This is a genomic window from Streptomyces sp. NPDC001381 (assembly GCF_042895685.1).
Taxonomy (GTDB): Bacteria; Actinomycetota; Actinomycetes; order Streptomycetales; family Streptomycetaceae; genus Streptomyces.
On record NZ_JBIAWO010000004.1, the window covers coordinates 491002 to 601421 of the forward strand.

A 110420-nucleotide genomic window follows, 5' to 3' on the forward strand; every position below is an offset into this window, starting at 1 on the left:
TGGCTCGCTGTACGACGGGCGCGGCTCCGGGTCGTCCCGGTCCGGTCCCGGGAAGCGCCGGTGCCGTTGCCGCAGGCCCCGGCAGGGCGGGCGCGGTCAGCGGCAGGGCGGTCGTGGGCCGGGACGGTGTGGGCGCCGCACCCGGCAGGGCCGAAGAGGCTCGCTGCACGACGGGTCCGCCTCCGGGGAGACCCGGCCCCGCTCCCGGAAGGGCCGGCCCGGTTGCCGCGGCCGCCGGCAGGGCGGGTCCGGGCCCCGGCAAAGTGGACGCGGGTGCGGGCGGGGCGGTCGCTGCACCCGGCGGGGTGGGCGCGGCTCCGGGCAGGGCGGTCGTGAGCCTCCGCGCGGCGGGTGCCGTCCCCGGCAGGGCGGTCTTGAGCCCGGGCAGGGCGGACGCCCGGCCCCGCGGCGCTGACACGGCGCGCTGCACGACGGGTGCGGTGCCCGCAGCAGGCGGCACCGCCCCCGGCAAGGAGGAGGCGCCCCTCGGCGGGGTCGACGCGGCCCCCGGCGGGATCGACGCGCCCCTCGACGGCATCGGCGCGGCGCCGGGCAGGCTGGGTGCCGTGCCCGGCAGGGCGGGCGCGGCACCGGGAAGGCCGGCAGCGCGTCCCGGCACGGCGGGTACGGCCCGTTGCAGGGCAGGGGCGGCTCCCGGGAAGGCCGGTCCGAGCCCCGGAAGAGCAGGCGCGGCTCCCGTCGGGCCCGGCGCGACGCCGGTCCGGCGAGGCGCGAGCCCCGCCATGCCCGCCATGCCCGGCGTGCCCCCTGACACGCCCGGGACGACCCCCGCCCCGCCCGGCGTCCGGCCCGGTGCCGCCCCCGGCAAGCCCGGTGCGTGGCCCGCTCGCAGCGGTGCCGGCTGCACCGGGATCACGGGGGGCGCCGGGCGCGAGGGGGCAGGGCCGCCCGCCGGTGCGGGCGCAGGGGAAGCGGGGGAAGGCGCCGTGGCCGACAGGTTGCTCAGCCGGCCACCCGGGGTTCCGTCCAGGACCATGGGTGATCGCGTGCTGGTGAAGCTGGGGTTCTGCCAGGTGGCCAGCCGGCCGCCGAACCCGGAGTCGGCGACACCCGCCGCCGGCCCACCGGCCGCCACCGCCCGCTGGATGGGCGGCAGCCCCGGCCACGCGGCCGCGGCCCGCACGCCCGTCCCGCCACCGGCCGCACCGACACCCGAGAGCACACCGCCCGCGTCGGCCGGCGTACCGGGTCCGCCCGCGCCGCCGCCCGACTCGGCCGGCGTACCGGCCCCCGAAGTGCCCGTGCCCGTGTCCGTGCCCGTGTCCGCAGCCGTGGGAGTCGTGCCGCCTCGGCCGCCGCCCCGGAATCGATCCAGAAGCCCCACGCCTCAGCCCTCCGTCCCGCCCCGGGTCACCAGGGAGCTGATCTGGTCCGTCCAGCGGCGGCGGTCGTGGTGTTCGAGGTCCAGGATGTCGTCCAGGGACCAGTGGAAGTGGTAGGCGACGTACGCGATCTCCTCGTGCAGTCGGTCGGTCGCGTACGTCACGATTCCCCCAGGCGGCTCCCGCCCAGTTCCACCTCGAAGGGCTCCGCGCAGTGCGGGCACTCCACCGAGGCGCGGGTGTGGCCCTCGGCGTTGATCTGGCGGTAGAAGTCCTGCAGGAACGCCAGGTCGGAGGCGAACATGTTCTCCACCACCCCGTCGTGGACCAGCGGGAGGGTGCCGAGGCGGGTGATGACCCGGCCCAGGAGGACCACCGACAGGTACGCGGGGTTCTCCTGGACGCGGATGTCCCGGAGCGGGACCAGTTCGTCCCGCGCCGTCGACAGCCGCATCACGCCCTCGCGGTGGACGGTGCCCGCCTCGTCGACGTAGCCGCGCGGCAGCTCGAAGGGGAACTCCGTCTGCAGGCGCTGCTGCACCGGGGCCGGCGCGGGCGCGGGCGCCGCCGACGGAAGCGGAGCCTCCTCCCGGGGCTGCTCCGCGCCCGCCGCCGGCCCCCGTACAGCCGTACGCCGCATTACTCGATGACCAGTTCTTCGAACGTGATCGTCACGGTCTCGGTCAGCGCGGACGCCTCGCCCGCCTTCACCGTGCTGGTGTCGATCTTGCTGCACCAGGCGTTGCGCATGTTGTACCGCTTGACCGGGTTGTTCTGGTAGTCCATCACCATGATCGTGGCGTTCTTGCGGGCCGTGCCCATGACGCCGTTGATCGACTCGGTGATCCACTGGTTGAACGCGGCGGACTGGGTCATACCGCGCACGACCGTGCAGGTGCCCGCCTTCTTCACGCCCGGCAGCTTCTTGGTGACCGGCTTGCCCTGCGCCGAGACCTGCTGGTACTCGATGACGTCCTGTTCGAGGCTGAGGCCGCTGACCTCGGCGAGGTACTCGACCATCACGCCGTCGATCTGCAGGCCGAAATTGTGTGAAGTAAGGGCGTCACCCGGCTGGAGACTCATCTACAGGTTCCTCGTTTCGAATGCGGTCAAGTGCCTTGCGGGAGAGGGGACTCGGCGGAGGACTACTCCTCCAGCTCCCCGCTGCCGCTCGAGAACTGGGCCAGCCGGAAGATCACGAACTCGGCCGGCTTGACCGGCGCGATGCCGATCTCGCACACCACGCGGCCGACGTCGACCGACTCCGGCGGGTTGGTCTCCTCGTCACACTTGACGTAGAACGCCTCCTCGGGCCGGGCGCCGAAGAGGGCCCCCGCGCGCCACTCGTTGACGAGGAACGCGGAGACGTTGCGCCGGATCCGGGCCCACAGGGCGTGGTCGTTCGGCTCGAACACCACCCACTGGGTGCCGATCAGGATCGACTCCTCCAGGTAGTTGAAGTACCGGCGGACGTTGAGGTAGCGCCACGCCGGGTCCGAGGACAGCGTCCGCGCGCCCCAGACGCGGATCCCGCGGCCGGGGAAGGCCCGGATGCAGTTGACGCCGATCGGGTTCAGCAGGTCCTGCTCGCCGCGCGTGATCTGGATCTCCAGGTCCACCGCGCCCCGGACGACCTCGTTCGCCGGGGCCTTGTGGACGCCGCGCTCGGAGTCGTTGCGGGCCCAGACGCCGGCCACGTGGCCGCTCGGCGGGATCAGCCGGGCCTGGCCGCTGGCCGGGTCGAAGGACTTGATCCAGGGGTAGTACAGGGCCGCGTACTTGGAGTCGTAACCGGCCGTCTCCTGGCGCCAGACGCGGATCTGGCGGGCGTTGAGGCCCGGCGGCGGGTCGATGACCGCGACGCGGTCGCCCATCAGCTCGCAGTGCGCGATCAGGCCCAGCTGGACGGCCTTGACGGCCTCCAGGTCGATCGCGCCGCGCTGGTAGGCGGCCATCAGGTCGGGTACGGCGACCATGGACACCTCGTCGACGGCCTCCAGGCCGCCGAAGCCGGTGCGGTCGGCGCTGTCGCCCAGGTACTGGGCGGGACCCACGGTCACCGGCTCGTCGGCGGCCGGGACGGCGGGGGCGGCGGGGGCGGAGGCGGCGGGCAGCGCGACCGTCTGGTTCTCCGGGCGGGCCAGCTGCGCGGCCGGCGCGGCCTCGGCCACGGTGATGAGCTTGGAGCGCTCCTTGACCTGGGTGACGACGTAGGAGCGGTTGCCCTTCTTGGCGGAGACGTCGAACGTCTCCACGGCCCGGTCGCCGTCCTTGACGATGAGCTTGAACCGCTCGGCGGGGCCCTCGCCCTCCGCGTCCGCGACCTCCACGCTCAGGTTGCCCGGCGCCACGGCCGTCACGGTGAACGTGCCGAGCTGCCGGGGCTCACCGGCGGGAAGCGCGGCCGGGGCGGCCGAACCGCTCACGGCGGCGGGCGACTTGGCGTCCCCGGCCGCGCCGGCCGGGGAACCGCCGACCCGGACGACGTACGCCGCCGAACCGCCGTTGTTGAAGAAGCCGTAGACGGAGTGCGCCAGGTAGTACCCGTCGGTGAAGTCACCGAAGGCCGCCACGTACTGGGTCCAGTTGGTCACCAGGGTCGGCTCGTTGAGCGGGCCGGTCGGAGCGAGCCCGACGAAGGCCGCCACCGAGGTGCCCACCCCCTCGATCGGGCGGGAGCCGCTGGCCACCTCCTCGACGTATACGCCGGGCGACAGGTAGGACGGCATGCTGTGCTCTCCTCGGGGTACGCGTCAGGACGTTCTCACCGTCACGCGCGAAGCGCGTCACCCGAAACGGCCTCCGGTGCAGGGTGCGGGGCACGTTCGCTGCCCATGAGGGCAGTCATGGCCGCGTCCGGCGCGCGGACGCCGTCCGCCGCGGCCACGGCGGTACCGGTACGCGTCGCCCGCGGCCCTGCCGGGAGGGTGCCCGGGACCGGGGATCCCCCCTCCCTACCGTGCGTCCGGCGGGTGCGGCAGGGCCGCGGGGGCAGACCCGGGGGCACGTCCGGCCGGGAGGGCAAGCCGGGTCGGTCCTGGCGGGCACCCGCTCTGCCCCCTGGCCTCTGACCTCGGTCGCCGTCCACACCGTAGCGTCGGTGCGTGAGCCTGTGGACCTCCCTCGAACCCGCCTCCGTCACCGTCGATCCCGGCAGCCGGGCGACCGTCCGGCTGCGGGTGCGCAACACCGGTGACGTCGTCGACGAGTACCGTTTCGAGCCGGTGGGGGCCGTCGCGCCCTGGACGGTGGTGGAGCCGCAGACGCTGCGGCTGTATCCCGGTACGACGGGGACGGTGGAGCTGACGTTCGCGCCTCCTCGTACGCCGGACGCGGCGGCGGGGCCGAATCCGTACGCGGTGCGGATCACGCCGACGGAGCATCCGGACGCGGTGACGGTGCCGGAGGGGAATCTGACGATCACCCCGTTCACGGAGGTGCGGGCCGAGCTGGTGCCGCCGACCGTGAAGGGGCGTTTCCGGGGGCGGCCCCGGCTCGCGATCGACAACCTCGGCAACACCAGGCTCACCGCCTCCCTCGGCGGGAGCGACAACGGCGACCGGCTCTCCTACGAACTCCAGCCGGGCAACGTGCAGATCGAGCCCGGCCGCGCCGTGTTCGTCGAGACCACGCTGCGGCCCCGGCAGATCACCTGGTTCGGCTCCAAGGAGGAGCATCCGTACAGCCTGTCGGTGCGCCGGTCGGGGGCGCAGCCGCTGGAGGTGGACGGCACGTTCGTGCAGCGCGGGTTCCTGCCGAGGTGGCTGGCGACCGCGCTGAGCATCACGATGGCCCTCGCGATCGCGTTCGTGATGATCTGGCTGGCGTACAAGCCGCAGGTGCGTTCGCTCGCGTCGGAGAAGCTCCAGGAGGCCGGGAGCACCGCGCTGCCCAGCCCCTCGGCGCCGGTCGAGAGCGCGCCGGCCGCGCCGAAGACCAGCGCGCCCGCGGTGGCGGACGTCCCGGACACGAGCGGGGACTCGGCCGGCGGCGGGAGCGGCGGCGGAGGCGGCGGTGGCGGCGGGAGCTCGTCCGGCGCGACCGCGAAGCCGAAGAAGCAGACCGCCGCCGACGCGGTGCAGGCGCTGGCCGCGCGCAGCGACGGCCGGCACATCTGCTACCGCGCCTATGTCGCCGACCGGGGCTGGCAGGACCCGGTGTGCGACGGCGCGATCGCGGGCACGACCGGCAAGGGCCTGCCCATCAAGGAACTGAACATCGCCACGGTGGGGACCAAGGGCGTCAACGGCAACGGCGCCCATGTGAACGAGGGCTGGCTGACCGGCGCCAAGTGGTCGAGCGCGGCCGACGGCGCCGACATGTACCTCGGCAGCCTCAAGGAGGCGGTCTCGCCGCTTCAGGGCTTCACCATCGGGTTGGGGGACGGCAGTTCGGTCTGCCAGAACGCGCACATCAAGGACAAGGGCTGGCGCGGCGTGGGCTGTTCGGACCCCGGCGCGAAGGACAAGTGGATCTACGGCGGCAGCCCCATGGACTGGAAGCTCCAGCTGGAGGCGGTCCGCTTCACCGTATGAGGAGGCCGCACCGGCGCCTCATAGTCCAGGAATCTGTCGAAAGGGCCCGTGAGGTGACTCTGTGGACTTCTCTTGAGCCGGCGGCGGCGACCGTCGACCCCGGCAGCCGGGCGACCGTCCGGCTGCGGGTGCGCAACACCGGTGACGTCGTCGACGAGTACCGTTTCGAGCCGGTGGGGGCCGTCGCGCCCTGGACGGTGGTGGAGCCGCAGACGCTGCGGCTGTATCCCGGTACGACGGGGACGGTGGAGCTGACGTTCGCGCCTCCTCGTACGCCGGACGCGGCGGCGGGGCCGAATCCGTACGCGGTGCGGATCACGCCGACGGAGCATCCGGACGCGGTGACGGTGCCGGAGGGGAATCTGACGATCACCCCGTTCACGGAGGTGCGGGCCGAGCTGGTGCCGCCGACCGTGAAGGGGCGTTTCCGGGGGCGGCCCCGGCTCGCGATCGACAACCTCGGCAACAGCCGGGTCACCGCGTCCGTCGCGGGGGCGGACATCGGTGACAACCTGTCGTACGAGTTCCGTCCGGGCAACGTGCAGATCGAGCCCGGCCGGGCGGCGTTCGTCGACACCACGCTGCGGCCCCGGCAGATCATCTGGTTCGGGTCGAAGGAGCAGCGGCCGTACGCGCTGTCCGTGCAGCGGTCGGGGGCGGTGCCGCTCTCGGTGGACGGGACGTTCGTGCAGCGCGGGTTCCTGCCGAGGTGGCTGGCGACCGCGCTGAGCATCACGATGGCCCTCGCGATCGCGTTCGTGATGATCTGGCTGAGCTACCGGCCGACCGTGACCAGCGCGGCCAAGGAGCGGCTCGTGGAGGCCGGCAGCACCTCGCTGCCCAGCCCGTCCGTGTCCGCGCCGTCGGCGCCCAAGGCCGACTCCTCCGCCGAGGCGCTGCCCGACCAGCCGGCGGCCTCCGCCCCGGCACAGAACGACGGCACCGGCGGGTCGGGTTCGGGGTCCGGGTCCGGCGGCGGGTCCGGTTCGGGCGGTTCCGGCACGTCGGGCGGCGGCGGTTCCGACGAGGAGGAGCCCGAGGTGGCCGGCCAGGTGATCATCGGGCAGGCCTCCGACCGCTGCATCGACGTCACCGACGCCCAGGACGGCAAGGGCAAGGACGGCACCCCGCTGCAGATCTGGGACTGCGCGGGCTCGGCCAACCAGAAGTGGGACTTCCGCAGCGACGGCACCGTCCGTTCCGTCGGGATGTGCATGGACGTCGCCTGGGGCTCGCGCGACGACGGCGCGGTCATCCAGCTGGCGCGGTGCAGCGGCAACCCGGCCCAGCAGTTCGTGCTGAGCCAGGCCGGTGACCTCGTCAACCCGCAGGCCGACAAGTGCGTGGACGTCAAGGACAACGGCACCGGCAACGGCGCGAAGCTCCAGCTGTGGACGTGCTCGGGGACCCCCAACCAGAAGTGGCGGGTCGAGTAGCGAACGGCCGGTGAGGCCTACCAGTTGGCCTCGCCCGGCACCAGACGGCCCGCCTTGCGGTACTCGCGGCGGGCCCCCTCCAGCAGGTCGCCGTCGCCGACCGGCTCGCCCCGTCCGGCGGCCAGGTAGGCGGCGGTGACCACCGCGCTGCGGATCGAGCCGCCGGCGAGTTCGAAGTCACGGGCCAGCGGGGCCGGGTCGACGCCGTCGGCGCGCGGCACGTGGGACAGCCCGTGCCGCCACAGGGCGAGCCGCTGCTCCCGGTCCGGGAACGGGAAGTCGATCACCAGGTCGAGGCGGCGGGTGAACGCCTCGTCGATGTTGGCGCGCAGGTTGGTGGTGAGCAGCGCGATGCCGTCGAAGGACTCCAGGCGCTGGAGCAGGTAGGCGCTCTCCATGTTGGCGTACCGGTCGTGCGAGTCCTTCACCTCCGAGCGCCGGCCGAAGACCGCGTCGGCCTCGTCGAAGAGCAGGACGGCGTCGGTGCGGTCGGCCTCGGTGAAGATGCGTTCCAGGTTCTTCTCGGTCTCGCCGACGTATTTGTCGACGACGGAGGACAGCTGGACGACGTACAGGTCGAGGCCGAGTTCGGCGGCGACGACCTCGGCCGACAGGGTCTTCCCGGTCCCGGACTCGCCCGCGAACAGGCCCAGGACGCCCCGGCCCCGGCCGCCGCCCGCGCTGAGCCGCCAGTCGCCGAGGACGCGGTCGCGGTGGCGGGCGCGCAGGGCGAGTTCGTGCAGCTGGGCGAGCGGCCGGTCCGGCAGGACGAGGTCCGTCCAGCCGACGTCGGGCCGGATCCGGCGGGCGTGCCGCTCCAGACCGGACGCGGACTGCTGGCGGGCGGCGAGGCGGACGTGGTCGGCGGTCAGGGGGCCGCCCTCGAAGGCGGCGAGGGCGCGGGCGGCGTGCGCGGCCCGGGCGACGCGCTCGCCGCCGAGGCGGTACGGGGCGACGGTGGCGGCCAGGTCGAAGGCGGCGCCGGCGGCCCCGAGTTCCGTCTCCCAGACGGCGGTTCCGCCCGCCCCGCGACGCGGCGCGTCCAGGACCAGGGGGTCGTCGGGGGACCAGTGGGGGTCGTAGGGGCGGGGGTCGGTGAGGAGGACGGTCACGTCCGGTGCGGCGGTCAGCGCGGCGACGAGCGGGCCCGGCTGTTCCGGCAGGCCGGACACCACGAGGGCCCGTCCGGTCAGTCGGGCCTCGCGCAGGAGGCCGGGGACGTGGTCGGCGGGACCGGTGAAGCGCAGGGCGTCGAGGCCGGCCGTGTGCAGGGCGGTGGCCACGGCGGCCAGGCCGTCGCCCTCGCGGTGCTCGCGCAGGTAGACGGTGAGCGGGCCGTGCGCCACGCGCTCGGCCAGCCGGTGGGCGAAGGCCCCGGCGGGCACGGGCCGTGGCAGCGGGTGCAGATGGCCGTGCAGGGACGCGTCCGGGGTGTCGTCGCCGAGGAGATGGGCGAGCACCCGGTCGGGGACCCGCAACGAGCGGGACAGGAAGGGGCGTTCGGGCTCCTCGACCTCCAGCAGCCCGAGTGCGCACAGCGGGGCCGAGACGTGCAGACGGGCGCGGGCCGGCGCGAGGTGCGCGGGCGCCCCGCACAGGTCGAGGGCGAGGCCGGTCGTCGCCCGGCGCCTGCTGACGTCGTCGTTGAGGTAGCCGTAGAGCGGCTCGAAGGCGCGGTCCAGGTCGGGGGCCAGGGCGACGAGGAGGAAGGCGACGTCGAGGCCGGTGAGCGGGAGGCGGGCGGCGAGCGCGGCGAGGCGGTCCCCGGCGGCCGGGGGGAGGCCGTCCGTGAATCCGTCCGCGCGGTCGTCGGCGGGCGGCTTTGCGGGGACGACGCCCACCGGGGGGACCGGTTCCCGGCTCAGCAGATGCCGTACCGCCTCCTCGGAGAGGTACAGGCCGCGCAGCGGGTCGGCGGCCGTGGGGTCCCCGGCGGCTCGCTGCTCGACGAGGGCGGTGACCCGCTCACGGAGCACGGCCAGACGGCTGAGCAGCGCGCCCGTCCCGTCGGCGGCGGGGGTGTGGCCGCAGGGGGCCCGCTCGTGGGTGGGGGCGTCGGCCGGGTCCCCCGCCGTCACGGCGGTCACCGGCCGGGCCCGCGTGCCGCGCGTGCCGCCGCCACCTGGTGCGGACGGTGGGCCCGCTCCCGGTCCTGCGGGGGTTCGCCGTCGAGGCCGGCGACACGGACGACCGCGCCCTCGGTGACCGGCGGCCCGGCGTCGTACTCGGGGTAGGCGGGGAAGGGCGCCGTCACCACCAGGTCCAGCGAGGGCTTGAGTTCGCCGCCCAGCGCGGACCAGATCTCGGCGAGGGAACGGGACTCGGTCTGCACGCCGGCCACGCTCACCGGCACGGCGAGGCCCAGCGCGCCCAGTGCGCCCGGGAGTTCCTCGGCGGGCAGCACCTCGCGCGGGATGAGGTTCGCCAACACGGCCGACAGCAGCCGGTGTTCGTCCTGAGGGGTCTTCGTCCAGGCCGTGACGAGGTACGACAGCCGGAACCAGCGCGGCGGCTGACGCCGCTTCACCACCACGTCCCGCTCGTCGCGCACCGCGACCTGGCCGCGCTGGCGGCGGGCCACGTCCTCCCGGATGTCGTACAAGTAGGCGTTCACGACAGGCGAGTTGCGCCGGGCGGCCCAGTCGCGGGTGGGTGCCTCGAAGGAGACGTCGATCCCTGAGCCGGTCAGCGCGCCGCCGCCGAGCAGGCTTTTGAGGACCTCGTCCACCTCGTGGATCACCGTCGCGCTCCTCCGTCGCCCCGCACAGAACCCCGTTCACCGATCGTGCCCCCGGGCCCGGGGGTTCCGCAGGCGCGCCGGGGTCGGCGACCGGGCACGGCACGCTGCCCGCGTGTCCGCCTTCGAGTGCCCGTTCGGTCAGATGTAGCCTTCCCGGAGGGCATATGCCACCGCATGGGCCCGGTTCCGCAGATGCAGGCGCGTCGTGAGTCCGTGCATCACGTTCTTGACGGTTCGTTCGGAGTAGGACAGCTTGCTGGCGATCTCTCCGGTGTCGAGGCCCTCGGCGACCAGCCGCAGGACGTCCACCTCCCGTGGCGCGAGCCCCAGCGAGGGCGCGCCGGGCCGCCCCGCCGCGCCCCGGTGCAGTGTGCCGACCTGGCTGATCAGCCTGCCCAGCAGATCGGCGGGCAGGTCGCCGTCGCCGCGCGCGGCCGCCAGCACCGCCTGCACCAGCCGGTGCGCGGTGGCCTCGCGCCGCCAGACGATCGCCCCGACCCCGCACTCGATGACGTCCAGCAGCTCGGTCTCGCGGATCGCGCCCACGACCAGCACCGCACGGCTGCCGTCGGTGCGGGCGATCCGGCGCAGCCGGGCCAGCGCCGTGTCGTCGAGGGTGTCCTCGATGAGCAGCGCGACCGTGCCGGGTGCGGGCGAGGGCTCCTCGCGGACCTCGATCTCGGGGCGCCCCCGCAGCTGGCTCGCGGCGCCCTCGCGGGAGATCGGGTCGGGGGCGAGGACGGCGACGGCTATGCGTCGCCTCGTGTTCGGTGTGCCGGTGTCCGGCGTCCGGGCCTCGGATGTCCGGGCGTCTGCTGTCCGGGGTGAGCTGAGCAACCGTATCCCCCATGTTCACGGGCCCGCCGCCGGCGGGAACCGGGAACGGGTGGGTCTGGTCCAGACTTCTCGGCCCCTGGGGCGGGCGCAATCGTGGACCACCACGAGCAGGACCACGAGAGCAACGGTGCAACCACCACGGGGTGTGAACATCACTGCAGGTCAACGGGGGTTCGGTGGTCGTTCGGGAGGCTTGTCGTGAGCCTCGCCACAACGGCCCTACGACGTCGTATCGAACCGCGTCTCCCAGAGGTACCGGGTCTGAGGGACGTACCGACTGGCAGGAGACAGGGATGACGGGACTCTTGCGGGAACGCGACGACGCGCTGGCGCTGCTCGCGGCCGAGGCCGAGCGCGCCCGCGCGGGCGCCGGGCGGCTGGTCCTGCTGCGCGGGGCCACCGGCACCGGCCGCTCCGCGGTGCTGGAGGCCGCGGTGGCGCTGGCGGCGGTGCGCGGACTGCGGGTGCTGCGGGCCCGCTGCTCCCCCGAGGACACCGCCGTCCCCTTCTCCTCGGTCCTCCATCTCCTGGGCCCCGTGCCGGAGTTCGCGGGCGAGGCGGTGGCACCCGGAGAGGACGACCGGGGCAGCGCCGCGCGGCTGTGGCGGCTGCTGCGGTCGTACGCGGCCGAGGGGCCGGTGATGGTGGCCGTGGACGACGTCGACCTGGCCGACGACGCCTCACGCCGCTGGCTGACCGAGGCGGCCCGCCGTGTGGACCGATTACCGCTGCTGCTCGTGGCCACCGAGCGCAGCCAGTACGACATCGATCCCCGCCCGACAGGTCTCACCCACGCTCTCACCCCCTCCCTGATCCGCACCCACACCCTCGCCCCGCTCACCGACGACACGTCCGCCGAGCTGGTCCGCGCCGCCTTCCCCACGGCCTCGCCGCAGTGGACGGCGGACTGCGTGGGTGCCGCCGCGGGCAGCCCCCTGCTGCTGCACGCCCTCCTCGACGACCTCGCCGGCGCGCCCTCCTCGGCCGCCGTACCGCAGACGTGCGCCGCGCTGTACCCCGGCTCCTATCCGGCCGCCGTGTCCTGGTGGCTGGACGGCGCGGGCGAGGCGACGGCGGTGGTGGCGCGGACGCTGGCGGTCCTGGAGCGGCACCCCGCCGATCCCCCCGGGACTCCCGCGGCCCTCGCCGCGCTGCTCGCCGACGCCTGCGCCGCCGACCCCGCCCGGGTCTCCGGCTGGCTGACGGCGATGACCCGGCTGGGCCTGCTGCGGGAGGACCCCGCCGGCCGTCCCCGCTACCCGCACCCCCTGCTGCGGGACGCCGTGCTCGCGGGCTGGCCCGCCGCCCGCCGCCAGGACGCGCACCGGGCGGTCGCCGAGGCGATGCTGCGCCGGGGCGACGGGGTGGAGACCGTGGCCCGGCAGCTGCTGGGCAGCGGGCCGGTGGGCCTGCCCTGGGCGCTGCGCGTGCTGCGCGACGCGGTCACGGCCGCCGTCCGCGCGGCCCGTCCGGACGACGCCGTCGGCTATCTGCGCCGGGCCCTGGCCGAACCCCTCCCCGACGACCTCCGCCAGCGCCTGCTGACCGAACTGGGCTCCCTGGAGTACGCCTCCGCGGACGCCCCGGCCGGCATCCCCCGCCTGGCCGAGGCGCTGGACCTGCCGGCCGAGCCCCGCGACCGGGTCCGTACGGCGATCGCGCTGGGCACGGCGCTGGCGGGCCGCGGGGAGGTCCGTACCGCGGTGGAGGTCCTGCGCGGGCTGGAGTCCCGGCTCCCCGGGCACCCCGATCTGGCGCGCACCCTGCAGACGGCGTCCGCGCTCCTGTCCGACCAGGACCAGACCGTCCGCCAGGACGCCTACCGCTGGCTGGCGGAGACCGTCGAGCGCTCCCCGGAGCCGGTCGGCGCCTCGGCCCGGGCCCTGCTGGTCCGCTACGCGGCGACGGCCGGGGAGATCGGGGCGCGGGAGGCGATGCGCCGGCTGCACACCCTCCTGGAGGAGCCCGCCGAGCCACTGGCCGAGCCCTTCCTGCTGGGTACGGCGGCGGCGGTGGCGCAGTGGGCCGACGAACTGGACGAGGCGGAACGCCTGGTGGAGCGGGGCCTGGCCGGCCAGCGCCCGTCCCTTCTGCACCCGATGAAGCAGGCGCTGCTGGACACCCGGTCGGACATCGCGGCGGCGAGGGGCGCGTACGCCACCGTCCTCGCCGGCCACCCCGAGGCCCGCGCCCGCCGCACCGGTGTCCCCTCGAACGCCGACGCGCACGCCCTGACGGCCCTGGTGGAGACGGGCCGCACGGACGAGGCCCGCCGCCTCGCGGACGGCTTCGACCTGCGGGACGCCCCCGACTCCTGGGAGCTGAACCGCTTCCTCTACGCGCGGGGCATCCTCCGCTTCACCGAGGGGGACGTGGCGGGCGCCCTCCACGACTTCCTGGAATGCGGCCGCCGCCAGTCCGCCCGCGCCGTCCTCAGCCCGGTCGTGACCCCGTGGCGCACGGCGGCCGCGGAGTGCCGGCTGGCGCTGGGCAATCCGCGGGAGGCGCTGGCCCTCGCGCAGGAGGAGCTGCGGCTGGCCCGCGTGTGGAACACCCCGCGCACGGTGGGGCGCGCCCTGCGCGTCCTGGGCCGCGCCACCCGTGGCCGGCGCGGTCTGGAACTGGGCGAGGAGGCGGTGACGGTGCTCCGCGACTCCCCGGCCGAGGCGGAACTGGTCGCCTCGCTCCTGGCCCACGGCTTCCAGCTGAACGCGGCCGGCGAACGCGCCCGGGGCCGCGACCACCTCCGGGAGGCCGCAGAACGCGCCGAACGCCTCGGCAGCGTCCGCCTCCTGACGTACGCCGACCACGCCCTGCGGATGGCCGGCGCCCGCCGGACCACCCCCGCGCACACCGGCTCCGGCGCCCTCACCGGCAGCGAACGCCGGATCGCGGAGCTGGCGGCGGAGGGCCGCACGAACACCGAGATAGCGGGACTCCTGCACGTGGCCCGCCGTACCGTGGAAACCCATCTCACCAGCGCCTACCGGAAGTTGGGCATCCGCAGGCGGGGGGAGCTGCGGGGGGTGCTGGAGGTGCGCGACGCGCGGTGACCGCCGCGTCCGGCGGCCTCACGCCCCCGTGCGGCGGTCCGGCGGCCCGGCGGCCCGTCAGGGCTCGGGGGTACCGGGGCGGCCCTCCGCCAGGCCCTGCCGTCACATTCCCGTCTGCCGTGCGACGCCCGGCACGCTCCCCCACTGCCTTGAGGGCGTGGGAGGCTCGGCTTCGCTCGCGCGGGAGGGACCCCCACGACGCCGCACGGCCGCCCTTCGGGCGACGACGGGAACGTGACGACAGGGCCTAGGGGTTCACGACCGCGGGCGGGCCGGCGAGGACGCCGCCGTCCAGGACGAACTCGGCGCCGGTCGAGAAGGTGGCCTCGGTGACGACGAAGAGGACCATGCGGGCGACCTCCTCCGGATCGCCGAAGCGGGGCAGGGGCTGGCCCGCGGCGAACGACTCGTCGAAGCCGGCCGTCATCGCCGTACGGATGAGGCCGGGGTGCACGGAGCAGACGCGGACCCCGTCGGGGGCCAGTTCCAGCGCGGCCGTCTTCGTCAGGCCGCGCAGGCCCCACTTGCTCGCCACGTACGCTCCGACGCCGGCGTAGCCGGTCAGTCCCGCGAGGGAGGAGATGTTCACGATCACCCCGCCGCCGGCCCGGCGCAGGGACGGCGCCGCCGCGCGCATGCCCAGCCACGGCCCCTGGAGGTTCACGTCGACGACCCGGCGGAACGAGGTGAGGCTCTGCTCCTCCATCGTGCCGAAGTCGGCGATCCCCGCGTTGTTCACCAGCACCGAGACCGGGCCCAGGTCCCGCTCCGTCCGGGCGAGCCCCTTCTGCCAGGCGTTCTCGTCGGTGACGTCCAGATGCAGGAAGCGCGACGGGCCGCCGAGCTCCGCCGCCAGGGCCGTCCCCTCGGCGTCGAGAAGGTCGGCGACCACCACACAGGCGCCCTCGGCCGCGAGGAGACGCGCCACCGCGGCGCCGATTCCCCTGGCCCCGCCGGTGACGACCGCCACCCGCCCGTCGAGACGACCCATCGTGACCTCCTGAGACGGCGACAACGTCCGGCTCCACAGGAGCCACCCGCCCAGCATCGGCCGCGGCGGGCCGGGACCGCAGCTCGGAATGGACCGTCAGGGGCCCGGGGCCGCCACAGCCCCGGAGCCGCCGCCCGCCCACCCACCCGCAGCCCCGCCCCCGGCGCGGCCCCGCCACCCCCACCGGGCACACCGGGACGCCCCGGCCAGGCCCGTCGCTCCCTCGCCCGGCGGGTGGGGTCTCGGCCCGGTCCGCGGCAACGCCGAGGGCGGCGGGGCGCGGTGCGCCGGGACGCCCCGGCCCGGCCCGTCGCTCCCTCGTTCGTGCGGGTGGTCCGGGCTCCCTGACGGCCGCCGGCCCGCCCGGACAGGACACGGCGGCCTCGGTCGCCGCCGAAGCCGGCGGGTGGGGTGGGGCTCGCCCCGGTCCGCGACAACGTCGGGCCCGGCACCCCCACCGGGCACACCGGGACGCCCCCGGCCCGGCCCGTCGCTCCCTCGCCCGGCGGGTGGGGTCTCGGACCGGTCCGCGGCAACGCCGGGGGCGGCGGGGCGCGGTGCGCCGGGGTGGCGGTCTTCGGTCCGGTGCTACCTTCCCGGCCCATGAGCGACACCGTGTACGTCGGCAACGCGGGCAGGGACGCGGCACTGGACCGGGGCTGGCTGCTCGGTCACTTCAAGGACGCCGCCGATCCCCGGCACAGCGAGGCCGTCGAGATCAAGTGGGGCGTCCACCCGAAGGCCGACGAGCGGAGCGGATGGGTGACCGGCGAGGAACGCACGGCCCTGCTGGTTCTCATCAGCGGCCGCTTCCGGGTCGAACTGCCCGGCCGCAGCGTCCTTCTGTCCCGGCAGGGCGACTACGTCGTCTGGGGCCGCGGCGTCGACCACTCCTGGTACGCGGAGGAGGAGTCCGTCGTCCTGACCGTCCGCTGGCCCTCCGTCCCCGGCTACGCGACCTGAGAGGCCGGACGTCCGCCCGGCCCCCTGCCCGGCGGCCGGGCCTGTCGCCGGTTCCCCTTAGAGTGACTGCACTTGAGGGGAAACGATCAGGGGGGGACAGAAGATGTCCATATCTCGGCGTGGCCGGATACGAAGATCCGCCGCGGCGGTGGTGACCGCCTCGGCGCTGCTCGCGCCCGTGGCCGCGGTGACGGCGACGGCTTCGGAGGGCCCGGGACCCGCCACGGTGGGGACGGTCACCGGGGCGTCGGGGCGGCACGGCGCGGCGGGCGCCGAGCTGGCGGACGGCGCCCGCGTCGACCTGGTCGACGGGCGGGACGTCCGGATCACGGAGGCTGCGGAGGGTTCCGCGGGCGGGGCGTCCCGGTACGCGATCGGCGCGGTGGACGGCACGGTGTCGGTGCGGCCGGCCGGGACGTCCGAGAGCGCGAAGCTCCCGCTGGCGTCGGCCGGCCCGGCCCCGGGCGCGAGCCCGGCCACGAGCGCCGGCCGCGACACGTACACCTCGTCGACGTACGCGGTGAAGCTGAACATCACGAACGCCGACGTCAGGTCGAAGCTGTTCTACGTCTGGAACCGCAGGACCTGGACGTCGTACGCCGTGAACAGCGACGTCATCGGCCCGTCGGCGACCGTGAAGCTGCCGCCGGGCGACTACTTCTCGGTCGCGCTGCACAACGACTGGCAGGAGCCGAGCTACCTGCTCACCCGTACCTTCACGGTCGGTTCGGCCGCCACCACGGTCTCCTTCGACCAGCGGCTGGCCAAGGAGACGGCGATCCGCACCGACGACACCGGAGCCACCCGGATGTCGGCCGCCGCCTGGCTCACGGTCCCGGGCGGGGACCTGGCGGGCTTCGCCGGTTCCGGCGCCGACAAAGTGTACGTAACGCCGTTCTCGCTGCAGGGCGTCTCGCTGCGCCTGCACGACGTGCTCGGCAAGAAGGGCTCCTCGGCGGCCGTGCCGAGCCCGTACCGCTACGACCTCACGCACACGTGGACCACGACCGTGCCGTCCACCCCGGTCAGGACGGTCCGCACGGCCGACCTGGCGAAGACGGTCACGACGGTCCGGGCGCCGGGCACCCGCACCCCCGCGGACCTGCTGAGCGTCCCCCAGTTCGGCGAGTGGACCGGCGTGTACGTCGGCAGCCCGGTCCCGGTCGCCGGTTCCGTCACCGAGTACGCCACCCCGGGCGTCACGTACGGCCGCCTGCTGCACTACGGCACCGGTGACCTGTCCCTCGACCTGCCCGACCGCACCCTGCCGGCCGGGACCACCGAGGGCGAGGTGCTCGGCGCGAGCCCGGCCCAGCCGGTACGCCGGGAGTGGGGCGGCTCGCAGCGCAACGCCGGGAAGATCTGGCTCTACGAGCCGCATGCCTTCGGCGACACCGCGGGCCACGAGGGCATCGACGGCCGGGCGGCGTACGCGTACAAGCTGACCGGTTCCGACGGCGTGACCTACGCCCAGGCGTCCGGCCTCGACGCGTACGACACGGTGACCTCGTCGGCCCTGCCGTCGGCGGAACGGACGTACACCCTCGACCAGACGGTCCACCGCCGCGTCCCGTACTCCCGGCTGGGCACGGATGTCCACAGCCTGTGGACCTTCCGCTCGGCCTACCAGTCGGGCCAGGAACTCCCGCTGATCGACACCCGGCTGACGGTCGACGGGCTGGACGGATACGGCCGCGCGGCCGCCGGGACGGTCCGTGTCGACACCACCGCGACCACCCGCAACAGGGCCGCGGCGGAGGCGAACACCAAGGTCACGGCGCTCGCCTACTCCCTCGACGACGGCGCGACCTGGACCGACGCCCCCCTCGCGGCCGACGGTTCGGCGACCCTCGACGTCCCCGCCACCGCCTCCTTCGTCGCACTGCGCGTCACCGCCGCCGACGACCTGGGCGGCGGCCTCACCCGCACCCTGCGGCGGGCGTTCGCGGCTCCCGCGCCCCAGGGCGACGAGCGGGTGGGCGCCACCGGCGTCTCCGGCGTCGTGGTCAACGGCGGCAAGCCGGTGCGGCTGACCACCGAGCCGCTCCAGGAGTTCAAGGCGTCGTTCACGGTGAACGACCCGTCGGGCGTCGCGCGCGCCGGCATCCACCTCTACCGGGGCGCGTACGACACCCCCGACGCCGTCCTGTACGAGACGTGGCCGGCGACCTGCACCCGGGCGACGGAGACCACGTCCACCTGCGAGGCGCAGTTCGCGTACATCCACCCGCGCTGGACCCTGGGCCGCAACGTCCTCGCCGGCTCCTGGAAGGTGTCCGTCTGGGCCGAGTCCGCCGACGGCACGGGCCTGCGGGACGTGCACGCCGTGAAGACGGTGCCCGTCGTGCGCGACGCGACCCTGACCGCCAACGCCGGCCCCGAGCCGGTGGCCAAGGGCGGGACGCTCACCGTCACCGGCAAGCTGGCCCGCGCGGACTGGGAGACCCTCGGCGGGTACCACGGGTACTCCGGCATGAAGGTGCAGCTGCAGTTCCGCAAGGCCGGGGCGACCGCGTACTCCCTGGTGAAGACGGTCACCGCGGACAGCACGGGCGGCCTGAAGACCACGGTGCAGGCCTCGGCGGACGGCTACTGGCGCTATGTCTTCACCGGTTCGTCCAGCACGTCGTCCGCGACCTCGGCGGCCGACTACGTCGACGTCCGCTGACCCCTCCCCACCCCCGTCGGGCCCCGGCTCTCTCCAGGCCGGGGCCCGACGCACGGGCCGCGCCGGCGGGAGAACCGGTCGCCTGTCGTCCATCCATGTGAACGGAAATCACGTACCGGTCTATTGACGTGTCCCGGGCAACGGTCCTAGCTTCCGGGGGAAAGCGCTTTCTGAATGCTCTGTCCCGCCGCAGCGGCACCCGCACCCGCCCGTTCGGACTGGAGATCAACGATGCGTCAGCTGAGACACGTCATGGCCTGCACCTCCCTGCTCGCCGGCGCGCTCGTCGCGCTCGCCGGCACCGCACCCGCGCAGGCCGCCACCACCCGCTACGAGGCCGAGACCTCCCCGGCGGTCTGCGCCGGCACCATCGACTCCGACTGGACCGGCTACTCCGGCAGCGGATTCTGCAACGGCACCAACTCCACCAGCGGATACGCCCAGTTCACGGTGAACGCGGCGACCGCCGGCACGGCCACGCTGAACGTCCGCTTCGCCAACGGCACCACGACCGCCCGCCCGGCCTCGCTCGTCGTCAACGGCACGACCGTGCAGACGCCGTCCTTCGAGGCCACGGGCGCCTGGTCCACCTGGGTCACCAAGACCCTCACCGTGTCGCTCAACGCCGGCGGCAACACCATCCGGCTCAGCCCCACCACCGCCGCCGGGCTGCCCAACGTCGACCACCTGGAGGCGACCACGACCGACAGCACCACACCCCCGGCGAGCGGCGCGCTCTACGTCTCCCCGAGCGGCACCGACGGCGCGGCCGGGACGCAGTCCGCCCCGACCACCCTCACCTCGGCGATCAGCCGGGTCACCGCCGGCGGGACGATCTACCTGCGCGGCGGGACGTACACCTACGCGTCGACCGTCACCGTCCCGCAGACCAGCAGCGGCACGGCGAGCGCCCTGACCACCCTGTCCGCCTACCCGGGCGAGACCCCCGTCCTCGACTTCTCCGCCCAGAGCGAGAGTTCGTCCAACCGCGGGCTCCAGCTCTTCGGCTCGTACTGGCACGTCCACGGCCTCGTCGTCGAACACGCCGGTGACAACGGCATCTACGTGGGCGGCAGCCACAACGTCATCGAGCGCACGGTGACCCGCTACAACCGCGACACCGGACTCCAGCTCGGCCGGATCTCCTCCAGCACCCCGAGCAGCGAGTGGCCCTCCGACAACCTGATCCTGAGCGCCGAGTCGCACGACAACGCCGACTCAGACGGCGAGGACGCCGACGGGTTCGCCGCGAAGCTCACCACCGGGACCGGGAACGTCTTCCGGTACGCCGTCTCGCACCACAACATCGACGACGGCTGGGACCTCTACACCAAGACGGACACCGGCGCGATCGGCCCGGTGACCATCGAGGACTCGCTGTCCTACGGCAACGGCACGCTGTCCGACGGCACCGTGAACTCCAACGGCGACCGCAACGGCTACAAGCTCGGCGGCGACGACATCGCCGTCGATCACGTCGTGCGGCGCAGCATCGCCTACCGCAACGGCAAGCACGGGTTCACCTACAACAGCAACCCGGGCTCCATGGCCGTCTCGAACAACCTGAGCATCGACAACGCCCAGCGCAACTACTCCTGGGACGCGGGGACCTCGGTGTTCCGCACCAACACCTCCTGCCGGTTCGACGTCAGCGGGTCGAACGACAAGACCGTCGGTGACGCCGACGGCACCAACCAGTTCTGGACCGGCACGAACGGTTCCCGCTGCGCCTCCTCCTACGGCGGTGCGCTCGGCTGGTCGTTCGCCTCGGACGGGAAGCTGGTCGTGACCCTGGGAGGCGGCAGGGTCACGCTGTAACCGGCCTCCGCCGGCGCGTGGCCGCCGGCCCCGGTCCGGTCCCGGCGCGGTCGCCGGGGCCGGACGCCGGGCCCTTGCCGGACCGGGCCGGACCGGGCCGGACCGGGCCGGACGCCGGGTGCGCGCGGGTCAGAGGATCCGGCGCAGGAGGCGGTCCTTCCACGGGGTGTGGGGCGGGTAGACGACCCGCAGGGGATCCAGCAGGAGGGGCTTGTCGAGTACGGCCTTGGTGTGGCTGAAGGTGTCGAGGGAGTGGGCGCCGTGATAGCGGCCGAGGCCGCTCTCGCCGACGCCGCCGAACGGGAGCCCCGGCACGGTGAGATGGGCGTTGGGGACGCCGAAGGCGAGGGCGCCGGAGGAGGTCTCCGCGGCCAGCCGCCGCTTGGAGTGCCGGGAGGCGGTGAAGCCGTACAGGGCGAGGGGCTTGTCCCGGGCGGTGATGAACGCGATCGCCGCGTCCAGGTCGGGGACGCGCACGATCGGCAGGATCGGTCCGAAGATCTCCTCGCGCATCACGGGCGCGTCCGGGTCCACGTCGGCGAGGACGGTGGGGGCGAGGTAGCGGGTCGCACGGTCGTGCTCCCCGCCGGTGACCAGCCGGCCGCCGCCGTCGCCGTCCAGCAGGCCCAGCAGCCGGTCGAAGTGACGGCCGTTGACGACCCGGCCGTAGTCGGCGCTCGCGGAGGGCTCGGTGCCGTACATCTCGCGGATCGCGTCCGTCAGATGCCGCTCGATGCCGTCGGCCGCCTCGCCGATCGCGAGGACGTAGTCGGGGGCGGTGCAACTCTGGCCGGCGTTGAGGAACTTGCCCCACGCGATACGGCGGGCGGCCGTCGCGAGGTCGGCGCCGGGTTCGACCACGGCGGGGGACTTGCCGCCCAGTTCGAGGGTGACCGGGGTGAGGCGCCGGGCCGCGGCGGCCATCACGACGCGGCCGACGGTGCCGTTGCCGGTGTAGAAGATGTGGTCGAAGTGCTGCTCCAGCAGGGCCGTCGTCTCGGGCACCCCGCCCTCCACGACCGCCACGGCCTCCGGGTCCAGGGCCCGGGGCAGCAGTTCGGCCAGCAGTGCCGAGGTCGCCGGGGCCAGCTCACTGGGCTTGATCACCGCGCAGTTGCCCGCGGCGAGGGCGCCGACGAGGGGCGCGAGCGCCAGCATCGACGGGTAGTTCCAGGGGCTGATGATCAGGACGGTGCCCAGCGGCTCCCGTACGGTCCTGGCCCGGGCCGGGGCGAGCGACAGGGGCACCGGGACGCGGCGGGGGCGCAGCCAGCGGTCGAGGTGGCGCAGGGTGTGGTCGATCTCGTGGACGACGAAGCCGGTCTCGGTGAGGCGGGCCTCGGTGGCGCTCTTGCCGAGGTCGGCGTGGAGGGCTGCGGCGAACTCCGTCTGACGCTCGGTCAGCAGGGCTCGCAGTGAGCGGAGTTGTGCCTTGCGCCAGGAGAGGGGGCGGGTGCGGCCGGCGGCGAAGGCGGCACGCAGGCGGGCGACGGTCTCGTCGGGGGCGGGGGCCGGGAGGGGGGCGAGGTCGGGGTTCTTGCTCAGCGGCGTGGGCATGCCTGGACCATATACGAAACGAAAGTATTTCGTTTCGTATTGGCTATACTCCCCCCATGTCAGCCCCCCGCACCCCCGCCCGCCCCCTCGCCGACCTGGCCGCCCGCCTGACCGGAGGCTCCGGCGCACCCGAGGAGGAGCTCCTGGCGCCGGGCAGCTCCTGGAACCTCTCCCAGACGCTGCAGCACTGCGCCCAGACGGTCCGCTACTCGGTGACCGGCTACCCCCGGCTGAAGCCGGCCCTCTTCCGGGCCACCGCCGGAGCCCTCGCCAAGCGGGTGTTCCTGAGCCGGGGTGCCACGAAGCACGCGCTGGACGCGGAGCTGGACGGCGCGCCGCCACTGGACCCCGCGCTGCCGGCCGCCGAGGCGGCGGCACGGCTCGCGGACGCGGTGGCCCTCTTCTCCGCCCACACCGGCCCGCACGCCCTCCACCCGGCCTACGGCCGCTGCACCCACGACGAGTACGAGCGGCTGCACGCCATGCACCTGGCGGAGCACCTTCCGGGCCTGGCCGATGTCTGACACCGGGGCGCGGGTGCCGCCCCGCCGCGGGCGCCCCCGGGACGCCGGGCGGGACCGGGCCCTGCTGGAGGCCACCCTCGCCGTGCTGGCCGAGAGCGGTTACGGCGGACTCACCACCGGTGCGGTGGCCGCCCGGGCCGGCGTGTCCACCGCGACGCTGTACCGCCGCTGGTCCTCCAAGGAGGAACTGGTGATCGCGGCCGCCGCGACCCGTGCCGAGGACCTCGTGCAGCAGCCCGACACCGGCAGCCTCGAAGGGGACCTGCGGGCCCTGCTCAGGGACAAGGCCGCGAGCCTGACCGGCGAGAGCGGGCGCCTGATGCGCGCCCTCATCGGCGAGGCCGCCCACAACGACGCCCTCGCCGAGGCCCTCGCGACCAGTTTCCTGGCCCCGGTGCGCCGCCGCGTGGAGGAGGCGGTGGCCCGGGCGGCGGCCCGCGGGGAGATTCCGCCGGTCGACGACCCGGAGATGCTCGGCGACCTCGTCGTCGGCCCGATGCTGAGCCACTTCCTCATCACACCGCGCCCCCCGGAGGCGGTGGACGAGCACACCGCGCGAACCGACGCGGACCGCCTCCTCCCGTTCCTCCTGCGCGCCCTGGGCGCCGGGGGGCGCTGACGCGCCTGTCACGGGGGCCGGGGCCCTGTCGGAGGCGCGGGCCGGGGCGCGGTGGCCGCCCGTGCGGCGGTGTGCCGGGGCGGTGATCGTCGTGCCGCTGGGGGGCGGGACGCGGCGTGTGCTGGTTGCGGGCGGGCGGCCCGTGGCCTCCGCGCCGGGTTGCTTTCCGGGTGGGGGTGCCTGTTCTCCGGCCGTCGGGGGACGGGACGTTCTGCGGCCTCCGGGGTGGGCGCAGGGGTTTCGGCCCGGCGCGGGTGGGCGTCCGGGCGGGAGCCGCGAAGGGGTGGTGTCTAGCGTCGGCCGGTGGGAGGCGTGGCGGGGGTGGGGGAGGTGGCGGTGCGGGTCTCCAGGGCGTGCAGGACGGCGACCATGTCCTCCGCGCCGTGCCCCTGGGCCACGGTCTCGTCGAAGAGGGCGTGGCAGACGTCGAGGAGGGGGGAGGCCAGGCCGGCCTTGCGGGCGGCCCCGGCGATCAGCCGGTTGTTCTTCAGGACGTCGGCGGCGGCCGCCTGGACGGCGAAGTCGCGGGCCAGCAGCTTGGGCGCCTTCATCCGGGAGACGCCGCTGGCCATCGGACCCGCGTCCAGGACGTCCCGCAGCAGGTGCCGGTCGAGTCCGTGCCGGTCGGCGAAGTGGAACGCCTCGGTGAGGCCGGTGACCAGGGTGATCAGGAACAGGTTCACCGAGAACTTCATCAGCAGCGCGCCGGGGACGGCCCCGCAGTCGAACGTCGCGTGGGTCATCGGCGCCAGCAGGGGCCGTACGGCCGCGACCGCGTCCTCGTCGCCCGCGAGCATCGCCACCAGCCGGCCCTGTTCCGCCGGCACCCGGGAGCCGGACACCGGCGCCTCGACGTACCGCCCGCCCGCCGCCCGGACGGCGTCCCCCAGGTCCGCCGAGTACTCGGGCGAGGTCGTGCCCATGTGCACGAGCGTGTGCCCGGCGGCACGGGCCGCGAAGTCCGGGGTGCCGCGCCCCAGCACCGCGTCCGTCGCGGTCTCGTCGGCCAGCATGAGGATCACCGTCTCCGCCCGGGCGAAGAGCTCGGCGGGGCTCGCCGCGACCTCGGCCCCGGCCGCGCGCAGCGGCTCGCAGCGGGCCGGGGTGCGGTTGTGGACGACGAGGGGCGTCCCGGCGCGGACCAGGTTGAGCGCCATCGGCTGCCCCATGACACCGAGGCCGACGAAACCCACGTACATGAGGAACCACCATCGCTTCCGCGTCGCCGTCGCTGGCTATGACAGCGGTCATAGTAGCCGCAGCTATGACGGCGGTCATAGGGTGGCTCACACACAGCTCGGCATCGGAACAGGGAAGGTCGGCCATGGCGGTGTCCGCACGGGGCCCACGGGAGCGGATGGTCTTCAGCGCGGCCCAGCTCATCCGGCGCGAGGGGGTCGCCGGCACCGGGATGCGCGAGGTCGCCGCCCAGGCCGGAGCGCCGCGCGGATCGCTCCAGCACTACTTCCCCGGAGGCAAGGAACAGCTGGTCAACGAGGCCGTCGGCTGGGCCGGACGGTACGCGGGCAGACGCGTCGCCCGCTTCCTCGCCGCGCTGCCCGAGCCGACGCCCGCCGGGCTGTTCGCCGAGATGGTCCGCCAGTGGACCGACGAGTACGAGACCGCCGGCTTCGCGGGCGGCTGCCCGGTGGCGGCCGCGACGGTGGACTGCGCGCGGTCCACCGAGTCCACCCGCCGGGCGGCCGCCGACGCGTTCGCCACCTGGACCGGCCCGGTGGCCGCGGCCCTGACGGACATGGGCGTGCCGCGGGAGCGGGCCGACGCGCTCGCCACCCTCATGATCAGCGCCCTGGAGGGGGCGATCCTCATGGCCCGGGCCGAGCGGGACGTCCGCCCCCTGACCACCGTGGCCCGGGAACTCGCCCCGCTCCTCGACGCGGCGGTACGGAAGGACGCCTGACCGCCCCGCCGGCCACCGCGGCACCCGCCGCCTACCGCAGCGCGGCCACGAACTTCCCGAGCCGGGCGATCCCCTCGCGCAGCTCACCGGCCGACGCCGCGTACGACAGCCGGACATGGCTCTCGGCCGTGCTCACGCCGAAGTCCCGGCCCGGCGTGAGCGCGACGTGCGCCTCCCGCAGGGCCCGAGCGCAGAACTCCCACGAGGTGAGCCCCGTGCCGCTGACGTCGAAGTAGACGTAGAACGCGCCGTCGGGCGGGACCGGCACGGGCAGGCCGATCCGCTCCAGGCCGTCCAGGACGAGCGCGCGCCGCTCGGCGAACTCCGCCCTGCGGTCCTCGCAGACGGCGAGGGACTCGGGGGTGAAGCAGGCCAGGGCGGCGTGCTGGGCCGGGGCGGAGGCGCAGAGGAAGTAGTTCTGGGCGAGGCGTTCCAGCGCCGGGACGAGTGCCTCGGGGACCACGCACCAGCCGAGCCGCCAGCCGGTCATGCCGAAGTACTTCGAGAAGCTGTTGATCACGACGGCGCCCGGGTCGTGGGACAGCGCGCTGCGCGGCGGCCGGCCGGTGTCGTCGTGGTCGCCGAGGTCGAGGTAGATCTCGTCGACGATCCGCCACGCGTCCCGCTCGCGGGCGAGGTCGCAGAGCGCCGTGAGCTCGGCGGCCGGGACGGAGGTGCCCGTCGGGTTCGACGGCGTGGCGACCATCACCCCGCGCGTGCGGTCCGTCCAGTACGACCCCACGGACGCCGCGTCCAGCTGGAAGCGGGAGGCGGCCGTGGTGGGGACGAGGGTGACCCGGGCGCCGAAGCTCTCCATGATCTGCCGGTTGCACGGGTACGACGGGTCCGCGATCAGCACCTCGTCGCCGTCGTCGACGAGGGCTGCGGCGGCCAGCACCAGCGCGGCGGAGGCACCCGCGGTCACGACGACCCGGGCCGGGTCGACCTCGACGCCGTGCCGCTCGCCGTAGAAGCCCGCGATCGCCCGGCGCAGCGCCGGCAGACCGAGCGCCGCCGTGTACGTCAGGGGCCTGCCGTCCATGGCCGCGCGCATCGCCGTCAGGACGGCCGGGGGTGCGCCGAAGTCGGGTTCGCCCAGGCTGAGTTTGACGACATGGTGGCCCTCCGCCTCCAGGGCGGCGGCCTGCTTGCCGAACTCCATGGCGTAGAAGGGCGCGATGGACTGGGCGCGCTGCGAGATCCTCATGCCGTGTCATTGTCCGGGAGGTCCGGCGCGCAGGGGATCCCGTCCCGCTCCGCGGACCGCCCGGCCGGACTGCCGGGCGCCCGGCAGGTCCGCACCCCCGGATCCCGGTCGGCAGCGAACCGGCCGACAACGTTGCCCGGTTCTCGCACTGTGCGGACGCCTCCGGTCTGGAACGATCTTCTGACCGACAAGAAGCCGATCACCATGGGGGAACGACATGAGACCGATCCGAGCGGCGCTCGCCGTGGCCGCGGGCACCCTGACTCCCGCCCTGCTGCTCGCCACGCCGTCCTTCGCCGCCGCCCCGGCGGCCCCGTCGCCCGTCACCGCGTCGGCCACGACGACGGCCACGACGGCGGCGGACACGGCCACGGGCACGGAATCACCGTACGACTCGATGTCCGAGGACGATCTGCGCATCGCGATCCTGCGCGTCCTCGCCGACGAGAGCACGGGCAAGGGGGTGCGCAGGGAGGCGCAGAAGGCGCTCGACGGCACCGTCGAGGACATGCGCTCCTTCCTGAAGACGGGCATCCTGCTCGCCCAGGACGAGGACAACAAGGTGGCGATCTTCCGGATCCTCGCCGACCCCGACAGCGGCAGGGGCGTCCACCGGGAGGCCGTGAAGGCCCTGGAGGGCACCCCCCAGGACCGGGCGTCCTTCCTCTCGGCCGGGTACCGGCTCGCGCAGGCCGAGGACGACCGGGTGGCCATCGCGAGGATCCTGGCCAGGACCGACATCAGCGCCGCCCTGCGCGCCGCGGCGCAGGACGCCATCGACGGCACCCCGGAGGAACTGCGCCACTTCCTGGAGGTCGGTCAGTACGAGGTGGACGACAGGGCCTAGGGGGTGTTGCGAAAGTCCCGCACAGCACCCGCGGCGCCCGGCACGCACCCTCGCCGCGCCGGCCGAAGACCCAAGTAGCTCCGCTACGAGGGCCTTCGTCCGGCACGCCGAGGGCACGCACCGAACACCGCGGGCACCGCACAGGACTTTCGCAACACCCCCTAGGTCCGGTCCTCGTTCTCGGAGGGGGCGTTCCCGTTCCGTCAGGTCTCCTGGCCGTGGTCGGGCCTAGCCTGGACAAAAGGGGCGCCGCCCGGAGAGCGGCGGCGCCCGGCGGGAGAGGAGGAGCGGGCATGTCCACTCTCGAGGCGCAGTCGGCGGCACCGGATCCCGCCGAGCAGGAGGCGTTCGCGGCCGAGGTGGCCGACGTGCTGAACAAGGGGGCACTGGCCCTGCTCGTCGGCGTCGGCCACCAGTGCGGCCTGTTCGACACCCTGGCCGGTCTGCCCCCGTCGACCAGCGCCGACATCGCCGAGGCGGCGGACCTGGACGAGCGGTACGTGCGCGAGTGGCTCGGCGGCATGGTCGTCGGCGGGTTCGTCGACTACGAGCCGGGCGGGCGCACGTACCGGCTGCCCCCGGCGCACGCAGCGTCGCTGACCAGCGCGGCCGGTCCCGAGAACCTGGCCGGGATGATGCCGTACATCGCCCTGATGGGCGAGGTCGAACAGCAGGTCGTGCGCTGCTTCCGGGACGGCGGCGGGGTGCCGTACGCGGCGTATCCGCGCTTCCAGGCGCTGCAGGCCGAGGAGAGCGCCCGGTTCTTCGACATGGCGCTCACCGACGTGGTGGTGCCGCTGGTGCCGGGGCTCCCCGAGCGGCTGCGGAGCGGTATCGACGTCCTCGACGTGGGAACGGGGCAGGGGCACGCGCCGCTGCTGCTGGCGAAGGCATTCCCGCACAGCCGCTTCCACGGCCTGGACCGGTCCGAGGACGGCATCGCGGCCGCGCGCGCCGAGGCGGCCCGCGCAGGTCTCGGCAACCTCCGCTACACCGTGGCGGACTCGACGGCGATCGACGGCACGTACGACCTGATCACCGCCTTCGACGTGATCCACGACCTGGCGCGGCCGGCCGAGACGCTCGCGGCGATCGCCCGCGCCCTGCGTGACCAGGGCGTCTTCCTCATGGGGGACATCGCCGCGTCCAGCAGGCTGGAGGAGAACATCGGGCATCCCTTCGGGCCCGCGCTCTACGGCTTCTCCGTCTTCTACTGCATGACCACCTCGCTGAGCGCCGGAGGAGCCGGCCTGGGCACGGTGTGGGGCCAGGAGACGGCGCGGCGGATGCTCGCGGCGGCCGGGTTCGGACGCGTCGACGTCCGGTCCGTGGAGGGCGACCCCGTCAACGTCTACTACGTCGCGGGCAAGGGCTGACGCCCGTCAGTCGCCCGGCTGGGCGATGTCGACCATCCACGGGATGCCGAAGCGGTCCGTGCACATGCCGAACACGTCGCCCCACATCTGCCGGTCGAGCGGGACGGACACCGAGCCGCCCGCGGACAGCTTCTCCCAGTAGCCGCGCAGCTCGGCGTCGTCGTCGCCGCTCAGGCTCACGGAGAAGGCGCGGTCCGGGCCGACCTCCGTCCCGGGCGGGGAGTCGGCGCCCATCAGCGTGAAGCCGCTCGGGGTCTCCAGCATCCCGTGCATGATCCGGTCGGCCATCGGGGTGTCCGCCTGGCCGAAGTCGCCGTAGGTGTTGAGCGTCAGGGTGCCGCCGAACACCTCCTTGTAGTGCTCCAGCGCCGCCCGGGCGTCGCCGTCGAAGCTGAGGTAGGGGTTGAGACGCGAGGCCATGGAAACCTCCCAGAGGTGGCAAAAGGGGCCAAAGGGTGCCGTGTGGAGACTAGCGCTCCGCGAGCGTGTGGGCGACGAGGGCGTTCGCGTGGCCGTGCCCCAGCCCGTGTTCGGCCTTGAGCCAGTTCACGAGTTCCATGTGCCGGGTCGGCGGCGCGGCGCGGATGAGGTCCTGCCACTCCACTATCGGCCGACCGTACTTCTTCTCGATGGAGGGGAAGTAGGCGGCGGGGCCCTTGGTGGTGGCGGTCATGGCGGTGCCCTCTCGTCGGTACCGGTGCGGTCACCGGTACCGACCCCGGGCGGACGGCGAAGTCATCGCCGCCGTGATGTGACCCACGTCACCCCGCCGCCTCCCGGGCGGGGCCTCTCAGCGGCTGGCGGGGAGCCAGCCCTGCTGGACGGCGCGTGCGCCCGCCTCGAAGCGGCTGCGGGCGCCGAGGCGGTCCATCAGTTCGGAGGCGATACGGCGGGCGGTGCGGTGGGAGACCCCGAGCCGCTTGGCGATCGTCTCGTCGGTGTGCCCCTCGGCCAGGAGCCGCAGGGCGGTCGCCTGCTGGCCGGTGAGCCCGTGCGCGTCGGTGGGGACGACCTCCCCGAGCGGCTGTGCGGACTCCCAGGTCGTCTCGAAGAGCGCGTACAGCGCGGTGAGCGTGCCCTGCCCGGTCAGCAGCACGGCCCCCGCGGCCGTGTCGTCGCTGCTCACCGAGATCATCGCGGTCCGCCGGTCCATCAGGATCATCCTCGTCGGCAGGGACGGCACCGTCCGGACCTGCCCGCCCAGCCGGGCCAGCCAGGTGGCGTGCTCGACGGTGGGCCGGTTGGTGCGGACGCTGTCCAGGTAGATCGTGCGCATGCGCACCCCGCGCCCCAGCAGGTCCTCGTTGAGCGGCCGTGACGCCGCCATGTTCTCCGCGGTCTGCGGTCCGCCCGGCGCGAAGGTGAGGAACTCGTCGGTGACCTCGCGCGTGAGCATCGCCAGCCGGTCGCGGACCTGGTCGAGGCCGACCAACTGCTCCACACCGGGATGACTGGTCGCCGGACGCAGCTCGGCGTACTCGGAGATGAGCTGGGCGGCGGCCGCCCGCGAGGCCTCGAGACGCTGCTGATGGGCGGCCAGCTGGGCCTGCTGCCGGGCCATCAGGATCTCCATGCCGATGTCGGGGGAGACCGCGCGCAGCCGGCCCGAGCCTCCGGCGGCGGGGCGCACCAGGGCCAGCTCGCTCAGGGTGTCGAGGGCGTCGCGCACCTCCTCGTCGGACAGCCCCACGGCGTCACCGAGGGCCGCGACCCCGGCCGCCGGCTGTCTGAGCATGGCGCGGTACACGGTCTCCGCCACTGAGTCGAGTCCGAGTGCGGTCAGCATGTGGTCCCCCCGGTTCCTTCACGCGATGTCCCCTGTTTTCCGATGATCTTCGCAGAGGGGTGAGGGATCGTCACCAAGCCGGGCCGGAACAGGCCGTGTCCTCAAGGGGCCTGGCACGAAACCGCCGTGCGGACCGCATCCGTTGAGACTCTGGGGCGCATGTACCTCGTGCACGCGCATCTGGAACTGCCCTCGGGGGAACGGCTCCCCCCGGACATCAGGGCCGTGGTGCGCTCCTCGATCACCCCCGGCGACCGCGTCGAGCACGTCGCCGTACACCCGCGCTCCGCGTCCGCGCTCACGCTCGGGTTCTATCTGCTGGCCGGCGTGCTGGAGGAGGCGGAGGAACGAGCCGTACGTGTCTGTGACCGACTGCGGCGGGACGTACCCCAGTTGGCCACGGCACGGCTGACCGGGGCAGGGGTGCCGCTGCTGCCGCTGGCCTTCGCGCCCCAGCCGGTGGACTGAAGCGGCCGCCCGTGGACGCATGAGTCCAAGGCCCTTTCCGTCCATCCGTGAACCCTTCTCACGGGCCTGAGCTGCGACGAAGCTATGGATCACCGGCCGGGCCGAGCGTCACCGCGGGACGCGACGGCAGGCCGGACACCGCAGTTCACCCCGGAAGGAACGGAAACAGCCATGCTTCGTACCCGCCTCGCCCAGGCCGCCGCGGTCGCCTCCCTCGTCCTCGCGGCCTCTCTCGCCGCCCCGGCGATCGCGTCCCCGTCCGAGGCGGACGCGGCGGGCTCCGCCGTCCTCGCGGACGCCGGCTGGCAGGTCGCCCCGGCGGACGCCGGCTGGCAGTGAGCCGCCCGCCGGCACCGACGGCCGCCGCTCACCCTCCCTTCCCACCCTCTTCTCCCACCGCTTCCCACGCCTGCCCGCCGAACGAAACCGCCCCAGGGGGACCGCCCAGTGAAGAACATCCGCAAGAACGGCCGCCGAGCCGCGGGCCTGCTCGCCGCCGGAGTCCTCGGCACCGGACTCCTCACGGTGACCGCGCCCACCGCCCAGGCGGCCACCACCTGCTCGGGCGGCGTCAACATCTACGGCATCCTCGACGACGGCCGGCTGACCTTCAGCAGCATCAACCCGGCCACCGGAGACCTCGCCAAGGTGCTCGTCGGCCCGGACCTCGGCTTCGAGCCGAAGGCCATGGCGACCCTCAACTTCAACACCGTGCTGGTCACTTCCACGTCCGGCGCCCTCTACCGCGTCGACATCAAGACCAACAACACCAGCCTCGCCCTGCTGAACGCCCCGGTGAAGATCGCCGACAGCGGCTGGACGCACGACAAGCTCACCTACGACGGTCACGGCCACCTCTACGGCACCACCGCCGCCGGGCTGCTGCTGCGTTACAACGTGACCGAGGACAAGCCCGCCGGCTCCCAGCACATCGGCGCGCGCACCGAGATCGACACCGGATTCGTCCTGAAGACCCTGACCGCCACGGGTGACGACCGGCTCGGCGCGACCACCGAGGACGGGCGGCTGCTCGACTACACGATCTCCGGCGCGGGCTCCTGGAAGAGCAACGCCCTGAAGACCTCCGGCTGGTCGGGCTTCAACCAGCTGGTCTCCCCCGGCGGCGGCCTCTACTACGGCCGGCTGGCGACCGGTGCCATGTACTGGTACAAGGACGCCAACCCCGCCGACGGCTCCGGCTCCGACATCTCGTACCACCTGGACGACCCGGTCAACACCAGTGGCTGGACGCAGAAGCTGCTGTCCGCCCAGCCGGCCACCTACGCCTGCACCACGACGACGACCACGGTCGACCGGAACGACATCACCGCGGTCAAGGCCGCCGGCCGCGAGATGATGAACGACAAGGACGCCGCGTGGGCCACCTCCGCGCAGTGGGCGTGCCTCGAGACCCTCTGGGACCACGAGAGCAACTGGCGCTGGAACGCGACCAACGCGTCCTCGGGCGCCTACGGCATCCCGCAGTCGCTGCCGGCCTCCAAGATGGACGTCGCGGGCGACGACTGGAAGGACAACCCCCTCACCCAGATCAAGTGGGGCCTGAGCTACATCGACGGCCGCTACGGCTCCCCGTGCGGCGCGTGGAACTTCTGGCAGGCCAACAACTGGTACTGACGGCAGGGACCACAGGAACGGGCGGTGCCCCCTCGCGGCGAGGGGGCACCGCCCGTTTCGGCATGCCCGGCCGGACCCGGGCGGGGGACACCGCCGGTCGTCGGGGAGTTCACCGCGGACGCCCCGGCCCCTGCGCGGTCGTCCCGTGGCGCGCCTGCCGCTCCCCGGCCGCCGGGGCGTACGCCGAACCGGCTTCCCGCGCGGCGGAGGCCGAGGGCGCGGTGCTCGAAAGGGGCGCAGTGGAGGCGAAGTTGAGCACGGGCACCAGTACGCCGCCCCCGAGCGCCCGCACGGTCTGCGTGGCGTCGCCTCCGGCCACCCGCTGGGTCCGGCGTCGTCGTTCCCGGCCCGCCGCAGGGTCCACGTGTCGTCGCCTCCGGTCGGCCGCAGGGTCCACGTGTCGTCGTCCCCGGCCGGTCACAGGGTCCCGGGGCGTCGTGCGTGTCGCGCACCCAACGCGAAGGGCCCCGCCGGTTCGGCGGGGCCCTTCGGGGGTGAGCGGGGGTCAGTCGACGGGGGAGATGAAGCCCGCGATGGCGCCGGCGTTCAGGGGGTCGGAGGCGGTCTTGTAGTTGAAGGACCGCTTGCGGACCGCGTCGCTCTCGTTGCCCCCGACCGTGGTGATCACGTCGCCGTCGACCGCCACGACCAGGTTGGTGTGGTTGGCCACCCCACCGCCGCTGTAGCCGTAGACCACGGCGTCGCCGACCTTCGGGGTGGAGTGCAGGGTGCCGTTGTTCTGGCCGTAGGTGTAGAGGCTGCCGGCCGCGGCGGTCACGCCGGAGGTCTTGATGCCGCCGACGTTGACCCACACGTAGCGGACGAACTCGGCGCACCAGGCGTTCGGGTAGTGGAAGTCGAAGTCGTTGAAGTCCTTGCCGACCTGGGCGTTCGCGACCTTGGCGATCTTCTCGCCGGTGGTGGCGGTGGGCGCGGGCGGCACGTAGGCGCAGTTGTTCGCGTAGGCCGACAACAGGCTCTGGGTCCAGCCGGACGCGTCCACCGGGTCGCTCGGGTGGTAGGCGATGTCGGAGCCGTCGCCGTCGGTCGGGTCGACGTCGTGGTACCAGTACATGCCGCCGTTGGTGCGGCCGTAGTAGAGGCCCCCGCCGGGCGAGGAGAGCGAGTCGACGGCGGACCAGCCGTCGCTCTTCAGCGTGGCGCGCGTCCAGTCGCCCACGCCGTCGATCTTGTAGCTGTACAGCTGGCCGCCCGAGGTCGAGGCGATGATGCGGTCGTCGCCCGCCGCGGCCAGGGTCTTGAGGACGAACCCGGTGTCGATGACGACGTGCTGGCCTATGTGCGCGGAGCCCGTGGGCTTGGCCTGCGACACCAGGTACTGGTGGAGCTGGCCCTCGACCGTGCCGTAGAGGTGGCCGGCGCCGTCGTAGACCATCTTGTCGAAGGTCCAGCCGCCGTCCCAGATCTTCGTGACGCCCGCCAGCGCGAGCGAGGTGTTGTTCGTCTGGACGTCGACGCGGTAGAGGTCACCGGCGGTCGAAGTGACCAGGACGGTGTTGAAGTTGAGGGTCGCCATCGCCTTCGGCGTGAAGCCGAGGTCGGGCCCGACGAGCGTCTTGACGCGGTCGCCGGTGTTCGGCTCGATCTGGGTGTACGTCAGTCTCCCGTCGGACAGCGTGCCGTAGATCGACACGTCGCCGGTGCACGAGGCGGCGGCCTGTGCGGCTCCGCCCGTGACGGTGACCAGCCCGAAGGACATCGCGCCCACGGCGAGGGCGGCGGACGTACGGCGGACGACGTTGCTCAGCTTCATGGAAGTGCTCCTGCGGCAAGGGAAGTCGAGCGGGCACGGACACGCCCCTGGCCCGGACAGCTGCCCTGCAGGTGCAGCTGTGAGGGTTGTCCAGGGCGTGGCGCCCGATGGCAGGAACTACTCTCGTCGCAGGTCAGAGGGCTTGGAAGGGAGATCGCCTGGACGCAACCGTCCCTGGCCGGTTACGTCCTGACGGGGCCTCGGGCCGGACGCCGGCCGCCGGAGCCGCCGGCCGCCGGAGCCGCCGGGCGCCGGACGCGGATCGTGGTCCGCGCCGCCGTCGCCGTGTCCGATGCGGCAGGCTTGGGGCCGTGAGCAACTCCAGTGATCCCCTCAGGGACTCCCCCGGTGACTCCCTCTTCGTCAAGATCTGCGGTCTGAGGACCGAGCGGGACGTCGACACGGCCGTCGAGGCGGGTGCCGACGCGCTCGGGTTCGTCTTCTCGGCCAGCCCGCGCCGTATCGACGCCGCCACCGCCGCTCGGCTGTGCCGACGGGTGCCGGAGGGGGTCCTCACGGTCGGCGTGTTCCGGGGCGAACCCCTTGACGACGTACGGTCCGTGGCCACCGCGTCGGGTGTCCGTGCCGTCCAGCTGCACGGCACGGAGGACCGCGGCTTCTACGACGGGCTGGCGGCGGGCGGCTGGACGCTGATCCGCGCCGCCGCGTTCGGCGAGTCCGTGCCGCGCTGCGGGGAACTGGGCGAGGACATGCTCCTGCTCGACGCCCCCGTGCCGGGCTCCGGCACCGCCTGGGACTGGACCAGGAAGACCCCGGCCGGTGCCGGGGAGAAGTGGCTCCTGGCCGGCGGTCTCACCCCGGACAACGTGCGGGACGCCGTCGCCGTCACCCGTCCCTGGGGTGTCGACGTCTCCAGCGGCGTCGAGAGCAGCCGGGGTGTGAAGGACCCCGCGCTGATCACCGCGTTCCTCCGGGCCGCCCGCTCACTCACCGCACGTGCCCCGGGCGACGTACCGTATGGGCATGGCAGCAAGTGAGCCGACGCTCGTGGACCGGGTGCGCGACGCGGGCGGTGCCGGGACGTGTCCGCAGCGTCTGGCCATGGAGCATGTCACCAGCCGCTGGGGCACCCTGGTCCTGATCGCGCTGCTCGACCGCACCTACCGCTTCGGTGAGCTGCGCCGGGAGATCGGCAGGGTCAGCGAGAAGATGCTGACCCAGACGCTCCAGACCCTGGAGCGCGACGGCATGGTCCACCGCGACGCCCGGCCCGTGATCCCGCCCCGGGTGGACTACTCCCTCACGGAGCTCGGCCGGGAGGCCGCCGAACAGGTCCGGGCGCTGGCGCAGTGGACGGACCGGCGGATGGCGGCGATCGAGCGGGCACGTGAGGAGTACGACGCGGCGAAGGCCTGACCGGCGAGGCTGCGAATTTTTCGTACCGGATTCCCGGGGGCCCTGCCTTGTTGTGGGCATGAGGCGGGGAATTCCCGGGGATTATGAGCGGCGCCCCGAAATCGCCTCATGGGGGACGCGGGTTCTCCTGACGCTCCCGGAAAAACAGCGAACCGGGGCCCGCACCTCGCGGTGCGGGCCCCGGTCACGAATCACGCGTCAGCGTTGCTTTCAGGCGGGAACGATGTTCTCCGCCGTCGGGCCCTTCTGGCCCTGCGCGATGTCGAACGACACCTTCTGGCCTTCCTGCAGCTCGCGGAAGCCCTGGGTGGCGATGTTGGAGTAGTGGGCGAAGACGTCGGGGCCGCCGCCGTCCTGCGCGATGAAGCCGAAGCCCTTTTCGGCGTTGAACCACTTCACGGTTCCGGTGGTCATGTTTTTCTCCTTCGGGGCGGGGTACGGAGTCCCGCTCTGTGCGGACTCCGGTCGCCGTGATGATCACCCGTCGGAAAAATCCACTGGGAACCACACCTGCAACTGCCATCGACAGTAGCACGGTGCGGTCATCCCTGTCGGATGAACAAATTCCGTCCGGCCCGCATTCGGCCCGCGGAACGGGAATATTCCCCTTCCGCCCGGCCTGTCGCTCCCCGGTCAGCGCACCGGCCTGCGGCGCATGCGCCGTGCCCCCGCCAGCGCGAGCCAGACCACGTCGGCCACGAAGATCACGACGCCGATGGCCAGCAGATAGCCCAGGCCGTCCGCCGCCACGCCGATGATCCCCAGGACGATCGCCAGCAGCAGGAGCAGCAGAAAGGTCACCGTCACCCCGATTCACCTCCCCTGTCAGCGGCGTGCGAGCCGGCGTTCGCCCTGGAGTCCGGCCCGGTAGTCCATGTCGTAGTAGCGGAAGATCGTCTCCTCCTCCTCGGCGGGCAGGATGTCGTCCGTGCCGATCGAGGGGGCCTTGCGCACCTTCCCCTTGGCATGGGGGACCTTGACATAGCCGGGCCCGAGGACCGCCTCGCCGAGCGGGACGAAGACCAGGCGCTGACGGGTGGGCAGCCCCGTACGGACCGTGGCCATCGCCGGTTCGTCCGTGGCCGTGTCCACATAGATCGCTTCGAGCATCCCGATCCTGCGCCCCTTCGGATCGACCACGTCCTCGTTGCGCCACTCCCGGACGTCCGCCGCACGGATCATGCCTGCTCCCTGTCTCGTGCCACGTTTCCCTTGCGGGTACCCCTTCGTCGGCTGGGCTCACCGGCGCGAGCGCCCCGGCCCGGCGGCAGCCGCGCAGCCGGGCGGCGGGGCGACCCGACCGGCCGTGACGTCGATCGCCATGGCCTCAGCTTCGCCGCCCCCGCCCGGCGTCACCACCCGGTGAGCAGCAGATGGTTGACGAGCAGCGCGAGCACCGCCTGGGCGGTGAGCCAGACGCGGGGGCGGGTGAGGTACGCGCAGCACGGCAGCAGCCACAGCGCGAAGGGGAGCCAGATGCGTTCCGTCTCGGCCTTGCTCATGCCGGACAGGTCGGCGGCCACAACGGCGAGGAGGGCCGCGGTGACGAGGACGGCGAGGCGGACGTCCTCCCGCCGTGGCGCCGCGCCCGACCACGGGACCGCGTCCCGCCGTGGGGCCGCCTCCTGCCGTGGGACCGCGTCCCGGCCGCGCCACCCGCCCCTCAGCGCCACGGCGGTCCGCCGCAGCCCCGCCGCCGTCGCCAGGCCCGTGACCAGTACGGCGCACGCGAGGTTGGCCCACACCCAGTAGCCGTACGGACGTACCCCGCCCGCGCCCTGGCGGTAGCGCGTGACCAGCAGCCGGTACGCCTCCCACCAGTCGAACCCGGCGAGCGTGAACGCCGTCGGTACGACGGCCAGCCCGGCGAGGAGCAGGACGAGCAGCAGGGGGCGGTCCCTGACCCGGCGCCGGCCGAGCCACAGCACCGCCGCGCCGACGAACGCGACGAGCGTGAGGCCGTAGGAGAGATAGCAGGTGAGCCCGAAGAGCAGCCCGGACGCCGCCGCCCACGCCGACCGCCCGGTCACCGCCAGCGCCAGCAGCGCCACGGCCCAGGCGGCGACCGCCGCGAAGTACGCGTCGGCCGAGGTGCCCATCCACACGGCCGCCGGCGCCAGGACGAGGAACGGCGCCGCCCGCCGGGCGCGGTCCTCCCCGGCCAGTGCCCGCACCGCGACCAGCACGGCCACGCAGGCCGTCGCGCCGACGGTCACGCACCACAGGCCCGCCCAGCCGCCGCCGCGCAGCCCGGCCCGGTCGAGCAGGACGAAGGTGAGGGTGGCGGCCGGCGGGTGTCCCGCGACATGGGCGGGCCAGTTGTCGGGGGAGCCGAGCAGGATGTGGTGGGTGAAGTCCCGCAGGGTGGCCGGGACGTCGTCGAAACGGCCGACGACCCGGAGGTATTCGTGGCGGGTGGTGAGCCGGCCGGCGACGCCGCGCTGCCAGCCGTCGACCAGCGCGAGGGACAGGATCCAGGCGGTGGACGCGGCCCAGGCGGCCGCGAGCAGGCCCCGCCACGGCAGCCGGGCGGCCGAGGCGGGGCCGTGGGCGACCACGGTTCCCGCCACCGCGATCGCGGCCCAGGTGCCGGGGCCCGTGTGCGGGCGCCAGGTGGCCAGCAGCGGCGGCCAGTTCACCCGCAGGGTGTGGTGGGTGTCCTGGAGGTGATGGCCGATCAGCACGGCGAGAGCGACGAGCAGGGCGGCGGCCAGGGCGGCGTACAGATCGCGGCGGAAGGCCCGGTTCACAGCGGCACGCCAGGGCTTGCCGGCCCGCCCGCCGCCGGCCTCGCCCGGGCGGGGGGACCCTCCTCGCGTCGACGCTCTCCTCCGCCTCGCCGGCGGGCGTTCCCGCACGCGCGACCATGGGGGCGCGGGGGCACCCCCGTGGCTCTGCTCTCGTGTGCCGGCACGTGACCGCTGCCTTCTTTCCTCGGACTTGATCCGCCGGACCGACCCTAGGCCGGGCGGGGGGCCGCGGGCCCGCCGTCCGGGCCGGACGTCAGCGTTTCGTCATGGGTCGCAGGCCCTCTCCCGGGGGTGTCCCGGCCTACCGTCGGGACATGCCCGCCCCACCGCTCCCCACCTCACCGGATTTCTGGCGCAGCCCCCTGCGCGGCGCCCGGTTCACCTCGCTGCTCGGCCTCGTCCTGCTCGTGGGCGTCACCGTGCTGTTCGTGACGGGCCTGGTCTCGTACGCGGCCTACAACCCGGACCTGTCGCCCGTGAACGACAAGACGCCGGACAAGGGGATCCTCGGCTTCTACCTCTTCGCCTGGCCGACGGACCCGCCCTGGCTGTACCGGCTCACCCAGGGCGTCCACGTCACCCTCGGCGTCACCCTGATCCCCGTGCTGCTGGCCAAGCTGTGGTCGGTGGTGCCGAGGCTGTTCGCGCTGCCGCCGGCCCGCTCGCTCGCCCACGCGCTGGAGCGGATCTCCCTGCTGCTGCTGGTCGGCGGCGGGCTGTTCGAGTTCGTGACCGGTGTCCTCAACATCCAGCTCGACTACGTCTTCCCCGGCTCCTTCTACCCGCTGCACTTCTACGGCGCGTGGGTGTTCTTCGCCGCGTTCGCCGTCCACGCCGCCCTGAAGGCGCCGGTGGTGGTGCGCAACGTGCGCCGGCTGCGGCAGGGGGAGGAGAAGGAGGCGGTGGAGAGGGACGGCACGGTCCTGCCGCCGGGCCCGGAGACGGACGACCTGGTCGCGCCGGACCCGGATCCGGGTCCGCCGACCGTCACCCGGAAGGGCGCCCTGTGGTTCGTCGGAGGCGGCTCGCTGCTGCTGTTCGCCACGACCGCCGGCCGCGGCTTCGACGGCCCGCTGCGGCGTACCGCCCTCCTCGCCCCGCACGGCGGAGCCGACCCCGGCAGCGGCCCGAACGGCTTCCAGATCAACAAGACGGCCGCCTACGCCGGGATCACCACGGCGGAGACGGACGAGGACGCGTGGCGCCTGGTGGTGACGGGACGTACCGGGACGGTTCGCCTCAGCCGCGCCCGGCTTGCTCGACTGCCGCTGCACAGCTCGGCGTTGCCCATCGCCTGCGTCGAGGGCTGGTCGACGTCCGACCAGTGGTGGCGGGGTGTGCGGCTGCGGGACCTCGCCGCGCTCGTCGGCCACGACGACGATCCGCCGGACGTGTTCGTCGAGTCGCTCCAGCGGCACGGCGCCTTCCGCCGCGCGGCCCTGCGGGCCAACCAGGTGGCCGACCCGCGCTCGCTGCTCGCCCTGTACGTCAACGGCGAGGAGCTGTCCGCGGACCACGGCTACCCGGCGCGCGTCGTCGTGCCCGCCGCACCGGGCGTGCTCAACACCAAGTGGGTGGCCCGGATGACCTTCGGAGACCTGTGATGCGACGAGGGACGCGATCTGTGAGGCGATCTGTGAGGCGACCGGGGTTCCCCGTGGGCAGTCCCTTCGCGCTCCTGCTGCTCGCCGCGTCGTTCGCCCTCGCCGGCTACGCGGGCGTACGTCTCCTCGCCGACGACTGGTGGGGGGTGGCGGTGTGGGTGGTGGGGGCCGCGCTGCTGCACGACCTCGTGCTGCTGCCGCTGTACGCGGTGGCGGACCGGGCGGTCGTACGCGGGCTCGGCGCGGCCGGGCACCGGGAGTGGGTGATGTACGTACGCGTACCGGCCGCCCTCTCCGGTCTGCTGCTTCTCGTGTGGTTCCCGCTGATCGGCGGGCGGGTGGACCGGCGTTACCGGCTGGGCGCCGGACTGTCCCCGGAGGGCTTCCTCACCCGCTGGCTGCTGATCACCGCCGTCCTCTTCGGCGTCTCGGCCCTGCTGCTGGCGCTGCGGCTGCGCAGGGCCACGAAGCGGCGGCCGCCCGCCGTCCACTGACGGACGGCGCGCCACCGGGCCCGGCCCGCGTACCGCAGCAGGGCCGGGGTGCCGAGCCGGGCCCAGGGGAAGGCGCCGCCGGATCCACAGCTGTGGACGACGCCGACGACCTGCACCTCGGCGCGTTCGTCCACGTCCACCGGCGCGGTCTCCGCGATCAGCAGGCCCCCGGGCGCGAGCAGCGTGCCCATCCGCTCCAGCAGGGTGACCGGATCGCCGCCGATGCCGATGTTTCCGTCCATCAGCAGGACCGTTCCCCAGCGCCCCTCGCCCGGCAGCGGCTCGAACACCGAGCGCCGCAGTGCCTGACCGCCCCGCCGCAGGGTGTGAGCGACGGCCGCCTCGCTGACGTCGACGCCCAGGACGGTCCTGCCCCGCGCGGCGAGTTCCGCGACCAGCCGTCCGGGCCCGCAGCCGACGTCCAGCACGGTGCCCTCGCACCGGTCCAGGACGGCCAGGTCGACCGGGTCGGCCCGGGCGCACCAGCGTTCCACGTCGAGCGGCAGCAGCCAGCCGTCGGCGCGGCGCAGGAACAGGGGGCCACGGCCGTCGCGCAGCGCGGCCGCGTACGGGCCGGAGGCCGCCCAGGGCGGCGAGACGGCGGTGCTCATCGGCGCGCCGAGGCGGTGAGACGGGCCAGCCGGCCGGCGAACAGGCCGGCCGGGGCCAGCGCGGCGACCGCGTGGGCGTCGGCGGCGGTGTCGACGTCCCGCAGGCGGGGCAGGTCCCGCACCCGCAGACCGGCCGCGACGAGCCGCTCGCGCTGCACCGCGCCGGTGACCGGGACCGACATGGGCACGCCCCGCAGCAGCGCGGGCGCGGGCTCGGCCAGTCCCAGGGCCCAGAAGCCGCCGTCCTCGGCCGGGCCGAAGCACGCGTCGCAGGACGTGAAGTCGACGGTGAGCAGGTCCGGGGTCACCTGCGGGGTGTCCATGCCGATCAGCAGGGTGGGCCCGGAGCACCGGGCGAAGGCGTCCGCGAGCCGTTCGTCGAGGCCGCCCGCGCTCTGCCGTACGACCTCGAAGCCGGGCGGGAGCCAGGGCCCGGGGGCGCCGTCCAGGACGAGGACGCGGCGGGAGGCCGGAGCGGCCGCCACGGTCCGCAGGGTGTCGGCCAGCGCGGCCTCCGCGAGCGCCGCCGCCTCCCGCGGGGTGAACGGCGGGGTCAGCCGGGTCTTGACCCGGCCCGGCAGCGGTTCCTTGGCGATGACGAGCAGGGTGGTCACCGGTTCGCCCCTTCCCGTACGGGGACCTCGCCCAGGACGCGGCTCATGTCCCGTACCGCCTGCCAGGTGCCGCGCCAGGTGCCCGTCACCTTGGAGGCGCCGGTGCGGGGCCGGTAGGGGACGTCGTGCTCGGTGATCCGCCAGCCCGCGTCGGCGGCGCGCACCACCATCTGCAGGGGGTAGCCGCTGCGCCGGTCGGTGAGACCGAGGGCGAGCAGGGACTCGCGCCGGGCGGCCCGCAGCGGGCCGAGGTCGTGCAGGCGCAGGCCGGTGCGGCGGCGCAGCAGCCGGGCGAGCGCGAGGTTGCCGGCCCGGGCGTGCACCGGCCACGCGCCCCGGCCGTGCGGCCGTCTGCGGCCCAGCACCAGGTCGGCGGCGCCCGTCCGCACGTCCCGGACGAACGGCACGAGCAGCGCCGGGTCCAGGGAGGCGTCGCAGTCGCAGAAGCACACGACGTCGGCGGTGGCGGCGGTCAGCCCGGCGTGGCAGGCGGCGCCGAAGCCCCGGCGGGACTCGTGCACCACGGTCGCGCCGAGCCGGTGGGCGAGGTCCGCCGAGCCGTCCGTGGAGCCGTTGTCGACGACGAGGGCCCGCCAGCCGGAGGGGATCCGGGCCAGGACCCAGGGGAGGGCCTCCGCCTCGTTCAGACAGGGGAGGACGACATCTACATCTACGTCCGCGTCGATGGTCACGGCCTTCACCCTACGAACACGAAGCGGACATAACGGGCTTCGGCTCCTTACGAAACGCGGACGTCGGGGAGCCGGGGCCGTCGGAGGGCGGCCCGGGCGCCGCCCCGGTGCGAGGCTGGAGGCATGCAGCAGCACTCGCACGGCCCCGAGTCCCCGCGGGCGGGATCCGCCGGCCGCGTCCTGGTCGTCGACGACGATCCCACCGTCGCGGAGGTCGTCGCCGGCTACCTGGACCGGGCGGGCTACACCGTCGACCGGGCGGACGACGGACCCACGGCCCTGACCCGGGCCGCCGCCCACTGGCCCGACCTGGTGGTCCTCGATCTGATGCTGCCCGGGATGGACGGCCTGGAGGTGTGCCGCCGGATGCGCGGGCACGGCCCCGTCCCGGTCATCATGCTCACCGCGCGCGGCGACGAGGACGACCGCATCCTCGGCCTGGAGGTCGGCGCCGACGACTACGTCACCAAGCCCTTCAGCCCGCGCGAACTCGTCCTGCGGGTGGAGTCGGTGCTGCGCCGCACCCGGCCCGCCACCGGCACGGGACCGCTGGGCGCGGCCGGCCTGACGCTCGACCCCGCCGCCCGCCGCGCCACCCGGAACGGCGACGAACTCGCCCTCACCCTGCGCGAGTTCGATCTCCTCGCCTTCTTCCTGCGGCACCCGCGGCGGGCGTTCTCCCGGGAGGACCTGATGCGCGAGGTGTGGGGCTGGGACTTCGGCGACCTGTCCACCGTCACGGTCCATGTCCGCCGGCTGCGCGGCAAGGTCGAGGACGACCCGGCCCGGCCGCGCCTGATCCGGACGGTGTGGGGCGTGGGCTACCGCTTCGAGCCCGGTCCCGGCCGCGCGGGGGAGTGAGCATGCGGGACATGGTGCTCATCGCCCTGTACGCCTTCGCCGGCGCCGCCGCCACCGGCCTGGCCGGAGCGGGTGCGCTGCGACTGCTGCGCCGCCGTTCGCTCACCACCTCGCTCGCCGTGGTCGCCGCCGTCGGGGTGGTGGCCATGCTCGCGGGCACCCTCGCCGTCGCCTGGGCGATGTTCCTCTCGCCGCACGACCTGACGGTGGTGACCACGGTCGTGGCGATGGCCGCGGTCGTCTCCCTGGCGACCGCGCTGCTGCTGGGCCACCGGGTCGTCACCAGCAGCCGTGAACTCGCCCGGGCGGCACGCTCGTTCGGCGACGGCGGTGACTTCACCGCGCCCGACGGGCCGGCCCCCGCCGAACTGGAGGCGCTCAGCCGCGAACTGGCGGCCACCAGCGCCCGGCTGGCCGAGTCCCGGGACCGCGAACGCGCGCTGGAGACCTCCCGGCGCGAGCTGGTCGCCTGGATCTCGCACGACCTGCGCACCCCGCTGGCCGGTCTGCGGGCCATGTCCGAGGCGCTGGAGGACGGCGTCGCCACGGACCCCGGCCGCTACCTCCGGCAGATCCGCACCGAGGTCGAGCGCCTCAACGACATGGTCGGCGACCTCTTCGAGCTCTCCCGCATCCACGCCGGCACCCTGCCCCTCACCCCGGCCCGGATCTCCCTCTACGACCTGGTCGGCGACGCTCTCGCGGGCGCGGACCCGCTCGCCCGCGAGCACGGCGTACGGCTGGTCGGCGACCGGGTGGCGGCCGTCCCCGTGGAGGTCGACGGCAAGGAGATGAGCCGGGTCCTGGGCAACCTCCTGGTCAACGCGATCCGCCGGACCCCGGCCGACGGCACGGTGGCCGTCGCCGCCGAGCCCTCCCCGGAGGGCGTGGTGGTGTCGGTGACGGACGGCTGCGGCGGCATCCCGGAGGAGGACCTGCCCCGCGTCTTCGACACCGGCTGGCGCGGCACCCACGCCCGCACGCCCCCGGCGGGCGCGGGCCTGGGGCTGGCCATCGTGCGCGGGATCGTGGAGGCACACCGGGGCCGGACGACCGTACGCAACATCCCGGGCGGCTGCTGCTTCGAGGTGACCCTGCCGGTCGCCGGCCCCACCGGGGTCTGACGGGCCGCCGCCGGCCGGGCCCGGTCCGTCGGGTGCCGGACGGACCGGGCCCGGCCGCTTCGGGTCGCCGCCGCGTGTCCAGCCCGTCCGGCGTCCGAGGACGAGGCCCGTTCAGGGCCGAAGCGGGGGCCTGGGGCGCGGCCCCCAGGACGTGAGCGGACCGCCCCCGGCGTTCACTCCCCCGCCCGCGCGAACTCCCTCATCCCCTCCGCGAAGGCCACCCCCGGCTTCCAGCCCAGTCCGGCCCGCAGCCGCGACGAGTCCGCGGTGATGTGCCGGACGTCGCCGAGCCGGTACTCACCCGTGACGACCGGCTCGGGCCCGCCGCAGGCGGCGGCCAGCGCCCGGGCCAGCTCGCCGACGGTGCGCGGCTCACCGCTGCCGGTGTTGTACGCCGTGAGCGCTCCCGGGGCGGCCTCCGCCTCCAGGGCGGCCACATTGGCGGCGGCCACGTCGCGCACGTGCACGAAGTCCCGCCGCTGCCGCCCGTCCTCGAAGACGCGCGGCGCCTCGCCCCGGGCCAGCGCGGAACGGAAGAAGGAGGCCACACCGGCGTACGGGGTGTCGCGGGGCATCCGGGGCCCGTACACGTTGTGGTAGCGCAGCGACACCGCCGACCCGCCCGTCGACCGGGCCCAGGCGGCGGCCAGATGCTCCTGCGCGAGCTTGGTCGCGGCGTACACGTTGCGGGGGTCGGCGGGCGCGTCCTCGGTGACCGGCCCGGGGGAGAGGTCCGCCCCGCACCGCGGGCACGGCGGCTCGAAGCGCCCCGCGGCCAGGGCGCCGGCGGCCCGCGGCCCCGGCCGCACCACCCCGTGCCGCGGACACGCGTACCGCCCCTCCCCGTACACGACCATCGACCCGGCCAGCACCAGACGCCGTACGCCGGCCCCCGCCATGGCGGCGAGCAGGACCGCCGTCCCCAGGTCGTTGCGGGAGACGTACTCCGCCGCGTCGGCGACCCCGTCGCCGAGCCCGACCATCGCCGCCTGATGGCAGACCGCGTCCACGCCGGTCAGCGCCCGGGCGACCGCCGCCGGGTCGCGCACGTCGGCGCCGGGATCGTCCCGGACGTCGTAGACGAGCGGTTCGTGCCCGCCCGCCCGCAGCGCGTCGACGACATGGGACCCGATGAACCCGGCACCGCCGGTGACCAGTACACGCATACCGCCACGCTAGGTCCGCCCCCTCGGCACGCCCCCGTGACCCGACCGGCACGTCATCACTCCGTAAGACGGCGAAGGCGCGTCGGAAAGCGGCGAAGGTGCGTCGGAAACAGACAAAAACCCCCTCGCGCGAGAAGCTTCCCTACGCCTTCGCGGGCGCACCGTGCGCCGGCCAGACCCTGGGAGGACCGCGTGACCGCTTCGTCGCCCGCCACCGACACACCCCCGGCCCGGTACGACGACCTGCGTGCCCTGGTCGTCAACTGCACCCTCAAGCGTTCGCCGGAGACGAGCAACACCCAGGGGCTGATCGACCGCAGCACCGCGATCATGGACGCCCAGGGAGTGCGGGTCGACGTGCTGCGCGCGGTGGACCACGACATCGCCACCGGTGTGTGGCCCGACATGACGGAGCACGGCTGGGCGACGGACGTCTGGCCGGAGCTGTACCGGCAGGTCCTGGCGGCCGACATCCTGGTGCTGGCCGGCCCCATCTGGCTGGGCGACAACAGCTCCGTGATGAAGCGGGTGATCGAACGCCTCTACTCGTGCTCGAGCCTGCTCAACGACGCCGGGCAGTACGCCTACTACGGCCGGGTCGGCGGCTGTCTGATCACCGGCAACGAGGACGGCGTGAAGCACTGCGCGATGAACGTCCTCTACAGCCTGCAGCACCTCGGCTACACCATCCCGCCCCAGGCGGACGCCGGCTGGATCGGCGAGGCGGGCCCCGGCCCCTCCTACCTCGACCCCGGCTCGGGCGGCCCGGACAACGACTTCACCAACCGCAACACCACCTTCATGACCTGGAACCTCCTCCATCTGGCCCGGGCGCTGAAGGACCTCGGCGGCATCCCCGCCCACGGCAACCAGCGCAGCGCGTGGGACGCCGGCTGCCGTTTCGACTTCGAGAACCCCGAACACCGCTGACCCGGCGGCCGAACCGGTCAGGATCGGAGAAGCCGCGGTCACCCGGCCGCGGCTAGCGTGAAGGTCATGGACATCAGCATTCACACGACCTTCCTCCCGCACGAGGATCCGGACGCCTCCCTGGCCTTCTACCGCGACATCCTCGGCTTCGAGGTCCGCAGTGACGTGGGACAGGGCAAGATGCGCTGGATCACGGTCGGCCCCGCGAACCAGCCCGGCACGTCCATCCTGCTGGCGCCGCCGGCCACCGATCCCGGCATCACCGAGGACGAGCGCCGCACCATCACCGAGATGATGGCCAAGGGCACCTACGGCTGGATCCTGCTGGCCACCCCGGACCTCGACGGCACGTTCGAGAAGGTGCAGGCCGCCGACGCCGAGGTCGTCCAGGAGCCGACCGAGCAGCCGTACGGCATCCGCGACTGCGCCTTCCGCGACCCGGCGGGCAACCTCATCCGTATCCAGGAACTCCGCTGAGCCGGAAGGGGGTTCCGCCATGTGCCATCCCGGATGGGGACGCGCGCTCACCGCGGCGCGGCGCCTGAGCGACCTCGCGCGGCTGCGCCGGGTCCGCGACCGGATCGGCCGGGAGTACGCGCGGCCGCTGGACGTCCAGGCGCTCGCCCTCGACGCCCGCATGCCGGCCGGGCAGCTCAGCCGCCAGTTCCAGCTCGCGTACGGCGAGTCGCCGTACGGCTGTCTGACGAGGCGCCGCATCGAGCGCGCGACGGCGCTGCTGCGCCTCGGGGACCTCGGTGTCACCGAGGTCCGCATCGCGGTCGGCTGCCCGTCGCCCGGCGTCTTCAGCACCCGCTTCACCCAGCTCGTCGGCACGCCGCCCGGCGACTACCGGCGGCAGGCACCACCGCTCGGCGGGACACAGGCGCAGTGAACCGGCCGGCGATCCAGGCTTTCAGGAGAGGAAACCCGCGATGAAGGACACACAGACGTCCGCCACGTACGACGGCTTCACGGCCGAGGAACGGGACGCGATGAAGGAGCGCGCCAAGGAGCTGAAGACGTCCGCGCGCCGCAGCCCGCGCGCCAAGGCGGACCTGGAGGGCGAGGTGCTCGCGAAGATCGCCGAGATGCCCGAGGCGGACCGCGTCCTCGCCGAACGGATCCATTCCCTCGTCAAGGAGCACGCGCCCGCCCTCGCGCCGAAGCTCTGGTACGGGATGCCCGCGTACGCCCTGGACGGCAAGGTCGTCTGTTTCTTCCAGAGCGCGCAGAAGTTCAAGTCGAGGTACGCCACGCTGGGCTTCAGCGACCGGGCGACCCTCGACGACGGCGACCTGTGGCCGACCACCTTCGCCCTGACGAGACTCACCCCCACCACGGAGCAACGCATCGCCGCACTCCTGAGCCAGGCGACGAACTGACAGGACACCGCCCCCGAGGGCGCCGACCCCAGAACACGGGACCCCGCCCGCTTGCCTCCCCCGCCGACGGGCTCCCGTCCCGGGGCCCCGCCCGGCCGGGCCCTCGCGCGGGCGGGGTGTCCTGTCCGGGGGCCCGCCTGGATGGCCTCCCGCGTCGGCGGGGGCCCTGTCCCGGGGGGCCGCTTGCTTGGCGGGGATCGGTGTGGTTCTGGCGTGGGCGGTGAGCTGACGGGGCGATGGCCCCCAGGTGCTTCGGCCCGAGGACTCGGGGGGGGCGCGCCGCTTAGCCTCCCGCGTCGGCGGGGGCCTGTGCCGGGGCCCGCCCGGACGGGCCCTCGCGTGGGCGGGGTGTCCTGTTTCGGGGGCCCGCCCGGATGGCCTCCGCGTCGCGTGTCCCGGGGGGCTCGCTTGCGTGGCGGGGATCGGGGTGGTTCGGGGTGAGCCGGTGGGTGATGGGGTCGAGCCATCCGCATCCCCGCGCCCTCAGACCGACCCCCGGCCAGTCGTCGGGGCCCGCGTGGGAGGTGGCTCAGTCGCCGTCGTGCTCGAAGCCGGCCTCGGCGAGCGCCAGCATGTGCGCGGCCGTGAGGGTGTTCCACGGGTCGGCGGCCGTGGTCAGCAGCCAGGCCGCCGCCGTGACCGACTCGCCGGGCGGGATGACCAGCAACTCCCGGCGGCCCAGGGCGCCGCAGTCCAGGGAGATGGCGTGCGTCTCGGCGTCGACGGCCGACAGGGTCACCTCGATCGTCCGGCCGGGTGCCGTGACCCGGTGCGGGGCGTCGGGCCAGGCGACGGCGTCCACGGTGACGCGGGTGACGGTGCCGAGGCCGGGGGCCAGCGAGCCGACCAGGGCGGGCAGTTCCAGTTCGAGCATGTCGCAGCGCGGCCACCAGGCCCCGGCCAGCGGCCCGCGGGCGCCCCCGGGCGGGAGCGCCAGCCGGGCCACGGGCATGCGGTAGGTGTGCGCGGGGTCCGGGGAGACTCCCCCGGCAGGTGTTCCGGTGACGTCCGTCATGCGATCCCGTTCTCGGTCGGGGCCTCGAACGGGACGCCGGGGCCTCACTGGTCCGAATAGCCGATGTCGCCGATCGTCCAGGCGCTCACGTCCTTCAGCGCGACGCGGTACATGCCGCCCGTGTCGGGGATGCCGAAGCTGCCCTGGAGGATCCGGGCCACGTGGAAGTGGAGGTGCGTGGGCCTGCCGCCGTGGTCCGGGTGGTCGTCGGCGGCCTGGGGCGGGTGGAACGCGGCGGCGAACTGTCCCAGGTGCTTGGAGTCCCGCAGGACTTCGGCGACGCGCTCCTTCCACAGGGCCTCCGGCGCCAGCCGTCCTGTGATGACGGCTCCCGGGATCACTACGGTCAGGGACATCTGGCTGCTGTGCCGCGACTCCACCATCGCGGCGATCGAGACGAGCAGGTCGTCAGGGTGTGTCATACCGCAAGAGCCTAGTCCGGCGACGGGCGCCGGTGCGTGCCGGGAACGGGGCCGTCACCAGCCGAGCGCGCTCTCGTCGGCCCGCGCGTCCAGGCCGGGCGTGACCGGGCGCGCGTCGTGGCAGCTGAAGCCGAGCCGGGTCAGCGCCCGGCGCATCTCGCCGGCGGTGAAGTCGCGGCGGCTCTGCCGGGTGATCACTTCGCCGACCTGCATCACGGGGTAGACGTGGCGGCCGACGGTCACGGACATGCCGGTGACGGGTTCGGGCGTGATCCCGCTCATCGACTGCTCGACCTCGCTCTTGATGAGGTCGAAGGGGAAACGGGCGATGACACAGCGCATGGATGCCTCCACAGGGGCGGGGGAGCGACACCTCGAAGGGGTCGACCGCGCGGGGATGCCAGGACGGCGGTCAGGGGGCGAGGGCGAGGACGCCCAGGGCGTAGCCGTGCTCGTCGATGACGGGGGACACGTCCAGGGTCCGGCCCCGCATCGCGGCTTCCGCCTCGCTGAGCACGGCCACGGACGAGGTGAACGGACCGCGGTCGAGGGGTATGTCCCGCAGCCGCGTGCGGTCGCTGTACCAGGAGCCGCCGCGGTGCGCGGCGAGCTGGGCCCGGGTGACCAGACCCGCGCACCGGCCGTCGTCGTCCCGGAGGAGCAGGTGCGGGACGCGGGCGCCGATGAGCACGGACAGGGCCACGTCGACGGTCATGTGGTCGTCGACCTGGGGACCGGGAGCGTGCATGGCGTCACGGGCGGTCAGGCCGGTGCCGCCGGTGTGCGCGGACGGCCGTGCGCGGGGCGGAACTGTGGGCAAGGGCTTCTCCTCTTCGTCGGGGCGGGCAGGACGGCCGAAGGCTCGTCCCGACTGCGGGAAGTGCGTCCCCGGACCGGCTACGGGGTGTCCCTCGGGGCGGAGCGGCGGGTACGGGCGCCGGCCCGTCCCCTGCGGCGGTTGGCGTTGGATCCGGTGCGTTCGCGCTGTTCGGCCGCGGGCGCGGGCTCGACGACCGGCACGCCGGAGGGGGTCCGGGCGCCGGTGATGCGCTGCAGTTCGGACTCGCCCGGGCGGACCCGGGCGGTGCGCGCGGTGATGCCGGCGTCGGCCATCAGACGGTCCACCGAGCGCCGCTGGTGCGGCAGGACGAGGGTGACGACGGTGCCGGACTCGCCCGCGCGGGCGGTGCGGCCGCCGCGGTGCAGGTAGTCCTTGTGGTCGGCGGGAGGGTCGACGTTCACCACGAGGTCGAGGTCGTCGACGTGGATGCCACGGGCGGCGACATTGGTGGCCACCAGGGCCGTGACCTGGCCGTCCTTGAACCGGGCGAGGGTCCGGTTGCGCTGCGGCTGGGACTTGCCGCCGTGCAGGGCGGCGGCCCGCACGCCGACGGACAGCAGGTGCTTGACCAGCCGGTCCACCGCGTGCTTGGTGTCCAGGAACATGATCACTCGCCCGTCGCGGGCGGCGATCTCGGTCGCGGCGGTGTGCTTGTCGTCGTCGTGCACGTGGAGCAGGTGGTGCTCCATGGTGGTGACGGCGCCCGCGGACGGGTCGACCGAGTGCACCACCGGGTCGTGGAGGTAGCGGCGTACCAGCAGGTCGATGTTGCGGTCCAGGGTGGCCGAGAACAGCAGCCGCTGGCCGCCGGGGGCGACCTGGTCGAGCAGGGCGGTCACCTGCGGCATGAAGCCCATGTCGGCCATCTGGTCGGCTTCGTCCAGCACGGTGACGGCGACCTGGTCCAGCCGGCAGTCGCCCCGTTCGAGGAGGTCCTTGAGACGGCCGGGTGTCGCGACGACGACCTCGGCGCCGCCGCGCAGGGCGCTCGCCTGGCGGCCGATCGACATGCCGCCGACCACGGTGGTGAGCCGCAGCCGCAGGGCGCGGGCGTAGGGGGCGAGCGCGTCGGTGACCTGCTGGGCCAGTTCCCGGGTGGGGACGAGGACCAGGGCGAGCGGCTGCCGGGGCTGGGCCCGCTGTCCGTTGAGCCGGGCCAGTACGGCCAGGCCGAACGCGAGGGTCTTGCCCGAGCCGGTGCGGCCGCGGCCCAGCACGTCCCGGCCGGCCAGCGCGTTCGGCAGGGTGGCCGCCTGGATCGGGAACGGCACGCTCACGCCCTCGGCGCCGAGCGCGGCCAACAGCCGTGCGGGCATGTCCAGTTCGGCGAACGTCTCGACCGCGGGCAGCGGTTCGGTGAGCGTGGTCGGCAGGGCGAACTCCTGCCGGGGGGCGGTGGAGCGGGTCCGCCGGCCGTTGCCGTGTCCGGTGCCCGGGCGGGAACTCTGCCGGCCCGTCTCCTGCGTGCGGGAGCGGCCGCCGTGCGCGGAGCCTGCCGAACGGGTGGAGGTCCTGTCGGTGCGGAAGCGGCCGGAGCGGCTACCGCCACTGCGGGTGCGGTTCATGGAGGAACCTTCCTCGATGCGGCGTATCGAGGAATTCCGTCCAGCGGCTGAGGCCGCGCCAGGATTCACAAGAATGAGCCGAAGAAAAAGCCTGGCCGAGCCTCTCGGCGTAGTGAAGCCGGGGCAGTCGGTGAGGCGGGAAAACCAGGGAATCCTGGAAACCCGGGAAAACCCGGGGAAGCAATGGGCTGAGGCCCGCACCCCAAGAGTGCGGGCCCCAGTCACATGATGGCGCGTCAGCGTCAGGCGGGAACGATGTTCTCGGCCTGCGGGCCCTTCTGGCCCTGCGTGACGTCGAAGGTAACCTTCTGGCCTTCCTGAAGCTCGCGGAAGCCGGAGGTGGCGATGTTCGAGTAGTGGGCGAACACGTCAGCGCCGCCGCCGTCCTGCTCGATGAAGCCGAAGCCCTTTTCCGCGTTGAACCACTTCACGGTGCCAGATGCCATACTGAATCTCCTTTGGGGGCAGTGCCGGAGTCCGCACTGTGCGGATTCCGAGTCGCCGCGATGATCAGCCCCTCCGGAAAGATCCGGAAAGCTCTCCAAAGAAACAAGTCTCTGGCAACCAAAACTGCAACTGGGTATCACACTAACACAGGTCTGCTGGAAGCCCCATGCATTTTCGGGATGGTCTGAAAATCTTCATCCGTTCGGCCCCTGTATTTTCCGTCCCACCGGGACCGCGTATCTCCCCCGCCGGAAGGGGGTGTCCGCCCTGGCCGCACGGGGTGCGAGGGGTGACGCGACGGGCCGCGGGCCGCCGCCCTGATGGCACCGGCCGGGACGCCTCGCCGTGACATGACGCACAGTGCGGTACGCCTGCTCCCGCCCGTGGACGCCTACCGCTGTGCCTCCCCGGTGACGTCCCCCAGCCGGCCGGTCTCGGCGAGCGCCAGCAGCCCGGTGGCCGTCGCGGCGGCCTCGCCGGGCGGGACGACCAGGAGGACCCAGAGTCCGACGGTGCCGCAGTCCACGGTGATGACGTGCGCCCCGCCGTGCGGACCGGCCGGGTCCACGGTGATCACGCGGCCGGGCGCCATGACCGTACGCGGGGCGCCGGGCCAGGCGAGCGGGTCCACCGTGACCCGTACCGCGGCCTCCCGGTCCGGTTCCAGACTGCCGATCAGCGAGGGCAGTTCCAGCTCCAGGACGTCGCAGCGCGGCCACCACGCTCCGTCCAGCGGGCCGTGCCGGGCGTCCGGGGTCAGGGACAGCCGGGGCAGCGGCATGCGGTACGTGTGGGAAGGGGCCGATGAGGAGGCGTCGGCCGGCGTCTTGCTGGGGTCCATCCTGCGGTCCCGTCCCGGGAGCCGTCCGCGGGCGCCCGTTCCGTCACTCGCCGGGAACGGCACCGCCGGCAGCGGAGCGCGAAGAGCTCTCGGTACGGCCAGGCTACTCCCGGCGGCGTTCCCGGTCACGGAGGCGGCAGGCGCAGGGCGAGGAGGGCGATGTCGTCGGTGCTGCCCGGTGACATACGGGCCGACAACCGGTCGCACAGCGAGTCCAGCGGTTCCCCGGCGAGCGCCAGCGCGTGACGGCGCAGCCGGCGCAGCCCGGTGTCCAGATCGCTGCCGGGCACCTCGATCAGGCCGTCGGTGTAGAGCAGGAGCGTGGACCCGGGAGGCAGGGGGTGGGTGCCGTCCGGCCGTTGCCCGACGGCGCCCAGGCGGGCCCCGAGGATCATGCCCTGTCCGGCTTCGAGGTACCGGGCGTCGCCGTCGCCGGTCAGCAGCAGGGGCGGCGGATGCCCGGCGCTGGTCCACCGCAGGGTCCACGGGCCGTCGGGCGGGCCTTCCACCCGGGCGAGGACGAGGGTGGCCATCGGCACGGTGGTGATGGCGGGCAGGGCGTCGTCGAGGCGGTCGACGACGGCGGCGGGCGGTCCCGTGTGGTCCCAGGCGAGGGAGCGCAGGATGCCGTGCAGCTGTGCCATGCCGGCCGCCGCGGTCAGGTCGTGGCCCACGACGTCCCCGATGACCAGCGCGAGCGCACCGTCCTTCAGGCCGAACGCGTCGTACCAGTCGCCGCCGACCTGCGACCCGGCCGGGGCGGGCTGGTAGCGGGCGGCCAGCCGCAGCCGGCCGTGCCGGGGCAGCGGGGGAAGCAGGTTGCGCTGCATGGCCTCGGCGACGGCGCGCTGCCGGCCGAACCTGCGGGCGTTGTCGATGACCAGGCCCACCCGGCGGCCGATGTCGCCCACCGCCTCCAGGTCACCGGTGCCGAACGGGTGCGCCGGATCGGTGCGCACCAGCGTCAGGGCGCCGGTGAGCTGCTGTCCGGTGCCCAGCGGCACCGTGAGGACGGAGGACGCCCCCGTCGCCCGCAGGAAGCCCCGGTGAACGGCGTCCAGGGGCTGTTCCGGCGGAGAGCCGGGTGGCGCGTCGAGGGGCGCACCGGACGGCGAGTCGGGGGGCGCACCGGACGGCGTACCCGGGTCCGCCCGCACCCACAGGACCGGATCGCCTCCGCTCAGCACCTGGACCAGGGGCGAGAGACTCGCCGCTTCGGCGGACGGGAGGCCGGCGCGCAGGCCTTCCTGCGCGGCGTCGCGGCCCTCGGGCCCGGTGACCGAGACCCGGTGCACCCGGCCGGGACCGGTCAGGAGATCCACGGCGGCCCAGTCGGCCAGGCGGGGCACCAGAAGGCGGCCCAGCCGGGCCGGCGCCTCCTCGGTCTCCAGGGTCTGGCCGAGTACGTCGGTGATCTCGGCGACGAGCGTCAGCCGCTCGGTGAGGTTCACCAGGGCGTGCGTACGGGCCGCGCGTTCCGCGCGCTCCCGGCGGGTGGGGCCGTCGCCGGCCGACTCGGTGATGATCACGGCCGTGCCCTGCGGGACACCGTCGTCCGTCAGGGGCGACGCCGACCAGGTGACCGGGACCAGGCGCCCGTCGCCCAGCAGACAGCCGTCGTTCTCCCCGCGCCCGGGGCTCCCCGCGGCCAGCGCCCTCAGGAGGGGGCACTGCTCCCGTGGGATCCGGGCGCCGTCCGGACCCCGGTGGAGCAGGTCGTGCACGTCCTGCCCGTGCATCGCCGCCGCGGTGCGGCCCAGCACCCGCTCGGCGGCCGGGTTCACCGCGGCGACGCGTCCCGTCGGATCCACCACGACCAGGGCCGTGTCCAGTTGCTCCACGACCCGGTGCCACAGGCCCGGCCCAGCGGCCCGCGGCCGCCCGGCGTCCTCGCCGGGTGTCACACCCTCCACCGCATCGCCTTTCCCGTGACCGGGCGCTCCCGACGGCGGCCGGTGACGTGCTCTCCCCGCCGCGCGTTCTCACGGGGGAGACGAGAGGGCGGGACGCGGTGACCGGTGGGTCACCTCACGCGGCCCTCCTCCGGTTCGGACTCCTCCTCGTCGGGGAGGTGGACGTCGTCGACGGAGATGTTGACCTCCACGACCTCCAAGCCTGTCATCCGCTCCACGGCGCCGATGACATTGGCGCGCACGTCGGCGGTGACCTCGACGATGGGGACGCCGTACTCGACGACGATGTCCAGGTCGACCGCGGCCTGGCGCTCGCCCACCTCGACCTTCACTCCGCGCGAGACGCCGCCGCCTCCGCCGCCGGGCACCCGCTCGCGTACGGCGCCGAAGGCCCGGGCCATGCCTCCGCCGAGGTTGTGGATGCCGGGGATCTCACGGGCGGCCATGCCCGCGATCTTCGCCACCACGCCGTCCGCGATGGTGGTCTTCCCGCGGGTCTCCGCCGGAGCCCCGGCCCCGGTACGGCCCTTCAGCGCGCTCACGCCCGTGTCGGGGCGGCCCGCCGAGCTGATGCTGGTGGTGTTGTCCGTCATGGTGATCGCCTCGGCCCCTGTCCGATGGGATGTGCCGCCTCCGGGTACCCCTTCGCCACGGCACGCGAACGGCATCGGCCCGATCGGGCGGACCGGTTTCCCGACGGCGGGCGCGCCGGGGCGGGCTCCGCCGTACGACCGCCGGAACCGCTCTCGCGCCCGGTCGGCGCGGCCGTACCGCACAGCCCGAGGACGGCGCCTCGCGCGGCGGACGGCCATGCCGCCGCCCGGACCCCCTCACCGGTGGGGGCTGATCCGTTTCACCGGTGGTGGTCAGTCCGTGCGCCGACCCGGGACACCGGCCTGCGCGTCCTCGAACGGGAAAAGCTCGCTCTCCCCGAAGTCCGGGGCCTGGAAGGGGTTCGTCGTCGGCGGCGGCGATGCCGCGGCGGCATGGCTGGGCGCCCCTTCCGGGGCGGAGAACAGCGAGGTCAGGTCGATGGGAGGGCTCCCGTTCGGTGAGGGGTCAGGAAGGACACGTCGGTCCTACAGCTTGGTCATCTTGTTGTACGGGCTCAGGATCCGCTCCTGCGTGGAACCGAAGTCCACGAGCGCCGCGATCCCTTCCTCTATGCCGATGACCCGGCCGAGGCCGTACATGTCGTGGGTGACCTGGTCGCCCACCTCGAACAGCTTGGGAGGCCGGACGACCGGGGCTTTGAAGGGGCTGGTGGGGAGGTGGCGCCTGTGCGCGGCTGGCTTTGTCATTGCGACCAGTATGCGCCTGCCCGGAACGGGCCCGACCCTGTCGTCGGCGGGGCAACCGGCCCGGGGCCAGGCGCGGGTGCCGTTCACGACCGGTGCGAGGTCGGTGTTCCCGAGGCCGGATCGGGGAGCGAGGGCCCGGCCGGCCGCGGCCGGCTGCCGCGTCGCGGGCCGTCCGGGTGGCCGGGGCGGCCGGTTCCGGCCCGGCGCCACGGCAGAGCGAGGCGCAGCGGGGGGCGGCCGTGCCGGGGGCGCGGAGTCGCCCGCCAGCGCACCAGCAGGACGACGGCGGTGAGGGCCGCCGCCAGCAGGGCGAGAGGGGGATGGGGGCTCACGGGGTCCCTTCCTCGGGGAGAGTGGGCTGCTCGTCGCCGGCCCGGGTACCCACGACGGCGCGTGTCACGGGTCGTCAGGGCACACGGCGGCGGAGAAGCCGCGGGGCGGCCCGCACCAGAGCGGTCCCCGCGAGCCCGACCGCACCCCCGGCGGCCACGTCGGACGGGTAGTGCGCCCCGCCGTGCACCCGCTGAGCCGCGACGAGCACCGCGGCGGCGCCGCACGCGGCCCCCGCGGCCGGCCAGGTCGGCGCGACGGCCCCGGAGAAGGCGACGGCGGCAGCGGTGTGACCGGAGGGGAAGGAGGAACTGTCCGGGCGTTCCCGAAGGGCGTCCTGCGGCACCCACTCCCGCGGCGGGCGGCGCCGCTCGAACACCTGCTTCGCGACCCCGTTGGACAGCACCTCGGCCACCGCCATCGCGGACACCCCGGCGACGGCGGCCCTCCGGCCGCGCGGGCCGCCGACGGCGGCCGTCGTCCCGGCGGCCGCCCACCACAGCTCGGTGTGCTCGGCCGCCTCCTCCCACGCGAGTCCGCCCCGCCGCGGCCAGGACGGCCCCCACGCGATCACCCGCCTGGCCAGCCGGCGGTCGCCCTCGCGCAGAGTCCCGGTCCGTTCCATTCCGCACGGGTATCCGGCCGGCCGCCGCCCATGTGCGGAGCGGCGACGCGGCGCACCGTGCGCACATGGCCGCCGGGGGCCGCCGAGCTGCGGGTTTCAAGGTCCCGAAGCCCTTCCCGGAGGGCTGAAAGCGCGGTGAAACCCTTCTGAACCGCCCCGCCCGCAAGCTCTGCGGCATGACGACGAACCACGAACCCGCGATCGTGGCCACCGGGCTGCGGAAGTCCTACGGGGACAAGACCGTCCTCGACGGCATCGACATCCAGGTGCCCGCCGGCACGATCTTCTCCCTGCTCGGGCCGAACGGCGCCGGCAAGACCACGGTGGTCAACATCCTGTCCACGCTGATCTCCGCCGACGGCGGCGAGGCGCGGATCGCCGGCCACGACCTCACCGCCGAGGCCCAGGCCGTCCGTGCCGCCATCGGTGTCACCGGCCAGTTCTCCGCCGTGGACGGCCTGATCACCGGCGAGGAGAACATGCTCCTGATGGCCGACCTGCACCACCTGTCCAAGGGCGAGGGCCGGCGGGTCACCGCCGAACTGCTGGAGCGGTTCGACCTGGTCGAGGCCGCCAAGAAGCCCGCCTCCACCTACTCCGGCGGCATGAAGCGCCGCCTCGACATCGCCATGACCCTGGTCGGCGACCCGCGGATCATCTTCCTCGACGAGCCGACCACCGGCCTCGACCCGCGCTCGCGCCACACCATGTGGCAGATCATCCGCGAGCTGGTCTCCGGCGGGACGACCGTCTTCCTGACCACCCAGTACCTGGAGGAGGCCGACCAGCTCGCCGACCGCATCGCGGTGCTCAACGACGGCGGGCTCGTCGCCCAGGGCAGCGCCGAGGAGCTCAAGCGGCTCGTCCCCGGCGGTCACGTGCGGCTGCGCTTCTCCGACCCGGCGGCGCACGCCCGGGCGGCGGCCGAGCTGCGCGGGACGACCCGCGACGACGAGGCGCTCACCCTGCAGATCCCCAGCGACGGAAGCCAGCGCGAGCTGCGCGCCATCCTCGACTGGCTGGACGCCGCCGGCATCGAGGCCGACGAGCTGTCCGTGCACACCCCCGACCTGGACGACGTGTTCTTCGCGCTGACCGCCAACCCCGCCCCCGCCGGCACCGACACCGCCGCCGGCACCGCCGCCACCGCCAAGGAGACCGCCCGATGAGCAGCCCCTCGTACGCCTTCCGCGACAACCTCACCATGCTGCGGCGCAACCTCCTGCACGCCCGCCGCTACCCCTCCCTCACCCTGAACCTCCTGCTCACCCCGGTCATCCTGCTGCTGCTGTTCGTCTACGTCTTCGGCAACGTGATGAGCGCCGGCATCAACGGCGGTCACGCGGACCGGGCCGACTACGTCGCCTACCTCGTCCCCGGCATCCTTCTGCTGACCGTGGCCATGACCTCGCTCGGCACCGCGGTGGCCGTGTGCACCGACATGACCGAGGGCATCATGGCCCGGTTCCGCACCATGGCGATCTCCCGCGCCTCCGTGCTGATCGGCCATGTGATCGGCAGCGTGATCCAGACGATGATGGCGCTGGTGCTCGTCCTGGGCATCGGACTGGCCATCGGCTTCCGGCCGGACGCGTCCCTGGTGGAGTGGCTCGCGGCGGCCGGCCTGATGGCCCTGGTCAGCCTCGCGATGACCTGGCTCGCGGTCGGCATCGGCCTGATCAGCCCCAACCCCGAGGGGGCCAGCAACATCGGGACGCCGCTGGTGATGCTGCCGTTCCTGTCCAGCGCGTTTGTGCCGGTGGACGCCATGCCGGGCTGGTTCCGCTGGTTCGCCGAGTACCAGCCGTTCTCGCCGCTCATCGAGACCCTGCGCGGCCTGCTGCTGGGCAGCGGGATCGGCACCCGGAACGCGGTGCTGGCCGTCGCCTGGTGCCTGGGGCTGTCGGTGCTGGGCTACCTGTGGTCCAAGGCGCGGTTCAACCGCGAGCCGCAGCGCTGAGCTCCCGCCGTGCGGCGGCCCGCAGTTCCTCCCGGTCCAGGGTGGCGTACGCCGACCTCGCGTCGTCGTAGGCCGCCCTGTCGGCGTTCTCGGCGGCCTGCCGGGACCGGGCCGGCGACAGGCTGGGGAACTCCCGTACCGTCGGCATCCGCTCCGCCAGCGCCACCAGCCGTACCGCCGCCGGATCGCCCCCGGCCAGCCCGGCGAAGCCGAGCGCCAGCAACACCGTGCCGTGCACCGGGAGTTCCGCCGGAGAGCCGTCGCCGGAGGAGCCGGACAGCATCCCGAGCAGCCGTTCCCGCAGCCGCTCGGCCAGCCCGGCCACCGGCTCGAGCCGGCCGCACTGCGCGTGCGCCGCCAGCGCCGCCGACTGGATCTCCAGGGACCAGGGATCCATGAACGGATCGTCGGCGTGCAGCAGGCTGCCCTGTTGCATCCGCTCCACCGCCTGGCGCCACAGCCCGAGCCCGACCTCGGTCAGCCCGCGGGCCAGGGCGATCTCCGCACGGGCGGGCAGATCGGTGCCGTAGGTCTCGGCGGACTCCGCCTGCTCCCGGGCCGCGAGCCCCAGCCAGTACTCCGCCTCGTCGACCTCCCCGCGCTGCAGACAGGCGAGCACCAGCCCCCCGCGGACGCCGATCGTGTCCGACCAGTCGCCGACCTCGTCGAGCGCGCTCAGCGCGGCCCGCAGATGGTCGTACGCCTCCGCTCCGTGCCCGGACTTCAGGCACAGCTCGCTGATCCGCCCGTGACCGATCAGCCGCATGGCCGGATTCTCCAGCGGCCCCAGCACGTCGAGCATCCGGCGGGCGCACTCCAGCGCGCGCTCCGTGTCCTGCTCGGCCTCCCACACGTAACTGGCGACGCCCGCCGCCATGCCCGCCAGCAGGGGCGCGCCGGCGTCGCAGAGTTCCCGCAGCCGCGTGTACCGCGGCGGGTGTATCTCCGGGAAGGCGCACAGCACGACGGCCAGTGCCCGCGTCAGCGTGTCCGGCGGTGCGGCCGGCAGCCGGCGCAGCGTCACGAGATGGCGTACGGCGTAGGGGCCGCGGCCCATGAAGAGGCTCGCCGTGCACACCGTCGCCGCGCTGCGGGCCGTCTCGACGTCCTCGGGTTCGCCGGGGCCGGGACGGAAATGGGACAGCGGCCCGGCGGTCTCCTCGGCGAGGGCCGCGAGCCGGGCGTAGGTGGAGCCGGTGGCCCAGAGCGAGCCCAGCGCGGCGGTGAGCGCCGCGGTGGTGGGCCCGTCGCCGCGGGACAGCGCATGGCGCAGGGCCAGGACGAGGTTGTCCTGCTCGGCGCGGATGCGGATCCACGGGCGCTCCGGACCGCCGCTGAACAGCACGTCGTGGTGCGCCCGCCCGAAGTCCCGGGCCCAGCGCAGGAACCGGCCGGTCACCGCGTCGTCCTCGCCGGTCTCGGCGCGCCGGGCGGCACTGAACTCCCGGAGCGTCTCCAGCATGTGGAAGCGCACCCCGGAAGGGCTGTCACCCACCTTGATCAGGGACTGACCGGCCAGCTGTTCCAGCAGGGTCAGCGCGTCCGCGCTCTCGCCGAGCACGTACTGCGCCGCGTCCTCGGTGAACCCGCCGGGGAACACCGACAGCGCGCGCATCGCGGCCCGTCCGTCGGCCTCCAGGAGATTCCAGCTCCACTCGACCACGGCCTGGAGCGTGCGATGCCGCTCGGGTGCGTCGCGGGCCCCGCCGCGCAGCAGCGCGAAGCGGTCACGGAGCCGGCGCGAGATGTCGGCCACGGAGAGCACCCGCACCCGGGCCGCGGCCAGTTCGACGGCCAGCGGCAGCCCGTCCAGATGGCGGCAGATCTCCGCCACCTTGTCGGCGGGCAGCTCCACGCCGGGCCTGGCGGCCCGCGCCCGCTGCTCGAAGAGCGCGACCGACGTCGCCGGCGACAGCTCCGGCAGGGCGTACACCGCCTCCGACGTCAGCCCCAGCGGAGCCCGGCTGGTGGCCAGGATCCGCAGCTCCTTCGACCGCGACACCAGTGCCTGTACGAGCTCGGCGGCGCCCGGGATCACGTGCTCGCAGTTGTCCAGCACCAGCAGCGCGGGCCCGGCGCCCAGCGCGGCGGCGATGCCGCTCACCACATCGCCGCCCCCGGTGAACTGCCGGCCCTCACCGGCACCGACGGCGGAGGCCACCTCGCCGGTGACGTCGGCATCGGCGAGGACACCGGCGAGGGTGACGAAATGCACCACGGGCTGCTCGGCCGCCCGGCTCACCGCGTGGGAGAGGCGCGTCTTGCCCAGCCCGCCGGGCCCGACCACCGTGACCACCCGGGCCTCCCGCAGCAGCCTGCCCACGGCGGCGACGTCGGCGTCCCGCCCCAGCAGCGGGTTCGGCTCGTGCGGCACCCCATGACGGACCGTCGGCACCTCCGCCCGCACCAACTCCTGGTGCACGGACCTGAGTCCGGGCCCCGGATCGGTCCCCAGCTCGTCCCGCAGCCTGCGGCGGTAGGCGTCGTACCGGGTCAGCGCGGCAGCCCGCCCGGCGGTCGCGGCCTCACAGCGCAGCAGCTCGGCCAGCACCTCCTCGTCCCGAGGCAGCTCCCGGGCCAGCCCGGCCAGCGGCGCCGCCGCCTCCTCCCGCCGCCCGAGCCGGGCGAGCGCGAGCGCCCTGGAGCGGACCAGCGACCGGACGGCCCGGACCCGCTCGGCGCGCAGCGCCACCACCGGATCGTGCAGGTCCTCCCCCGCACCGGCGCCCGTGTTCCCGTCCCACAGCGCCAAGCCGGCCTCGGCCTCGGCCAGGGCACCTTCGTGGTCCCCGGCCCGCGCCCGCTCGGCACTGCCCGCCTCGTGCAGCAGCAGCGCGGCACTGTCGACCTGTGTCTCGTCCAGCGCCAGCCGGTACCCCGTCGGCGTGCTCACGATCAGCTCGGCCCCCAGCTGCGCCCTGAGCCTGGACACCAGGACCTGCACCGCCTTGCCGGGCCGCTCCGGCAACTCGTCCGGCCACAGCCCCTCGACCAGCCGGCCGGTGCTGCACCCGGTGCGCAGATCCCCGGCGAGCAACGCCAACAGCCCTCGCAGCCGGGGCGCGGTGATCTCCCGCCCGCGATAGGCGACTCGCGGCAGCAGCGCCAACTCGGTTGTCATGCCTGAAGATTAGCCAGGACACCACCGAACGCGCCGACGCACGGGAGGGGGGCGCCGAGGGACCGTACGCCTGCCCGCCCCCCCGGGTGATCAAGAAGACGGTAAGAACCCCGCACCCCGCGCCCCTCACCTACAACCTTCCGTTTCGGCAGGCCGTCCAACTCGCGCCCGGTGCTGGTCCCTGTGCCGGGATCTCTTCTGTCCCACCTGGGGGATGTCATGAGTTCTGTCTCCGTCGGACGCGTGCTGCGTCGCGGGGCGTGTGCCGGAGCCGTGGGGGCGTTGGCCGTCGCCGGGCTCGGGAGCGGGGTCGCCCTCGCCGACGGCGAGGCGCAGAGCGACCAGCTGTGGATCCAGGCGCCGTACGAGCAGGCGGTCACCGTCGCCCCCGACACCGGTACCGCGCAGTACCGGTCGCTGGCGCTCGGCCTGTACCACGACAACGCCGGCTTCACCGTCACCGAGGGACGGCTGACCGTCGACGTCTCCGGGCTGGCCGGGATCGCCGAGGTGGCCTGGCCCGGCAACTGCACGCCGGACGACGCCGGCACCGTCGCCGTGTGCGACACCGGGACCGTGCCGACCCGGTACAGCGCGCAGGTGCAGCTGAAGGTGCGGGCCGCCGCCGGCGCCGCCGTGGGAGCGCAGGGTGCGATCGAGTACTCCGCCGAGGCCACCGGCGGACCCGACGGCACGCTCACCGCCCCGGAGGGCTCGGCGGAGACCTTCGTCACCGTCGGCTCCGGCCCGGACCTCGGCATCGGCGCCCCGCAGGACGTCTCCGGCGTCGCGCCCGGCACCGGCCTCACCGTGCCGTTCTCCGTCACCAACACCGGCAACGAGACCGCCCACGGCCTCAGCGTGCGGATGTGGGCGACGTACGGCCTCGACGTCGTCACCCGTTACCCGCAGTGCACCTACACCGGCCCGGACGGCGGCGGCGAGTACACGCCGATGACGTACGTGACCTGCTCCTTCGACACCGATGTCGCGCCCGGCGCCACCGTGGAGCTGCCGGAGCCCCTGCGGCTCGCCGTCACCGACCACGCGCTGTACGAGCGGTTCGACTACGAGGTCCAGCCCGGCGGCGACACCACCGACCTCGACGGCTCGGACAACGGCCGCTCCTGGCACATCGACGCCGACAACACCGCCGACTTCGCCGTCCGCGGCACCGAGGTGAGCGGCGCGGCCGGCGACACCGTCACCGCCGGCTTCCGCTTCGTCAACCGCGGCCCGGCCTGGGTCGGCAACGTCGCCTCCGGCGACCCGGTCGCCGTGATCGACTACTACCTCCCGGCGGGCACCACCGCCACCTCGGTGCCCGACACCTGCCACACCGCCTGGACGTCCGGCGACGACCCGGCCGTCGGCCACTACGCCTGCACCCTGCCGATGTGGGCCGAGCCGGACCTGAAGGTCGGCTTCCCGTTCCAGCTGCGCATCGACCGGGTGGTCCCCGACGCGACGGGCCGCGTCGTCCTCCACCCGCACGCCGACGGGTCCCGCACCTTCGACCCGAACAGCAAGAACGACACGGCCAAGGTGGTCGTCAACCCGTCCGCCTGAGAACAGCGGGGGCCCGCGGGCCGGACCACGGACGGTCCGGCCCGCGGCACACCCCATTCCGATGTGACGCAGGTCACGGGAAGTAGGTGCGGGGTGCCGGACAGCTCATCGAGGTGAGCACTCATATGCGTACCCGGGTACGGGCCGGGGATCCGAGCGCGTTCGCCGAGCTCTTCGACACCTACGCCCGCGCGGTCTACAACCATGCCTTCCGGCTGACCGCCGACTGGTCGACGGCCGAGGACGTCATGGCCGCGACCTTCATGGAGGCGTGGCGGCTGCGCGACAAGGTCGAGCCGGAGGGCGGTTCCCTGCGGCCCTGGCTGCTGGGCATCGCCACCAACACCGCGCGCAACCAGTACCGGAGCAACCGGCGGTACCGGGCGGCGGCACAGGCCGCCGCGGCCGCCGAACTCTCGGTCCCCGACCACGCCGAGGAAGTGGCGGACCGGCTCGACGGCCGGCAGCGCCTCGCCACGGCACTCACCGCCCTGGCCTCGCTGCGCCGCCCGGAGCGCGAGGTCATCGCGCTCTGCCTGGGGGAGGGCCTGGACTACGCGGCCGCCGCGGAGGCGCTCGGCATTCCCGCCGGCACGGTCGCCTCCCGTCTCTCCCGCGCCCGCAAGAAGCTCCGCAGGCTCGCCGGCGCCGACCTGGAGGGAAACCAACCCACGGGACACGCGGGGCGGTTGAGAGGCCGGGCGGCGGCCAGAGCGACGGGGGCGGATCCCGCCGGGAATCTCGAAGAAAGTCTCGTGAAACGGGAAGCCGGCCGGCCCGGCCGACAGACAAGAGGCGATCACGCACACGCGATCCGGCCCGCACAGGAAGGAAACCGATGAACGCGAACCCGTCCCGGCATCACGCTGCCGAGTGGGAAGAGGGCGCCCAGCTCTTCGACCGGACGACGCGCGACCTGCCGCCGGGCCGTCACCAGTTCCACAAGGAGCGCATGATGGCCCAGATTCACGAGACGCAGCAGGCCGAGCACACCGGCACGGGGACGCAGCCGGCGGCCCGGGCGACGACGCGCCGGCTCCGGCTGCCGCGTCCGGCGATCGTCCTGCCCGCGCTGGCCGCCGCCGTCGCCGCGGCGGTCGTCGGCGTGGTGTCGTCCGGCGGCGGCGGGGGAGTCAGGGACGGCGGCGTCGCCACCGGACCGGCCCTGACCACGACCGTCGGCGCCGCGAACGCCAAGGGCGCACCGCAGTTGCTCGACCGGATCGCGCTGACGGCGGCCGAGGTGAAGCAGTCGGCCGTGAAGCCCGGCCAGTACATCTACATCGAGTCCAAGATGGCCGAGAGCTTCGTGAAGACCGTCAACGGCAAGAGCAGCCTGGCCAGTCACGAGCTGCACACCCGTCAGGTGTGGGAGTCCCCGGACGGCACCGAGGGCTGGCTGATCGACCCGGCCGTGAACGACAGCCCCGAGGGCGAGACCCTGAGCCTGCCCGACGAGCAGGGCAACACCCCGAAGGCGTACCTGAACGCTCCGTCGTACGACTATCTGGCCAAGCTGACCACCGACCCCGACGCGCTGCTGGCCAAGATCTACAAGGAGACCGAGGGGCACGGCAACAGCCCCGACCAGGAGGCCTTCACCACCATCGGCGACCTGCTCGGCGAGAGCTACCCTCCGGCAGAGCTGTACGCGGCCCTGTTCAAGGCCGCCGCGAAGATCCCGGGTGTCGTCGTGGTCGACGACGCGGTGGACGCGGCGGGCCGGCACGGGGTGGCAGTGGCCCGCCTCGACGAGAACAGCGGCCAGCGAGAGGAGTGGATCTTCGACAAGAAGACCCACGTCTTCCTGGGCGAGCGCACGGTCCAGGTCAACGGGACGAGCGGCGAGAAGGGCCTGATCAAGCCCGGCACGGTGGTCTTCACCAGCGCCGTCATGAACCGCGCAGTCGTCGACGGCATCAAGCAGACCCCGTCCCAGACCGGCTGACACACCCACCTGCCGGGTCCCCCGACGCCTCGACGAAAAGCACCCGGTGCCTTCCGCCATCCACGGGAGGCACCTGGGCGTTGGCGCGTCAGCCGGGAATTCGGGGGTCCGTCTCGTTTCGGCTCCATTCCGAGGAGCCGAGCGGGTAGGTGTAAGCGGGCCGGCCCACGTTCCCGCTCGTGCGGAAGGGGTTGCCGTGGTCGTCGATGCGCAGGGTGCCCTGGCGGTCGCCGCTGGACCACTCCAGTTCCAGGTACCAGCTCACGTTGTGGGCCCGCGCGTCGGCGAAGACGTAGAAGACCTCGGGGTCGGACTCGCTCACCTTGTACGGGAAGTCGCGCTGACCGGCCTCGGGGGAGAGCGCGGGCCGCCCGGCGTCGAGGTCCACCCCGAATGCCGCCGTCTCCACGCCGCCACCGCACCCGACGCCCATCGCGAAGTCGTTCCAGGCGAGCGGCGCGCTCTTCTCCACCACCCGCACATGGAGTTCCTTCAGGACGACGGTGGCCTTCCCGGTGCCCTGTACGGTCAGCGCGAGCATCTGCTGCCCGGCGGCGACCGCGCCGAGCGCGTTGACCCACCCGCGCGCGTCCGGCTCACCCGGCGGTGGGGGCACCTGCTCGGGCTTCCGGTCGACCAGGAAGTGCGGGCCGCACGGGTTTTCCCACTTGTACGGGTTGACGGCGACGGCCGGCGCGGTCGCCCCGTCCGCCGCCCCGTCGCCCCGGGCCGCCCCGGCCCCACCGCTGCGCGAGGTGGAGGCGGACCCGGAGCCGGAGGCCGTGGGACTGCCGGTGCGGGAGGCGGACGGCGAGGCCGGCCCGCCCGTCGCCCCGGCCGACTCGGGAGCGCCGGGAGTCCCGTCGGTCGACGGGGAGGCAGCCGCCCCCACGGACTCCTTCCCGCCCCGGTCGTCCTCGCCCTCGCCGGACACCAGACGCACCACGAGGGCCGCCGACACGAGGGCGGCGGCCATGGCGGTCCCCGCGAGGACGGCGGTACGCCGCCGCGTCACGGGAGCCTCGGCCGAGGGCCGCCGCTCGTCCTCGGCAGCAACCCCGGCGGCTGCTTCGGGGCCTGGCGTTCCGGCCTCCGCCGACCGGGCCTCCGCCGTTCCCGTCCCGGTCCCCGTCCCGGTCCCCGTCCCGGTCCCCGTCCCGGTCCCCGTCCCGGTCCCGGTCGCCTTCCGCCCCCGCCGGGCGTCCGCGAGAACCCACCGCCGATGCAGCTCCACCAGTTCCTCTGGCGTTGCCTTGCAGACCCGCGCGAACCGTTCCACGGGCGCGTAGTCGGTCGGTACGGCGTCCCCGTTGACGTACCGGTGAAGCGTGGACGCACTCGTGTGCAGCCGCTTCCCGAGCACTCCGTAACTGAGCCCGGACCGCTCCTTCAACCGGCCCAACAGCTCCGAGAATTCGTCTCCCGCCACCGTTCCGCTCTCTCCCCACGTCCCGGAACCGCATTCCAGGGAACGGTCATTCCCCCAGGTCGGACCTGTCGCAAGCGTTCCAGCGTCCCGGATGTCCCGGCAGTCGTGGCGGCCGGGACGGATCGCCGCACAGGCTTGGGCCATCCAAGCACGCCGCTCCCGGCATCCGGTCGAGCGGCCCTCGCCAACACCCGTACCGCACAAGGGGGATCCCATGTCCACACGCACCCGCCGCACCCGCCGTACCCGTGTCTTCGTCGCCGCCACGCTCGCGGCCGCCGCGCTGACGCTGACGGCGTGCAGGAGCGGAGAGGGCGTCCTCGACGAGGGGGCCCCGGCGGGCTCCGCGTCCACGTCGGCGCCCGCGGCCTCCACCACGTCCCCGTCCAGGACGAGCGGGGGAACCCCGGCGGGCCCGGCCTCCGAAGGCGCGACCGGCGGTGCGGCGGGCTCCCAGGGCGCCAAGGACCCGGGGTCCACCAGGACCCCCTGCTCCAGCACCTCCACCCGGACGACCGCCACGGAGGTCTCCCGGCCCCTGAACCACCTTCTCCTCACCGTCACCAACACCGGCTCGAAGAACTGTGACCTCGCCGGCCGTCCGGCGGTCCGGTTCGGCGAGGCCCAGTCCGTCCCGCCGGCCTTCGAGGACTCCAAGCCGCAGGCGGTGGTCACGCTCGCCCCCGGCGAGTCGGGCTATGCGAGCGTCCTTCTCTCGGCCGCGGACGGCAGCGGCTCGAACGGCTACACGGCCACCTCGCTCGAGGTCTTCCTCGACGACGGCGCGAGCGCCGCCCACCCGTCGCTCCCCGCGAAGGGGGTGTACGTCGACGACTCGGTCACCGTCTCGTACTGGCAGTCCACCATGGCCGACGCCCTCGCCTGGTGAGGCCCGAGCCGCGCCCACGCCGGGGGCCGGGCACACGGCCTAGGGGCGGGGCCCGGCCTCCGGTCCGGGAGCCGGGACCGGGGACGGGGCGTGCCGGGGCGGCCGTACGTCCGGGCAGGCGTCGTGACCGGAGCCGGCCGCCTGCGCGGGCGAGGCCGCCGGCTTCCGGACCCCGCCACGACGGCCCGGGCACGCCAGGGCGAGCAGCAGGGCGGCGGCCGTCAGCGCCGCGCCCGCCGCGGCCACGGACGGCAGCGCGTGGCCGCGGGCCAGCAGGAGGCCGCCGAGCCAGCTGCCGAGCGCGATGCCCACGCAGAAGGCGGAGTTGTTGATGGTCAGGGCCATCGTGGGCGACGAGGGCCCCGCGGCGGTCACGATCTGGGTGTTGAGCGCCGGGATGGTCGCGAAGTAGGCGGCTCCCAGCAGGCAGAACAGGCCGGCCACCGCCCACCGGCTGCCGGGCAGCAGGGCGAGGAGCAGCAGGGCCGCCGCGGCCGTGCCCAGCGTGGCGAGGACGGCCGCGTACGGGGAACGGTCGGCCGCCCGGCCGCCGACCGTGTTGCCGACGATGCCGCCGACGCCGTAGAGCAGAAGCAGCACGGTGACGCTCCGCGGGCCGAACCCCACGGCCTGCGTGAGGTAGGGCGAGGCGTAGGTGTAGAGCGCGAACACCCCGCCCGTGCCGAGCACGATCACCAGGGCGACGAGCAGCATCGGTGCCGGGAGGGCGGACTTCCGCCGGCCGGTGCCCGCCGCCGTGCCTCGCCGGGTGGCCGCCACCGGTGGCGCCTCGGGCACCGCGCACCGCAGGAGCAGCAGGGTCGCGGCCAGGCTCAGCGCGGCGAGCGCCCAGAAGGTGGCGCGCCACCCGAAGGCGTCCCCGATCAGGGTGCCGACCGGGACGCCGGCCACGCTGGACAGCCCGATGCCGAGGGTGACCTTGGCCCCCCACGCGGCCCGGCGGTCCGCGGGAGCCATGTCCCGTGCCGTCGCGACGAAGGCGGCGATGAGCGTGGAGTGAGACAGCGCGCTCACCACCCGGCCGGCGACCAGCCAGCCGAAGCCGGGGGCGAGCGCGGCGAGCACGTTGCCGAGGATGAACACGCCCATCATGCACGGCAGGAGGACGGTCCGGCGGAGCCCGGCCGTGGCCGCGGTGAGACACGGGCCCAGGAGGACGACCGCGACGGCGTACACGGTGATCAGCATGCCGACGGCGGTGAGCGAGACGCCGACGTCCCGCGCGATGGCCGGAAGAATGCCCGCGATGACGCTCTCGGCGGTACCGATGCAGAAGGTGCAGATCATCATCGCGAGGACGGGGAGCGGCATGGGTGGTGGTCTCCTTGGTGGTCGTCACCGCCGGGCACGGGCGGGGCGGCCGTCGTACGGGCCGCCCCGCCCGTGCCCGCGCGGCGAGCCGTGCCGCGGCGGCGGGCGGTCGGGGCGAGGTCTCAGGGGGTGCCCACGCTGACCGGCCGGTCGCTGTCGTCCCGCGGCGGATGGACGGCGTCCCGCGTCCCGGCCGTCCCGGCCGTACGGGCCGCCCGGGCCCGGCGTGCCCAGGCCCGTACGACGGGCCGCTCGACCCCGATGTACAGCAGCCACGCCAGCAGCAGGCTCACCGCGGCGACGAGCGCCGCCACGCCGACCGCCGCCGCGAGCGAGTCCGCCTCCCGGAAGCCGAGCCGTTCCTGGGTGAAGGACAGCAGGATCTGGTGGACCAGGTAGAAGGCGAAGGACACCTCGCCCAGCCACACCCACACGCGTCCGCCGACCGCGGTGCCCCGGCCCTGCGCGTCACGTGCCGCGGTGGCGGCGATGAGCAGGGCGAACGGCACCACGACGACGGCGTTCAGGGAGAAGAGGAAGGGAACCGTGAGGCTCACCGCGTAGGCCCCCACCGTGAGCGCCAGCGCCGGCAGCACTCCGAGGCCGATCCACCTGCCGGACAGCACGATCCGGGCCATCAGGATGCCGAGCAGGAAGTCGAGGACCCGGGCCGGCGGGAAGATGTACACCAGCCACATCTGAGTGATCGAGTGGCCGTACAGCGGCGAGTTGGCGTGGTTCGGCCCGAACGTCGCGCCCGCCGGCAGCAGTTGGACCACCAGCGGCAGCAGCACGATCACCGCGGCGGTCGCGGCCGCCCACCCCCACAGCCGCTCGGCCCGGATGCGCAGCGTCCAGCGGTGCAGGACCGGGAACAGCAGGTAGAAGACCAGCTCGCAGGAGAGCGACCAGCTCGGGTTGTTGATGCTGAAGAACACGTCGTCGCGGGGCACCCAGGCCTGCAGCAGCAGGAAGTTCGGTATGCCCCGCCCCCAGGTCGCCGACGCGTAGGCGTACATGACCAGGGCGAGGAAGAACGTGACGACGTGGTTGGGGTAGATCTTCGCCAGCCGGCGGCCCCAGAAGGCGCGGGTGGTGTCGTCGTCCCGCGCGGACCAGGCGAGGACGAAGCCGCTGAGGATGAAGAAGAAGGTGACGCCTGCCCAGCCGCCGTTCTTCAGGACGGTGGCGAACGGGCCGTGGCCCTCGCCGGGGGTGGAGTAGGCGTCGAGCAGCGACAGATGGAACAGGAAGACCAGGAAGGCGGCGAAGAACCGCATCCCGGTGAGTGAGGGGAGCCGGGACGAGCGCCCCGGCGCGAGGGAGTCGACGGACACGAGGATCACCTGGATGTGGGAGAGCGGACAGGAACAGCCCCGTCGGATCGCGCCCACGGGGGACGCGGCGGTGCCGCGACGGCGGACGGATCACGAGGGCCGGATCGACGGTCGGGCGGGTTGGATCGGCGGTCGGGCGGGCCGGACCGGCGGTCAGGCGGGCCGGATCGACTGGGCGTGCCGGAAGAAGCCGGTGGGGTCCCAGGCGGCCTTGACCTTCTGCAGCCGCCGGTAGCCGTTCTTGTAGTAGAGGTCGTGCCACGGCACACCGGAGGTGTTCCAGCGGGGGTCGGCCAGGTCGACGTCGGCGTAGTTCACGAAGCAGCCGTCGTTGGTCTCGTTCGGCACCGGCACACCGCCGGTGGCGGCGAACATGTCCCGGTAGCACTCCCGCACCCAGGCGATGTTGGCCTCGTCGTCCGCGGCGTCGTTCCACAGCGAGACGACCTGGTACTTGAGGACGGAGTCCCGCTGGGGCACCGCGGTGTCGTCGGGGGCGACGCGGTTCACCGCCCCTCCGTACGACGCGATCATGAGGAGCGCGCTCGGGTTGTGGAAGTCGTCGCGGGTCAGATGCCGGTAGGCGGCGGCGATCTGGGCGTCGGTGTAGTTGCGCCGGGCGTAGACCGACTTGCCCTTGAACCTGATCGTGGGGTCCGGGCCGGTGAAGCCGGGCCACTGGGTGGCGTGCAGCCACGGCACCCGCCGGTACTGGCGCACCTGGGGCTGGACGCCGACCCCCGCGCCGACCTCGGACACGTAACTCTGCAGCAGGCGCTCGGCACCGGGGGCCCCGGCGTCGACCAGCGAGTCGAGCACCACCGCTCCGGCCGACTTGTGGAACGGCTTGAGCTGACTGAACAGCTTCGTGTACGGGGAGTCGGGGCCGCTGTTGCGTGCGTGCCAGTCGCCGTGGTTCCACATCAGGCGGGTGAAGCGGGCCTCGGTCAGCTGCTCCCAGGGCCAGGCCACCTCGCTCAGCCACACCTCGCGCGGGGGAGTGGGCAACTGCGCCGCCGGATCACTTCCCTTGGCGTCGGGGGAGCGCAGCCAGTAGCGGGTCACCACGCCGAAGTTGCCGCCGCCGCCTCCCGTGTGCGCCCACCACAGGTCCCGGTGCGGGTCGTCGGGCTCGCGGGTCGCGGTGACGGCGCGGGCGGTGCCGTCCGCCTGGACGACCACGATCTCGATGCCGTACAGATGGTCGACCGCGAGTCCGTCGCGCCGGCTCATCGACCCGTAGCCACCGCCCTGGATGTGGCCGCCGGCGGCGACGGTGGGGCAGTTGCCGGCCGGGAGGTAGACGCCCCAGCCCTTGTACAGGCGGTCGTAGACCCGGCCGAGGGCGGCGCCGGGCTGGACGGAGAAGGCCCGGCGGCGCTCGTCGTAGGAGATGTCGTCCATGCGCGACAGGTCGAGGACGACCGTGATCTCACGGCTGGTGGTGAAGTCCTCGTAGCAGTGACCGCCGCTGCGCACGGCCAGGCGCGCACCGGAGTCGACCGCCTGCTGCACGGCCCGGACGACATCGCTGGTCGACGTGGCCAGGACGATCTGCTCGGGGCTGCCGACCCAGCGCTGGTTGGTGCCGCGCCGCAGGTCCGCGTAGCGCCGGTCCGCCGGACGCACCGTGAGGGGCGCCGTGTCGGCGGCAGCGCGTCCGTGGTCCTTCGCGGCTGCGGCGGCGGGGCTCAGCCCGGTGGCGGTGACGGCCAGGGCACCGCCCGCGGCGGCCGTGCCGGACAGGAAGGTCCGGCGGTGCACCGGCTGACGCGTGGTGGCCCGCGTCCGGGCGGGCGGGGACGGGACGGCAGGAGCCGGGGCGGCGGAGAGGTCCGGGGGCACGGGGGCAGACGAAGGCATCGGTGAGTCCTTGGAGTGGTGGGACGAAGGTGAGACGGAGGGCCCGCCCGGCGGCGCCGGCCGCGCGGGTGCGCCGAACGGGGCACGGCCGGGACCGGCCGGCGGGGTCAGCGGGTCGTCGTGCCCCGCGCGGTGGGGCCGTCGAGGGCGTCGAGACGGATGCCGAACCAGTCGAGGATGCCGGCGACGCGGCGGGCCTCCTGGAGGTCGACGGCGGTCGGTCCGGTGACGACGGCGTGCCGCGAGAACGTCCGCAGGGCGTCGGGCGAAAGCGCCACGGCCGTCCCGGGGAACAGGCACTTCTCGGCGTACTCGGCGCCTTGGTCGGGGCCGGCGCAGGGCTCGGTGGTCCACAGCAGGTACGGCGCCGGTACGTCGCGGGCCACCGCCCGGACCCAGGCCGGGGAACGCAGATCGCGTCGCAGCGTGTCGTACAGCAGGTGGGCTCCGGCGATTCCGGCGCGGAACCGCATGGCCTTGGCCTCGCAGCTCCCGATCAGGTCGAGCCGGGCGTTGACCAGGGCGTCGACGGCCGGAATGGGGTACTCGACGGCGACGGGGCGCGCCACGGGTCCGGAGTCGGGTGAGGCCGCGGTCCTGGACAGCAGCCTCCGCATCAGCCGCCGGTATCCGGCGAGGCCGTGGACGGGGCCGGCGACGACCGTGCCGTCCGCGGACCGGCGTTCGGGCGAATGACCCCGAGGGAGGGGCGGCAGCATGTCGTGGACGGTGTGCGCCAGGTCGGCGCGGGCCTGTCGCGCCCTCTCCGGTGACGTGCGCCGGCAGTCGAGCCAGAGCGCCACGTCCGCCGCTCTGCGCAGCGGCCCGGCCGGACGGGGTCGTAACGGGGCGAGCGTGTTCATGAGAATTCCCCCGGATGGTGAAGGTCGTCGAGCGGGCGGAAGCGTTCCCGCAGGCCGTGCCGTGCCGTGCCGGGCCGGACCCGGGGCGGGCGGAAGCGGCCGCGGCGGTCGCGGTGACCTGAAGGAACGATTCGCTGAAGCGTCCCGGACCGTGGAGTCCCCCCGGTCAGGGGCGGTCGTGCCACCGCAGGTCCCCGGGCGTGGCGCGTCGGGCCGGGGTCTGCGTCTCGTACGGCAGTGATCCGTCCGGCATGTTGATGATCTCCATCTGGATGCCGATCGGTGTGCTGAAGTAGAGCCAGCGGTCGCCGGCGATCGGGCCCTGGGTGATCGTCTCGGGCTCGCCCATCAGCTCCACGCCCTCGCACGCGCGCAGATAGGCGGCGGCCGCGTCCACGTCGTCGACATAGAAGGCCAGGTGGTGGCCGCCGACGTCGCTGTTGCGCGGGGGCCGGGAGCGCAGGGCACCCGTTCCGCTCTGCGTCAGTTCGCAGTTGGCGGTCGGGCCGGTGCGCAGCAGCGTCCGCCGTGACTGCTCGGCGCCGGGCGGCCAGTGCCCGTCCGGCCGGTCCGCGGCGCCCTGTGAACTCTCCACCAGCTCCGCGCCGAGCACTTCGGTGAAGAAGGCGGTGGCGGCGTCGAGATCCGCGACGGTGTAGCTCACGTGCTCGACGCCCAGCAGCCCGAGCGAGCGCTGGACGGCGTTGGCGTACGGAGCGGGCGCGGGAACGAAGCACCGGCCGTCTCGTCGCCCGGGGCCGCGCAGCGAGAGCAGCATGCCCCACGGCGTCAGAAACCAGCGGCGGTCCGCACCGGGGGTGTCCGGTGGTCCGAGACGGACGGTGGCCGCGCGGCGCAGATGCCGCTCGGCCGTGTCCAGGTCCGCGACCAGCAGAGCGAGGTGGTGGCCGCCGACGTCGTTGGGGCCGGGCGGCGAGGCGAGCTGGTCCGGGGCGGTGTACTCGAAGAGCTCCAGATTGGTGTACGGGCCGAGCCTGACCAGGGCGACCTGGGCCCGCGCCCGTGGATGAACGCCCAGCTTGCGCGTCATCCAGTCGCCGGCGGGATCCTCGACCGGCCCCTCCCGGTAGCAGAGTTCGCCCCCCAGCACGCCGGTGAAGAAGGCGATGGCCTCGTCGAGGCGCGGCACCGTGAAGGCGTAGTGGTCCACGGCCCGTGCGGTGGGAAGGCCACGGAGCGCTGTGGACGACGACGCCGTGACGGCGTTGAGCATGGTTCCCCCTCGGAATGGCGCCGGGTGCTGGGCACCACGCGGCACACGAATGCTCGGACTCCGGCCGCCTGCTCGCGACCAGGGGCCGACCGGTGGCGACAGTAGGGCAATGTCGTTGCGCGCGCAAGGAATACCTTCGGAGGACTCGATGGAGTGCGCTGTCGTATGACCTGTCTGACCTGCAGTTATCTGCACCGGAGGCGATCTGTCGAACAGTCACCGTCTCAAGTACTTGTGGATCTCTTTGTGCGGGCATGTAAAAGCCGGGATGCCGGAGGGTTTCCCTGGTTGCCGCCGCCTCGTACTCTGGGTAGGGCCTGGCCGTCCTGACTGTCGCGGGACCGAGCCGGCCTCCCCCTCACTGTGCCCGGACAGTCCCCTCGGCGGGCGGCGGAACCTTCGGGCGACCTGAAGAAGGCGACATCATGCGAGCGCGCAAGGAAGACAGCGTCGAGCTGTGGAGTCAGTTGTCGGTTCTCGTCGCGGAGGTCGGGACCGCGCTGGACCGAAGACTGTCCGAGGACTTCGAGCTGGGCCTCACGGACTTCCTCACCCTGCGGGCGCTGAGCAACGGCGACCCGGCGGGTATGCGCATGAACGAACTCGCCCAGCTCCTCGGCCTCAACCAGTCGTCGGCCACCCGCGCCGTTCAGCGGCTGGAGGCGCGGGACCTGGCCGAGAAGGCGGCGCACGCGACGGACCGCAGGGGTGTGGTGGTGCGCGTCACGGACGCCGGCCGGTCCATCGTCGCGGACATAGGCAACCTCTTCCGCCGTGAAGTCGGCATGGCGCTGGAAGTCGCGTCCATGGACAGCAGGACCAGTTCGGTCGTCGCCAGACTGCGGTACGCCCCGACGCTCGACCGCTGACCCGTGCGGTCCCCGCCGAGCCCCCCGTCGCACCGACGGGGGGCTCTTTCGCGTCCCGGGCGGCCGGTCCGGCGGTGCCACGGAGGGCCCGACGGCGCCCTGGGCGGCCCGTTCCTTGCGAAAGCATGCATCCTTCGAGCACTTCCAGCCATCCCGAGGCGTTTCTTTCGTGAAAAGCCACAGGTGGATCCGCATTCCCTCTCGCCCTACGGCCCCTTTCCGGCCTGCGTCCGCCCTGACTGCTCCGTCATGTCCTTGCGTGCGCAATGAAACATGTGTCAGGGTCGGTCTCGGCGACGGGGGGCAGGCCACGGTGAGGTGGCCAGATCCTGCGCAGGCGACCCCAAGGGCTTCGCGGCGCGGACACGCAAGGGAACTGCCCCGACCGGATTCGCAACGGACCCGAACCGAGACTCTTCGTCGGAGGCGGAAGCCTGATGCAGCAAGAAACCCGGACCACGCGACACAACGACGGTCTCTTCGCCGTGGGCAGCCCGGTCACCCACTGGTCGGTGCAGACCAGCAACCCGGTCCAGTACGAGATACGGGCCTGCGAGAACCTGCTCGACCCCGAGAACAGCACCATCCTGGAGGACGCCTCGGGCCGCGGCGGACAGCGTCGCTTCGTCGTCACCGACCGCGTGGTCGACTCCCTCTACGGCGACCGCATCCGCGCCTACTTCGCCCATCACGGTGTCGACCATCGGGTGCTGGTCCTCGACGACGGGGAGACGCACAAGTCGGTGAACGCGGTGCTCCAGGTCACCGAAGCCCTCGACGCCTTCGGCGTCGATCGCCGACGCGAACCCGTGATCGCCATCGGTGGCGGCGTCCTCATGGACATCGTCGGCTTCGCCGCCAGCCTCTACCGCCGTTCCACACCCTTCATCCGCATCCCCACCACCCTGATCGGCCTGGTGGACGCGGGAGTCGGCGCCAAGACCGGGGTCAACCACAACGGACACAAGAACCGGCTCGGCACCTACTTCCCGGCGGACCGCACCCTGCTGGACCGGTCGTTCCTGGCCACGCTCGACGAACGGCACATCAGCAACGGACTGGCCGAGATCCTCAAGATCGCTCTGATCAAGGACGCCCGCCTGTTCGACCTGCTGGAGCAGCACGGCGCCGACCTCCTGCACAGCAAGCTCCAGAGCCCGCCGGCCATCGGCCCCACTCCGGCCGACGTCCCGGTGGACCAGCGTCTCGCGGCCCGCGGACTGCACCTCGATCCCGCGACCGAGGTGGTGGAACGGGCCATCCAGGGCATGCTCGAGGAACTCCAGCCCAACCTCTGGGAGAAGGTGCTGGAACGGGTCGTCGACTACGGCCACACCTTCAGCCCGACCATCGAGATGCACGCCCTCCCCGCGCTGCTGCACGGTGAGGCCGTGGCCGTCGACATGGCGCTCACCACCGTCATGGCCGAACACCGCGGACTCGTCAGCGGCTACCAGCGCGACCGCATCCTCAGCGTGATGGAACGGCTCGGCCTGCCCACCTGGCACCCGCTGTGCACACCGGAGCTGCTCGGGGAGGCCCTGCGCGACACGGTGCGGCACCGCGACGGCAAGCAGCGCCTCCCTCTCCCGGTCGGCATCGGCAGCGCGGTCTTCGTCAACGACGTCACGGAGGCCGAACTCGGCGCGGCGGCCGAGGTGCTGGGAACCCTCGCCTCGGGAGTCTCCCGGTGACCACCGCAGCCACCACTCACCACGGGGCGGCCGACGCCCCGGCGGCCGGCGGGCGTTCCCGCGCCCTGCGCTCGGCCGGGACCGTGGCGGGTGCCGCGACGGTCCACGGAGTCCACGGCGCCGCCGGACGCACCCGCTGGAAGTGCTTCGCGGGCCGCCGCCAGCTCGACTCCGCCACCGAGGCCGTCGAATGGGCCTCCGTCCCACCGGGCGGCCTCAGCGGAGAGCACCGCCACACCCGTACCGAGGAGATCTACCTCATCCTGCGCGGACACGGGGAGTTCCTCTTCAACGGCCACCCCCACCACGTCGGGCCGGGATCGCTCGCCCTGACCGCCCCCGGAAATGTGCACGGGCTGCGCAACACCGGGGACGCCGACCTCGACTGGTGGGTCATCGAAACCCTCGCACCCGGCACGGACGCCGTCCTGTCCGGAGCCGGTCTCACCCACCCGGGAGTTCCCCCTATGGGCGACGCAGTCATCCACGACCTCTTCGAGGAGAGGACCGTCTCCACCGACGGCGTGTTCACCGGCCCCCTGCGCACGGTGGAGGCCGTCGATCTCGACGCGGGGCGGCGCACCCTCCTGGGCTCGCCCGACGCGGAACTCGCCGTGTTCGTGCACAGCGGTGAAGGCCGGGCCACCGCCGACGACACCACCACGGACCTGTCGCCGGACACCTGCGTCACCCTCGGCGCGGGCACGGCGACCAGGATCGAGGCGGTCACGCCGATGCGGCTGCTGATCGTGACCCTGGCTCTTCCCGCGCACGCCGCGGAGGCACAGTGATCGTCTCGACCACCGCCGAGGCGGTACGCACCACCGTCGCCACCGGCTCGGGCACCGACGCGGCGGCCGCATGGACGTGCCTGGTGCGCCGGGGGATGCTGCACAGCGAGTGCGAAGCCGTGGAGCACTGGCTGCTCCCCCACGGCGCCGTGCTGACGGCGACCCCGGGGCACGGGGTCGAGGAAGCGCTGCTCGTTCTCGACGGCCGGCTGCGGGTCATCACGGCCTCCGGCGAACGTGCCGTCGGGGCGGGGCAGCTGGCCCTGGTTCCGCACGGCTGCCGGGCGCGGCTCGTGGCGGACGGCGACGCGGTCCGGCTGATCACCGTCCGTACGCTCGCCGCCTCCGTCACCGACCGACTGCCGCCCCGCATCCCCGAGTTGGTCTCGTCCTGACCGGCCGGACGACGCACCGCGGCCCGGCGGACACCCGTCCGGCCGGGCCGCGCACGTACAGGAACACGTACAGGAAAGCGAGCAGACCATGCGTGCTGTAGTCCTGACGACCTACGGAGGCCCGGAGCGGTTGTCGGTCTCCGAGGTCCCGGAACCGGCCGTCCCGGACCCGGACGGCGTCCTCATCCGCACCGCCGCGGCCGCCGTCAACCCCGTCGACCTCCAGACCCGGGCCGGTCTGCACGCCGGGCGCAGTGCGGTCCGGCCGCCGATGATCCTCGGCTGGGACGTGGCGGGCACGGTCACGGCGGTGGGCGAGGACGTCACCGGGTTCCGCGTCGGCGACCAGGTCGTGGCGATGTCCGCTCAGATGGCCACCGGCCGGGGAACGTACGCCGAGACCGTCGCGCTGCCGGCGGACATCGTCGCCCCCGCGCCCGCCACGCTCTCACTGACCAGCGCCGCAGGGCTGCCCCTGGCCGGCCTGACCGCCCGGCAGGCGCTCGACGCCCTCGCCCTGCCCGAGGGGGCCACCGTGCTGGTCACCGGTGCCGTCGGTTCGGTCGGCGGCCTCGCGGTGCAGCTCGCCCGGCTGCGCGGCCTGACCGTGGTGGCGCAGGTCCGCTCCGCTCGGGACGAGGACGAGGTGCGCGCGCTGGGCGCGGACCGGGTGGTGGTGGACGAGGCGCACTTCCCGGCGGCGTGCGTCGACGGCCTGCTGGAGACAGCGGGCCTGCCCCAGGCGATCGGCGCCGTACGGGACGACGGTCGTGCGGTCTCCGTCGTGCCCACCCGCGTGCCGGCGGCGGAACGCGGCATCCACGTGGCTGTCTCCTATGTGGAGCAGGACGGCCCGGGGCTCTCCGCGCTCGGCTCACTGGTGGACGACGGGAGCCTGCGGCTGCGCACCGCGAAGGAACTCGGGTTCGAGGACGCGCCGCGTGCCCACCGTCTCCTGGCGGCGGGCGGCGAGCGGGGCAAACTCCTGCTGCTGCCCTGACCATCCCTCCGGCGCCCGTGGGGCGCTCCGACGCAACGAGATCCGACGACCGAGGACAGCGACTCTGTGGCCGAGCCGCGCGACAGTGACAACCGTGATGCCGGCATCGACGACATCTCCCGGATCTGGGAGCGCGTCGTGCCCATGTTCTCCCTGATGGAAGGGCAGTTGGACCGCACGCTGACGAGCCGTCACGGCGTCGGCCTGGCACCGCTGATGGCGCTGGGGGTGCTGGTGGGCGAGCATCCGGGATCCGTGGCCGTGGGCGGTGTGGCCCGGCGGTTGGGCGTGAGCGTCTCGGCGGCGAGCCGGGTCCTCGCTCACCTGGAAAGCGCGGGCTGGACGGTCAGGGTGGCCTGGCCGTGCGACCGACGGGCCAGCCGTGTCGCGGCCACGGGTGCCGGCCTGGCTCTCTGGGCACGAGCCAGCCGGACCCTCGACCGTGAACTGGACACCGCGTTCCGGACGTTGAGCTTCGACGAGAGGTACGCCCACGTCGTGGCACGCCTGTGCCGGGCGGCCGAGGAGCCTCCCGCCCACTGAGGTACGGGTCCTCCGAGGAGCAACGGGCCTGCGTCCGACGCCAGACGGCGGGGGCCCTCCCTTCGCGGTGATGCGGGAGGTGGCGAGGCCGTCGCTTCGCGGTGATCCGGCAGGCGGCGCGGAGCTGTCCTGCGCGGCGGTCCGGCAGGTGGCGCGGGGTTGGTTGCGCGTGGCGGTCCGGCAGGCGGCGGCACAGGGCTTGCCGTGGTGCGGCAACTGGTGGGCCGCGCTGCGTGGTGCTGCGGCAGGTGGCGCGGGGTTGGTTGTGCGTGGCGGTCCGCCAGTCGGCGCGGGGTGGGTTGTGCGTGGCGGTCCGGCAGGCGGCGGCACAGGGCTTGCCGTGGTGCGGCAGCTGGTGGGGCCGGCCCTGCGTGGTGATGCGGCAGGTGGCGCGTGGCTGGTCCTGTGTGGCGGTCCGGCCGGTGGCGGCACAGCCCTTCGCCGTGGTCCGGCAGTTGGCGGGCTGGTCCTGCGCGCTGATGCGGCAGGCGGCGGGGCCGTCGGCGCCTCAGGCGGCCGGTGCGGGCCAGGCCGCCATGGCGTACTCGGCCACCCGCCGCAGTTCCGCCGTGGTCGCCCCGTCCCGCGCCTGCTGCGACATGCCCTGGACGACCGCGGCGAAGTAGACGGCCAGGGCCCGGGCGTCGGCCCCCTCGGGGAGCGACCCCCGGGCCTCGGCGTCCTTCAGCCTCTCCTCGAAGGACCGGATGTTCGCCACTCTGCGCGCGCGCAGGTCCTGCTCGATGTCGGCCGTCTGCGGGGAGTAGTTGGTCGCCGCGGTGATGACCAGACAGCCTGCCGGGTGTTCCGGATCGGTGTACGACACCGCCGCCTCGTCCAGCATCCGCGCGAAGCCCGTGCGGGTGTCGCTCTCCTGGGCGAGCGCGTTCTCCATGAAGGCGCCGAAGGTGCTGCCGTAGCGGTCGACGACCTCGGTGAAGAGGGTGCGCTTGTCGCCGAAGGCCGCGTACAGGCTCGGCGGCGAGATCCCCATCGCCGCGGTCAGGTCGGAGATCGAGGTGCCCTCGTAGCCGTGCTGCCAGAACAGGAGTGTGGCCCGCACGAGTGCCGCCTCGCGGTCGAAACTCCGCGGCCTGCCGCGCTTGGTCGTCGTCATGCCCAGATTTTACAGCGATCGCTATGTAATTCGTGTAGGGTTATTGCGTAGCCATCGCTACAGAATTTCGATGCGAGAGGGAGACCATGGGTACGCTCACGGGCAGGACGGCGCTGGTGACGGGCGGCAGCCGCGGGATCGGACGCGCGATCGCCGAGCGGCTCGGAGGCGACGGGGCCCTGGTGGCCGTGCACTACGGGCGCAACGGCGCGGCCGCCGACGAGGTCGTCGGTGCCATCAGGGCGAAGGGCGGTGCCGCGTTCGCCGTCCACGCCGAACTGGGCAGGCCCGGAGACGTCGAGACCCTGTGGGAGGGCTACGACCGCCAGGTCCTGGAGCACTCCGACAGCACCGGCCTCGACATCCTCGTCAACAACGCCGGCATCACCCCGCGCGGCGAGATCGAGGAGACCACGGCCGAAGCGTTCGACGAGGCCGTCGCCCTCAACATGCGCGCCCCGTTCTTCCTCGCGCAGCAGGGACTCAAGCGGCTGCGGGACGGCGGGCGGATCATCAACATCTCCTCCGGAGCGACCCGCATCGCGCTCACCGACATCATCGCGTACGCCATGACCAAGGGCGCCGTCGATGCCTTCACGCTCACCCTGGCCAAGGCGCTCGGCGGCCGGGGCATCACGGTCAACTCCGTGGCGCCCGGCATCATCGACACCGACATGAACGCCTCCTGGCTGCGCGGCAACGAGGCAGCGGAGCGGTCCGCGGCCGAACTCTCCGCTCTCGGCCGGGTGGGCCGCCCCGAGGACGTCGCCGACATCGTCGCCTTCCTCGCCTCCGACGACGCCCGATGGGTGACCGGGCAGGTCATCGACGCCACCGGCGGCTCCCAGCTCTGACCCGGCAGCCGGCCGCGCGGGACCGGAGCCACGCACGGGTGTCAACGGGGACACCGCGACAACACGCACGACAGACACTCTGCAGCTGGAGGCCCCATGCACGTCGTCATCGCCTGGTGGGACAAGCGACGCACCGCCGCGGTCGGCACCCCCCGGCCAGACCAGCCCGGACAGGCCGCCTTCCGCCCCGAGGGCCCCACCTCGTTCACCCATGAGTTTCCGGGCCTGCGGACCGGCCAGTGGATCACCGATCCCGCGGCGGACCTCCAGGGCCTCGCGCTGATCTGGGACTCGGCGGCCAGCGCCGAAGTCTTCCTTCCGGCCGTCTCCGAGCGGACGTTCGGCTGCGCCCCCTCCCACCGGTGGGCCTTCGAACTCCGCGGCGCGCCGTCCCCGCACGAAGACGCCCCCGGCCTGCCGGCCGAACTGGAGCTGCTGCTCGCCTGAACCCCGCACCCCGGCCCCTCCGCCGGGGACACGCACGGGAGGGACGGTCCCGGACCGACTCCCGAGGGACACGAGAGCGGGGCCGCGGGCCGAGGTGCCCGCGGCCCCGCTGGGGCGTACGCGTCAGGACGGGTCGCCGTACTGGAGACCGCGTCCGTTGGTGCCGGCATAGACGCGCCCGAACGTGTCGGGGTCGCCGATGCCGCCCCACTGGTGGGCGTCGTCGTTGACGCGGAGCCAGGTGGCGCCCTTGTCGGTGGAGCGGAAGACTCCGGTGACGTCCTTGACGGTACCGATCAGGTACAGGGCCTGATAACCGGCGCCCGCCGCGGCCTTGCCGAAGCCGAGGGCGGAGGCGGACCGCACCGAGGCGAGCGTGGTGAAGGTCGCGCCGCCGTCGGTGCTGGCGTGGAGCGTGCCGCCGGACAGTGAGTAGAAGGTCCTGGCCGAGGCGCGGTCGGCGACGACTGCGGCGTCGTTGCCCAGGCCCCTGACCCTCGACCAGCCGGCCCCCCTGTCGGTCGAGCGGTACGGGGCCTGGCCGGCCTGGGTCCGGAGCGCCGACGGCTCCTCGGGCGCCCCCTCGGTCCCCGCCTCGGCTTCGCGAAGGAAGCGCTCCCACTCTTCGTCCGGTATGGACTCCCCACCCTTGCCCACGACGGGCCCCGCCCTCCCCTGCCCGGCATGCGTCGGCCGCTCGACGGGCCTTCAACTCCATGCTGCGGGAGGCTGCGCGACCCCTCGCGTGAGCCCTTCCTCGTCGGAACTGCCCGACCCCGTACCGGAGATGGCGGCGATACCTGTCGCGAACAGCAGCGACACGAGCGGTCGCTTCAAACGGGCCGGCGGTCGACGTCGCGCCGTCCTCTCAGGTGCCCGCGCCGTCGGTGGCCGGCAGGAGTGCGGCCAGTTCGGCGTCGTCCGGGCGGTGGACCGCCTCGGCCGCCTTACGCAGAATGGCGCGGTCGACCTTGTCCGCGTCGGCGATGAGATGAATCACCACGCCGCCGTCGGGCACCGCGTATTCGTGGCTGTCACCCGCCGTGCGGTACCAGGCGTCGCCGTCGTGCACACAGGTGACCTGCTGGTCCGACACCTCGCCCAGAGGCTGCTCGGGGCAGCTCTCCGCTGTCATCGTGCCGCGACCGACGAAGAGGCCGAACTTGCCCGCACCCTTCTCGGACCGGTACGCGGCGACGAATTCGTCGTCGTACTCGCCCACCGACTCCTGGAACACGGTGTAGCCGGAGACCTCGGTGACATAGACGAGTTCCGGCGCGACACCCCAGACACGCGCGGCGGCGTCGAGACCGGCGCCGCCGGAGGCCGCCCCGCCGCTCTCGTCCGCGCCGCATCCTGTGAGGAGAACCGGTACCAGGAGAAGGGGGAGCAGCGCACGCTCGGGTCGCATCATGCGCACATCCTTGCGCCTGGACATGCCGTATGGGCGAGCGATTTTCCAGATTCCCCGCCCCGCTCCGCTCTCGCGGACACGCAGCCCGCCTTGACCCGGGGCTGACGTGCGACGGAGCGACGACCGGAGCCCTGGCCGCACCTGGGGCCGGTCCCCGCTGCTTCCCGTGGTTCCCCTTTGAACGCTTGACCTCAACCAAACTTGAGCTTCTAGGTTCCTTTCCAAGCCGCAGGAGCCGACCAGAGGTGCCTTTTCAAGGAGGTTCGCCGTGACCGAACGCACGGACCGCATCGAGATCCCCGACCGCTACCGCTATGCCGTGATCCCGCACATCATGGTCGACGACGCCGCCGCGGCGATCGACTTCTACCAGCGGGCGTTCGGCGCCCGCGAGGACTTCAGGATCGACGCTCCGGGCGGCGGCATTCTGCACGCCGAGATCACCATCGGACGGTCGGTCCTGATGCTGGGCGACGGCAGCGTGGAGGAGGCGGAGGCCGCCTCCTTCGCCGCGCCGACCTCGCTCGGCGGAGGTACGTCCGTCACGCTGCACGTCTTCGTGCCGGACGTCGACAGCCTGGCGGAGCGCGCGGAAGCCGCCGGCGCCGAGATCCTCCAGCCGCCGAAGGACATGTTCCACGGTGACCGCACCGTCATCCTCAAGGACCCTTCAGGTCACATGTGGGTATTCCTGACCCACGTGGAAGACGTCTCGCAGGAGGAGCTTCGGCGCCGCCTGGCCACCGCCGGGTGACTGGACCCCGCGGGCGCGGTGATCCGGACCGAATACCGAGCGCCGTACCTGGAACTCGCCGACCGAACTGCTCCTTCAGGGACCGCCCTGTGCGGTGGTGGTGCCCACCCCGCGCACCCGTCCAGACAACAAACGACCCCCGGGTCGACGACCTGGGGGTTTCGCATGGAGCGGGTGACGAGAATCGAACTCGCGCTCTCAGCTTGGGAAGCTGCGGGCATGTGAGGCTGGTTCGGGCGCTGACCTGGACGAACGGCTGTGATGCAGCTTCCTCGGGCCCGGTTGCTTTCACCGTGGTTCCGCGCTGTTCCCCGCTGGGTCTGGTGCGCTTGTGGTGCGGCCGATCCAAACGGGGGTGACCATGGAACGGCCTGTGCTGGAATCGCTGTTGGCTGGTGATGACGAGGCGCCCATGAAAACTCTGGCCACCCTCCGAAGCGGCGCCACCTACTGGATGGGAGATGGGGAGCGGCCCAGCAGCGTGCATCGAGCAATGACTACGGCCGTGAGCGACCATGGCTGCTCCGCGACCATCCGGCTGGGGGCCCCGCCGTCACCTGTCAGCACGATCATCCCCTCCACCAAGGCCGCCTCTATCGGCGCCCCCATCGAAGAGATGGGGGCGCATTTCGTCAGCTTCGCCTACTTGAGTGCTGTACCACCCGAGTTGTGATACGTGATCGTCTTGCGGATCAGGTTTCCGCCGTCGGTCTCGGGCGTCGTCTGCTCCGTCCACCCCGCCCCGAACAGCAGGCCGGCGATGTGGGCGTTCGCCACCTGGTCCATGTGGGCGAAGAGCCAGTCCACCTTGTCGTCCTTGAAGTGGCCGGGCGTGTTGTTCTGCGCCATGTTGCCCACCGGGATCTGCCACAGGACCACCGGCTTGCCCACGGACTCGGCCATCGTCTTCCAGAACTTCAGCGAGGCGGCGGCCTTCTGGTCGGTCCAGAAGGTGTCACGGCTGCCGTGGGCCGGCTGTGCGTACCAGCCCGCGTCGCGGTCCGACACATCGGTGACCAGGAAGTCGGCGTTCTTCGCCCCGAGGTCCGCGTAGTCCTTGACGCACTTCTGGAGATTGCTCTCCCAGTCGAAGCAGGAGAGGTGCAGCCCCACGGCGGCGTTCGGCGCGTACTTGTGCGCCATGTGAATCAGGCACTGGGCGAGTCCGGCGGCGCTGTTCTCCTGCGATCCGCAGTCCGTCGGGTTGGCGCCCGAGACCTGCGAGGGAACCTGGTGCAGATTGCCGAGCGACCGGGCGAAGCCCCAGAAGTCGGGCTCCAGGTCGATCATGTCGTGGGACTTGCCGATCTTCTGGAGGAAGAACCGGTAGTCGTTCAGGTACCGGGTGAGCAGGTCGAGCCTGTTGATGGCCTTGACCTCGCCCGGGCCGTCGCCCTCGCCTGCCGCGTCCCCGAGGTCGCGCAACGAGTACCAGGTCCACAGGTACTTCTGCGGTCGCGACTTGCCCTGGTAGGTCGCCTGGGCCGCCACGCTGTCCTGCCAGGTCACCTGGTTTCCGGGAGCCGTGCTGCTGCCGCCCCAGCAGCCCCACCAGCCCGACCACTCATCCTTGCAACGCGACGCCGTATAGGCGGCCGACGTGGGCGCGGGCTGGCTGTGTATATAGGCGTAGCGCACGTCGAACGGCGCGGCGTTCGCCGAGGCGTCAGTCATCGAACCGCCGATGAACACCTTGTCGCTGCCCATGAAACGTGCCGTCGAGCTGCCGTTGGTGGCGGCCGGAGACGCCGGCGGCGACGCCGGGTGGGTGCCGCTCGGAGCCTGGCTCGCCGGAGCGCTGCCGCCGGGCGCGGGCGTGCTGCCGGAGTTCCCCGGGTTCCCGGTGCCGTCGGCGCTACCGGCCGCGACGAGCTTCCACTGCTGGTTGGCGCCGCCCCGGTCGCGGTTCTGGACGATGTCGCCCCCGTTGGCCTTGGTGGCGTTCTTGACACCGACAGCCATGCCACTGAAGCGATTGACCAAACGCACGTAGCCGTCCGACGACTTGGCCAGTTTGAACTGCTGGTTGGTGCCGTTCAGGTCTTTCCACTGCACGATGGCGGAGCCGGCGGTCTTCGACCAGCCGAGGTCGTCCAGCACCTTGCCGGAGGTCCGGTTCTGCAGCCGGTAGTACCCGTCACCCGAATCGACGAACCGCCACTGCTGGTTGGTCCCGCCGCGACGGCTCCACTGCACCACCGCCGCACCGTCCTTCGTGGCGGGGGCGGGGTTGTCCAGTACCTTGCCGCTGTTGCGGTTGACCAGCACGTACCACTTCTTCAGATCCAGGGTTTTCTGCTGCGCCGAAGCCTGGCTGACCACGACAGCCGAGCCGGCCACGACCACCATGGCGAGACCCGCCCAGAGACCCCGACGCGCGAGCAACCGACGGCCACGATGCTTCGGGCGGTCACCGCGCGCGCCGCCGTCGGCACGGTGGCCGCCGACGCGGGACGCCACCGATGACGTGGGTGGGCCGGGGACATGTCTGTGCTCTCGTTCCGGGGACATGCCTGTGCTCTCTTTCAGCCGTTGCATCTGACCGGACCACTTGGCCGGACAACGCTTAGTGGTCCGAGAGGCCGAAAAGGTTGCCGCGAAGATCCACAGATTTTTTCGCCTTGACCGCTTCCCGTTCGCTGCGGAGCACGGCACGCCTGACGCCGGTGGTGGCGAACGCCTGATGGCTGGTCGGGGAAGGCGGGGGACAGCAGCGCGATCCCGACCCGGCAAGGCCGCTCCGAGCGCCTCGCCGACCTTGCGGCAGCCACCGGTAGTACCCACTGTCTGTGCGGCACCGGTGGTCTGCGTTGCCTGGACGCCGGCCCCTTCGACGCCCACGGCATTCCCGTGCTGCCCTTCCACACCCCTGTGGATGACCCACTCCGGCAGGGGGCTTGTCGATCCACCAGCCTGTGGGCCTTGAGCAAGATCGGGTCCGATGCGCTTGCGGACCACCTGGCCGCCCAACGAGAAGCCCACCATCCTGGACCCCACCCGTGACCGCTGGCATCTCCGACACCCTCGCCCTGGGGCATCCTGTGCGAGGGATACGGCATGGGCATTCCCACTGATCACCAAGCACAGCAAAAAGGCCCGGGTCACTGACCTGGGCCTTCTTCATGGAGCGGGTGACGAGAATCGAACTCGCGCTCTCAGCTTGGGAAGCTGCGGGCATTTAGAGGGCAGTTCGAGGGATGACCTGGGCGAAGGCCTACGCTGGGGGCTCGTCGGGCTTGGCTGCTTTCACCGTGGTTCCCCGCTGCTCCCCGCCGTATCCGGTGCGCTTGTGGTGCGTTTCGCCGACGCCGCGCGACACTCGGCGGGCCGCTACAGATCCACACGGGTCTCGCTGTCGCCATGTCTGAGAAGGACGTGCGCCGGCCGGAACGGCAGACTACGCAGAGTCGGTTCCAGGACCTTGAACAGAGCATCGGCATCGGGTCCGTAGGCGTACAAGACGGCTTCGCCCCCTCCGAACTCGTTCCCGTCGACCTCCCCGACGCCTGCGTTCTCGGTCGCTGCCTCCATCACCTGCTCAGCTTCGTAGATTCGCTCGCGCTGGTCGACATCGCCAAAACCGTCACTGGCAAGCCGGAAGTGCGCGATCACGGCGTGCTCCTCATCCCCGCAGTCAGGGGCATTGGCTGTCTCCATGCCGTACAGACTGTCATCGAGGTCTGACACCCTCACCGCTATGTGCGCTTCGGATCCGCCCCACCAACACGCTTTCCAACCGTGGTGATGGGGCCTCGGACTCCGTGCAGAGGCGTTCACCTGCGTCCTGGACGGTCAGCCGTCGACGGCGTGACGGCTTGTGGTCTTGGCTGAACGGCCATGAACCGCGCTGAATGAGACGGAAACTGAGACGGTCTGGAGCTGCGCATCGTACCGACGGTCCTCGGACGAGGGTGCGGCCGTTCGCTGTTCTCGTCGGCTCCCTTCCCACTCCTGGCAACGGCGATGAGATGTTCTTTGCCTGCAGGGCCAAGTGACTGTGCCCAGATCGTCCGTCAGGCTGGTCAGTGCAGCGGTCAAGGGGGGAGTACATGAAGAGGACGCGGGGCTCGTTTGTCCCGGTGACGACTCCAGCGGCCGTTCGCCGACGTGCACGCCGCTGGGTCGCCGTCGCCGGAGCGGCACTGGTGTCGCCTTTCATCATGCTCGTTCCAGCTGCTGTCGGGTGGCTTCCTACCGAGTCTGCGATCTTCCTGGCGCTGGTCGCCGCACCGACCGGGCTTCTCATCCTTGGTGAGGCGTGTGAGGAAAAGCCTCCTCCGCACACCAGTGGACCTCGCCTGACGGCACGGACACTGTCCGGTGAGCGCACCGTCGATCTGTCCGTGATCAGCACTGTACGGCTGCTCACCTACTTCTCCCGTTCCGGTGTCTCGGTACTGGTCCGCGACGTCAACGGGGTGCGCCTGGGGCTCAAGACGGCAGTCGCCCGTGCTGCTCTGCGCCAGGCCCTGCAACGCTCGCGTGACCCTGCACCCCATCCACAGCCCCGTGTCAGCAGGGCGGCACTCGTGTACCTGGGCATGGCCACCCGCCGCGGCCCGTTGGTGCTCCACACGGTCCTCAGCTGGCTTGTCTTGGTGTTCGGCACCTGCGGCTACACCGTCATGGTGCTTGCCCTCGCGGACCGGGTTCCGCAGTAGGCCGGCCGGCGCAACCGGAGATCGTGGTTCACACAGGCGGTTGGCAAGAATCGACCTCGCGCTCTCAGCTTGGAAAGCTGCGATCGTTCGAGGCTGAATCGGGCGCTGAGCTGCGTTAATGGCTGACCTGCACTCTCTCCGGTGCTGTCGGCTTTCACCGTGACTCCCCGCTGTTCCCCGCTCGATCTGGTGCGGTAGCGGTGCAGAGCTGCGGCGTCCAGGGGGTGATCAGCTGACCGCACTCCCTTCCCGGGCGCCGTCCGGGATGCCTGGCTGCTAGCGTCCGGCGCCATGTGGGCTCAAGAGATCGTGGCCGGACGACCGGCTTGGCGGCACATCCCTTCCAGAGTGATCTTCCGGGCCGTTCCCGGTGGGACGTTCCGGATGGGCTTGTCCGACACGGAACTGGACGCGGTTCGTGCCATCGAGCGGGCCGATGGCGCCGATGACGACCTTGAGGCGTTCTTCGCCAGCGCTGTCCGGGCCCGGCCGGTGCGAGAAGTGCGGGTCGAGCCGTTCCTGATCGCCAGGTATCCGCTCACCGTGGCACAGGCACGGCACTGGCTGCCCGAGTACGAGGACAGCTTCACCGAATCGGATTCGAGTACGGCCCGGTTCGAGGACGACTTGGACGACCTGCTAGGGACTCTGCCGTTCCGGCTGCCGAGCGAGGCGGAGTGGGAGTATGCGGCCCGGGCAGGTACGACCACTCTGACCTTCCGCGGGGACGGGAGGCCGGACGAGAACCAGGTGCTCGACGATTTCGCCGACGAGGAACGCACGGCCGCGGCTGAGAACGCCTTCGGACTGGCGGCGATGGGGTCGGCAAACGAAATCTGTGGTGACGTGTGGATCCCGCATTTCAGGGATGCACCGATGGATGCACGCCCCCGCACGGGGGACGGACCGCGGGTGGTGCGCGGAGGCGCCGGCGACCTCTCTCCGTGGCAGGGCTGCGACGAGTGGCTGCTGTTGCTCTCCGCTACCCGCTATGAGTTCCAGAACTTCACCGCGGTCCGTCCGGTGGCACCCGTGCCAACCAGTTAGGGCATCGGACAGGGTGCCTGTGGCCGCGGGCCTACTCACCTCTTTAGTACCTGGAGAACACGTAGTTCAACAGTGCCCGAGGGGGACGACACCCATTAGCTCCCCGACGGGCTGAACACGCGAAGTGCACGGGTTGCCACCCAACGACCGCTTTAGGAGAGAGGCGGGGTGACCGTGCCCTTGAGCTGGGGCTTCGATACCTGGTCAGACTGCCGGAAACTCGACGTCAAGACACCCCTGTTGACCGTGACTGACCCATGCATGACGGCAGTGGCAGGAACCTCAGCGGACGACAGCCAGCCACGACGGCGGGTGCGCCGGCCGATCATGTGGCCGGGGTTCGGCCTTGGACTGGTGCAGCTTCTTACCTGCTGCGATGGTCCGCAGGCGTCCGTAGTCGTCCGCCGTGGTGCGTGGGCGTTGTCACGCAGGTAGGCACGCAGGCCTGGTGGCCGCCAACCGCTAGACCGAAATTGCGAGTGGATGATCACGTCGCTCGGGACTTGGGCGAAGAGATCTCAGTCTCCGTGAGCGGGCCTCTCGCGGCCGGCGTTGTGCAGCAAACCTTGTTGCACACACTGAACCGAGTGGCTTCGATGACCACCATGACCGATGGTGCCTCAGTCGACGTTGCCGACGCCCAGATCCTTGCCCGGCAGATCATCCGCGGCCTCAAGACGCTCCGTGACCACCTCGCTGCGAACTATGGGTGCTTCGGTCGCTGAGGGGCGCCGAGGTGGCTGAGCAGGGGCTGGGAGCTGCTGTCGGGCGGCCACGATCGCCACGGTTGCTGTACTTCACTGCCGTACAGCAACCGGTTTGGAAGGCCACCTGGGGATCGAGCGGCCGGCTGCCAGTCGCAGGGACCAACAGCCGGCACGCGCGTTTTTGCTGCGGGCGGAGGAATCAGGCGGTGTCTTCGATCGTGTATCCCGAGCAGGTCTCGAACATGATGGTCGGGTTGTTGCCGTTGTTGTACTCACCCAGGCAGACTTCGTACTGTATGTAATCCTGCGGCCACTGGCCCTCCGGGAGGTCCATGTTGATGTCCAGCCTCTTTCCGGCCCCGTAGTGGTGCCAGGCGTCGTGCCTCGCGCCGCCGTCGTCGGACCGGAGGTACCTGACCACCACCGAGTGGCCGTCGCTGTTGTTGTCCCAGACCAGCAGGTGGTCACCGTCCTTGACGAACGACGCGGACCCGTTGCAGTAGTAGGGGTTGACGGTACACAGGTCGCCGGTGTGGGCGGCGGAGTCCGTGACGGTGTAGGTGACGGCTGAGGCGGGGGTGGCCACCGCAAGTACAGCCAGCAGGCCCGCGGTAGCAGTGCCGAAGGCCTTGGAACGCTTCTTCATCCTAGTGATCCTTGTCTTGCACGGTTTCCGGTTGTGACCGACGCACCAACTAGGCCGACGTCAAAGCGCGCTGGCTGCGACGGGATACTAAGGGGATGAGATGATCTTGGCTAGTGGTCCGGGACGGCTCTTTCAACCCCGCCGCACAGAAGGTGGAGTCTGACCAGTCAAACGCCGCTGCCAGGGTCCTGGACCACCAGTTCGGAAGATCGCGTATGCGGACCGTGTCTGAGCTGGCGACTCGCTGACCTGCGCTCCCTCGGGCCGTTCTCCGGCGTTCCCCGCCGGATCGGGCACGCGGGAGACACGGGCCCCGCTCCTGCTCGTTGTGGCGCGAGCTACGGCTCGCCCCACTCGGGGAAGCACATCATGCTGTGAGCCGGCACCACTGGCTCGCTCGGCAGGGGATCGATTCCGCGGACCCGTTCGGCCACGATGGGCCCTGGCTGTCCGGGCGACTACCCGACGGGAGGTGCGGCCGGTTCCCCCGCGTCGCGGAGTGATCCGGCCGAACTCGACCGGCCTCCGGCTGTGGCTGCGGCTCGCCCCGGGGCAGGAACCGGTGGACGTGGCTGCCTCGGCTGAACGGCTGCGGCATGCGTGGGACGTTCACGCCGTGTACGCAAGGTACGGATGCCGCGCCGGGTCGACGGTGGGTTTCTGCGAGTGCCGGTATGCCGGAACGGTACGAGCGCCGGAACATCCGGGGCGAGTTCCGCCGACTCACGGCAGACGGCCGTCCGGGTTCGGCGCCGACGCGCTGCCCGCACACTTCGAGGTAGATGCCGGCCGCGCGGCCGAGCAGGCCTCCCGGACGGCTTTCGTTTCTACGATCTTCGTTGCACCGGACACACGCTCTCGACCCGTTCGGGTGCCACGCTCAAAGACACGATGGTCCGCGCCGGCCAGTCCTCCGAGAAAGCCGCGCTGATCTATCAGCACTCCGACGAGGAGCGGCAACGCGAGGTCGCCGCAGGACTGGATGACCTTGTCCGCGCTGAGCGGGAGAAGCACCATAAGGGCAACCCCGCGCACCACAACGAAGAGCCCACGAACACGTAGCACCGCCCTATGGTGCGGATGTGGTGCGCGCCCCGCCCACCGGTCCAGACAACAAACAACCCCCGGGTCCATGACCTGGGGGTTCGTGTTGGAGCGGGTGACGAGAATCGAACTCGCGCTCTCAGCTTGGGAAGCTTGGGTTCTCTACGGGTGATTGCCTGGCTGATCTGCGGTGCAGCGGTGTTGGCGCTCGGTGGGCTGTCGACTGGTTTCCCGGTGTTCCCCGTAGTGCCCCGCAGGATCTGGCACGCGAGTGGCACGTGCTCCGCTGGGGCGCGCCTGGACGCGACGGGTGCCGTCCGGCGGTTCTGCCGGACGGCACCTGATCGGCTGTCAGACGGTGTCGATCTGCCAGGCGATCACACCGTTCGATCCCTTGGCGCCGTCGACATCGATGCGGACTGCTTTGTCCGCGGTGATTCGTTGCTGAACCACCGATCGGTCGCACGGCACCGTGGCCTTCTTGCCCGCGCTCGTTGGTGAGAAGGTCAGTTGTGCGCTGCCGGTGCCGACGCAGACGAGGCTGAGCTTGTAGGCCTTCCCGCTCGTCAGTTCTGGCTCGGTGTGGATGCCGTCGCCCACGCGTTCCGCGCCGGCCTCGACCAGGGTTCCCCCTTGAACGGCGGCCAGGGCCGCCTGGGCCTGCTTCGTGAGCTGCTTCTCCGATGGCTCGGCCGCTGTCCGTGTCGAACTCGGCGTGGTCGACGGCGAGGAGTCAGCACCCTTGCCTTCGTTGTCGGCAGAGCCCGAGCATCCGGTGATCATCAAGACCGACAGCAGGATGGTGCCTGCGGCGAGTCGCTTCGCCCGTGGGCTTGAGTGCGTCATGTCGCGGTTTCCCAGTACTTCCAGCCGGTCTCGGAGGTGGGCAGCGTCGCGGTGCCGTGGCCGATCTCGACCCCGTCACAACCGTCACCGGTGGAACGGTACTTCTTCCAGGTCACCTTGTAGCCCCACGCACCGTACTGCAGGTGCCCGTACTTGTTCCGGGAGATGTTGCGTGTGTAGGTGTGCCCTGTCGCGATCGAGACGCTTCCGGAGACCTTGTAGGTGATGGACGACTTGGCCGCCGCGATGACCAGGTTGGCCTCCGCGGTCACCGTGCCGCTGATCTCGGCCGTGATGGTCCCGGTCTTGGTCACACTGACGGTCATGGACCCGCCCGGACCGTCCTTGTACTTGGTTCCGTTCCACCAGGACGGGATGTGATAGGCCTTCTTCGACGTGATGTTGATCCACGTCGAGGGACCGTCACAGCGTGTCGGCAGCTTGGTGCCCGTCGGCTGTTCGGCCTCGTCCTCCCACCCCTGCCGGTCGTTGACGTCCGTCGTCTGGTCAGCCGCTACGGCCGTTTCATCGGTCGGCACCTCAGCAGCAGCGGCAGTACCTACAGTCCCGAAGCAGAGAAGCAGTGCAGCAGTGGCAGCGCTGGTCGAGGCGCGCCGAGAGCTGATGCCCATGTATCACCTTTCCGGTGGACCGCCCCCGTGGCGATCAAGCACTCGAACAGTATGTTCGAGGCATGTACGCGACAAGCGTTCGCCGGATGTTCTGAGTGAAACTTGAGCATGCGGTAGCCGACCCGTGCGTTCTTCTGGCGGGAACTCGGCGCCAGTCCCGCGAGCCGTGTGCAAGGGGTGAAAGGCTATGGGGCGGGGACCTCTTCGTCCCGAAGCAACTTGCGTGGGGGAGCTGCCTTGGGCTGATGTGCCTCTCACCTGCGCAGATGGGCCGCAGACGTCCGCGCTCGTCCGCCGCTGTTCGTCGGTGTTGTCACGCAGTTAGACACTCACCCCGCGACTCCGACTCACTTCTTGCGGCGCTTGCTCGCCCTCTTCTTTAGCTCGGCTTGGCCGCGCTTCGTCCAGTCACCTTGGTGGCGGTAGCAACGCGACGTGCCCTTCATCGTCTTGTTGCGGCGGCTGCCTCGGTCCATCGGCCAACCGACGTCCCCTGCTTCCATTCACCCACGGTCCCTCCTTCTCCCGTTGGTCCGCCTGGCATCCGGGCATCCAGCCTTAGTCACCTTGTCTACACAGGACAGGGCGCATAGCCGGCGGCATCGAGTGAACCAGGCGTACGCGGGTGAGTACGTCGAGGAATAGAGCTCACTCGATGATCTCGGACCGCTCTCTAACTTGATCGTCCAACTTGCCTGCCTTGAGATCGCTCAGTGCGGCTGCATATCCGGCCATGACTGCCTCGTGCACGATGTCGTGGAGGTCTACGGGGATCCTGTCGAAGATGCCCGAGCAGACGTTTGCGGCTGCGTCGTAAGCGGGCTGATAGTGCGCGTCACGGATATCGCCACCTAAGTGGCTGACGAGACTGCGTAGGTCTTCCCTGGGGTCATCGCTCACGCCGACGTCACTACCCTCGCGCAATGGTCGAGAACCACACTGCCATGGGGCCCGACCGATGGAGGCTCTCAGGTTGGCAAGCTGCATCAGCTCGGCTCACAACTGGGCGCAGGGACGCCGGATCCTCTGCCGTACGGGTGCCAGCGGCGGGTTGGACCTCACTTTAGCGGTACACCCCAAGTTTGCAGCCACTCTTCAAAGGAGGATAGGAGCTGCCGAACTGTCAAATTTGTCAACTCGCCGCCGCGCCCACCATTTTCGACATACTCATATACAGATTTTTGCTGAATGGCTCGGTACAGCTCAGCCCAGTGAACTGCGCCGATTCCTATCTTCCGTTGGATCTCTTTAAGCGCCGCCTGAAGTTCGGGTTCCGGCCAGTACTGCATGCTGAATGCGATTCTATACTTGGGGCTAGGCGGTTGCTTCACTTGCCTCAGGTGAGTGAGGAAGATATCCACTACCTGCTGTTTTTTATTTGACATCAGTTCGCTGTAAGGAAGGAACACCTTTCCATCGCGTACCGCACCCCTATAAAGGAAGGATATGAGTTCATCGCCCAAGGTGCCGACCTTGGCGTACGGTAGGAGTTTGCGGCGGTCTTCCAATGAGGGAAGCAAGTCCGGGTCTGGCGTTTGCATCCAGTGGGAGATCATTTGTTCGAGCTCATTCTTAAGCTCTACAGGAGGCGAAGGTGAGGCCGGATTTGGAGAGCCGGATCGCGCCCTTTGCCAGTCTATGGCAAATTGGCTGGCTGCAGAGTCCCAGCGGCCGGGATTCAAGCGATGTTCAAGTCGTGACCACTGCACCCGGAGGCTGTCACAAAACTGCAAGCATCCATCAGTGCCATCCAGAGGGATGGATTGAATGTGATGCAGTTTATTCGCCTCTTGATAGTCGGCAGGCGGCACCGTCAGAGGGAAGACGTGGAGGGGTTTATGTGCTGCCCGACCCCTGCACTTTTCTGCATAGCGAGCCCGCGCATTGGCATATCCAACTTCCTTGATGCATGCAGGTCGCGTGAGGAAGGTTTGAGTGACGACTTCTATCATGACATCTGCTGCGTCTAGTGCTTCGTCTATCGCTCGTTGGTCATCCTGGCCGACAAAGACGGAGCCAAAAGAGCTACAAAAGTAATTGTCGGTACCAATCCCGGCGTTTTCGAGGAAGTCGCAAATTATCTTTACGATCTCCCTGTCGCCACTCGCATGGCTAATGAATATGTCACTACTCATTGAGGCCTCGCGTGGGGTCCCGTTCGATTCTTCCAGCTATAATCACCCTTACTTAACAGTAAATGATGATCCTCGTCCGGGCATCTGGGCTCGTCCTCGCGGCGATGAGTGGTGGCAGACGACAGCGGTGATGTCCTCGGGTCCGCTTAGTTCCCGCACGAGCTGGCACGCGTCTGGCACGACCTCTTGGTCCCGGACGCGATCGGCTCGGTTGTGACCTCGAACGGGGGCCCGACCTGCTCGCCCAAGTCCAACGCAGTCCGCTCCCGTCCGGCATAGTCTGCGTACGGCCTACCCGGTTGGCCCCCTCCCGGGGCTTCGCTCAGGACGCGTCAAACTGTTGGGTCCGTGCAGGTGCCGCCCCGAGCGATCACGCTCACGACAGGCGCTGAGCAGAGCTCGACCTCTGGTCCCGCGGACAGCGAGTGCTATGCGGTGAGCCTTGCGCACCCGAGGTGCCTCGCCTGACGGGAGCGACGCCGGGGCCCATGGGCATCACCGCGTCACGAAGGAGTGACGCCCTGTGGACATTGTCAAATCCGACCGGGAGAATCTTGACTCGTGTGGGGGAGAAGGCGGCGCTCCGAGGGGTAGCCGCCGCATGGACGCACAGGGGGGAGCTGCTTGATGGCAGCAGGACAGTCGCCCATGTCGCGAATCTGCGACGGCGAGTCCGTCTTTCAAGGCGCTCACGGGGAAGTTGCCTGGTCGGGTGTCCGCTTGACGGCCGATGTGATGGCAGACCTTGCCGACGGGCCATGGGCTGAGAGAGTAGGCGACTTAGAGTCGAGCGCCGCCGTCATCGAGGAACTGCGCGCTTTGGCCACCACAGAGATGGCAGTGGAGACGGTGGGGGCCCTCCTCGCGAGTGAAGCTGAGCCGCTGCCCTGGGAGGTAGGGGAAGCGCTGGCGGAGGTGCTTCTTGAGCACTGGCACTCCGTTGTGTGGGTATGGAATAACGCCCGCGACAGACGGACCCGGAAGGCAAGCCTCCCTGGCGCCGACCTTGTCGGTCTGAGCGTGATCGAAGGCGCGGCAACCTTGTTGTTTGGGGAGGTCAAGTCCTCTTCAGACACGTCGGCACCGCCGAACGTCGTGTACGGGCGATCTGGACTGATCCAGCAACTGGAACGGCTGACTGACAAGAACGCTGACCACTGGACGCTGATCAAGTGGTTACGGGCTCGCTGCTCTACACAGGAGCATCGAGAGCTGTACAAAGCCGCTGCGTCCCGGTACGTCCAGTCGCAGGGGCGGGACATACGTCTCGTAGGCTGTCTCATTCGAGATACGAGCCCAAATGAGAGGGATGTCAGCGTGCGTGGAGTGGCCCTCGCCCGTACTGTCGTAGAGCCGATGAAGGCGCTGCTGACGGCGTGGTACCTCCCTGTCACCATGGCTAGTTGGCCGGCGCACGTGGGGCTTGAGAACAGTGCCTGATCTCTCGTGGCTCGACGGATCACTTGACGCGACCCTCGTCGAGAGGGTGAGCGAGCGTGCGCAGCGTAGTCTCATCACGTCCGCATTGAGGCCGGTACTTACACAAGGGTTCTCACTCGACCTCGAGTCTGCAGAGGGCGCCGAGGAGGAAGTCAAGTTCACCGCACAGTCTCTGGATCTCCTGGCTTGGGATGCGCTTATGGAGGACCCAAAGAGTGTTGAAGCCCGAAAACTTTGCGGCCAAGCTTTTGCTATCGCGCGCACACAGGTCGATACTGGTCCGTCAGAAGAATCCCGGATGTTCCTCCTCCGAACCGCCTGCCTTGGCTGGCTATCGGATGAAACACCGCTTGCCGCTCGACTCCTTTCCGAGATGGAACTTCCGCGGGCTATTCCAGATGATGCCGACTGGGAAGAGCGAGTAGTTAATGGGCTAGTAGATGTCTGGTTGCTCCTGCTGCGTAAACGCGGCTGGGGTGATCTTGACGCGCTGAGTTCTGTGATTTCCGCACTTCGGCGCGACCAAGAACAGTTCGAAGGTGCTTTCCTGGAGGCGGAGGGCCAAGATGCAAGGCCCGCTGCTTGGGAGCTGGTTTGCTATTACCACATTATTCGCGCAGGCGAGCTAATTGCCGAGTTCCTCGAAACGGGATCGGTGCTGACAGATGTTCGGGCAGAGCGCAGATTTGATGTCCGGGAAAGGGTAGAAACGCACTGCGATCGCGCCCTTGATGCGGCAATTAACTCAGGCAACGTCGATCTAGAAGAGCTAGTCCGACTGCTCTCGGTGACTGGAAGTCAAATCATCGACAACAGCTTGTGGACAGTTTCTAGGGCAGTGAGCCCTGAGGTCACAAAATTTGTTGAACATCTGGTCTCTCGCGGTGCAGAGAGGCCGCTATTCGAGGCGCTACCGCCGCAGCGTGCCGCTCTGGCAGAGGAAGGCCTAATCCATTCCTCGTTCCGCAGTGTGGTTGTAAGCCTGCCAACTAGCGCTGGCAAGACGTTGATTGCTCAGTTCCGTATCCTGCAAGCGCTAAGCACTTACCGGCAGCAGGGTGGATGGGTAGCATACGTTGCACCAAACCGCGCCCTGGTTAACCAGGTGACGCGACGCTTGCGCCGAGATATGGGCGCATTGAATCTGAACGTTGAACGCGTCAGTCCCGCTCTTGAAGTTGATGGTCTTGAGGCCGAGATGCTGCACGATCGCGGCGAGTCTCGGTTTGACGTCCTAGTCTCAACTCCGGAGAAGCTGGATTTGCTGCTCCGATCGGGTTGGCAAGACGAAATTGGGCGGCCACTGTGCCTAGTTGTAGTTGACGAGGCGCATAACATCGCGGACCCCAAGCGGGGAATCAAGCTGGAACTCTTGCTCGCTAGCGTCAACCGCGAAGCGCGTGACGCAGCTTTCCTGCTTCTCACGCCGTTTATCGATAATGGCGAGACGGTCGCGAAATGGCTTGATAGCACAAGCCAGAAGGCCGTTAAAATGTCGCTCGACTGGACACCTAACGACAGAGTGATTGCTCTAGCTCGTCATCAGGCTGGATCAAGAGGAAGTTACAGCATCGCACTCGATACTCTTGTGACCTCCAAGAATACATTGAGCATAAATGCGAGTCTGCCTATCGGCGGGAACCGCCCCTTGGGGTTCTCTAGCTCGGCCGCGAAGGCGCAGGGAAAGCTTGCTGCTGCTACTGCTTCAGTTCTGGCGCCGCGTGGGCAGACCATTACACTGGCACAGAGGCCCGACTTCGCATGGACCATTGCCCAACAGATTAGTGAGGGGCGGACCGATCTTGCCGAGCCTAGCGAGGACCTCCAGGCCGCTGCCAGGATCGTTGGTGAAGAATTTGGCACTAAATTCCCACTAGTTGCTCTGCTGAAGCGCGGGGTCGGAGTCCATCATGCAGGCCTACCAGATGAAGTCCGGGTAGTAACCGAGTATTTGATGGAGTCAGGCGACCTTGAGCATCTGGTGTCGACGACGACTATTGCCCAAGGCGTCAATTTTCCTGTCGCCAACGTGGTGATGGCCTCCCATCAGTTCCCGTACGGTGAAGACATGCCAGCACAGGACTTCTGGAACCTGGCCGGCCGGGCTGGAAGAGTAGAACAAGGGCAAGTCGGATTGGTTGTCCTCGCTGCCTCAGATGCCGACAAGGCTCAGAAGTTGCGATCATTCGTTGATCGCAAGGTATCAGACCTAAACTCCACGCTGATCGAAATGGTGCGAACTGCCATTTCGCAGTATGGGGAACTGAACTTGCATCAACTGTCTTACCAGCCCACTTGGTCGTCGTTCGTCCAGTTCTTGGCCCACACGTACCGCCAAATCGGAGACCATGCAGAGTTCGCCAATGAAGTCGAGCAGATCCTCCGAGGGACCCTCGGATTCCAGGATTTGCGAAGCAAGGCGCCGTCTTGGGCTGCTGAACTGACGCGTAGTGTTCGGGAATACTCCGAAAGAATCACGGGTAAACCTCTCAGCTTGGTAGACAGTACAGGCTTTTCTTGGGAGAGCGTATCGAGCGCGCTGCGCCGCCTCAGCGATGCACGAATTAGTGAGCATGTTTGGGAAGAGCCCCTTTATACGGGCAGCCCTCGAACCCTCGCTGGATTGGTGGGCATCATGCTGGAAGTCCCGGAATTGCGAGACAACTTGATTCCGGTGATTGAGGATCATCAGGAGCGGTCGGGCGACTTCATCTCGCGCGTTATCCAAGACTGGGTTAACGGTGCTTCGATCCCCGCTCTTGCCGCTGAATATTTCAAGCGAGATCGGGATACCGATCTGGCAGCGATCACCAAGTGTTGTCAACGTCTGTTTAGCAAGATGGCTCCCACAGTCGCCTGGGGACTTTCGGCTCTACAGTCGATGACCATAAGCGAAGATTTTCAACATATGGATGAGTCACGGAAGAGGGAGTTGCGTAACCTTCCTTCGTATGCTTTCTATGGCGTCGCTAACGAGCGGGAAATTTCAATGCGGCTCCTTGGCGTTCCGCGATCTGCTGCCCCGAAGATGGCCAACGCCATCTTCGGGCAAGGCGGTGCGTCAACCCGCGACGCTCGATCACTTTTGGTATCCGGCGGCGAGGAAGTCTGGCGTTCGACTCTTGGCGCTTCAGGGACTGCCTATTATCGCGTGTGGAGAATCCTGGACGGAGTCAATTAGGGCCAGTCTGAGTGCAGCCCGTAGCGCTAGATACGTCCGCTGGCTCCTGCATTCTGCTGGCAATGAGCTGGTGCGCGCTGCCGTCAAGGCGAGCTTGAGCGCGCTCGGAGTGCTCGCGCTGTACTGGTGCATTTAGCACTACTGAGCCGTGCCAGGAGTGTGCTGGTCTGGTCTGTAGCGGCACAGCCTGTACCGCTCGTCAGCAACCCACCACTCACCCCAGCTCCCATCCCGTACGCCGTCGACCCACACTCCGTGGAGCGGGCGTGGTCCATGGCGTCCAGGTGGAGCGCGCCACTGTACGAACGACCTGGACGCCATGGGCCGCGTCTGCTCGGCTTTGCCTGGGTCGGCGGTGTGCGGGATGGGAGCTCCCCACGCTCGCCACTACGGACCCGCAGACGGGAACAGCGCCCCCTCCATCCCGGTGCTGGCCGATCCCCCGCCGGAGGCATCGTTCTGACCGTGGCTACTCCTGGCGGCACTCGCCTTGTGGTCTTCGGCTCGCTGCTATGCGCGCGGCACGGACACCGGCTGGGCTGGAGCGGGGCGGAGACAGGAGCGCAGGCCCGGCCGGGGGCCGGGCCGCGCGCGGGGAGCGGAGCGAGCCGCCTTGAACCCGTGAAGAAGGTTGTTACTCAGTCGGCGCTTGGGGCGGCTGTGATGCTCCGGGACTGTGCTGCGGCTCGTCGAAGGGCTTCGGCCACCTCGTCGGCTGCATCGGCGGACAAGTGGATCTCTTGGGTCCACAGAATCGAGAGCCTGATGTCGCCGCTCAGCAGGTTGGTGGCAACGTCGACCTCGGTGCCGTTGCCGGTGAGGTCCTGCACGTTGAGTTCCGGATCGCTGCCGTAGGCGCTCATTGGTTCAGGCTCCACAGTGGAGCCGCGTACTGATCCGGTTGGCTGCTGATGAGTAGTCGGCGCAGCTCATCGCGTTGTGAGCCGTCGAGGTTCAGGACCTCGGTGAGGTGGCGGAACGTCGTGTGCGTGACTCCGCGGGCCCGTGCCTCCGTCGCGAACCGGTCGAGTTGGGCAAGGACCGAATCGGCGTCGAGCTTCGTCGGCCGTTGTTCCTTGAGCCAGAGGGCCTTGTTGCGCTCGTAGTCGATTTCGGAGAAGCCGCAGACCTCGCGGCTCAGTGCCTCCACCTCGTTCAGGGTGGCGGTCGACATGATGGCGCGGGCCAACTCGTTGCGGCCCAGGGCCTCGTCCAGGTCGACCTCATGGACTATCGGGCTCTCGTCGGTGAGGGGGATGGGAAGGCTGGCGTCTCGGACCTCGCATGTGCCGCGTACGCCTCGGGCCGTTGCTGCGAGCATGCCCGTTGCCTCGGAGGGGTGCCATTCCAGGACGGCGCTGATCGGCCCCGTGTCCTTCGCCGTGAAGGTGTGGATCAGCGGGCCGAGCAGGCCTCGCAGGTCCTCGTGTGACAGCTCGCCGTCCAGACCTGGGCCTGCGACCAACAGGCGGATGGATGCGTTGACTTGTCCGCACGCTGCCAGGGTCAGAGAGTCGGCCAGTGGGCTCTTCAGCGTCGGCTCGTCGCCTCGGGCCAACACGTCGCCGCCGACGTCTAGGAGATCAATGGAGGTCGGCTTGAGGTGGGTGATCAGCTCTTCAACCTGGCGCGTGACCCCCGCAGCGCCGTGCTCCGGGTTGATCAGCGCGAAGGTGTGCGGGAGCTCTGCCGCGAGTCGGGGGAGTGTGGACCCTGCCGGTGCGATCGAGCGGGCTTCCGCCGGCACCTTCCAGACTGCCGGGGTGAGCGGTTCGAGGCCGGTGAAGTCGTCGGCTCCTCGGGGGCCCGGTACCGGGTCGATCAGCAAGCGGTCCCACGAGTACGTGAGGATCACCGCCTGGTCCTCGTCGCCGTACAAGGCGGCGTCAAGCATTGCGGCGGCGACTGCGTCGCCCCCTCCTCCTGCTGCGACGATCAACCGCGTCATGGGCCCAAGACTACGGGGTAGGCCATTGACCACTCACCCTATAGTGGCTAGAGGCTATAGCCACTTGGACGAGGAGGGGACATGCCTCAGATCGAGGAGACGCAGCCGAAGTATCTCCAGATCGCTCACTTCATCCGCGATCAGATCCTGCGGGGTGATCTTCGGCCGGGGGACGAGGTGCCTTCGGAGCGGCAGTTGGCGGCGGACTGGAAGGTATCCCGCCCGACTGCGGCGCGGTCGTTGGAGGCGCTGAGTCATCAGGGGCTCGTCGAGAAGCGGCAGGGGTCCGGCACGTACGTGCGGAGTCTCGAAGTGAATCGGAGGGCGCGGGAGTTGTACGGGCGGGCTCGGCAGACCGGGAAGATTTACACGCCGGGTGAGTACGCCGTGATCACGTCGGCCGGGTGGCTGGATGCGCCGGATCACGTTGCTGAGGCGTTGGGCCTGGTGAAGGACCGGCGGGCCGTGCATCGCCGGCGGGTGACCAACAACCAGGACGGGCCGATCACGCTGTCTACCTCGTGGTTCGCGCCGGAGATCGGGCAGCGGGCGCCCAAGCTTCTGGAGCCTGAGCGGATCCAAGAGGGCACCCTGATGTACGTCGAGAACATGACCGGGCGGCAGGGGAGTTACGCCGAAGACCGCATGTGTGCTCGGCAGGCGACCGACGAGGAGGCGGCCGATCTCCAGCTTGAGGCGGGGTCTGCGGTGCTGATCGTGCATCACGTCGTCTTCGACCTCCAGGACCGGCCGTTGGAGTTCGCCGAAGCCACCTACCCGCCGCAGCGCTGGGCGTTCGAGCAGGGGTATCCGCTCACCTGATGAGTCGTCACTTCGGGGAACTGCTTGCGCATCGCGAGTGGCTAATGCCACTATCCAGTAAGTGGCTAAGGCCACTTGATCGGAAGGGGGCACGGGGTGACGAGTCAGCGGCCGGATCAGGGAGTGCACTTACCTTGCCGGGGTTGCCGGGGGCGCGGCTGGAAGCGTGTCGGTTCGCGTACGTCCTTGGCGCTGGCCGCCGCCGCTGACCGCACCCATGCCACATCGAAGCGGCGCTGTCTCGACTGTGATGGCAGCGGCAAGGAGTGAGCGCGAATGGTGGCTTACACGATCGACCGCTACCCCTCTGAGGACTCACCGCGGCTCGGAGCGATGACCTTGCATCCGACTCCTGAGTCCGTACCTCGGGCGCGGCGCTGGTTCCGCAAGTTCATCACTCCGTACGACCCGGCCTGTTCGGTCGAGGACTGCGTGCTGATGATCTCGGAGCTGGTGACCAATGCGATCCGCTACGGGCAGGCTGATGACCCGTGGGTCGTGAGGGTGGAGTGGTTCCGGGAGAAGACTTCGCTCCGGGTCGAGGTGCACAACCCCGGCTTCCCCGCGAACGTGCGGTTGCGGAAGCCGGATGCCAACGACGCGCACGGACGCGGTCTGCTGCTCGTCGACTCCATTGCCGAGTCGTGGCACTCGGGGCCCAGTCGGTTCGGCGGCACGCTGGTTTCCTTCGTGGTCGCCGATGCCTGGCCGGAGTGAGGGCAATACTCTCCGTTGGTACTGCGCCGGCGGATTGGTCGTTAGTCTGGTTGACCAGTTGACTTGGCCAATCTCGACAGGCGGCGGCGTTCATGGCGTATGAAGTGGAGGCACCGAAGTACGTACGCCTCGCCCAGACGATTCAGCAGCGCATCGAGGACGGGACGTACGCGCCCGGTACCCGCGTGCCCAGTGAGAATCAGCTGGTGCAGGCTTTCGGGATGTCCCGCCCGACCGTCGTCCGGGCGCTGGAACTGCTGAAGCGTGACGGTTGGCTGGAGTCCCGGCAGGGGTTCGGCACCATCGTGCGCGGGCGTCCGGCCGTCGTCGAGCACAAGGACCGCCGGGGGAGCGAGGCACTCGCACGTGACGAGTCGCAGGCGCCGGGGCGCGTGGTCGAGGTTGGTCATGTGTCGGTTCCGGCGCGGGTCGCGTCCGTGCTCGGTTTGTCGAAGCGGGCGAAGGTTCTCGTGCGTCGATTCCTGGTCGAGGAGGACGGGGAACCTGCTGAGCTGGTCTCGTCGTACTTCCCCGCCGGCCTGGTCGAGGGCACCGAGCTGGAGAGTGCCGATCCTTTGAGCGGTGGCACTCGTGCACACCTTGAGGCACGCAAGAAGGTCCGGTTCGATCACGTGACGGAGCGGGTTTCGGCTCGACTGCCTGAGCGCGGTGAGGCTGAGCTGCTGGAGTTGCCGGACGGCGTACCCGTTCTCAGTGTCCTGGTCGTCGCGCGCGACGCGTCGGGCCAAGCGTTGCAGGTGTCTGACGTGCTGCTTCCTGCTGATCGGCAAGAGCTGGAAGATACCTATCGCCTGAGCTGACAGCTCTATGCGCGCTGCGGTCTCGTGGCCAGGCGGTAGATCAGGTACGTGAGGGCCAGGATGAAGTCGGCGGCCACCCAGAACCCGACGACGAGACCCACCCCGATCGTGGTTCCGATGTCGCCGGCGTCCTGGCACACCTTCAGGCTGTCGCCGGTCAGTCCATTGCAGGAGTCGGGGTTGTCGTCGTTGCTTGCGATGCCCGTGATCACCCAGATCAAGAACAAGATCTGGACGCCCAGGAAGAACCACAAGAAGACGTGACGGCGCTTCTTCGGTCGAGGTGGATGCGCCCCATCCGCGGCGTGGTCGCTTACTGGTGGGCCTTGAGGTGGTGTCGGCCAGGCATCCGGCGTCGGCGCGGCTCCTTGCGGGTTCCGAGGGCCCCATGGCTGCGGTTCTTGAGCGCGGTGTCGTCTGCCCATGTCGCGCCCTCCTCCGTGCTGGTCGCTCCATGGTGCGCTTGCCTGGTTGGTTGCGCTCGGTGGAGCAAATCCAAGTCACTTGACAAGTCAACCTGGCATCTCTAACTTCAAACTTGCTAAGTCAACTTGTCAGGTGGCGAGTTGATCGACTCAGAAGGAGAAATCTCTGTGCGCGTGATCCGCGTTGACGCCTCGACCGCGACGATCCTGCTCACCGAAGCGCCGGCGCCGAAGGTGCGCGACCGGCAGACCGGTGAGATCGCGAAGGACACCGTGAGCGGTGAGGCGCTGATGACCATCGGCGTCGTCTACATCGACGAGGGCGAGTCGTCGCTGATCCAGGTCACCATCCCCGAGAGCGGAGTGACGGACGGCCTGACCGTCGGGGCCCCGGTCTCGCTGCCGGGACTCGTCGCCCGGCCGTGGCAGAGCGTGTTCAACGGACGCGAGCGGCACGGCATCGCCTACCGCGCCACGGCCGTCATGCCCGGCGCGTTCCAGCTGGCTCAGGCGGGCTGATCGGCGTGACCGACCTGGTGACGTTGGCCGAGCTGGGCGGACCGCTCGCTGCGATAGGCGGCGCGGTCTACGCCCGGCACGCCCACCCGGCGGCGTACTGGTCCACGGTTGGGCTGCCGCTCTCGGTGGCCCGGCTGCTGGCCTCGTACTCCTCGACCATGGACGCGTGCGGGCTCACCGTCGAGCCGTCCCGGTGGCGGGCCCTGGCCGTCCGGGCCACTACTCGGCGGGAGGTTCGGCCGGTTCCCCCGCGTCGCGGAGTGATCCGGCCCAACTCGACCGGTTTCCGGGTACGGCTGCGACTCGCCCCCGGGCAGGAACCGGCGGACGTCGCCGCCTCGGCTGAACGGCTGCGGCACGCCTGGGGCGTTCACGCTGTGTACGTGCGGGACGTGAAGCCCGGTGTCGTCGAACTCCGGCTCGTCGGCTACGACGTCTTACGCAAGGTGCGCATGCCGCGTCGTGTCGACAGCGGGCTTCTGCGGGTGCCGGTGGCCCTGCGGGAGGACGCGACCGCGTTCGTCCGCGACTACCGCGCCGTACCGCATGAACTCGTCCTGGGCGCCACGCTGTCCGGCAAGTCCATGTACCTGCGACATGTCATCTCCGGCCTCGCGGCACAACCCGTCGCCCTGGTCGGAATCGACTGCAAGCGTGGTGTCGAGCTGGCGCCGTTCGCCTCACGGCTCTCCGCGCTGGCGACCGACCCCGGTGAAGCGGCCGAGCTGCTGCCGGTGCTGGTCAAGGAAATGGAGGACCGATACGACCTGATCAAGGCCCGGCAGGGCATCGCCCCCGGCATCCCGGACGAGGAGATCACCTCAGACGTCTGGGGCCTGCCTGAGGACGAACGCCCGGCTCCCATCGTGCTGTTCGTCGACGAGGTGGCGGAACTCTTCCTCGTCGCCACCCGCAAGGACGAGGAACGGCGGGACGAGATGGTCACTCACCTCATCCGCCTCGCCCAGCTCGGCCGCGCGGCCGGAATCTACCTGGAGGTGTGCGGGCAGCGCTTCGGCGCTGAACTCGGCAAGGGCGCGACCATGCTCCGTGCCCAGCTGACCGGCCGAGTCTGCCACCGGGTCAACGATGAAGCCTCCGCCAAGATGGCGCTCGGCGACATCGCGCCCGAAGCGGTCTACGCGGCCTGCTCCATCGCCCCTGAGCTGCCTGGCCTCGCTGTCGTCGGCGACACCTCCGGCGGCTGGTCCCGCATCCGCACCCCGTACCTGTCCCTCGCCGATGCTGCGGCCGTCTGCCGCGACTCGGCTCACTTCGCCCCGGACGTTCCGGCGCTCGCGCCCTTCCGGCCGTACGTCCAGCCCGCGCCCTTGGCGGCCTCCGGGACGGCGACGTCTCCCCGCCCGGTCACCGAGTAGCCCCACCCCGAACCACCGGCCGGCGCGGCCGTCCCGCGTCACGTCCCTACCCCGCCATGCCTGGAATCGGAAGGAGTGGCGCCGTGAGCTCTCTGCCCGTTCGCCTCGACGCCGTACTCGTCCAAGCCCTGATCGCCGCCGCACTGTCCTTCGCCCACCTTCACGACCTGGCCGCCGCTGCCGGACAGGACGGCTGGAAGGCGTGGGCCTATCCGGTCTCCGTCGACCTGCTGTTGGTGGCGGCCTGGCGGCGACTGCGCTCCGGTGGGTCGAAAGCGGCCGGGTGGTGCTGGTTCCTCGTCGCGCTGACCGCGTCGCTCGGCGCGAACGTCGCCACGGCCGGCCTGCTCGACCTGGACGCCGTACCGGCCTGGCTGCGCATCCTCGTCGCCGGATGGCCCGCGGTCGCCTTCCTCGGCGGCACGCTCCTTGCACACAGCTCGACCGATGCGCCCGAGACCGTCTCGGTGACGGTGCCTGAACCGCCCGCCGTAGAAGCGGCCTCCGAACCGCCCCCGCCGTCCGTCACCCCCGTCCCGCCCGCCCTCGTCGCCCACGCCCGCAAGGTCGCCGACGACCACCGCGCCCGGACCGGAACCCCCATCGACACCCCGACCCTTCGCGCCCGGCTCGGAGTCCCGCTGCCGCTCGCCGAAGCGATCGCCGCCCAACTCGCCTGAACTCAGGAGCACTTCCGCACATGCGCCCTTCCACGCTCCGCGCGCTGAACCGTGCCGCCGAGCTGACCCGTCAGAACCGCCTCACCGAAGCAATGCTCATCGCCGAGCCCGTGATCCTCACCGCCGACGAGTACGAGGGCGACGAGATCAAGCGGTGGCTGATCGACCACGTCGCCGATTTCACCGGCGAGAACCACGACGAACCGAAGGAGCTGCCCTGATGCCCGCCAACCGCCGCTTCCGCCGTGTCATCCGTATCGGCCCCGTCCAGGTCGGCACGTACTACGACGGCCGGGGCCGCGAGAAGCATGCCGCCGTCTGTACGGCTCCGCGCTGCGGCTTCTCCGCCGACTACGACAGCCGCACCGCCGCCGAGCTGGCCGCCCGCACCCACCGCTGCCGCGTCCGCTGAGGAGAACGCCATGACCGTCTCGCTCCCGCTCGTCTTCGTCCTCGGCGTCATCGCCTGGGCCGCGATCAAGTTCCTCGGCGTCCGCATCTGGGTCGCCGTCGTCATCGCGCTGTTCGGCTTCTGGCTCTCGCACACCTTCCTCGCCCCGGCCATCGAGACCGGCACGCGCACCGGAGTCGGCGTCGTCAACGGCGACAACAAATGACAAGGAGGACCGCCGTGTTGTTCCGCCCGCAGCTCCCCGAAGCTCCGCACCTGCCCACGTCCACCATCACCACACAGCACCAGGTACAAGCTCCGATGCCGTCCGCCGGCCGTCCGCTCACCCCCTACATGGGCGCGGTCGCCGCCGTGGTCGTCGTCGGCATCGTCCTCACCGCGCTCCTGGCGGCCGTCGCCGTCACGGCCGTGTCCGTGGCCGTCGCCGCCGTGGCCCTGCGCTCCCTCGTCAGCAGCGCCAACAGACGCTGACCGGCCGCCGGGGCGGCAACAAGCCGCCAAGCATCCCGCCGCCCCGGGGCCGTCCCTCCCAACCACCGAAACAGCCGAAAGGGACTCCCATCCTTACCCACTCGACCCCGCCCCCGCTGGCGGAGCTGAGCACCCTCGCCGCCCTCGGCACCATGCCCGCCCTCGTGCGACAGCTCGCGGGCCTCGGCGGCTGTACCCATCCCGTCCGCCTGGAAGGCCACCGCACCGAGTACGCCGTCAACAACACGACCGGCGAGATCGGCGCCGTCCTCCACCGCCTCGACTCGGCCACCCTCCCCGCCGGTCACCTCCTGGTCCGCTGCAACAACCGCCGCGCAACCCGCTGCCCGGCCTGCGCCGAGACCTACCGCCGCGACACCTACCACCTGATCACCGCCGGGCTACGCGGTGGCAAGGGCACTCCCGGCGAGGTCGCCCAACACCCCCGCGTCTTCGCTACCTTCACCGCCCCCGGCTTCGGCCCGGTCCACAACCGCCGCACCGACGGCCGCCCCTGCCGCTGCGCCACGCATCACGACCAGGAGGACGCCGCCCTCGGTACCCCACTCGATCCCGACACCTACGACTACGAAGCGGCCGTTCTCTGGAACGCGCACGCGGGCGCCCTCTGGCGGCGCTTCTCGATCTACCTCCGCCGTGAGATCGCCAAGCGCGCCGGCCTCACTCAACGTACCTTCCGCGACCACGCCCGCGTCTCCTTCGCCAAGGTCGCCGAGTACCAGAAGCGTGGCGCGGTCCACTTCCATGCGGTCATCCGCCTCGACGGCCCGGAAGGCGGTGACACCTCGCCCCCGGCATGGGCCACGGCCGAGCTGCTGACCGATGCGATCCGCGCTGCCGCGACCGCCGCACGCATCGATGGCCCGACCATCGACGGCCGGACCCACACCTTCGCCTTCGGGCGACAGCTCGACGTCCGCACCATCCGTTCCGCCGACTTCGACGGCGGCCAGGAACTGACCGAACGGGCGGTGGCCGCGTACATCGCCAAGTACGCCACCAAGGGCGCCGAGACCACGACCGGCACTCTGGACCGGCCGATCCGCTTCCTGGCCGAGTTGGCTCAGGCCCGGATCAGCGAGCACGCCCGCCGCCTGATCCGGACCGCTTGGGCCCTCGGCGCACGCAAGGACCTGGAACACCTCCGCCTGCGTGCCTGGGCTCACATGCTCGGCTTCCGCGGCCACTTCTCCACCAAGTCCCGCCGCTACTCCACCACGCTCGGCGCCCTCCGCGACGCCCGCGCCGACTGGCGCCGCGCCCAGACGGCTCCGCCCGTCCCGCAGGACGGCGAAACCACGCTCGTCCTCGCCCACTGGGTGTTCGCCGGTACGGGCCTCAGCTCCGCCGAGAGCTGGCTTGCCGCAACCCTCGAACCCGCCCCTGGAACGGAAGGAGAACCGACCGCATGACGACCGACCGATATCTCTCCGTCGACCA

The 110420-nt window shown here is 71.7% G+C and carries 112 protein-coding genes and 2 pseudogenes (1 of these 114 running past the window's edge); 58 read left to right on the forward strand and 56 right to left on the reverse strand.

Annotation, left to right across the window (positions count from 1 at the left end; genetic code table 11):
- Positions 1-1348 precede the first annotated feature (1348 nt).
- The 4 genes from ACFY2L_RS20790 to ACFY2L_RS20805 all read right to left on the reverse strand — a co-directional run bounded on the left by ACFY2L_RS20790 (position 1349) and on the right by ACFY2L_RS20805 (position 4072).
- Positions 1349-1507 (reverse strand): DUF6760 family protein, encoded by a 159-nt coding sequence (locus ACFY2L_RS20790; protein WP_390659607.1) that lies wholly within the window; start codon positions 1505-1507, stop codon positions 1349-1351.
- Positions 1504-1983 (reverse strand): hypothetical protein, encoded by a 480-nt coding sequence (locus ACFY2L_RS20795; RefSeq protein ID WP_390659606.1) that lies wholly within the window; start codon positions 1981-1983, stop codon positions 1504-1506. Before ACFY2L_RS20795 ends, ACFY2L_RS20790 begins: the two co-directional genes overlap by 4 nt.
- The gene (locus ACFY2L_RS20800) at positions 1983-2426 is read right to left on the reverse strand and encodes a phage tail protein (protein ID WP_390659605.1); all 444 of its coding nucleotides are present in this window, start codon (positions 2424-2426) and stop codon (positions 1983-1985) included. The genes ACFY2L_RS20795 and ACFY2L_RS20800 overlap by 1 nt, the downstream gene beginning before the upstream one ends.
- Positions 2427-2488: 62 nt before the next feature.
- A complete protein-coding gene (locus tag ACFY2L_RS20805) occupies positions 2489-4072 on the reverse strand; it encodes a phage tail sheath family protein (RefSeq protein ID WP_390659604.1) in 1584 nt (527 codons plus the stop codon).
- A 375-nt stretch (positions 4073-4447) separates the two neighbouring features.
- On the opposite strand from ACFY2L_RS20805, the gene ACFY2L_RS20810 reads away from it, so the two are divergent.
- Entirely contained in the window at positions 4448-5878 is a 1431-nt protein-coding gene (locus tag ACFY2L_RS20810; RefSeq protein ID WP_390822997.1) for a hydrolase, read from the forward strand.
- A gap of 53 nt (positions 5879-5931) precedes the next feature.
- The gene (locus tag ACFY2L_RS20815) at positions 5932-7314 is read left to right on the forward strand and encodes a ricin-type beta-trefoil lectin domain protein (RefSeq protein WP_390822998.1); all 1383 of its coding nucleotides are present in this window, start codon (positions 5932-5934) and stop codon (positions 7312-7314) included.
- A gap of 17 nt (positions 7315-7331) precedes the next feature.
- Here ACFY2L_RS20815 and ACFY2L_RS20820 read toward each other — a convergent pair whose 3' ends face one another.
- From ACFY2L_RS20820 to ACFY2L_RS20830, 3 genes are all read right to left on the reverse strand, one after another.
- Complete coding sequence (locus tag ACFY2L_RS20820; RefSeq protein ID WP_390823202.1) at positions 7332-9392, reverse strand: ATP-binding protein; 2061 nt, start codon at positions 9390-9392, stop codon at positions 7332-7334.
- 5 nt (positions 9393-9397) lie between these two features.
- On the reverse strand, positions 9398-10054 hold the full coding sequence (locus ACFY2L_RS20825; protein ID WP_390822999.1) for a DUF4255 domain-containing protein: 657 nt from the start codon (positions 10052-10054) through the stop codon (positions 9398-9400).
- A gap of 138 nt (positions 10055-10192) precedes the next feature.
- On the reverse strand, positions 10193-10891 hold the full coding sequence (locus ACFY2L_RS20830) for a LuxR C-terminal-related transcriptional regulator (RefSeq protein WP_390823000.1): 699 nt from the start codon (positions 10889-10891) through the stop codon (positions 10193-10195).
- 293 nt (positions 10892-11184) lie between these two features.
- Here ACFY2L_RS20830 and ACFY2L_RS20835 point away from each other — a divergent pair, with 293 nt between their 5' ends.
- Entirely contained in the window at positions 11185-13944 is a 2760-nt protein-coding gene (locus tag ACFY2L_RS20835; RefSeq protein WP_390659598.1) for an AAA family ATPase, read from the forward strand.
- Between the two features lie 247 nt (positions 13945-14191).
- Here ACFY2L_RS20835 and ACFY2L_RS20840 read toward each other — a convergent pair whose 3' ends face one another.
- On the reverse strand, positions 14192-14935 hold the full coding sequence (locus ACFY2L_RS20840; protein WP_390659597.1) for an SDR family oxidoreductase: 744 nt from the start codon (positions 14933-14935) through the stop codon (positions 14192-14194).
- 603 nt (positions 14936-15538) lie between these two features.
- On the opposite strand from ACFY2L_RS20840, the gene ACFY2L_RS20845 reads away from it, so the two are divergent.
- The 3 genes from ACFY2L_RS20845 (at position 15539) to ACFY2L_RS20855 (ending at position 20384) form a co-directional block, all read left to right on the forward strand.
- Positions 15539-15898, forward strand: a complete 360-nt coding sequence (locus ACFY2L_RS20845; protein WP_390659596.1) for a signal peptidase I — start codon at positions 15539-15541, stop codon at positions 15896-15898.
- A gap of 103 nt (positions 15899-16001) precedes the next feature.
- Positions 16002-18566, forward strand: coding sequence for a hypothetical protein (locus ACFY2L_RS20850; protein ID WP_390823001.1), 2565 nt, complete (start codon positions 16002-16004; stop codon positions 18564-18566).
- Between the two features lie 231 nt (positions 18567-18797).
- Positions 18798-20384, forward strand: a complete 1587-nt coding sequence (locus tag ACFY2L_RS20855) for a carbohydrate-binding protein (protein ID WP_390823002.1) — start codon at positions 18798-18800, stop codon at positions 20382-20384.
- A gap of 129 nt (positions 20385-20513) precedes the next feature.
- On the opposite strand, the gene ACFY2L_RS20860 is transcribed toward ACFY2L_RS20855, so the two are convergent.
- A complete protein-coding gene (locus tag ACFY2L_RS20860; RefSeq protein ID WP_390823003.1) occupies positions 20514-21941 on the reverse strand; it encodes an aldehyde dehydrogenase family protein in 1428 nt (475 codons plus the stop codon).
- A gap of 56 nt (positions 21942-21997) precedes the next feature.
- On the opposite strand from ACFY2L_RS20860, the gene ACFY2L_RS20865 reads away from it, so the two are divergent.
- Positions 21998-22465: a DUF1569 domain-containing protein gene (locus ACFY2L_RS20865; protein WP_390823004.1), complete on the forward strand. Its 468-nt coding sequence runs from the start codon at positions 21998-22000 to the stop codon at positions 22463-22465.
- Complete coding sequence (locus tag ACFY2L_RS20870) at positions 22458-23084, forward strand: TetR/AcrR family transcriptional regulator (RefSeq protein WP_390823005.1); 627 nt, start codon at positions 22458-22460, stop codon at positions 23082-23084. The genes ACFY2L_RS20865 and ACFY2L_RS20870 overlap by 8 nt, the downstream gene beginning before the upstream one ends.
- Before the next feature lie 290 nt (positions 23085-23374).
- On the opposite strand, the gene ACFY2L_RS20875 is transcribed toward ACFY2L_RS20870, so the two are convergent.
- Positions 23375-24283 carry an NAD(P)-dependent oxidoreductase gene (locus ACFY2L_RS20875; protein ID WP_390823006.1) on the reverse strand — a complete coding sequence of 303 codons (909 nt, stop codon included), beginning with the start codon at positions 24281-24283 and terminating at the stop codon, positions 23375-23377.
- Between the two features lie 125 nt (positions 24284-24408).
- Here ACFY2L_RS20875 and ACFY2L_RS20880 point away from each other — a divergent pair, with 125 nt between their 5' ends.
- Complete coding sequence (locus ACFY2L_RS20880) at positions 24409-25005, forward strand: TetR family transcriptional regulator C-terminal domain-containing protein (RefSeq protein ID WP_390659589.1); 597 nt, start codon at positions 24409-24411, stop codon at positions 25003-25005.
- A gap of 31 nt (positions 25006-25036) precedes the next feature.
- On the opposite strand, the gene ACFY2L_RS20885 is transcribed toward ACFY2L_RS20880, so the two are convergent.
- A complete protein-coding gene (locus tag ACFY2L_RS20885) occupies positions 25037-26212 on the reverse strand; it encodes a pyridoxal phosphate-dependent aminotransferase (protein ID WP_390823007.1) in 1176 nt (391 codons plus the stop codon).
- A gap of 217 nt (positions 26213-26429) precedes the next feature.
- Here ACFY2L_RS20885 and ACFY2L_RS20890 point away from each other — a divergent pair, with 217 nt between their 5' ends.
- The gene (locus ACFY2L_RS20890) at positions 26430-27059 is read left to right on the forward strand and encodes an ALF repeat-containing protein (RefSeq protein WP_390823008.1); all 630 of its coding nucleotides are present in this window, start codon (positions 26430-26432) and stop codon (positions 27057-27059) included.
- A gap of 293 nt (positions 27060-27352) precedes the next feature.
- A complete protein-coding gene (locus ACFY2L_RS20895) occupies positions 27353-28435 on the forward strand; it encodes a class I SAM-dependent methyltransferase (RefSeq protein WP_390823009.1) in 1083 nt (360 codons plus the stop codon).
- A 6-nt stretch (positions 28436-28441) separates the two neighbouring features.
- Here ACFY2L_RS20895 and ACFY2L_RS20900 read toward each other — a convergent pair whose 3' ends face one another.
- The 3 genes from ACFY2L_RS20900 to ACFY2L_RS20910 form a co-directional block, all read right to left on the reverse strand.
- Positions 28442-28855, reverse strand: coding sequence for a VOC family protein (locus tag ACFY2L_RS20900; RefSeq protein ID WP_390659585.1), 414 nt, complete (start codon positions 28853-28855; stop codon positions 28442-28444).
- 49 nt (positions 28856-28904) lie between these two features.
- A complete protein-coding gene (locus ACFY2L_RS20905) occupies positions 28905-29108 on the reverse strand; it encodes a DUF4287 domain-containing protein (protein WP_390823010.1) in 204 nt (67 codons plus the stop codon).
- A gap of 117 nt (positions 29109-29225) precedes the next feature.
- A complete protein-coding gene (locus ACFY2L_RS20910; protein ID WP_390659583.1) occupies positions 29226-30221 on the reverse strand; it encodes a helix-turn-helix domain-containing protein in 996 nt (331 codons plus the stop codon).
- 159 nt (positions 30222-30380) lie between these two features.
- Here ACFY2L_RS20910 and ACFY2L_RS20915 point away from each other — a divergent pair, with 159 nt between their 5' ends.
- The 3 genes from ACFY2L_RS20915 (at position 30381) to ACFY2L_RS20925 (ending at position 32324) form a co-directional block, all read left to right on the forward strand.
- On the forward strand, positions 30381-30689 hold the full coding sequence (locus tag ACFY2L_RS20915; protein ID WP_390659582.1) for a hypothetical protein: 309 nt from the start codon (positions 30381-30383) through the stop codon (positions 30687-30689).
- Between the two features lie 171 nt (positions 30690-30860).
- A complete protein-coding gene (locus ACFY2L_RS20920) occupies positions 30861-31028 on the forward strand; it encodes a hypothetical protein (protein WP_390659581.1) in 168 nt (55 codons plus the stop codon).
- A 108-nt stretch (positions 31029-31136) separates the two neighbouring features.
- Positions 31137-32324, forward strand: a complete 1188-nt coding sequence (locus tag ACFY2L_RS20925; RefSeq protein WP_390823011.1) for a tachylectin-related carbohydrate-binding protein — start codon at positions 31137-31139, stop codon at positions 32322-32324.
- A 109-nt stretch (positions 32325-32433) separates the two neighbouring features.
- On the opposite strand, the gene ACFY2L_RS20930 is transcribed toward ACFY2L_RS20925, so the two are convergent.
- On the reverse strand, positions 32434-32688 hold the full coding sequence (locus tag ACFY2L_RS20930; protein WP_390823012.1) for a hypothetical protein: 255 nt from the start codon (positions 32686-32688) through the stop codon (positions 32434-32436).
- Positions 32689-32829: 141 nt separating this feature from the next.
- Positions 32830-34098 carry a CHAP domain-containing protein gene (locus tag ACFY2L_RS20935; protein ID WP_390823013.1) on the reverse strand — a complete coding sequence of 423 codons (1269 nt, stop codon included), beginning with the start codon at positions 34096-34098 and terminating at the stop codon, positions 32830-32832.
- Between the two features lie 311 nt (positions 34099-34409).
- Here ACFY2L_RS20935 and ACFY2L_RS20940 point away from each other — a divergent pair, with 311 nt between their 5' ends.
- Together ACFY2L_RS20940 and ACFY2L_RS20945 are read left to right on the forward strand one after the other, a co-directional pair.
- Positions 34410-35096, forward strand: coding sequence for a phosphoribosylanthranilate isomerase (locus ACFY2L_RS20940; RefSeq protein ID WP_390823014.1), 687 nt, complete (start codon positions 34410-34412; stop codon positions 35094-35096).
- Positions 35077-35475, forward strand: coding sequence for a winged helix-turn-helix transcriptional regulator (locus ACFY2L_RS20945; RefSeq protein ID WP_390659577.1), 399 nt, complete (start codon positions 35077-35079; stop codon positions 35473-35475). Before ACFY2L_RS20940 ends, ACFY2L_RS20945 begins: the two co-directional genes overlap by 20 nt.
- Positions 35476-35685: 210 nt before the next feature.
- Here ACFY2L_RS20945 and ACFY2L_RS20950 read toward each other — a convergent pair whose 3' ends face one another.
- From ACFY2L_RS20950 to ACFY2L_RS20965, 4 genes are all read right to left on the reverse strand, one after another.
- Complete coding sequence (locus tag ACFY2L_RS20950) at positions 35686-35889, reverse strand: cold-shock protein (protein WP_381177127.1); 204 nt, start codon at positions 35887-35889, stop codon at positions 35686-35688.
- A gap of 219 nt (positions 35890-36108) precedes the next feature.
- Positions 36109-36282: a hypothetical protein gene (locus ACFY2L_RS20955; RefSeq protein WP_390823015.1), complete on the reverse strand. Its 174-nt coding sequence runs from the start codon at positions 36280-36282 to the stop codon at positions 36109-36111.
- Between the two features lie 18 nt (positions 36283-36300).
- Positions 36301-36657, reverse strand: coding sequence for a PRC-barrel domain-containing protein (locus tag ACFY2L_RS20960; RefSeq protein WP_390659575.1), 357 nt, complete (start codon positions 36655-36657; stop codon positions 36301-36303).
- 170 nt (positions 36658-36827) lie between these two features.
- Positions 36828-38225, reverse strand: coding sequence for a hypothetical protein (locus ACFY2L_RS20965; protein ID WP_390823016.1), 1398 nt, complete (start codon positions 38223-38225; stop codon positions 36828-36830).
- A gap of 266 nt (positions 38226-38491) precedes the next feature.
- Between ACFY2L_RS20965 and ACFY2L_RS20970 the strand changes: the two genes are divergently transcribed.
- Entirely contained in the window at positions 38492-39829 is a 1338-nt protein-coding gene (locus ACFY2L_RS20970) for a molybdopterin-dependent oxidoreductase (protein ID WP_390823017.1), read from the forward strand.
- 349 nt (positions 39830-40178) lie between these two features.
- Here the strand turns inward: ACFY2L_RS20970 and ACFY2L_RS20975 are convergent, their stop codons facing one another.
- The 3 genes from ACFY2L_RS20975 to ACFY2L_RS20985 are packed head-to-tail and all read right to left on the reverse strand — an operon-like array spanning position 40179 to position 42249.
- Positions 40179-40934 carry a class I SAM-dependent methyltransferase gene (locus ACFY2L_RS20975; RefSeq protein ID WP_390659572.1) on the reverse strand — a complete coding sequence of 252 codons (756 nt, stop codon included), beginning with the start codon at positions 40932-40934 and terminating at the stop codon, positions 40179-40181.
- Entirely contained in the window at positions 40931-41548 is a 618-nt protein-coding gene (locus ACFY2L_RS20980) for a DUF2064 domain-containing protein (RefSeq protein WP_390823018.1), read from the reverse strand. Before ACFY2L_RS20980 ends, ACFY2L_RS20975 begins: the two co-directional genes overlap by 4 nt.
- Positions 41545-42249 carry a glycosyltransferase family 2 protein gene (locus ACFY2L_RS20985; protein ID WP_390659570.1) on the reverse strand — a complete coding sequence of 235 codons (705 nt, stop codon included), beginning with the start codon at positions 42247-42249 and terminating at the stop codon, positions 41545-41547. The genes ACFY2L_RS20980 and ACFY2L_RS20985 overlap by 4 nt, the downstream gene beginning before the upstream one ends.
- A gap of 114 nt (positions 42250-42363) precedes the next feature.
- On the opposite strand from ACFY2L_RS20985, the gene ACFY2L_RS20990 reads away from it, so the two are divergent.
- Positions 42364-43101: a response regulator transcription factor gene (locus ACFY2L_RS20990; RefSeq protein ID WP_390659569.1), complete on the forward strand. Its 738-nt coding sequence runs from the start codon at positions 42364-42366 to the stop codon at positions 43099-43101.
- A gap of 2 nt (positions 43102-43103) precedes the next feature.
- Entirely contained in the window at positions 43104-44225 is a 1122-nt protein-coding gene (locus ACFY2L_RS20995) for a sensor histidine kinase (protein WP_390659568.1), read from the forward strand.
- A gap of 173 nt (positions 44226-44398) precedes the next feature.
- Here the strand turns inward: ACFY2L_RS20995 and ACFY2L_RS21000 are convergent, their stop codons facing one another.
- On the reverse strand, positions 44399-45391 hold the full coding sequence (locus tag ACFY2L_RS21000; protein WP_390823019.1) for an NAD-dependent epimerase/dehydratase family protein: 993 nt from the start codon (positions 45389-45391) through the stop codon (positions 44399-44401).
- 192 nt (positions 45392-45583) lie between these two features.
- Between ACFY2L_RS21000 and ACFY2L_RS21005 the strand changes: the two genes are divergently transcribed.
- From ACFY2L_RS21005 to ACFY2L_RS21020, 4 genes are all read left to right on the forward strand, one after another.
- Complete coding sequence (locus ACFY2L_RS21005; protein ID WP_390659566.1) at positions 45584-46321, forward strand: flavodoxin family protein; 738 nt, start codon at positions 45584-45586, stop codon at positions 46319-46321.
- Between the two features lie 66 nt (positions 46322-46387).
- On the forward strand, positions 46388-46798 hold the full coding sequence (locus tag ACFY2L_RS21010; protein ID WP_390659565.1) for a VOC family protein: 411 nt from the start codon (positions 46388-46390) through the stop codon (positions 46796-46798).
- A gap of 19 nt (positions 46799-46817) precedes the next feature.
- Positions 46818-47213 (forward strand): helix-turn-helix transcriptional regulator, encoded by a 396-nt coding sequence (locus tag ACFY2L_RS21015; protein WP_390823020.1) that lies wholly within the window; start codon positions 46818-46820, stop codon positions 47211-47213.
- Positions 47214-47253: 40 nt separating this feature from the next.
- Positions 47254-47703: an iron chaperone gene (locus ACFY2L_RS21020; protein ID WP_390659563.1), complete on the forward strand. Its 450-nt coding sequence runs from the start codon at positions 47254-47256 to the stop codon at positions 47701-47703.
- A 529-nt stretch (positions 47704-48232) separates the two neighbouring features.
- Here the strand turns inward: ACFY2L_RS21020 and ACFY2L_RS21025 are convergent.
- The 12 genes from ACFY2L_RS21025 to ACFY2L_RS21080 form a co-directional block, all read right to left on the reverse strand.
- Entirely contained in the window at positions 48233-48718 is a 486-nt protein-coding gene (locus ACFY2L_RS21025) for a DUF5994 family protein (protein ID WP_390659562.1), read from the reverse strand.
- A gap of 44 nt (positions 48719-48762) precedes the next feature.
- Positions 48763-49140, reverse strand: coding sequence for a hypothetical protein (locus ACFY2L_RS21030; protein ID WP_390659561.1), 378 nt, complete (start codon positions 49138-49140; stop codon positions 48763-48765).
- 54 nt (positions 49141-49194) lie between these two features.
- A complete protein-coding gene (locus ACFY2L_RS21035; protein ID WP_390659560.1) occupies positions 49195-49482 on the reverse strand; it encodes an SCO5918 family protein in 288 nt (95 codons plus the stop codon).
- A gap of 70 nt (positions 49483-49552) precedes the next feature.
- Entirely contained in the window at positions 49553-49888 is a 336-nt protein-coding gene (locus ACFY2L_RS21040) for a CBS domain-containing protein (protein ID WP_390659904.1), read from the reverse strand.
- Positions 49889-50037: 149 nt separating this feature from the next.
- Positions 50038-51546, reverse strand: a complete 1509-nt coding sequence (locus tag ACFY2L_RS21045; RefSeq protein ID WP_390823021.1) for a DEAD/DEAH box helicase — start codon at positions 51544-51546, stop codon at positions 50038-50040.
- 242 nt (positions 51547-51788) lie between these two features.
- On the reverse strand, positions 51789-51992 hold the full coding sequence (locus tag ACFY2L_RS21050) for a cold-shock protein (RefSeq protein WP_007383480.1): 204 nt from the start codon (positions 51990-51992) through the stop codon (positions 51789-51791).
- Positions 51993-52384: 392 nt separating this feature from the next.
- Positions 52385-52834: a DUF5994 family protein gene (locus ACFY2L_RS21055; protein WP_390823022.1), complete on the reverse strand. Its 450-nt coding sequence runs from the start codon at positions 52832-52834 to the stop codon at positions 52385-52387.
- 125 nt (positions 52835-52959) lie between these two features.
- On the reverse strand, positions 52960-54747 hold the full coding sequence (locus ACFY2L_RS21060; protein WP_390823023.1) for a SpoIIE family protein phosphatase: 1788 nt from the start codon (positions 54745-54747) through the stop codon (positions 52960-52962).
- Positions 54748-54857: 110 nt separating this feature from the next.
- Complete coding sequence (locus tag ACFY2L_RS21065) at positions 54858-55340, reverse strand: Asp23/Gls24 family envelope stress response protein (protein ID WP_390659556.1); 483 nt, start codon at positions 55338-55340, stop codon at positions 54858-54860.
- A gap of 486 nt (positions 55341-55826) precedes the next feature.
- Positions 55827-56048: a CarD family transcriptional regulator gene (locus tag ACFY2L_RS21070; protein WP_390659555.1), complete on the reverse strand. Its 222-nt coding sequence runs from the start codon at positions 56046-56048 to the stop codon at positions 55827-55829.
- 83 nt (positions 56049-56131) lie between these two features.
- Positions 56132-56380 carry a hypothetical protein gene (locus ACFY2L_RS21075; RefSeq protein ID WP_390823024.1) on the reverse strand — a complete coding sequence of 83 codons (249 nt, stop codon included), beginning with the start codon at positions 56378-56380 and terminating at the stop codon, positions 56132-56134.
- A gap of 74 nt (positions 56381-56454) precedes the next feature.
- Positions 56455-57003 (reverse strand): phosphatase PAP2 family protein, encoded by a 549-nt coding sequence (locus tag ACFY2L_RS21080; RefSeq protein WP_390823025.1) that lies wholly within the window; start codon positions 57001-57003, stop codon positions 56455-56457.
- Between the two features lie 176 nt (positions 57004-57179).
- Between ACFY2L_RS21080 and ACFY2L_RS21085 the strand changes: the two genes are divergently transcribed.
- Entirely contained in the window at positions 57180-58172 is a 993-nt protein-coding gene (locus ACFY2L_RS21085) for an ATP-binding cassette domain-containing protein (protein ID WP_390823026.1), read from the forward strand.
- A complete protein-coding gene (locus ACFY2L_RS21090) occupies positions 58169-58963 on the forward strand; it encodes an ABC transporter permease (RefSeq protein WP_390823027.1) in 795 nt (264 codons plus the stop codon). Before ACFY2L_RS21085 ends, ACFY2L_RS21090 begins: the two co-directional genes overlap by 4 nt.
- Here the strand turns inward: ACFY2L_RS21090 and ACFY2L_RS21095 are convergent.
- Positions 58941-62084, reverse strand: a complete 3144-nt coding sequence (locus ACFY2L_RS21095; RefSeq protein WP_390823028.1) for an ATP-binding protein — start codon at positions 62082-62084, stop codon at positions 58941-58943. The genes ACFY2L_RS21090 and ACFY2L_RS21095 overlap by 23 nt on opposite strands.
- A 219-nt stretch (positions 62085-62303) precedes the next feature.
- On the opposite strand from ACFY2L_RS21095, the gene ACFY2L_RS21100 reads away from it, so the two are divergent.
- The 3 genes from ACFY2L_RS21100 to ACFY2L_RS21110 all read left to right on the forward strand — a co-directional run bounded on the left by ACFY2L_RS21100 (position 62304) and on the right by ACFY2L_RS21110 (position 65601).
- Positions 62304-63653, forward strand: a complete 1350-nt coding sequence (locus ACFY2L_RS21100) for a hypothetical protein (protein ID WP_390823029.1) — start codon at positions 62304-62306, stop codon at positions 63651-63653.
- A 125-nt stretch (positions 63654-63778) separates the two neighbouring features.
- Positions 63779-64495 (forward strand): RNA polymerase sigma factor, encoded by a 717-nt coding sequence (locus tag ACFY2L_RS21105; protein WP_390823030.1) that lies wholly within the window; start codon positions 63779-63781, stop codon positions 64493-64495.
- Entirely contained in the window at positions 64492-65601 is a 1110-nt protein-coding gene (locus ACFY2L_RS21110; RefSeq protein WP_390823031.1) for a CU044_5270 family protein, read from the forward strand. The genes ACFY2L_RS21105 and ACFY2L_RS21110 overlap by 4 nt, the downstream gene beginning before the upstream one ends.
- 88 nt (positions 65602-65689) lie before the next feature.
- Here ACFY2L_RS21110 and ACFY2L_RS21115 read toward each other — a convergent pair whose 3' ends face one another.
- Positions 65690-67030, reverse strand: coding sequence for a helix-turn-helix domain-containing protein (locus ACFY2L_RS21115; RefSeq protein ID WP_390823032.1), 1341 nt, complete (start codon positions 67028-67030; stop codon positions 65690-65692).
- A 214-nt stretch (positions 67031-67244) separates the two neighbouring features.
- On the opposite strand from ACFY2L_RS21115, the gene ACFY2L_RS21120 reads away from it, so the two are divergent.
- A complete protein-coding gene (locus ACFY2L_RS21120; protein WP_390823033.1) occupies positions 67245-67919 on the forward strand; it encodes a DUF4232 domain-containing protein in 675 nt (224 codons plus the stop codon).
- A 39-nt stretch (positions 67920-67958) separates the two neighbouring features.
- Here the strand turns inward: ACFY2L_RS21120 and ACFY2L_RS21125 are convergent, their stop codons facing one another.
- The 5 genes from ACFY2L_RS21125 to ACFY2L_RS21145 all read right to left on the reverse strand — a co-directional run bounded on the left by ACFY2L_RS21125 (position 67959) and on the right by ACFY2L_RS21145 (position 74548).
- Complete coding sequence (locus tag ACFY2L_RS21125; protein WP_390659542.1) at positions 67959-69251, reverse strand: MFS transporter; 1293 nt, start codon at positions 69249-69251, stop codon at positions 67959-67961.
- Between the two features lie 122 nt (positions 69252-69373).
- The gene (locus ACFY2L_RS21130) at positions 69374-70588 is read right to left on the reverse strand and encodes an acyltransferase family protein (RefSeq protein ID WP_390823034.1); all 1215 of its coding nucleotides are present in this window, start codon (positions 70586-70588) and stop codon (positions 69374-69376) included.
- 153 nt (positions 70589-70741) lie between these two features.
- A complete protein-coding gene (locus ACFY2L_RS21135; RefSeq protein ID WP_390823035.1) occupies positions 70742-72451 on the reverse strand; it encodes an FAD-binding oxidoreductase in 1710 nt (569 codons plus the stop codon).
- A gap of 107 nt (positions 72452-72558) precedes the next feature.
- On the reverse strand, positions 72559-73314 hold the full coding sequence (locus ACFY2L_RS21140; protein WP_390823037.1) for a hypothetical protein: 756 nt from the start codon (positions 73312-73314) through the stop codon (positions 72559-72561).
- Positions 73315-73480: 166 nt separating this feature from the next.
- A complete protein-coding gene (locus tag ACFY2L_RS21145; RefSeq protein ID WP_390659538.1) occupies positions 73481-74548 on the reverse strand; it encodes a VOC family protein in 1068 nt (355 codons plus the stop codon).
- Between the two features lie 425 nt (positions 74549-74973).
- On the opposite strand from ACFY2L_RS21145, the gene ACFY2L_RS21150 reads away from it, so the two are divergent.
- The 6 genes from ACFY2L_RS21150 to ACFY2L_RS21175 all read left to right on the forward strand — a co-directional run bounded on the left by ACFY2L_RS21150 (position 74974) and on the right by ACFY2L_RS21175 (position 79840).
- Positions 74974-75417 carry a MarR family winged helix-turn-helix transcriptional regulator gene (locus ACFY2L_RS21150; RefSeq protein ID WP_390659537.1) on the forward strand — a complete coding sequence of 148 codons (444 nt, stop codon included), beginning with the start codon at positions 74974-74976 and terminating at the stop codon, positions 75415-75417.
- Positions 75418-75854: 437 nt separating this feature from the next.
- Entirely contained in the window at positions 75855-77111 is a 1257-nt protein-coding gene (locus tag ACFY2L_RS21155) for a sedoheptulose 7-phosphate cyclase (RefSeq protein ID WP_390823038.1), read from the forward strand.
- Complete coding sequence (locus ACFY2L_RS21160) at positions 77108-77902, forward strand: cupin domain-containing protein (RefSeq protein WP_390823040.1); 795 nt, start codon at positions 77108-77110, stop codon at positions 77900-77902. The genes ACFY2L_RS21155 and ACFY2L_RS21160 overlap by 4 nt, the downstream gene beginning before the upstream one ends.
- A complete protein-coding gene (locus ACFY2L_RS21165) occupies positions 77899-78297 on the forward strand; it encodes a cupin domain-containing protein (RefSeq protein WP_390659534.1) in 399 nt (132 codons plus the stop codon). The genes ACFY2L_RS21160 and ACFY2L_RS21165 overlap by 4 nt, the downstream gene beginning before the upstream one ends.
- 88 nt (positions 78298-78385) lie before the next feature.
- Positions 78386-79297 carry an NADP-dependent oxidoreductase gene (locus ACFY2L_RS21170; RefSeq protein WP_390823041.1) on the forward strand — a complete coding sequence of 304 codons (912 nt, stop codon included), beginning with the start codon at positions 78386-78388 and terminating at the stop codon, positions 79295-79297.
- Positions 79298-79363: 66 nt separating this feature from the next.
- On the forward strand, positions 79364-79840 hold the full coding sequence (locus ACFY2L_RS21175; protein WP_390823043.1) for a MarR family winged helix-turn-helix transcriptional regulator: 477 nt from the start codon (positions 79364-79366) through the stop codon (positions 79838-79840).
- A 508-nt stretch (positions 79841-80348) separates the two neighbouring features.
- Here ACFY2L_RS21175 and ACFY2L_RS21180 read toward each other — a convergent pair.
- The gene (locus ACFY2L_RS21180; RefSeq protein WP_390659531.1) at positions 80349-80957 is read right to left on the reverse strand and encodes a TetR/AcrR family transcriptional regulator; all 609 of its coding nucleotides are present in this window, start codon (positions 80955-80957) and stop codon (positions 80349-80351) included.
- 86 nt (positions 80958-81043) lie between these two features.
- Between ACFY2L_RS21180 and ACFY2L_RS21185 the strand changes: the two genes are divergently transcribed.
- Complete coding sequence (locus ACFY2L_RS21185; protein WP_390659530.1) at positions 81044-81811, forward strand: SDR family oxidoreductase; 768 nt, start codon at positions 81044-81046, stop codon at positions 81809-81811.
- A 96-nt stretch (positions 81812-81907) separates the two neighbouring features.
- On the forward strand, positions 81908-82258 hold the full coding sequence (locus tag ACFY2L_RS21190; RefSeq protein WP_390823044.1) for a hypothetical protein: 351 nt from the start codon (positions 81908-81910) through the stop codon (positions 82256-82258).
- A gap of 123 nt (positions 82259-82381) precedes the next feature.
- Here ACFY2L_RS21190 and ACFY2L_RS21195 read toward each other — a convergent pair whose 3' ends face one another.
- Together ACFY2L_RS21195 and ACFY2L_RS21200 are read right to left on the reverse strand one after the other, a co-directional pair.
- A complete protein-coding gene (locus ACFY2L_RS21195) occupies positions 82382-82915 on the reverse strand; it encodes a hypothetical protein (protein ID WP_390659528.1) in 534 nt (177 codons plus the stop codon).
- Between the two features lie 211 nt (positions 82916-83126).
- Entirely contained in the window at positions 83127-83672 is a 546-nt protein-coding gene (locus ACFY2L_RS21200; RefSeq protein WP_390823045.1) for a hypothetical protein, read from the reverse strand.
- Positions 83673-83940: 268 nt separating this feature from the next.
- Between ACFY2L_RS21200 and ACFY2L_RS21205 the strand changes: the two genes are divergently transcribed.
- Both ACFY2L_RS21205 and ACFY2L_RS21210 read left to right on the forward strand, forming a co-directional pair.
- Positions 83941-84426, forward strand: a complete 486-nt coding sequence (locus tag ACFY2L_RS21205; RefSeq protein ID WP_390659526.1) for a VOC family protein — start codon at positions 83941-83943, stop codon at positions 84424-84426.
- A gap of 373 nt (positions 84427-84799) precedes the next feature.
- Positions 84800-85099, forward strand: a complete 300-nt coding sequence (locus ACFY2L_RS21210) for a hypothetical protein (RefSeq protein WP_390823046.1) — start codon at positions 84800-84802, stop codon at positions 85097-85099.
- Here the strand turns inward: ACFY2L_RS21210 and ACFY2L_RS21215 are convergent.
- Both ACFY2L_RS21215 and ACFY2L_RS21220 read right to left on the reverse strand, forming a co-directional pair.
- Positions 85069-86811 (reverse strand): RICIN domain-containing protein, encoded by a 1743-nt coding sequence (locus ACFY2L_RS21215; RefSeq protein ID WP_390823048.1) that lies wholly within the window; start codon positions 86809-86811, stop codon positions 85069-85071. The genes ACFY2L_RS21210 and ACFY2L_RS21215 overlap by 31 nt on opposite strands.
- Positions 86812-87756: 945 nt before the next feature.
- Complete coding sequence (locus tag ACFY2L_RS21220) at positions 87757-88038, reverse strand: hypothetical protein (RefSeq protein ID WP_390823049.1); 282 nt, start codon at positions 88036-88038, stop codon at positions 87757-87759.
- A 731-nt stretch (positions 88039-88769) separates the two neighbouring features.
- Here ACFY2L_RS21220 and ACFY2L_RS21225 point away from each other — a divergent pair.
- From ACFY2L_RS21225 to ACFY2L_RS21235, 3 genes are all read left to right on the forward strand, one after another.
- The gene (locus ACFY2L_RS21225; RefSeq protein ID WP_390823050.1) at positions 88770-89087 is read left to right on the forward strand and encodes a hypothetical protein; all 318 of its coding nucleotides are present in this window, start codon (positions 88770-88772) and stop codon (positions 89085-89087) included.
- 348 nt (positions 89088-89435) lie between these two features.
- Entirely contained in the window at positions 89436-90134 is a 699-nt protein-coding gene (locus ACFY2L_RS21230; protein ID WP_390823051.1) for a formylglycine-generating enzyme family protein, read from the forward strand.
- A 587-nt stretch (positions 90135-90721) separates the two neighbouring features.
- Positions 90722-90859 carry a hypothetical protein gene (locus ACFY2L_RS21235; RefSeq protein WP_390659520.1) on the forward strand — a complete coding sequence of 46 codons (138 nt, stop codon included), beginning with the start codon at positions 90722-90724 and terminating at the stop codon, positions 90857-90859.
- Between the two features lie 181 nt (positions 90860-91040).
- Here the strand turns inward: ACFY2L_RS21235 and ACFY2L_RS21240 are convergent, their stop codons facing one another.
- Positions 91041-91487, reverse strand: coding sequence for a hypothetical protein (locus ACFY2L_RS21240; protein WP_390659519.1), 447 nt, complete (start codon positions 91485-91487; stop codon positions 91041-91043).
- Positions 91488-91929: 442 nt separating this feature from the next.
- Between ACFY2L_RS21240 and ACFY2L_RS21245 the strand changes: the two are divergent.
- Both ACFY2L_RS21245 and ACFY2L_RS21250 read left to right on the forward strand, forming a co-directional pair.
- Positions 91930-92162: pseudogene (locus ACFY2L_RS21245) on the forward strand (conjugal transfer protein TraS); the annotation flags it as partial.
- Positions 92163-92273: 111 nt separating this feature from the next.
- A pseudogene (locus ACFY2L_RS21250) lies at positions 92274-92549 on the forward strand (site-specific integrase); the annotation flags it as partial.
- A gap of 333 nt (positions 92550-92882) precedes the next feature.
- Here ACFY2L_RS21250 and ACFY2L_RS21255 read toward each other — a convergent pair.
- The 4 genes from ACFY2L_RS21255 to ACFY2L_RS21270 all read right to left on the reverse strand — a co-directional run bounded on the left by ACFY2L_RS21255 (position 92883) and on the right by ACFY2L_RS21270 (position 96144).
- Positions 92883-93377 carry a hypothetical protein gene (locus tag ACFY2L_RS21255; protein WP_390823053.1) on the reverse strand — a complete coding sequence of 165 codons (495 nt, stop codon included), beginning with the start codon at positions 93375-93377 and terminating at the stop codon, positions 92883-92885.
- Complete coding sequence (locus ACFY2L_RS21260) at positions 93374-93916, reverse strand: hypothetical protein (protein ID WP_390823054.1); 543 nt, start codon at positions 93914-93916, stop codon at positions 93374-93376. The genes ACFY2L_RS21255 and ACFY2L_RS21260 overlap by 4 nt, the downstream gene beginning before the upstream one ends.
- 741 nt (positions 93917-94657) lie before the next feature.
- The gene (locus ACFY2L_RS21265) at positions 94658-94909 is read right to left on the reverse strand and encodes a hypothetical protein (protein WP_390823055.1); all 252 of its coding nucleotides are present in this window, start codon (positions 94907-94909) and stop codon (positions 94658-94660) included.
- 158 nt (positions 94910-95067) lie between these two features.
- A complete protein-coding gene (locus ACFY2L_RS21270; RefSeq protein ID WP_390823056.1) occupies positions 95068-96144 on the reverse strand; it encodes a toll/interleukin-1 receptor domain-containing protein in 1077 nt (358 codons plus the stop codon).
- Between the two features lie 735 nt (positions 96145-96879).
- Between ACFY2L_RS21270 and ACFY2L_RS21275 the strand changes: the two genes are divergently transcribed.
- Positions 96880-97584 (forward strand): hypothetical protein, encoded by a 705-nt coding sequence (locus tag ACFY2L_RS21275; RefSeq protein ID WP_390823058.1) that lies wholly within the window; start codon positions 96880-96882, stop codon positions 97582-97584.
- Between the two features lie 46 nt (positions 97585-97630).
- Positions 97631-100765, forward strand: a complete 3135-nt coding sequence (locus ACFY2L_RS21280) for a DEAD/DEAH box helicase (RefSeq protein WP_390823059.1) — start codon at positions 97631-97633, stop codon at positions 100763-100765.
- A 638-nt stretch (positions 100766-101403) separates the two neighbouring features.
- Here the strand turns inward: ACFY2L_RS21280 and ACFY2L_RS21285 are convergent.
- Entirely contained in the window at positions 101404-101628 is a 225-nt protein-coding gene (locus ACFY2L_RS21285) for a hypothetical protein (protein WP_390659210.1), read from the reverse strand.
- Positions 101625-102713: a DUF1152 domain-containing protein gene (locus tag ACFY2L_RS21290; RefSeq protein WP_390823060.1), complete on the reverse strand. Its 1089-nt coding sequence runs from the start codon at positions 102711-102713 to the stop codon at positions 101625-101627. Before ACFY2L_RS21290 ends, ACFY2L_RS21285 begins: the two co-directional genes overlap by 4 nt.
- An 81-nt stretch (positions 102714-102794) precedes the next feature.
- Between ACFY2L_RS21290 and ACFY2L_RS21295 the strand changes: the two genes are divergently transcribed.
- The 3 genes from ACFY2L_RS21295 to ACFY2L_RS21305 all read left to right on the forward strand — a co-directional run bounded on the left by ACFY2L_RS21295 (position 102795) and on the right by ACFY2L_RS21305 (position 105073).
- The gene (locus ACFY2L_RS21295; protein ID WP_055633151.1) at positions 102795-103535 is read left to right on the forward strand and encodes a GntR family transcriptional regulator; all 741 of its coding nucleotides are present in this window, start codon (positions 102795-102797) and stop codon (positions 103533-103535) included.
- 279 nt (positions 103536-103814) lie between these two features.
- Positions 103815-104252, forward strand: a complete 438-nt coding sequence (locus ACFY2L_RS21300) for an ATP-binding protein (protein ID WP_055633154.1) — start codon at positions 103815-103817, stop codon at positions 104250-104252.
- A gap of 92 nt (positions 104253-104344) precedes the next feature.
- Complete coding sequence (locus tag ACFY2L_RS21305) at positions 104345-105073, forward strand: GntR family transcriptional regulator (RefSeq protein WP_390823061.1); 729 nt, start codon at positions 104345-104347, stop codon at positions 105071-105073.
- A 5-nt stretch (positions 105074-105078) separates the two neighbouring features.
- Here ACFY2L_RS21305 and ACFY2L_RS21310 read toward each other — a convergent pair whose 3' ends face one another.
- Positions 105079-105294 (reverse strand): hypothetical protein, encoded by a 216-nt coding sequence (locus ACFY2L_RS21310; protein WP_390823063.1) that lies wholly within the window; start codon positions 105292-105294, stop codon positions 105079-105081.
- Positions 105295-105666: 372 nt separating this feature from the next.
- Between ACFY2L_RS21310 and ACFY2L_RS21315 the strand changes: the two genes are divergently transcribed.
- The 9 genes from ACFY2L_RS21315 to ACFY2L_RS21355 all read left to right on the forward strand — a co-directional run.
- The gene (locus tag ACFY2L_RS21315) at positions 105667-106017 is read left to right on the forward strand and encodes a hypothetical protein (protein ID WP_390659214.1); all 351 of its coding nucleotides are present in this window, start codon (positions 105667-105669) and stop codon (positions 106015-106017) included.
- 5 nt (positions 106018-106022) lie between these two features.
- The gene (locus ACFY2L_RS21320) at positions 106023-107396 is read left to right on the forward strand and encodes an FtsK/SpoIIIE domain-containing protein (RefSeq protein WP_390659215.1); all 1374 of its coding nucleotides are present in this window, start codon (positions 106023-106025) and stop codon (positions 107394-107396) included.
- Positions 107397-107452: 56 nt separating this feature from the next.
- Positions 107453-108076, forward strand: coding sequence for a DUF2637 domain-containing protein (locus tag ACFY2L_RS21325; protein ID WP_390823065.1), 624 nt, complete (start codon positions 107453-107455; stop codon positions 108074-108076).
- Between the two features lie 20 nt (positions 108077-108096).
- Positions 108097-108297 carry a hypothetical protein gene (locus ACFY2L_RS21330; protein WP_390659218.1) on the forward strand — a complete coding sequence of 67 codons (201 nt, stop codon included), beginning with the start codon at positions 108097-108099 and terminating at the stop codon, positions 108295-108297.
- On the forward strand, positions 108297-108488 hold the full coding sequence (locus tag ACFY2L_RS21335; RefSeq protein WP_390659219.1) for a mobile element transfer protein: 192 nt from the start codon (positions 108297-108299) through the stop codon (positions 108486-108488). The genes ACFY2L_RS21330 and ACFY2L_RS21335 overlap by 1 nt, the downstream gene beginning before the upstream one ends.
- Positions 108489-108498: 10 nt before the next feature.
- Entirely contained in the window at positions 108499-108693 is a 195-nt protein-coding gene (locus ACFY2L_RS21340) for a hypothetical protein (protein WP_055638779.1), read from the forward strand.
- 17 nt (positions 108694-108710) lie between these two features.
- On the forward strand, positions 108711-108959 hold the full coding sequence (locus ACFY2L_RS21345; protein WP_390823203.1) for a SpdD protein: 249 nt from the start codon (positions 108711-108713) through the stop codon (positions 108957-108959).
- Between the two features lie 152 nt (positions 108960-109111).
- On the forward strand, positions 109112-110392 hold the full coding sequence (locus ACFY2L_RS21350; RefSeq protein ID WP_390659220.1) for a replication initiator: 1281 nt from the start codon (positions 109112-109114) through the stop codon (positions 110390-110392).
- On the forward strand, positions 110389-110420 hold the beginning of the coding sequence (locus ACFY2L_RS21355) for an excisionase family DNA-binding protein (protein WP_390659221.1). It continues 184 nt past the right edge of the window; the window shows 32 of its 216 coding nt (coding positions 1-32); its start codon is at positions 110389-110391; its stop codon lies beyond the right edge, outside the window. Before ACFY2L_RS21350 ends, ACFY2L_RS21355 begins: the two co-directional genes overlap by 4 nt.

Excerpts from the sequence above, each read along its gene's own strand:
- ACFY2L_RS21100 (WP_390823029.1), top strand. The coding sequence starts at position 62,304 with ATGAGTTCTGTCTCCGTCGGACGCGTGCTGCGTCGCGGGGCGTGTGCC.
- ACFY2L_RS21305 (WP_390823061.1), top strand. The coding sequence starts at position 104,345 with ATGGCGTATGAAGTGGAGGCACCGAAGTACGTACGCCTCGCCCAGACG.
- ACFY2L_RS21340 (WP_055638779.1), top strand. The coding sequence starts at position 108,499 with ATGACCGTCTCGCTCCCGCTCGTCTTCGTCCTCGGCGTCATCGCCTGG.
- ACFY2L_RS20805 (WP_390659604.1), bottom strand. The coding sequence starts at position 4,072 with ATGCCGTCCTACCTGTCGCCCGGCGTATACGTCGAGGAGGTGGCCAGC.
- ACFY2L_RS21325 (WP_390823065.1), top strand. The coding sequence starts at position 107,453 with ATGCCTGGAATCGGAAGGAGTGGCGCCGTGAGCTCTCTGCCCGTTCGC.
- ACFY2L_RS20890 (WP_390823008.1), top strand. The coding sequence starts at position 26,430 with ATGAGACCGATCCGAGCGGCGCTCGCCGTGGCCGCGGGCACCCTGACT.
- ACFY2L_RS21150 (WP_390659537.1), top strand. The coding sequence starts at position 74,974 with ATGCGAGCGCGCAAGGAAGACAGCGTCGAGCTGTGGAGTCAGTTGTCG.
- ACFY2L_RS20870 (WP_390823005.1), top strand. The coding sequence starts at position 22,458 with ATGTCTGACACCGGGGCGCGGGTGCCGCCCCGCCGCGGGCGCCCCCGG.
- ACFY2L_RS21135 (WP_390823035.1), bottom strand. The coding sequence starts at position 72,451 with ATGCCTTCGTCTGCCCCCGTGCCCCCGGACCTCTCCGCCGCCCCGGCT.
- ACFY2L_RS21350 (WP_390659220.1), top strand. The coding sequence starts at position 109,112 with ATGCCCGCCCTCGTGCGACAGCTCGCGGGCCTCGGCGGCTGTACCCAT.
- ACFY2L_RS21095 (WP_390823028.1), bottom strand. The coding sequence starts at position 62,084 with ATGACAACCGAGTTGGCGCTGCTGCCGCGAGTCGCCTATCGCGGGCGG.
- ACFY2L_RS20840 (WP_390659597.1), bottom strand. The coding sequence starts at position 14,935 with ATGGGTCGTCTCGACGGGCGGGTGGCGGTCGTCACCGGCGGGGCCAGG.
- ACFY2L_RS20990 (WP_390659569.1), top strand. The coding sequence starts at position 42,364 with ATGCAGCAGCACTCGCACGGCCCCGAGTCCCCGCGGGCGGGATCCGCC.
- ACFY2L_RS21270 (WP_390823056.1), bottom strand. The coding sequence starts at position 96,144 with ATGAGTAGTGACATATTCATTAGCCATGCGAGTGGCGACAGGGAGATC.
- ACFY2L_RS21200 (WP_390823045.1), bottom strand. The coding sequence starts at position 83,672 with ATGATGCGACCCGAGCGTGCGCTGCTCCCCCTTCTCCTGGTACCGGTT.
- ACFY2L_RS20865 (WP_390823004.1), top strand. The coding sequence starts at position 21,998 with ATGTCAGCCCCCCGCACCCCCGCCCGCCCCCTCGCCGACCTGGCCGCC.
- ACFY2L_RS21255 (WP_390823053.1), bottom strand. The coding sequence starts at position 93,377 with ATGACGCACTCAAGCCCACGGGCGAAGCGACTCGCCGCAGGCACCATC.
- ACFY2L_RS20970 (WP_390823017.1), top strand. The coding sequence starts at position 38,492 with ATGGGTCGCAGGCCCTCTCCCGGGGGTGTCCCGGCCTACCGTCGGGAC.
- ACFY2L_RS20800 (WP_390659605.1), bottom strand. The coding sequence starts at position 2,426 with ATGAGTCTCCAGCCGGGTGACGCCCTTACTTCACACAATTTCGGCCTG.
- ACFY2L_RS21030 (WP_390659561.1), bottom strand. The coding sequence starts at position 49,140 with ATGACACACCCTGACGACCTGCTCGTCTCGATCGCCGCGATGGTGGAG.
- ACFY2L_RS21090 (WP_390823027.1), top strand. The coding sequence starts at position 58,169 with ATGAGCAGCCCCTCGTACGCCTTCCGCGACAACCTCACCATGCTGCGG.
- ACFY2L_RS21120 (WP_390823033.1), top strand. The coding sequence starts at position 67,245 with ATGTCCACACGCACCCGCCGCACCCGCCGTACCCGTGTCTTCGTCGCC.
- ACFY2L_RS21170 (WP_390823041.1), top strand. The coding sequence starts at position 78,386 with ATGCGTGCTGTAGTCCTGACGACCTACGGAGGCCCGGAGCGGTTGTCG.
- ACFY2L_RS21290 (WP_390823060.1), bottom strand. The coding sequence starts at position 102,713 with ATGACGCGGTTGATCGTCGCAGCAGGAGGAGGGGGCGACGCAGTCGCC.
- ACFY2L_RS21035 (WP_390659560.1), bottom strand. The coding sequence starts at position 49,482 with ATGCGCTGTGTCATCGCCCGTTTCCCCTTCGACCTCATCAAGAGCGAG.
- ACFY2L_RS21055 (WP_390823022.1), bottom strand. The coding sequence starts at position 52,834 with ATGGACCCCAGCAAGACGCCGGCCGACGCCTCCTCATCGGCCCCTTCC.
- ACFY2L_RS20995 (WP_390659568.1), top strand. The coding sequence starts at position 43,104 with ATGCGGGACATGGTGCTCATCGCCCTGTACGCCTTCGCCGGCGCCGCC.
- ACFY2L_RS20945 (WP_390659577.1), top strand. The coding sequence starts at position 35,077 with ATGGGCATGGCAGCAAGTGAGCCGACGCTCGTGGACCGGGTGCGCGAC.
- ACFY2L_RS20795 (WP_390659606.1), bottom strand. The coding sequence starts at position 1,983 with ATGCGGCGTACGGCTGTACGGGGGCCGGCGGCGGGCGCGGAGCAGCCC.
- ACFY2L_RS20975 (WP_390659572.1), bottom strand. The coding sequence starts at position 40,934 with ATGAGCACCGCCGTCTCGCCGCCCTGGGCGGCCTCCGGCCCGTACGCG.
- ACFY2L_RS20885 (WP_390823007.1), bottom strand. The coding sequence starts at position 26,212 with ATGAGGATCTCGCAGCGCGCCCAGTCCATCGCGCCCTTCTACGCCATG.
- ACFY2L_RS21105 (WP_390823030.1), top strand. The coding sequence starts at position 63,779 with ATGCGTACCCGGGTACGGGCCGGGGATCCGAGCGCGTTCGCCGAGCTC.
- ACFY2L_RS20895 (WP_390823009.1), top strand. The coding sequence starts at position 27,353 with ATGTCCACTCTCGAGGCGCAGTCGGCGGCACCGGATCCCGCCGAGCAG.
- ACFY2L_RS20855 (WP_390823002.1), top strand. The coding sequence starts at position 18,798 with ATGCGTCAGCTGAGACACGTCATGGCCTGCACCTCCCTGCTCGCCGGC.
- ACFY2L_RS21185 (WP_390659530.1), top strand. The coding sequence starts at position 81,044 with ATGGGTACGCTCACGGGCAGGACGGCGCTGGTGACGGGCGGCAGCCGC.
- ACFY2L_RS20935 (WP_390823013.1), bottom strand. The coding sequence starts at position 34,098 with ATGAAGCTGAGCAACGTCGTCCGCCGTACGTCCGCCGCCCTCGCCGTG.
- ACFY2L_RS21140 (WP_390823037.1), bottom strand. The coding sequence starts at position 73,314 with ATGAACACGCTCGCCCCGTTACGACCCCGTCCGGCCGGGCCGCTGCGC.
- ACFY2L_RS20905 (WP_390823010.1), bottom strand. The coding sequence starts at position 29,108 with ATGACCGCCACCACCAAGGGCCCCGCCGCCTACTTCCCCTCCATCGAG.
- ACFY2L_RS21330 (WP_390659218.1), top strand. The coding sequence starts at position 108,097 with ATGCGCCCTTCCACGCTCCGCGCGCTGAACCGTGCCGCCGAGCTGACC.
- ACFY2L_RS21180 (WP_390659531.1), bottom strand. The coding sequence starts at position 80,957 with ATGACGACGACCAAGCGCGGCAGGCCGCGGAGTTTCGACCGCGAGGCG.
- ACFY2L_RS21025 (WP_390659562.1), bottom strand. The coding sequence starts at position 48,718 with ATGACGGACGTCACCGGAACACCTGCCGGGGGAGTCTCCCCGGACCCC.
- ACFY2L_RS21275 (WP_390823058.1), top strand. The coding sequence starts at position 96,880 with ATGGCAGACCTTGCCGACGGGCCATGGGCTGAGAGAGTAGGCGACTTA.
- ACFY2L_RS20960 (WP_390659575.1), bottom strand. The coding sequence starts at position 36,657 with ATGATCCGTGCGGCGGACGTCCGGGAGTGGCGCAACGAGGACGTGGTC.
- ACFY2L_RS20920 (WP_390659581.1), top strand. The coding sequence starts at position 30,861 with ATGCTTCGTACCCGCCTCGCCCAGGCCGCCGCGGTCGCCTCCCTCGTC.
- ACFY2L_RS21145 (WP_390659538.1), bottom strand. The coding sequence starts at position 74,548 with ATGCTCAACGCCGTCACGGCGTCGTCGTCCACAGCGCTCCGTGGCCTT.
- ACFY2L_RS20880 (WP_390659589.1), top strand. The coding sequence starts at position 24,409 with ATGGCGGTGTCCGCACGGGGCCCACGGGAGCGGATGGTCTTCAGCGCG.
- ACFY2L_RS21155 (WP_390823038.1), top strand. The coding sequence starts at position 75,855 with ATGCAGCAAGAAACCCGGACCACGCGACACAACGACGGTCTCTTCGCC.
- ACFY2L_RS21285 (WP_390659210.1), bottom strand. The coding sequence starts at position 101,628 with ATGAGCGCCTACGGCAGCGATCCGGAACTCAACGTGCAGGACCTCACC.
- ACFY2L_RS21015 (WP_390823020.1), top strand. The coding sequence starts at position 46,818 with ATGTGCCATCCCGGATGGGGACGCGCGCTCACCGCGGCGCGGCGCCTG.
- ACFY2L_RS21020 (WP_390659563.1), top strand. The coding sequence starts at position 47,254 with ATGAAGGACACACAGACGTCCGCCACGTACGACGGCTTCACGGCCGAG.
- ACFY2L_RS21010 (WP_390659565.1), top strand. The coding sequence starts at position 46,388 with ATGGACATCAGCATTCACACGACCTTCCTCCCGCACGAGGATCCGGAC.
- ACFY2L_RS21295 (WP_055633151.1), top strand. The coding sequence starts at position 102,795 with ATGCCTCAGATCGAGGAGACGCAGCCGAAGTATCTCCAGATCGCTCAC.
- ACFY2L_RS20845 (WP_390659596.1), top strand. The coding sequence starts at position 15,539 with ATGAGCGACACCGTGTACGTCGGCAACGCGGGCAGGGACGCGGCACTG.
- ACFY2L_RS21040 (WP_390659904.1), bottom strand. The coding sequence starts at position 49,888 with ATGCACGCTCCCGGTCCCCAGGTCGACGACCACATGACCGTCGACGTG.
- ACFY2L_RS20915 (WP_390659582.1), top strand. The coding sequence starts at position 30,381 with ATGTACCTCGTGCACGCGCATCTGGAACTGCCCTCGGGGGAACGGCTC.
- ACFY2L_RS20910 (WP_390659583.1), bottom strand. The coding sequence starts at position 30,221 with ATGCTGACCGCACTCGGACTCGACTCAGTGGCGGAGACCGTGTACCGC.
- ACFY2L_RS20900 (WP_390659585.1), bottom strand. The coding sequence starts at position 28,855 with ATGGCCTCGCGTCTCAACCCCTACCTCAGCTTCGACGGCGACGCCCGG.
- ACFY2L_RS21045 (WP_390823021.1), bottom strand. The coding sequence starts at position 51,546 with ATGAACCGCACCCGCAGTGGCGGTAGCCGCTCCGGCCGCTTCCGCACC.
- ACFY2L_RS20875 (WP_390823006.1), bottom strand. The coding sequence starts at position 24,283 with ATGTACGTGGGTTTCGTCGGCCTCGGTGTCATGGGGCAGCCGATGGCG.
- ACFY2L_RS21065 (WP_390659556.1), bottom strand. The coding sequence starts at position 55,340 with ATGACGGACAACACCACCAGCATCAGCTCGGCGGGCCGCCCCGACACG.
- ACFY2L_RS21240 (WP_390659519.1), bottom strand. The coding sequence starts at position 91,487 with ATGAAGAAGCGTTCCAAGGCCTTCGGCACTGCTACCGCGGGCCTGCTG.
- ACFY2L_RS20950 (WP_381177127.1), bottom strand. The coding sequence starts at position 35,889 with ATGACCACCGGAACCGTGAAGTGGTTCAACGCCGAAAAGGGCTTCGGC.
- ACFY2L_RS20835 (WP_390659598.1), top strand. The coding sequence starts at position 11,185 with ATGACGGGACTCTTGCGGGAACGCGACGACGCGCTGGCGCTGCTCGCG.
- ACFY2L_RS21080 (WP_390823025.1), bottom strand. The coding sequence starts at position 57,003 with ATGGAACGGACCGGGACTCTGCGCGAGGGCGACCGCCGGCTGGCCAGG.
- ACFY2L_RS20860 (WP_390823003.1), bottom strand. The coding sequence starts at position 21,941 with ATGCCCACGCCGCTGAGCAAGAACCCCGACCTCGCCCCCCTCCCGGCC.
- ACFY2L_RS21050 (WP_007383480.1), bottom strand. The coding sequence starts at position 51,992 with ATGGCATCTGGCACCGTGAAGTGGTTCAACGCGGAAAAGGGCTTCGGC.
- ACFY2L_RS21110 (WP_390823031.1), top strand. The coding sequence starts at position 64,492 with ATGAACGCGAACCCGTCCCGGCATCACGCTGCCGAGTGGGAAGAGGGC.
- ACFY2L_RS21085 (WP_390823026.1), top strand. The coding sequence starts at position 57,180 with ATGACGACGAACCACGAACCCGCGATCGTGGCCACCGGGCTGCGGAAG.
- ACFY2L_RS20850 (WP_390823001.1), top strand. The coding sequence starts at position 16,002 with ATGTCCATATCTCGGCGTGGCCGGATACGAAGATCCGCCGCGGCGGTG.
- ACFY2L_RS21335 (WP_390659219.1), top strand. The coding sequence starts at position 108,297 with ATGCCCGCCAACCGCCGCTTCCGCCGTGTCATCCGTATCGGCCCCGTC.
- ACFY2L_RS21125 (WP_390659542.1), bottom strand. The coding sequence starts at position 69,251 with ATGCCGCTCCCCGTCCTCGCGATGATGATCTGCACCTTCTGCATCGGT.
- ACFY2L_RS21190 (WP_390823044.1), top strand. The coding sequence starts at position 81,908 with ATGCACGTCGTCATCGCCTGGTGGGACAAGCGACGCACCGCCGCGGTC.
- ACFY2L_RS21000 (WP_390823019.1), bottom strand. The coding sequence starts at position 45,391 with ATGCGTGTACTGGTCACCGGCGGTGCCGGGTTCATCGGGTCCCATGTC.
- ACFY2L_RS21070 (WP_390659555.1), bottom strand. The coding sequence starts at position 56,048 with ATGACAAAGCCAGCCGCGCACAGGCGCCACCTCCCCACCAGCCCCTTC.